The sequence below is a fragment of the Streptomyces sp. cg36 genome (genome assembly GCF_041080675.1).
Taxonomy (GTDB): Bacteria; Actinomycetota; Actinomycetes; order Streptomycetales; family Streptomycetaceae; genus Streptomyces.
The window spans coordinates 1,581,717-1,694,182 of record NZ_CP163520.1 but is presented as its reverse complement, the minus strand read 5'-3'; the positions used below and the strand labels follow the sequence as shown (position 1 = coordinate 1,694,182).

General features: G+C 73.0%; 105 protein-coding genes and 1 pseudogene (2 of these 106 cut by a window edge). 63 read left to right on the top strand and 43 right to left on the bottom strand.

The window, feature by feature from the left end:
• Both lysA and AB5J87_RS07585 read right to left on the bottom strand, forming a co-directional pair.
• Positions 1–649: the 5' end (the start) of a diaminopimelate decarboxylase gene (lysA, locus tag AB5J87_RS07590; RefSeq protein WP_369375350.1), read on the bottom strand. 686 nt of this gene lie to the left of the window's left edge; 649 of the gene's 1,335 nt are visible here — the first part of the coding sequence; its start codon is at positions 647–649; its stop codon lies off the left edge, out of view.
• Entirely contained in the window at positions 646–1,110 is a 465-nt protein-coding gene (locus AB5J87_RS07585) for an SAV_915 family protein (RefSeq protein ID WP_369375348.1), read from the bottom strand. The genes lysA and AB5J87_RS07585 overlap by 4 nt, the downstream gene beginning before the upstream one ends.
• 354 nt (positions 1,111–1,464) lie before the next feature.
• On the opposite strand from AB5J87_RS07585, the gene AB5J87_RS07580 reads away from it, so the two are divergent.
• From AB5J87_RS07580 to AB5J87_RS07565, 4 genes are all read left to right on the top strand, one after another.
• Positions 1,465–2,331: a LysR substrate-binding domain-containing protein gene (locus AB5J87_RS07580; protein ID WP_369375345.1), complete on the top strand. Its 867-nt coding sequence runs from the start codon at positions 1,465–1,467 to the stop codon at positions 2,329–2,331.
• Positions 2,332–2,555: 224 nt separating this feature from the next.
• Positions 2,556–2,738, top strand: a complete 183-nt coding sequence (gene dmpI, locus AB5J87_RS07575) for a 4-oxalocrotonate tautomerase DmpI (protein ID WP_369375343.1) — start codon at positions 2,556–2,558, stop codon at positions 2,736–2,738.
• Positions 2,739–2,905: 167 nt separating this feature from the next.
• Positions 2,906–4,582, top strand: a complete 1,677-nt coding sequence (locus AB5J87_RS07570; RefSeq protein WP_369375341.1) for an AMP-binding protein — start codon at positions 2,906–2,908, stop codon at positions 4,580–4,582.
• Positions 4,579–6,186, top strand: coding sequence for an AMP-binding protein (locus AB5J87_RS07565; RefSeq protein WP_369375339.1), 1,608 nt, complete (start codon positions 4,579–4,581; stop codon positions 6,184–6,186). Before AB5J87_RS07570 ends, AB5J87_RS07565 begins: the two co-directional genes overlap by 4 nt.
• Here AB5J87_RS07565 and AB5J87_RS07560 read toward each other — a convergent pair.
• Entirely contained in the window at positions 6,137–7,162 is a 1,026-nt protein-coding gene (locus tag AB5J87_RS07560) for a TIGR04222 domain-containing membrane protein (protein ID WP_369375337.1), read from the bottom strand. The two genes, AB5J87_RS07565 and AB5J87_RS07560, sit on opposite strands and share 50 nt — an antisense overlap.
• Before the next feature lie 116 nt (positions 7,163–7,278).
• Positions 7,279–7,962 carry a hypothetical protein gene (locus tag AB5J87_RS07555; protein ID WP_369383425.1) on the bottom strand — a complete coding sequence of 228 codons (684 nt, stop codon included), beginning with the start codon at positions 7,960–7,962 and terminating at the stop codon, positions 7,279–7,281.
• A 413-nt stretch (positions 7,963–8,375) separates the two neighbouring features.
• On the opposite strand from AB5J87_RS07555, the gene gcl reads away from it, so the two are divergent.
• Both gcl and AB5J87_RS07545 read left to right on the top strand, forming a co-directional pair.
• Positions 8,376–10,157, top strand: a complete 1,782-nt coding sequence (gene gcl, locus AB5J87_RS07550) for a glyoxylate carboligase (protein WP_369375335.1) — start codon at positions 8,376–8,378, stop codon at positions 10,155–10,157.
• A gap of 152 nt (positions 10,158–10,309) precedes the next feature.
• Positions 10,310–10,531, top strand: coding sequence for a hypothetical protein (locus AB5J87_RS07545; RefSeq protein WP_369375333.1), 222 nt, complete (start codon positions 10,310–10,312; stop codon positions 10,529–10,531).
• A 530-nt stretch (positions 10,532–11,061) separates the two neighbouring features.
• Here the strand turns inward: AB5J87_RS07545 and AB5J87_RS07540 are convergent.
• The 3 genes from AB5J87_RS07540 to AB5J87_RS07530 all read right to left on the bottom strand — a co-directional run bounded on the left by AB5J87_RS07540 (position 11,062) and on the right by AB5J87_RS07530 (position 14,577).
• Positions 11,062–12,519, bottom strand: coding sequence for a catalase (locus AB5J87_RS07540; RefSeq protein ID WP_369375331.1), 1,458 nt, complete (start codon positions 12,517–12,519; stop codon positions 11,062–11,064).
• 274 nt (positions 12,520–12,793) lie between these two features.
• Entirely contained in the window at positions 12,794–13,684 is an 891-nt protein-coding gene (locus AB5J87_RS07535; RefSeq protein WP_369375329.1) for a 2-hydroxy-3-oxopropionate reductase, read from the bottom strand.
• Positions 13,685–13,743: 59 nt separating this feature from the next.
• Positions 13,744–14,577, bottom strand: coding sequence for a TIM barrel protein (locus AB5J87_RS07530; protein ID WP_369375327.1), 834 nt, complete (start codon positions 14,575–14,577; stop codon positions 13,744–13,746).
• 136 nt (positions 14,578–14,713) lie between these two features.
• Here AB5J87_RS07530 and AB5J87_RS07525 point away from each other — a divergent pair, with 136 nt between their 5' ends.
• The 7 genes from AB5J87_RS07525 to AB5J87_RS07495 all read left to right on the top strand — a co-directional run bounded on the left by AB5J87_RS07525 (position 14,714) and on the right by AB5J87_RS07495 (position 20,603).
• Positions 14,714–14,965 (top strand): hypothetical protein, encoded by a 252-nt coding sequence (locus AB5J87_RS07525; protein WP_369375325.1) that lies wholly within the window; start codon positions 14,714–14,716, stop codon positions 14,963–14,965.
• 53 nt (positions 14,966–15,018) lie between these two features.
• Complete coding sequence (locus AB5J87_RS07520) at positions 15,019–15,339, top strand: helix-turn-helix domain-containing protein (protein ID WP_369383424.1); 321 nt, start codon at positions 15,019–15,021, stop codon at positions 15,337–15,339.
• A gap of 157 nt (positions 15,340–15,496) precedes the next feature.
• A complete protein-coding gene (gene uraD / locus AB5J87_RS07515) occupies positions 15,497–16,021 on the top strand; it encodes a 2-oxo-4-hydroxy-4-carboxy-5-ureidoimidazoline decarboxylase (RefSeq protein ID WP_369375323.1) in 525 nt (174 codons plus the stop codon).
• Positions 16,021–16,410: a hydroxyisourate hydrolase gene (uraH, locus tag AB5J87_RS07510; protein WP_369375321.1), complete on the top strand. Its 390-nt coding sequence runs from the start codon at positions 16,021–16,023 to the stop codon at positions 16,408–16,410. Before uraD ends, uraH begins: the two co-directional genes overlap by 1 nt.
• Before the next feature lie 5 nt (positions 16,411–16,415).
• The gene (gene pucL, locus AB5J87_RS07505) at positions 16,416–17,339 is read left to right on the top strand and encodes a factor-independent urate hydroxylase (RefSeq protein ID WP_369375319.1); all 924 of its coding nucleotides are present in this window, start codon (positions 16,416–16,418) and stop codon (positions 17,337–17,339) included.
• Between the two features lie 165 nt (positions 17,340–17,504).
• Positions 17,505–18,890, top strand: a complete 1,386-nt coding sequence (locus AB5J87_RS07500) for an 8-oxoguanine deaminase (RefSeq protein WP_369375317.1) — start codon at positions 17,505–17,507, stop codon at positions 18,888–18,890.
• Between the two features lie 309 nt (positions 18,891–19,199).
• Positions 19,200–20,603 carry a nucleobase:cation symporter-2 family protein gene (locus AB5J87_RS07495; RefSeq protein WP_369375315.1) on the top strand — a complete coding sequence of 468 codons (1,404 nt, stop codon included), beginning with the start codon at positions 19,200–19,202 and terminating at the stop codon, positions 20,601–20,603.
• Positions 20,604–20,702: 99 nt separating this feature from the next.
• Here AB5J87_RS07495 and AB5J87_RS07490 read toward each other — a convergent pair whose 3' ends face one another.
• Positions 20,703–21,479: a chitosanase gene (locus AB5J87_RS07490; protein ID WP_369383423.1), complete on the bottom strand. Its 777-nt coding sequence runs from the start codon at positions 21,477–21,479 to the stop codon at positions 20,703–20,705.
• Positions 21,480–21,684: 205 nt separating this feature from the next.
• Between AB5J87_RS07490 and AB5J87_RS07485 the strand changes: the two genes are divergently transcribed.
• Positions 21,685–22,293 carry a TMEM175 family protein gene (locus tag AB5J87_RS07485; protein WP_369375313.1) on the top strand — a complete coding sequence of 203 codons (609 nt, stop codon included), beginning with the start codon at positions 21,685–21,687 and terminating at the stop codon, positions 22,291–22,293.
• A gap of 54 nt (positions 22,294–22,347) precedes the next feature.
• On the opposite strand, the gene AB5J87_RS07480 is transcribed toward AB5J87_RS07485, so the two are convergent.
• Positions 22,348–22,944, bottom strand: coding sequence for a TIGR03086 family metal-binding protein (locus AB5J87_RS07480; RefSeq protein ID WP_369375311.1), 597 nt, complete (start codon positions 22,942–22,944; stop codon positions 22,348–22,350).
• A 161-nt stretch (positions 22,945–23,105) separates the two neighbouring features.
• On the opposite strand from AB5J87_RS07480, the gene AB5J87_RS07475 reads away from it, so the two are divergent.
• Positions 23,106–24,077 carry a fibronectin type III domain-containing protein gene (locus AB5J87_RS07475; protein WP_369375309.1) on the top strand — a complete coding sequence of 324 codons (972 nt, stop codon included), beginning with the start codon at positions 23,106–23,108 and terminating at the stop codon, positions 24,075–24,077.
• A 28-nt stretch (positions 24,078–24,105) separates the two neighbouring features.
• Here the strand turns inward: AB5J87_RS07475 and AB5J87_RS07470 are convergent, their stop codons facing one another.
• The 3 genes from AB5J87_RS07470 to AB5J87_RS07460 form a co-directional block, all read right to left on the bottom strand.
• The gene (locus AB5J87_RS07470; protein ID WP_369375307.1) at positions 24,106–25,308 is read right to left on the bottom strand and encodes an FAD-dependent monooxygenase; all 1,203 of its coding nucleotides are present in this window, start codon (positions 25,306–25,308) and stop codon (positions 24,106–24,108) included.
• A 77-nt stretch (positions 25,309–25,385) separates the two neighbouring features.
• Complete coding sequence (gene aceB, locus AB5J87_RS07465) at positions 25,386–27,005, bottom strand: malate synthase A (RefSeq protein WP_369375305.1); 1,620 nt, start codon at positions 27,003–27,005, stop codon at positions 25,386–25,388.
• A 220-nt stretch (positions 27,006–27,225) separates the two neighbouring features.
• Positions 27,226–27,852: an NTP transferase domain-containing protein gene (locus tag AB5J87_RS07460; RefSeq protein ID WP_369375303.1), complete on the bottom strand. Its 627-nt coding sequence runs from the start codon at positions 27,850–27,852 to the stop codon at positions 27,226–27,228.
• Between the two features lie 164 nt (positions 27,853–28,016).
• Here AB5J87_RS07460 and AB5J87_RS07455 point away from each other — a divergent pair, with 164 nt between their 5' ends.
• The gene (locus tag AB5J87_RS07455) at positions 28,017–28,316 is read left to right on the top strand and encodes a DUF5955 family protein (protein WP_369375301.1); all 300 of its coding nucleotides are present in this window, start codon (positions 28,017–28,019) and stop codon (positions 28,314–28,316) included.
• 61 nt (positions 28,317–28,377) lie between these two features.
• Here AB5J87_RS07455 and AB5J87_RS07450 read toward each other — a convergent pair whose 3' ends face one another.
• Entirely contained in the window at positions 28,378–29,865 is a 1,488-nt protein-coding gene (locus AB5J87_RS07450) for a PLP-dependent aminotransferase family protein (RefSeq protein ID WP_369375299.1), read from the bottom strand.
• Between the two features lie 99 nt (positions 29,866–29,964).
• On the opposite strand from AB5J87_RS07450, the gene AB5J87_RS07445 reads away from it, so the two are divergent.
• Complete coding sequence (locus tag AB5J87_RS07445) at positions 29,965–30,123, top strand: hypothetical protein (RefSeq protein ID WP_369375297.1); 159 nt, start codon at positions 29,965–29,967, stop codon at positions 30,121–30,123.
• Entirely contained in the window at positions 30,120–30,617 is a 498-nt protein-coding gene (locus tag AB5J87_RS07440) for a universal stress protein (RefSeq protein ID WP_369375295.1), read from the top strand. The genes AB5J87_RS07445 and AB5J87_RS07440 overlap by 4 nt, the downstream gene beginning before the upstream one ends.
• A gap of 115 nt (positions 30,618–30,732) precedes the next feature.
• Here the strand turns inward: AB5J87_RS07440 and AB5J87_RS07435 are convergent, their stop codons facing one another.
• From AB5J87_RS07435 to AB5J87_RS07415, 5 genes are all read right to left on the bottom strand, one after another.
• Positions 30,733–31,308 carry a hypothetical protein gene (locus AB5J87_RS07435; protein WP_369375293.1) on the bottom strand — a complete coding sequence of 192 codons (576 nt, stop codon included), beginning with the start codon at positions 31,306–31,308 and terminating at the stop codon, positions 30,733–30,735.
• 9 nt (positions 31,309–31,317) lie between these two features.
• Positions 31,318–32,130, bottom strand: a complete 813-nt coding sequence (locus tag AB5J87_RS07430) for a papain-like cysteine protease family protein (protein WP_369375291.1) — start codon at positions 32,128–32,130, stop codon at positions 31,318–31,320.
• Positions 32,131–32,139: 9 nt separating this feature from the next.
• The gene (locus tag AB5J87_RS07425) at positions 32,140–32,466 is read right to left on the bottom strand and encodes a hypothetical protein (RefSeq protein ID WP_369375289.1); all 327 of its coding nucleotides are present in this window, start codon (positions 32,464–32,466) and stop codon (positions 32,140–32,142) included.
• Positions 32,467–32,549: 83 nt separating this feature from the next.
• Positions 32,550–33,191, bottom strand: coding sequence for a response regulator (locus AB5J87_RS07420; RefSeq protein WP_369375287.1), 642 nt, complete (start codon positions 33,189–33,191; stop codon positions 32,550–32,552).
• Positions 33,188–34,357, bottom strand: a complete 1,170-nt coding sequence (locus AB5J87_RS07415; protein WP_369375285.1) for a sensor histidine kinase — start codon at positions 34,355–34,357, stop codon at positions 33,188–33,190. The genes AB5J87_RS07420 and AB5J87_RS07415 overlap by 4 nt, the downstream gene beginning before the upstream one ends.
• A gap of 133 nt (positions 34,358–34,490) precedes the next feature.
• Between AB5J87_RS07415 and AB5J87_RS07410 the strand changes: the two genes are divergently transcribed.
• Positions 34,491–35,528 carry an ABC transporter permease gene (locus tag AB5J87_RS07410; protein WP_369375283.1) on the top strand — a complete coding sequence of 346 codons (1,038 nt, stop codon included), beginning with the start codon at positions 34,491–34,493 and terminating at the stop codon, positions 35,526–35,528.
• On the top strand, positions 35,525–36,259 hold the full coding sequence (locus AB5J87_RS07405) for an ABC transporter ATP-binding protein (protein ID WP_369375281.1): 735 nt from the start codon (positions 35,525–35,527) through the stop codon (positions 36,257–36,259). The genes AB5J87_RS07410 and AB5J87_RS07405 overlap by 4 nt, the downstream gene beginning before the upstream one ends.
• 579 nt (positions 36,260–36,838) lie before the next feature.
• Here the strand turns inward: AB5J87_RS07405 and AB5J87_RS07400 are convergent.
• Positions 36,839–37,639 carry an IclR family transcriptional regulator gene (locus tag AB5J87_RS07400; protein ID WP_369375279.1) on the bottom strand — a complete coding sequence of 267 codons (801 nt, stop codon included), beginning with the start codon at positions 37,637–37,639 and terminating at the stop codon, positions 36,839–36,841.
• A gap of 339 nt (positions 37,640–37,978) precedes the next feature.
• Between AB5J87_RS07400 and allB the strand changes: the two genes are divergently transcribed.
• The 5 genes from allB to AB5J87_RS07375 all read left to right on the top strand — a co-directional run bounded on the left by allB (position 37,979) and on the right by AB5J87_RS07375 (position 43,818).
• Entirely contained in the window at positions 37,979–39,316 is a 1,338-nt protein-coding gene (gene allB, locus AB5J87_RS07395; RefSeq protein ID WP_369375276.1) for an allantoinase AllB, read from the top strand.
• Between the two features lie 4 nt (positions 39,317–39,320).
• Positions 39,321–40,436: an allantoicase gene (alc, locus tag AB5J87_RS07390; RefSeq protein WP_369375274.1), complete on the top strand. Its 1,116-nt coding sequence runs from the start codon at positions 39,321–39,323 to the stop codon at positions 40,434–40,436.
• Positions 40,437–40,698: 262 nt separating this feature from the next.
• Positions 40,699–41,931, top strand: coding sequence for a sensor histidine kinase (locus AB5J87_RS07385; protein WP_369375272.1), 1,233 nt, complete (start codon positions 40,699–40,701; stop codon positions 41,929–41,931).
• Positions 41,928–42,611, top strand: a complete 684-nt coding sequence (locus AB5J87_RS07380; RefSeq protein ID WP_369375270.1) for a response regulator — start codon at positions 41,928–41,930, stop codon at positions 42,609–42,611. Before AB5J87_RS07385 ends, AB5J87_RS07380 begins: the two co-directional genes overlap by 4 nt.
• Before the next feature lie 28 nt (positions 42,612–42,639).
• Entirely contained in the window at positions 42,640–43,818 is a 1,179-nt protein-coding gene (locus tag AB5J87_RS07375; protein ID WP_369375268.1) for a cytochrome P450, read from the top strand.
• Positions 43,819–43,828: 10 nt separating this feature from the next.
• Here the strand turns inward: AB5J87_RS07375 and AB5J87_RS07370 are convergent, their stop codons facing one another.
• Entirely contained in the window at positions 43,829–44,596 is a 768-nt protein-coding gene (locus AB5J87_RS07370; protein ID WP_369375266.1) for a hypothetical protein, read from the bottom strand.
• Between the two features lie 72 nt (positions 44,597–44,668).
• On the bottom strand, positions 44,669–45,667 hold the full coding sequence (locus tag AB5J87_RS07365) for a Gfo/Idh/MocA family oxidoreductase (RefSeq protein WP_369375264.1): 999 nt from the start codon (positions 45,665–45,667) through the stop codon (positions 44,669–44,671).
• Positions 45,668–45,822: 155 nt separating this feature from the next.
• On the opposite strand from AB5J87_RS07365, the gene AB5J87_RS07360 reads away from it, so the two are divergent.
• The 15 genes from AB5J87_RS07360 to AB5J87_RS07290 all read left to right on the top strand — a co-directional run bounded on the left by AB5J87_RS07360 (position 45,823) and on the right by AB5J87_RS07290 (position 59,337).
• A complete protein-coding gene (locus AB5J87_RS07360) occupies positions 45,823–46,542 on the top strand; it encodes a GntR family transcriptional regulator (protein ID WP_369383422.1) in 720 nt (239 codons plus the stop codon).
• 162 nt (positions 46,543–46,704) lie between these two features.
• Positions 46,705–47,718 (top strand): sugar ABC transporter substrate-binding protein, encoded by a 1,014-nt coding sequence (locus AB5J87_RS07355; RefSeq protein ID WP_369375262.1) that lies wholly within the window; start codon positions 46,705–46,707, stop codon positions 47,716–47,718.
• Positions 47,719–47,846: 128 nt separating this feature from the next.
• A complete protein-coding gene (locus tag AB5J87_RS07350; RefSeq protein ID WP_369383421.1) occupies positions 47,847–48,830 on the top strand; it encodes a sugar ABC transporter substrate-binding protein in 984 nt (327 codons plus the stop codon).
• Complete coding sequence (locus AB5J87_RS07345; RefSeq protein ID WP_369375260.1) at positions 48,827–49,876, top strand: ABC transporter permease; 1,050 nt, start codon at positions 48,827–48,829, stop codon at positions 49,874–49,876. Before AB5J87_RS07350 ends, AB5J87_RS07345 begins: the two co-directional genes overlap by 4 nt.
• On the top strand, positions 49,873–50,709 hold the full coding sequence (locus tag AB5J87_RS07340) for an ATP-binding cassette domain-containing protein (RefSeq protein WP_369375258.1): 837 nt from the start codon (positions 49,873–49,875) through the stop codon (positions 50,707–50,709). Before AB5J87_RS07345 ends, AB5J87_RS07340 begins: the two co-directional genes overlap by 4 nt.
• A gap of 172 nt (positions 50,710–50,881) precedes the next feature.
• Positions 50,882–52,033 (top strand): ROK family glucokinase, encoded by a 1,152-nt coding sequence (locus tag AB5J87_RS07335; protein ID WP_369375256.1) that lies wholly within the window; start codon positions 50,882–50,884, stop codon positions 52,031–52,033.
• Positions 52,033–52,623, top strand: a complete 591-nt coding sequence (locus AB5J87_RS07330) for a hypothetical protein (protein ID WP_369375254.1) — start codon at positions 52,033–52,035, stop codon at positions 52,621–52,623. Before AB5J87_RS07335 ends, AB5J87_RS07330 begins: the two co-directional genes overlap by 1 nt.
• Positions 52,624–52,688: 65 nt before the next feature.
• Positions 52,689–54,062 (top strand): alpha/beta fold hydrolase, encoded by a 1,374-nt coding sequence (locus AB5J87_RS07325; RefSeq protein ID WP_369375252.1) that lies wholly within the window; start codon positions 52,689–52,691, stop codon positions 54,060–54,062.
• A gap of 29 nt (positions 54,063–54,091) precedes the next feature.
• Complete coding sequence (locus AB5J87_RS07320) at positions 54,092–54,724, top strand: MBL fold metallo-hydrolase (RefSeq protein ID WP_369383420.1); 633 nt, start codon at positions 54,092–54,094, stop codon at positions 54,722–54,724.
• Positions 54,725–54,754: 30 nt separating this feature from the next.
• Positions 54,755–55,534: an exodeoxyribonuclease III gene (locus AB5J87_RS07315; protein WP_369375250.1), complete on the top strand. Its 780-nt coding sequence runs from the start codon at positions 54,755–54,757 to the stop codon at positions 55,532–55,534.
• A 51-nt stretch (positions 55,535–55,585) separates the two neighbouring features.
• Positions 55,586–56,020 (top strand): DUF6278 family protein, encoded by a 435-nt coding sequence (locus AB5J87_RS07310; RefSeq protein WP_369375248.1) that lies wholly within the window; start codon positions 55,586–55,588, stop codon positions 56,018–56,020.
• Between the two features lie 126 nt (positions 56,021–56,146).
• A complete protein-coding gene (locus AB5J87_RS07305; protein ID WP_369375246.1) occupies positions 56,147–56,890 on the top strand; it encodes an amino acid ABC transporter ATP-binding protein in 744 nt (247 codons plus the stop codon).
• A gap of 19 nt (positions 56,891–56,909) precedes the next feature.
• The gene (locus AB5J87_RS07300; protein WP_369375244.1) at positions 56,910–57,815 is read left to right on the top strand and encodes a glutamate ABC transporter substrate-binding protein; all 906 of its coding nucleotides are present in this window, start codon (positions 56,910–56,912) and stop codon (positions 57,813–57,815) included.
• Between the two features lie 8 nt (positions 57,816–57,823).
• The gene (locus AB5J87_RS07295) at positions 57,824–58,468 is read left to right on the top strand and encodes an amino acid ABC transporter permease (protein WP_369375242.1); all 645 of its coding nucleotides are present in this window, start codon (positions 57,824–57,826) and stop codon (positions 58,466–58,468) included.
• Positions 58,465–59,337, top strand: coding sequence for an amino acid ABC transporter permease (locus AB5J87_RS07290; RefSeq protein ID WP_369375240.1), 873 nt, complete (start codon positions 58,465–58,467; stop codon positions 59,335–59,337). The genes AB5J87_RS07295 and AB5J87_RS07290 overlap by 4 nt, the downstream gene beginning before the upstream one ends.
• 36 nt (positions 59,338–59,373) lie before the next feature.
• Here AB5J87_RS07290 and AB5J87_RS07285 read toward each other — a convergent pair.
• Both AB5J87_RS07285 and AB5J87_RS07280 read right to left on the bottom strand, forming a co-directional pair.
• A pseudogene (locus AB5J87_RS07285) lies at positions 59,374–59,602 on the bottom strand (acyl esterase); the annotation flags it as partial.
• Positions 59,603–59,642: 40 nt separating this feature from the next.
• Entirely contained in the window at positions 59,643–60,863 is a 1,221-nt protein-coding gene (locus AB5J87_RS07280; RefSeq protein WP_369383419.1) for an Ig-like domain-containing protein, read from the bottom strand.
• Between the two features lie 232 nt (positions 60,864–61,095).
• Here AB5J87_RS07280 and AB5J87_RS07275 point away from each other — a divergent pair, with 232 nt between their 5' ends.
• The 6 genes from AB5J87_RS07275 (at position 61,096) to AB5J87_RS07250 (ending at position 67,967) form a co-directional block, all read left to right on the top strand.
• Complete coding sequence (locus AB5J87_RS07275; RefSeq protein ID WP_369375238.1) at positions 61,096–62,253, top strand: lipid II:glycine glycyltransferase FemX; 1,158 nt, start codon at positions 61,096–61,098, stop codon at positions 62,251–62,253.
• Positions 62,250–63,890: a murein biosynthesis integral membrane protein MurJ gene (gene murJ / locus AB5J87_RS07270; protein WP_369375236.1), complete on the top strand. Its 1,641-nt coding sequence runs from the start codon at positions 62,250–62,252 to the stop codon at positions 63,888–63,890. The genes AB5J87_RS07275 and murJ overlap by 4 nt, the downstream gene beginning before the upstream one ends.
• Positions 63,891–63,998: 108 nt before the next feature.
• Positions 63,999–64,682, top strand: coding sequence for a response regulator (locus AB5J87_RS07265; RefSeq protein WP_369375234.1), 684 nt, complete (start codon positions 63,999–64,001; stop codon positions 64,680–64,682).
• A complete protein-coding gene (locus AB5J87_RS07260; RefSeq protein WP_369375232.1) occupies positions 64,679–66,148 on the top strand; it encodes an ATP-binding protein in 1,470 nt (489 codons plus the stop codon). Before AB5J87_RS07265 ends, AB5J87_RS07260 begins: the two co-directional genes overlap by 4 nt.
• Entirely contained in the window at positions 66,145–66,627 is a 483-nt protein-coding gene (locus AB5J87_RS07255; protein WP_369375230.1) for a hypothetical protein, read from the top strand. The genes AB5J87_RS07260 and AB5J87_RS07255 overlap by 4 nt, the downstream gene beginning before the upstream one ends.
• Positions 66,628–66,692: 65 nt before the next feature.
• Positions 66,693–67,967, top strand: a complete 1,275-nt coding sequence (locus AB5J87_RS07250) for a cytochrome P450 (protein WP_369375228.1) — start codon at positions 66,693–66,695, stop codon at positions 67,965–67,967.
• On the opposite strand, the gene AB5J87_RS07245 is transcribed toward AB5J87_RS07250, so the two are convergent.
• Positions 67,918–68,649: a hypothetical protein gene (locus tag AB5J87_RS07245; protein WP_369375226.1), complete on the bottom strand. Its 732-nt coding sequence runs from the start codon at positions 68,647–68,649 to the stop codon at positions 67,918–67,920. The two genes, AB5J87_RS07250 and AB5J87_RS07245, sit on opposite strands and share 50 nt — an antisense overlap.
• A gap of 126 nt (positions 68,650–68,775) precedes the next feature.
• Here AB5J87_RS07245 and ggt point away from each other — a divergent pair, with 126 nt between their 5' ends.
• Together ggt and AB5J87_RS07235 are read left to right on the top strand one after the other, a co-directional pair.
• Positions 68,776–70,590, top strand: coding sequence for a gamma-glutamyltransferase (gene ggt, locus AB5J87_RS07240; RefSeq protein ID WP_369375224.1), 1,815 nt, complete (start codon positions 68,776–68,778; stop codon positions 70,588–70,590).
• A gap of 168 nt (positions 70,591–70,758) precedes the next feature.
• Positions 70,759–71,451, top strand: coding sequence for a glycoside hydrolase family 75 protein (locus tag AB5J87_RS07235; RefSeq protein ID WP_369375222.1), 693 nt, complete (start codon positions 70,759–70,761; stop codon positions 71,449–71,451).
• A gap of 51 nt (positions 71,452–71,502) precedes the next feature.
• Here the strand turns inward: AB5J87_RS07235 and AB5J87_RS07230 are convergent, their stop codons facing one another.
• From AB5J87_RS07230 to AB5J87_RS07220, 3 genes are all read right to left on the bottom strand, one after another.
• Positions 71,503–72,168 carry a DUF4360 domain-containing protein gene (locus AB5J87_RS07230; protein ID WP_369383413.1) on the bottom strand — a complete coding sequence of 222 codons (666 nt, stop codon included), beginning with the start codon at positions 72,166–72,168 and terminating at the stop codon, positions 71,503–71,505.
• 205 nt (positions 72,169–72,373) lie between these two features.
• Entirely contained in the window at positions 72,374–73,141 is a 768-nt protein-coding gene (gene map, locus AB5J87_RS07225) for a type I methionyl aminopeptidase (RefSeq protein ID WP_369375220.1), read from the bottom strand.
• Between the two features lie 94 nt (positions 73,142–73,235).
• Entirely contained in the window at positions 73,236–74,405 is a 1,170-nt protein-coding gene (locus AB5J87_RS07220) for an acetyl-CoA C-acyltransferase (protein WP_369375218.1), read from the bottom strand.
• Positions 74,406–74,533: 128 nt separating this feature from the next.
• Between AB5J87_RS07220 and AB5J87_RS07215 the strand changes: the two genes are divergently transcribed.
• From AB5J87_RS07215 to AB5J87_RS07175, 9 genes are all read left to right on the top strand, one after another.
• Positions 74,534–74,998: a winged helix-turn-helix transcriptional regulator gene (locus AB5J87_RS07215; protein ID WP_369375216.1), complete on the top strand. Its 465-nt coding sequence runs from the start codon at positions 74,534–74,536 to the stop codon at positions 74,996–74,998.
• 185 nt (positions 74,999–75,183) lie between these two features.
• Complete coding sequence (locus AB5J87_RS07210) at positions 75,184–75,435, top strand: helix-turn-helix domain-containing protein (protein WP_369375214.1); 252 nt, start codon at positions 75,184–75,186, stop codon at positions 75,433–75,435.
• Positions 75,436–75,667: 232 nt separating this feature from the next.
• Positions 75,668–76,774: an alginate lyase family protein gene (locus tag AB5J87_RS07205; protein WP_369383407.1), complete on the top strand. Its 1,107-nt coding sequence runs from the start codon at positions 75,668–75,670 to the stop codon at positions 76,772–76,774.
• Between the two features lie 202 nt (positions 76,775–76,976).
• On the top strand, positions 76,977–78,311 hold the full coding sequence (locus AB5J87_RS07200) for a hypothetical protein (protein WP_369375212.1): 1,335 nt from the start codon (positions 76,977–76,979) through the stop codon (positions 78,309–78,311).
• 52 nt (positions 78,312–78,363) lie between these two features.
• Positions 78,364–78,930 (top strand): HAD family hydrolase, encoded by a 567-nt coding sequence (locus AB5J87_RS07195; RefSeq protein WP_369375210.1) that lies wholly within the window; start codon positions 78,364–78,366, stop codon positions 78,928–78,930.
• Between the two features lie 119 nt (positions 78,931–79,049).
• Positions 79,050–79,892, top strand: a complete 843-nt coding sequence (locus tag AB5J87_RS07190) for a nitrilase-related carbon-nitrogen hydrolase (RefSeq protein ID WP_369375208.1) — start codon at positions 79,050–79,052, stop codon at positions 79,890–79,892.
• Positions 79,889–81,172: an aspartate aminotransferase family protein gene (locus tag AB5J87_RS07185; protein WP_369375206.1), complete on the top strand. Its 1,284-nt coding sequence runs from the start codon at positions 79,889–79,891 to the stop codon at positions 81,170–81,172. Before AB5J87_RS07190 ends, AB5J87_RS07185 begins: the two co-directional genes overlap by 4 nt.
• Positions 81,173–81,347: 175 nt before the next feature.
• On the top strand, positions 81,348–82,754 hold the full coding sequence (hydA, locus tag AB5J87_RS07180; RefSeq protein ID WP_369375204.1) for a dihydropyrimidinase: 1,407 nt from the start codon (positions 81,348–81,350) through the stop codon (positions 82,752–82,754).
• 16 nt (positions 82,755–82,770) lie between these two features.
• Entirely contained in the window at positions 82,771–83,769 is a 999-nt protein-coding gene (locus tag AB5J87_RS07175) for a TIGR03842 family LLM class F420-dependent oxidoreductase (protein ID WP_369375203.1), read from the top strand.
• A 129-nt stretch (positions 83,770–83,898) separates the two neighbouring features.
• Here AB5J87_RS07175 and AB5J87_RS07170 read toward each other — a convergent pair whose 3' ends face one another.
• Complete coding sequence (locus AB5J87_RS07170) at positions 83,899–84,954, bottom strand: biotin/lipoate A/B protein ligase family protein (protein WP_369375201.1); 1,056 nt, start codon at positions 84,952–84,954, stop codon at positions 83,899–83,901.
• A 156-nt stretch (positions 84,955–85,110) separates the two neighbouring features.
• Here AB5J87_RS07170 and AB5J87_RS07165 point away from each other — a divergent pair, with 156 nt between their 5' ends.
• The 5 genes from AB5J87_RS07165 to AB5J87_RS07145 all read left to right on the top strand — a co-directional run bounded on the left by AB5J87_RS07165 (position 85,111) and on the right by AB5J87_RS07145 (position 90,569).
• A complete protein-coding gene (locus tag AB5J87_RS07165; RefSeq protein ID WP_369375199.1) occupies positions 85,111–85,947 on the top strand; it encodes an inositol monophosphatase in 837 nt (278 codons plus the stop codon).
• A gap of 399 nt (positions 85,948–86,346) precedes the next feature.
• Positions 86,347–87,771 (top strand): phytoene desaturase family protein, encoded by a 1,425-nt coding sequence (locus AB5J87_RS07160; protein WP_369375197.1) that lies wholly within the window; start codon positions 86,347–86,349, stop codon positions 87,769–87,771.
• A gap of 47 nt (positions 87,772–87,818) precedes the next feature.
• Positions 87,819–88,334 carry an O-acetyl-ADP-ribose deacetylase gene (locus tag AB5J87_RS07155; RefSeq protein ID WP_369383396.1) on the top strand — a complete coding sequence of 172 codons (516 nt, stop codon included), beginning with the start codon at positions 87,819–87,821 and terminating at the stop codon, positions 88,332–88,334.
• Positions 88,335–88,587: 253 nt separating this feature from the next.
• Positions 88,588–90,057, top strand: a complete 1,470-nt coding sequence (locus AB5J87_RS07150) for an AlkA N-terminal domain-containing protein (RefSeq protein ID WP_369383393.1) — start codon at positions 88,588–88,590, stop codon at positions 90,055–90,057.
• Positions 90,058–90,068: 11 nt separating this feature from the next.
• The gene (locus tag AB5J87_RS07145) at positions 90,069–90,569 is read left to right on the top strand and encodes a methylated-DNA--[protein]-cysteine S-methyltransferase (protein WP_369375195.1); all 501 of its coding nucleotides are present in this window, start codon (positions 90,069–90,071) and stop codon (positions 90,567–90,569) included.
• 72 nt (positions 90,570–90,641) lie between these two features.
• Here the strand turns inward: AB5J87_RS07145 and AB5J87_RS07140 are convergent, their stop codons facing one another.
• The 6 genes from AB5J87_RS07140 to AB5J87_RS07115 form a co-directional block, all read right to left on the bottom strand.
• The gene (locus AB5J87_RS07140) at positions 90,642–94,037 is read right to left on the bottom strand and encodes an SAV_2336 N-terminal domain-related protein (RefSeq protein WP_369375193.1); all 3,396 of its coding nucleotides are present in this window, start codon (positions 94,035–94,037) and stop codon (positions 90,642–90,644) included.
• Between the two features lie 2 nt (positions 94,038–94,039).
• A complete protein-coding gene (locus AB5J87_RS07135; RefSeq protein ID WP_369375191.1) occupies positions 94,040–94,996 on the bottom strand; it encodes an AAA family ATPase in 957 nt (318 codons plus the stop codon).
• On the bottom strand, positions 94,993–97,221 hold the full coding sequence (locus AB5J87_RS07130; RefSeq protein WP_369375189.1) for a trypsin-like peptidase domain-containing protein: 2,229 nt from the start codon (positions 97,219–97,221) through the stop codon (positions 94,993–94,995). The genes AB5J87_RS07135 and AB5J87_RS07130 overlap by 4 nt, the downstream gene beginning before the upstream one ends.
• A gap of 3 nt (positions 97,222–97,224) precedes the next feature.
• Positions 97,225–97,620 carry a CU044_2847 family protein gene (locus AB5J87_RS07125; RefSeq protein ID WP_369375187.1) on the bottom strand — a complete coding sequence of 132 codons (396 nt, stop codon included), beginning with the start codon at positions 97,618–97,620 and terminating at the stop codon, positions 97,225–97,227.
• 109 nt (positions 97,621–97,729) lie between these two features.
• Positions 97,730–98,221 (bottom strand): NUDIX domain-containing protein, encoded by a 492-nt coding sequence (locus AB5J87_RS07120; protein WP_369375185.1) that lies wholly within the window; start codon positions 98,219–98,221, stop codon positions 97,730–97,732.
• A gap of 56 nt (positions 98,222–98,277) precedes the next feature.
• Entirely contained in the window at positions 98,278–99,984 is a 1,707-nt protein-coding gene (locus AB5J87_RS07115) for a BCCT family transporter (RefSeq protein ID WP_369375183.1), read from the bottom strand.
• A 144-nt stretch (positions 99,985–100,128) separates the two neighbouring features.
• Between AB5J87_RS07115 and AB5J87_RS07110 the strand changes: the two genes are divergently transcribed.
• Positions 100,129–101,283 (top strand): glycerate kinase, encoded by a 1,155-nt coding sequence (locus tag AB5J87_RS07110; protein ID WP_369375181.1) that lies wholly within the window; start codon positions 100,129–100,131, stop codon positions 101,281–101,283.
• Positions 101,284–101,798: 515 nt separating this feature from the next.
• Here AB5J87_RS07110 and pssA read toward each other — a convergent pair.
• The 9 genes from pssA to AB5J87_RS07065 all read right to left on the bottom strand — a co-directional run.
• The gene (pssA, locus tag AB5J87_RS07105) at positions 101,799–102,614 is read right to left on the bottom strand and encodes a CDP-diacylglycerol--serine O-phosphatidyltransferase (RefSeq protein ID WP_369383389.1); all 816 of its coding nucleotides are present in this window, start codon (positions 102,612–102,614) and stop codon (positions 101,799–101,801) included.
• Between the two features lie 19 nt (positions 102,615–102,633).
• Positions 102,634–103,290 carry a phosphatidylserine decarboxylase gene (locus tag AB5J87_RS07100; protein WP_369375179.1) on the bottom strand — a complete coding sequence of 219 codons (657 nt, stop codon included), beginning with the start codon at positions 103,288–103,290 and terminating at the stop codon, positions 102,634–102,636.
• Positions 103,291–103,475: 185 nt separating this feature from the next.
• Entirely contained in the window at positions 103,476–104,681 is a 1,206-nt protein-coding gene (locus AB5J87_RS07095) for an acyl-CoA dehydrogenase family protein (RefSeq protein ID WP_369375177.1), read from the bottom strand.
• 2 nt (positions 104,682–104,683) lie between these two features.
• Entirely contained in the window at positions 104,684–105,253 is a 570-nt protein-coding gene (locus tag AB5J87_RS07090) for a MaoC family dehydratase (protein ID WP_369375175.1), read from the bottom strand.
• 3 nt (positions 105,254–105,256) lie between these two features.
• The gene (locus AB5J87_RS07085) at positions 105,257–106,216 is read right to left on the bottom strand and encodes a CoA ester lyase (protein WP_369375173.1); all 960 of its coding nucleotides are present in this window, start codon (positions 106,214–106,216) and stop codon (positions 105,257–105,259) included.
• Positions 106,213–108,234, bottom strand: coding sequence for a protein meaA (locus tag AB5J87_RS07080; RefSeq protein ID WP_369375171.1), 2,022 nt, complete (start codon positions 108,232–108,234; stop codon positions 106,213–106,215). The genes AB5J87_RS07085 and AB5J87_RS07080 overlap by 4 nt, the downstream gene beginning before the upstream one ends.
• Before the next feature lie 14 nt (positions 108,235–108,248).
• Positions 108,249–109,586, bottom strand: coding sequence for a crotonyl-CoA carboxylase/reductase (ccrA, locus tag AB5J87_RS07075; RefSeq protein WP_369375169.1), 1,338 nt, complete (start codon positions 109,584–109,586; stop codon positions 108,249–108,251).
• Between the two features lie 479 nt (positions 109,587–110,065).
• Positions 110,066–110,902, bottom strand: coding sequence for a TetR family transcriptional regulator (locus AB5J87_RS07070; RefSeq protein ID WP_369375167.1), 837 nt, complete (start codon positions 110,900–110,902; stop codon positions 110,066–110,068).
• Positions 110,903–110,999: 97 nt separating this feature from the next.
• On the bottom strand, positions 111,000–112,466 hold the 3' portion of the coding sequence (locus AB5J87_RS07065; protein ID WP_369375165.1) for a 3-hydroxyacyl-CoA dehydrogenase family protein. Its footprint extends 315 nt past the window's final position; only the last 1,467 of its 1,782 coding nucleotides appear in the window; the start codon falls outside the window, past its right edge; its stop codon occupies positions 111,000–111,002.

The window sequence follows — 112,466 nt, the reverse complement described above, 5'->3', positions numbered from 1 at the left end:
AGTGGAGGCCGGCCAGGCTCAGGCGCGGCTGGCCCAGCACGCGCAGCACCGCGTCCTCCGCGTCGCCGCCCGCCAGCGAGAGGCCGAACTTCTGGCCCTCGGTCCCCGTCCGGACCTTCGGGTGCGCGCCCGCCTCGATGCCGGGCAGCACCCGGACGAGGACCTTCTGCGGCGGCGCCGTGGGCGGCACCTGGGCGGCGATCCGGGCTATCTCGCAGTCCGAGTCGATGACGATCCGGCCGACGCCGAGCCGCAGGCCGGTGCGCAGGTCGCGGGGCGACTTGGCGTTGCCGTGCAGCACGATCCGCTCGGGCGGGAAGCCGCGGGTCGCGGCGAGCTCCAGTTCGCCCGCCGAGCACACGTCGAGGCCCAGGCCCTCCTCGGCCACCCAGTCGACGACCGCGCGGCACAGGAACGCCTTGGCCGCGTAGACGACGTCCGCGTCCGGCAGTGCCCGCCGCCAGGCCCGGGCCCGGGCCCGTACCTCCGTCTCGTCGAGCACGTAGACGGGTGTGCCGTGCCGTTCGGCCAGCTCGGCGAGGGAGACCCCGGCGACCGACACATCGCCGCCGGGCGCGCTCACGGCGGAGGCCGGCCACACGGCGGGGGAGTCCAACGACCGTACGAGGAGGTCGGGTTCGGTGGTCATACGGGGAAACCTCCGCGGTGGTCGACGAGCGCGGGGACGGCCGTGAGCCTGGCGGCCCGGTGCACGGGGGCGAGCGCGGGCACCGGCTCCGGCTCGGGCGCGGCGGGCAGCGGCTCCGGCGGCGCCGACCGGCGGGCGCACGGGTGCGCGGCCGGTGTCCGGCGGGCCCCCGACGGGGCCGGGGCCATCAGCTGGGGGTCGAGCGTCAGCGTGGTCACGCCGAGCGGTGCGGCGAGGGCGCGCAGGGCGGGCTCGGCGAGCCTGATCCAGCACTGGCCGGCCCCGAGCACCGCGTGCAGCCGGGCGGCGCTGGTGAAGCCGACGGCGGACCGTACGCCCAGCGGGGTGCGCACGAAGCGCAGCTGCTGTCCTCCGGCAGAGCCGAGCCGAACCGGCACGTACAGGGGCCCTGCCGGGCGGCGTTCGTCGGGGTCCGCGTCGTCGACGGTGAGAATGTCCATGGTGGTGCCCTCCGATGGGGGGCCCGGCCGTCGCGGCCGGGCCGTCCTGGGTGACGCCGCTGCGGGCGACGCTTCGACGTTATGCCCGCGCGCCGGACCGGGCGTCCCGTCCTGACGCGCTGTTGACCCGGGTCCGCCCGTCCTTGACGGTCTTCTAGCGCGCCCCCGGGGGCAGGCGGACGGTCTCTCAGCGCCCCCGGGGGGCAGGCGCGGGGGCCGCCGGGGAACGCGGCGCCGCTGTCGTGCGGCGCACCCCGAGGGCGGGTGCCGGGCCGCTCATGGCCGGGGATCCGGCCCCGCTGCCGAGCGGCGGCACCCCGCGGGCGGGCGCGGGCCGCTGGCTACAGTCGCCGCATGGAACTGCGCCAGCTCAGCTACTTCGTGACCGTCGCCGAGGAACTGCACTTCGGGCGGGCCGCCGAGCGGCTGCACATCGTCCAGTCGGCGGTCAGCCAGCAGGTGCGGCGGCTGGAGCGCGAGGTGGGCGCGGATCTGTTCGACCGGTCATCGCGGCACGTCCGGCTGACCGGCGCCGGGGAGCGGCTGCTGCCCGAGGGGCGGGCGGTGCTGGCGGCGGCCGACCGGGCCCGGCTGGCCGTGCGCGGCCCCTCGGCGCTGCGGCTCGGCACCAGTACGGGTCTGGGCGCCCACCTCGACCGGGTGCTGGCGCGGTTCGCCGAGCTCGCCCCGGACACCCCGGTCGAGCTGGTGTCGGCGGCTGCCGAGGGCCGCCTCGAACAGGTCGCCGACGGCCGTCTGGACGCGGCCTTCGTCCGCTCGCTCGCCCCGGTGGCGGGGCTGCGGATCGAGCCGCTGTGGGAGGAGCCGTTGGTCGCGGCCGTCCCGGCGGCGCACCCGCTGGCCGGGGCGGCGGACATCGCCGTCGGCGACCTGCGTGACCTGGGGCTGTGCATCACGGCCCGGCGCAACCACCCGGCCCTGGTGGACCTGGTCGTCGGCGCCTGTCACAGCGTCGGTTTCGAGCCATTGCCGGGCCCGGTGAGCGGCTCCCTCCAGGACACGCTGGCGACCATCGGCGCGGGCTCCCGGCCGCTGTGGACGGTGGTGTACGCGTCCCACGCGCGCGTGCTGCACAGCCCCCGGATCGCCTTCCGCCCGTTCCGCGCGCCGGGTCTCGCGCTGTCGACCGGTCTCGCGGTGCGCGGCGGGGCGCCGTCGACGGGGCTGGAGCTCCTGCTGCGGGCGTGCGGCGCCTCCTGACCGGTTGTGCGGACCTACACCGTGGCCCGCCTAGGAGACCCGCCCCGGAATCCCACCCCGGAACCTCGGTCGAACCCACTCCGACCTGCGTCGATCACGAAAACTGATCGCTGTGGTCGCCGTCCGGCCCTTGGTCGGCGCCCGTCGGCGGTATGGACTGAGGTCATGCCGGTGAGCGGCCCGGAAGAGCCGGGAAGCCGCCGGGGACAGGGGAGTTGACCGTCATGCCGATCGTCACCATCCAGCAGGGTCCGCGCGATGTCGCGCTCAAGCGGGAGCTCGTGAAGCGGGTCACCGACGCGTTCGTGGACGCGTACCGGATCCCGGCCGAGACCGTACAGGTCTGGATCCACGAGGTGCCCACCGACAGCTGGGGCGCCGCCGGGAAGCTCACCGCGGACAAGTGAGGCCCGCCGGGGGCGGGCGCGCCGCGTGCCACCGGCCCGGACCTCGGGGTGACGGGGAGCGGGGGGTTTCGGCCGGAGAGGCTTCCCCCGCACCCCCGTCCGAGGGTAAAGATGCCTGGTCACGGAGTACCGGATGGTAGAGAGTGGCCAGGCAACGAGGAGGGCACATGGAAGCACACGGCGCCACGCGGGAGTTCCGCTCCGCACGGGATTTCCTGCTGGAGCACCGGGAGGACTACGCGACGGCCTCCCGCGGCTTCAGCTGGCCGCGCCCCGAGCGGTTCAACTGGGCGCTCGACTGGTTCGACGTCATCGCCGAGGGCAATGACGCCGCCGCGCTGCACATCGTCGAGGAGGACGGCGCCGAGGTCCGGATCTCCTACGCCGAGATGTCCGCGTACTCCGACCGCGTCGCCAACTGGCTGCGGGACCAGGGGGTACGCGCCGGGGACCGGGTCGTCGTCATGCTCGGCAACCAGCGCGAGCTGTGGATGACCGCGCTCGCGGCGATGAAGCTGCGGGCGGTCGTCATCCCGGCGACCCCGCTGCTCGGGCCCCTCGACCTGCGCGACCGGATCGAGCGCGGCCGGGCCCGGCACGTGATCGTACGGGCCGAGGACACCGGCAAGTTCGCCGAGGTGCCCGGGGAGTACACGCGGATCGCCGTCGGCGCGCCCGTCCCCGGGTGGCTGGACTTCGCGCAGGCGCTGGAGGCGCGGGCCGGGTTCGAGCCGGACGGGGAGACCCTGGCCGACGATCCGCTGATGCTCTACTTCACCTCGGGCACGACGGCCCGGCCCAAACTGGTGGAGCACACCCATGTGTCGTACCCGGTCGGGCACTTGGCGACCATGTACTGGATCGGGCTGAAGCCCGGCGACGTACACCTGAACATCTCCTCGCCCGGCTGGGCCAAGCACGCCTGGTCGAACCTGTTCGCGCCGTGGAACGCCGAGGCCACCGTCTTCCTCTACAACTACACGCGCTTCGACGCGGCCCGGCTGATGGCGGCGATGGACGCGGCGGGCGTGACCAGCTTCTGCGCGCCGCCCACGGTGTGGCGGATGCTGATCCAGGCGGACCTGAGCGCCCTCAAGACCCCGCCCCGCGAGGTGGTGGCGGCCGGCGAACCGCTCAACCCGGAGGTCATCGAGACGGTCCGGCGCCAGTGGGGCCGGGTGATCCGGGACGGCTTCGGGCAGACCGAGACGGCCGTCCAAGTCGCCAACACGCCAGGCCAGTTGCTCAAGACGGGGTCGATGGGCCGCCCGAGCCCCGGCTACCGCGTGGAGCTCCTGGACCCGGTGACCGGCGAGCCCGGCGCGAGCGAGGGCGAGATCGCCCTGGACCTCTCGGCCCGCCCGGTCGGCCTGATGACCGGCTACCACGGCGACCCGGAGCGCACCGCCGAGGCGATGGCCGGCGGCTACTACCGCACCGGCGACATCGGCTCCCGCGACGAGGACGGCTACATCACCTACGTCGGCCGCGCCGACGACGTCTTCAAGGCGTCCGACTACAAGATCTCCCCGTTCGAGCTGGAGAGCGCGCTGCTGGAGCACGAGGCGGTGGCCGAGGCGGCCGTCGTCCCGGCGCCGGATCCGCTGCGGCTGGCCGTGCCGAAGGCGTACATCGTGCTCGCGGCGGGCTGGGAGCCAGGCCCGGACACCGCCAAGGTGCTGTTCGAGCACTCGCGCGCGGTCCTCGCCCCGTACAAGCGGATCCGCCGGATCGAGTTCGGCGAGCTGCCCAAGACGGTCTCCGGGAAGATCCGCCGCATCGAGCTGCGCGAGGCGACGGCGGCGGGCTCCGCGGCCGAGTACGACGAGGGGGACCTGCGGTGACGGACCTCTCGTACACGCACGGCACCGGCGCGACGCCGCTGCTCGGCGACACCATCGGCCGCGACCTGGACCGGGCGATCGCCGCCCACCCGGACCGCGAGGTGCTGGTCGACCTGGAGTCGGGGCGGCGCTGGACGTACACGGAGTTCGGCGCGGCCGTCGACGAGCTGGCGCGCGGTCTGCTCGGCAGCGGGGTCGGCAAGGGCGACCGCGTCGGCATCTGGGCGGTGAACTGCCCGGAGTGGGTGCTGGTGCAGTACGCGACCGCCCGGATCGGCGCGATCATGGTCAACATCAACCCCGCCTACCGGGCGCACGAACTCGCGTACGTCCTGGAGCAGGCCGGGATCTCGCTGCTGGTGGCCTCGCCGGGGCACCGCGGCAGCGACTACCGGGCGCTGGTGGAGCAGGTCCGCGGCGACTGCCCGGGGCTGCGGGCGGTGCACTACATCGGGGACCCGTCCTGGGACGCGCTGGTGGCGGCGGGCGGGGCGGTGGGGCCGGAGGAGCTCGCGGTGGCCGCGGCCGGGCTGTCCTGCGACGACCCGGTCAACATCCAGTACACCTCGGGCACCACCGGCTTCCCCAAGGGTGCCACGCTCTCGCACCACAACATCCTCAACAACGGTTATTTCGTGGGGGAGTTGCTCGGCTACACCGAGCGGGACCGGATCTGCGTCCCGGTGCCCTTCTACCACTGCTTCGGCATGGTCATGGGCAACCTGGCGGCCACCTCGCACGGCGCGTGCGTGGTGATCCCGGCGCCCTCGTTCGATCCGGCGGCGACGCTGCGGGCGGTGGAGTCGGAGCGCTGCACCTCGCTGTACGGGGTGCCCACGATGTTCATCGCCGAGCTCGACCTGCCGGACTTCTCCGCCTACGACCTCTCCTCGCTGCGGACCGGGATCATGGCCGGATCGCCGTGCCCGGTGGAGGTGATGAAGCGGGTCGTCGCCGAGATGAACATGGCCGAGGTGTCCATCTGCTACGGCATGACCGAGACCTCGCCGGTCTCCACCCAGACCCGCCGCGACGACGACCTGGAGCGCCGCACGGGAACGGTGGGGCGGGTGATGCCGCACGTGGAGGTGAAGGTGATCGACCCGGCCACCGGCGTCACCCTGCCGCGCGGCGAGGCGGGCGAGCTGTGCACCCGGGGCTACAGCGTGATGCTCGGCTACTGGGGCGAGCCCGAGCGCACCGCCGAGGCGATCGACGCGGGCCGCTGGATGCACACGGGCGATCTGGCGGTGCTGCGCGAGGACGGGTACGTACAGATCGTCGGCCGGAGCAAGGACATGATCATCCGGGGCGGTGAGAACGTCTACCCGCGCGAGATCGAGGAGTTCCTCCACACCCACCCGAAGATCGCCGACGTCCAGGTGGTCGGCGTGCCCGACGAGCGGTACGGCGAGGAGGTCCTGGCCTGCGTCATCCCGCGCGACCCGGCCGACCCGCCCACGCTCGACGACCTCACCGCGTTCTGCCGCGACCGCCTCGCCCACTACAAGGTCCCGAGGCGCCTGCGGATCCTGGCCGACTTCCCGATGACGGTCAGCGGCAAGGTGCGGAAGGTGGAGCTGCGGGAGGGGTACGGGGAGTAGCGCCGCGGGGTCCCGCCCCGGCCGTCGACTTGGCCGCCGGCCTCGCTGCCGCCCCGGCCGCGGACTTGGCCGTCGACCCGGCCGGGTTGCGGGTCAGACCGCCCGCCACGCCGAGCCCCCGGCCCGTCGGAGCGGCCGGGGGCAGCGGGGCCACCGGGGCGGCCGGATCCACCCGAGCGGCCGGGGGGAGTGGAGCCGCCGGGCGCGGCGGGGGCGTCGAGGGGAGCGGGGCGGGCGCAAGGAGCGGGGCCGTCGCGAGGTGCGGGGGTCCGGCGGTCCCGGCGCCGCCCCGGGCCAGGAGCCCGGCCGCCGCGGCGAACCGGGGCAGCAGCATCGTCAGGGCGCGGTCCCCGTGCACCGCCGTGAGCAGCAGGATCTCGTCGTCCGGCGGCCGGGGCCGGGTCATCGGCAGCGGATGCGCCGCGCGCAGCCCGGCCAGCAGCCGGTGCCCGGCCCGGGTGCGCCGGGGCAGGCAGAACAGCGCGGTCGCCGCCAGGAGCAGCGCGGCGACCGGCACGAGCTGCGGGGCGGTCGGCGGGCTGACCGGGACGCCCACCACCAGGGTGAGCGGCACCCCCGCGAGCAGCGGCTGCGCGGCCTTCCAGCGCCGGGGGCGGCGCAGCACGCCGTCCGCGGCGAGCCCGTCCACCAGATTGTCCACGGCCTGGCGCACCCGGGGCCGGGCCAGCAGCGGACGCACCCCGAGCGGGCGCTGGAGCGAGAGGGCCGCCGCCCGCTGGAGGGGGCACGGCGGCCGGTCGGGCGTCTCGCGCAGCCGTACGGTGCCCGGGGCGCCCGCCTCGACCGCGCCGCTCAGGTGCAGCCCGACGAGCGCGACGGTCAGGGCCGCCCGGGGCCCGCCCCGTACACAGGCCGCGGCGACCGGGTCCAGCGCGTGGCGGCGGGCCGGGGGCGGGCGCAGCAGAGCCGCCGCGACGATCAGTTGGACGCCCGCCGCCCCGATGAACCACCACATGCCCGTCCGCCTCCCCCGAGGGTCCCCTGCCGGGGGTCTCCCCGTTGCGGGTCGGGGCGAATCGGGCAACTGCCTTGTTCAGAGCTCGATTTGAGGTTCGGCGGCGGGTCGGTGGCTCAGGGGCCGCCGACGATCAGCTCGTCCGCCGCGTCGTTCACCGGCTGCGGGGTGCCCGTCAGGTCCATCACGAAGAGCGGGACGCCCAGCTCGTCGGCGCGCGCACGGGCCTCCTTGGTGTATCCGGCGAGCGAGAAGTAGACGCCGGTGGCCGAGCCGCTGAGCCCGTTCAGCCACAGGCACTCCACCGCGCGCAGCGAGGCGGGGCGGGTGCTCGGGTCGACCTGGGCGACCAGTCCGGGCCCGCGCAGGTCGATCCCGGCGACGGGGCGCGTCTCGGACTGGAGCACGTCCCGGAAGCCGAGCCACTTGAGGTAGAGCGCGGCGGCCGTCACCGCGTCCCGTGCGGTGCGGATGGTCACCGGGTGGAACGCGGGCCGCGGCGGGGCGGCCGTCGGCGGCACCGGGATGTGGGCGGGCAGCGGGGCGGGCGCCGAGCTGACCGGCCGCACCGGGATCCGCAGCACCGTGCCGCACGAGCAGCCCAGCTCCGGCTGCGGCCACTGGTCCTGCCGTCCGCACGCCTCGCAGCGCACCACCACCCAGTCCTCGCGCCAGGTGCGGTGGGTGATCGGCTCGGGCGCGGCCCCGGAGCGGAGCGGCGGCGCGAGCGGGGAGCCGCAGGGGCAGGGGTAGGCGGGCGGGCTGTAGCGGTGCTCGCGCCGGCAGGAGGGGCAGCGCACGGGGACGCTCTCGCGCGGGCGCCCGCTGACGCCCCCGACCCGGCCGGGCGCGCCGGGGCGCGCGGGCCGGTCGAAGGCGCCGGTGTACCCGGCCGGGCCGAAGGCCGCGGGGCGTCCGCTCCCGCCGTACTCCCCGGGCCCGCCGGAGCGGTCCGGTCCGCCGTGTCCGTACTTGTCGGTTCCGCCGATGCCGCTGTCGCCGCTCATACCGCCCACCCCGCGCTCGCCGCCCGTGGCCCCCATCGTCCCCCACCCCGGCCCGCGCGGGAGGCCACTTGGGCGATCCCTTGACGCGCCTGCGCACGCCCCTTATGTTTCTTCCATATAGTAGAACTAAACTTCCGCATTACGGAATCAAGGCTCTCAGGTGGCGCGACAGAGCCCGATCCGCCAGGCCGAAGCAGGAGCACTCCATGCCTCGTATGACCGCTGCCCGCGCGGCAGTCGAGATCCTCAAGCGCGAAGGCGTCACCAACGCGTTCGGCGTGCCGGGCGCGGCGATCAACCCCTTCTACGCGGCCCTCAAGGCCGGCGGCGGCATCAAGCACACGCTGGCCCGCCACGTCGAGGGCGCGTCCCACATGGCCGAGGGGTACACCCGCGCCAACGCGGGGAACATCGGTGTCTGCATCGGTACGTCCGGCCCCGCCGGCACCGACATGATCACCGGCCTGTACTCCGCGATCGCCGACTCCATCCCGATCCTCTGCATCACGGGCCAGGCGCCGGTCGCCAAGCTCCACAAGGAGGACTTCCAGGCGGTCGACATCGCGAGCATCGCGGGGCCCGTCACCAAGGCCGCGACCACGGTCCTGGAGGCCGCGCAGGTCCCCGGCGTGTTCCAGCAGGCGTTCCACCTGATGCGCTCCGGCCGCCCCGGCCCGGTCCTCATCGACCTGCCGATCGACGTCCAGCTCACCGAGATCGAGTTCGACCCGGAGACCTACGAGCCGCTGCCGGTCTACAAGCCGTCCGCGACCCGCGCCCAGGTCGAGAAGGCGATCCAGCTGCTGCTGGAGTCCGAGCGCCCGGTGATCGTCGCGGGCGGCGGCATCATCAACGCCGACGCCCCCGAACTGCTCGTCGAGTTCGCCGAGCTGACCGGCACCCCGGTCATCCCGACCCTGATGGGCTGGGGCATCCTCGCCGACGACCACCCGCTGAACGCCGGCATGGTCGGTCTGCAGACCTCGCACCGCTACGGCAACGCGAACTTCCTGGAGTCCGACTTCGTCCTCGGCATCGGCAACCGCTGGGCCAACCGCCACACCGGCGAGCTGGACGTCTACACCAAGGGCCGCAAGTTCGTCCACGTCGACATCGAGCCGACCCAGATCGGCAAGATCTTCGCGCCGGACTACGGCATCGCCTCCGACGCCAAGGCCGCGCTCACCCTCTTCGTCGAGGTGGCCAAGGAGCTGAAGGCCGCGGGCCGGCTGCCCGACCGCGCCGCCTGGGCGGCCTCCACGCAGGAGCGCAAGGCGCAGCTCCAGCGCCGTACGCACTTCGACAACGTGCCCCTGAAGCCGCAGCGCGTGTACGAGGAGATGAACCGCGCCTTCGGTCCCGAGACCCGGTACGTCACCACCATCGGCCTCTCCCAGATCGCCGGCGCGCAGATGCTGCACGTCTACAAGCCGCGCCACTGGATCAACTGCGGCCAGGCCGGTCCGCTCGGCTGGACCATCCCGGCCGCGCTCGGCGTCGCCACGGCCGACCCGGAGACCCCGGTGGTCGCGCTCTCCGGCGACTACGACTTCCAGTTCATGCTGGAGGAGCTGGCGGTCGGCGCGCAGCACAACATCCCGTACGTCCACGTCCTCGTGAACAACTCCTACCTGGGCCTGATCCGCCAGGCCCAGCGCGGTCTGGACATCAACTTCCAGGTCAACCTGGAGTTCGAGAACATCAACTCCCCGGAGCTGGGCGTCTACGGCGTCGACCACGTCAAGGTCGTCGAGGGCCTGGGCTGCAAGGCGATCCGGGTGACCGAGCCGGACCAGCTGCTGCCGGCCTTCGAGGAGGCCAAGAAGCTGGCCGCCGAGTACCGCGTCCCGGTCGTCGTCGAGGCGATCCTGGAACGGATCACCAACATCTCGATGGGCGTCAAGATCGACGCGATCAACGAGTTCGAGGAGCTCGCGACGGAGCCGGGCCACGCGCCCACCGCGATCCGCCCGCTCCAGGTCTCCTAGCGTCCGCAGGGCCGACGGCTCCGGCGCCACCCGTGGGGGGTGGCACCGGAGCCGTTGCCGTTCACCCGTTCGAGCGCCCGGTCCAATCGTGTCGAATCCGAGACGAGTGGAGGCCGGTGGGACAGGCGTCTACGGCGCATACTGGTAGGACCATGACGCAGCCGTCCGCGCCGAGGCGCCACCTGCCCACCAGTCCCTTCAAAGCTCCGGTCGACCCGCAGGCCAAGACGTTCGCCCTGGGCGACCGGGTTTCCCACGACCAGTTCGGCCTGGGACGGATCGTGGGCGTGGAGGACGGAGTCGCCATGCTGGTCGACTTCGGCTCCCGCCGCGCCCGGATCCCGAGCCCCTACACGCGCATGCACCGCCTCTGACGGGCCGCCCCTGAACCAGGAGCGGCCCCGTACCACCGGCAGGGCCCCGTCCGCCGATCACTCGATCGGGGGACGGGGCCCTGTTCGTGCGGTAGGGGCGGAGCGTGCGGGCGGAGCGGCGTACGGACAGAGCAAGGCCCCGCCTGACAGGACAGGCGGGGCCTTGATCGACGGGTGCTCGGTTCGGGACCGTAAACCGAACCCGGCACCCGGGCTTCGAGGTGTCGAAGTGGTGACCGCCCGACGGGGCGAGGCTGGCGCGACAGGACGTTCGCACCGCCGGGCGGAGTCGAGTGGGGGAGGTGCGGGATCGCGGCGGCGGGCGATTGGTGTGCCCCGGGGGGCCCTCCTTCAGGTCAGGAAGGGGCCGGGGCAGACCTTGACCACCGCACTGGCATCGACGCGCCGCCGCGATCACCGAGTCGTCCGAAGTCACCGGCCACCCCTCATCCGGGCCGGTTGTCCGGACTGCGCAGGGGAGCCGACCTCCCGTCAGATCCCCTGCGCGGTCTGTGAGTTGGTGCTGGAGACTAGTCCTCGCGCAGGGCGTGGACCGCCTCCTCCACGCGCTTGCCGTACTCGGCGTCCGCGGCGTGGAAGTGGGCCAGGTTCTTCTCGATCACGTCGTCGCGGGACACCTGGGACAGGCCGCCCGCGATGTTGGCGACCAGACGGGACTTCTCGTCGTCGGACATCAGGCGGTACAGCTCGCCCGCCTGGAAGAAGTCGTCGTCCTTGACGTGGGACGGGGCCGCGTGGGTGCCCGTCCAGCCGGTGACCGCCAGCGGGGCGGAGAGCGCCGCCTCCGTCTGGGCCGGACCGGCGTACGAGTTGGGCTCGTAGTTCTTGTCCGTGCGGCGGCCGTTGCGCGTGGCCATCAGGCCGTCCCGGCCGTAGTTGTCCGCGACCGTCGCCTTGGGCGCGTTCACCGCGAGCTGGGTGTGGTTGACGCCCAGCCGGTAGCGGTGCGCGTCGGCGTAGGCGAAGAGGCGGCCCTGGAGCATCTTGTCGGGCGAGGGGCCGATGCCCGGAACGAAGTTGTTCGGGGAGAACGCGGCCTGCTCGACCTCGGCGAAGACGTTGTCGGGGTTGCGGTCCAGGACGAGGCGGCCCACCCGCTGCAGCGGGTAGTCCGCGTGCGGCCACACCTTCGTCAGGTCGAAGGGGTTGAAGCGGTAGTCGGCCGCCTCGGAGGCCGGCATGACCTGCACGTACAGCGTCCAGGACGGGTTCACGCCGCGCTCGATCGCCTGGAGCAGGTCGGTCTGGTGCGAGTTCGCGTCCTTGCCGACGAGCTCGGCGGCCTGGTCGGACGAGAGGCTGCGGATGCCCTGGTTGGTCTTGAAGTGGTACTTGACGAAGAAGGCTTCGCCCGCCGCGTTGGTCCACTGGTAGGTGTGCGAGCCGTAGCCGTTCATGTGGCGGTAGGACGCCGGGATGCCGCGGTCGCCCATCAGCCAGGTGATCTGGTGCGTCGCCTCGGGGGCGTGCGCCCAGAAGTCCCAGACGTTGTCCGGCTCCTGCTTGCCCGTGAACGGGTCGCGCTTCTGGGAGTGGATGAAGTCGGGGAACTTGATCGGGTCCTTGATGAAGAACACCGGCGTGTTGTTGCCGACGAGGTCGTAGTTGCCGTCCTCGGTGTAGAACTTCAGCGCGAAGCCGCGCGGGTCCCGCACCGCGTCCGCGCCGCCGAGCGAGTCCGCCACCGTGGAGAAGCGGATGAACGTCTCGGTGCGCTTGCCGACCGCGGAGAGGAAGTCGGCCTTGGTGAAGCCGGTGACGTCGTCGGTCACCTCGAAGTAGCCGTACGCGCCGGAGCCGCGGGCGTGGACCACGCGCTCCGGGATCCGCTCACGGTTGAAGCGCGCGAGCTTCTCCAGCAGGTGCTGGTCCTGGAGGAGGATGGGGCCACCGACGCCGGCGGTGGCGGAGTTCTGGTTGTCGGCGACGGGGGCGCCGGACTCGGTCGTAAGCACGCGCTTCGACATCGTGACCTTCCGTACGGGAGCTGCACTGCTGAACGGTCTGCGGTGTCAGGAGCGTAGGTACGCCCCGAAGAGAACGTCAACAGTTTGTTGAAAATGAAGTGGGGTGTTCCGGGCGGCGGCGACGCCTGGGCGCGACAGGACAGGTGTCAGCGCCACCGCCGCCCGGAAGTCGAGGGGCCCGCACCGGCGGGCCGGGGGCCGGAAGGCCCGGATCAGGAGCCGCGGGGCTCGGAGCCGGGGAGCCGGAAGGCCCGGACGCGGTCGGCCGGAGGGGTCAGAGCCGGGCGCCGGAGAGGCGCTCGACCGCGCGCAGCAGCGCAGAGTGGTCGAGTCCGCCGTCGCCCTGGGCGCGCAGCGAGGCGACCAGCTGGGCCACGACCGCGCCGACCGGGAGGGCCGCACCCACGTTGCGGGCGGCGTCGGTGACGATGCCCATGTCCTTGTGGTGCAGGTCGATCCGGAAGCCCGGCGCGAAGTCGCGGTTGAGGAAGTTGTCCTTCTTGCGGGTCAGCACGGTCGAGCCGGCCAGGCCGCCGTTGAGGACGTCCAGGGCGGCGGCGAGGTCCACGCCGGACTTCTCCAGGAAGACCACGGCCTCGGCGCACGCCTGGATGTTGACCGCCACGATGAGCTGGTTGGCGGCCTTCACCGTCTGGCCGGAACCGTGCGGGCCGCAGAGCACGATGGTCTTGCCCAGCGCGTCGAAGATGCCCTTGGCCTCGTCGAAGTCGGCCTTCTCGCCGCCCACCATGATGGAGAGGACGGCCTCGATGGCGCCGGCCTCGCCGCCGGAGACGGGGGCGTCCAGGACGCGGATGCCCTTCTCCTTGGCGTTCGCGGCCAGGTCGACCGAGGTCTGCGGGGTGATCGAGGACATGTCGATCAGGAGGGCGCCCCGCTTCGCGTGGGCCAGGATGCCGGCCTCGCCGTAGGCGATCGCCTCGACCTGCGGGGACGCCGGGACCATGGTGATGACCACGTCCGCGTCCTTGACCGCGTCGGCGATCGAGGCGGCGGCGGTGCCGCCGGCGGTGGTCAGGCGGTCCAGCTTGTCCTGCTCCAGGGTGAAGCCGGTGACGGAGTAACCGGCCTTGATCAGGTTCTCGGACATGGGGGAGCCCATGATGCCGAGGCCGATCCATGCGATCTTGGGGAGGTTGCTCATTGGGGGCCTCTCTCAACTGCGGTGTTACGTCAGGAAGTTCAGGGGGGTGGCCCGGGGGCTCAGCGCGCCGCGCGGGCCCCGGCCGGGAGCCACTCGAAGGAGGCGGCGGCGTCGGCGGCCTTGTACTCCAGGCCGACCCAGCCCGCGTAACCGGCCTTCGCCAGCTGGTCGAGCAGGGCCTCCAGGGGCAGCGAGCCGGTGCCCGGCGCGCCGCGGCCCGGGTTGTCGGCGATCTGCACATGGCCGGTCTTGTCCGCGTACGCCTCGATGACCTGGGCGACGTCCTCGCCGTTCATCGACAGGTGGTAGATGTCGAGGAGGAACTTGGCGTTGCCGAGGCCGGTCGCCGCGTTCACCTTGTCGATGACCTCGATCGCGGCCGGGGCGCTCACCAGCGGGTAGAGCGGCGACTCCGGCTTGTTCAGGGTCTCGACCAGGAGGATCGCCCCGACCCGGTCGGCCGCGCGGGCGGCCAGCACCAGGTTCTCCAGCGCGAGCGCGTCCTGGACCTGCGGGTCGGCGCCCTCCACCCGGTTGCCGTAGAGCGCGTTGAGCGCCCCGCAGCCCACCGAGGCGGCGAAGTCGGCCGCGACCTCGATGTTGGCCCGGAAGCGGTCCGACTCCTCGCCGGGTACGGAAAGGGCTCCGCGGTCGGGGCCCGGCAGGGCGCCCGCGTAGAAGTTCAGCCCCACCAGCTGGGTGCCGGCGTCGTCGAGCGCCTTCTTCAGGGCGTCGAGCTCGGCCTGCGCCGGAGTGGGGGTTTCGATCCAGGGCCACCACAGCTCGACCGCGGTGAAGCCGGCCGCCGCCGCGGCGGCGGGGCGCTCCAGGAGCGGGAGTTCCGTGAAGAGGATCGAGAGGTTCACATCGAAGCGCTGGTCCGAATATCCCATGAGGGTCGGCGCTCCTTCCGTATTGCGGAAGTTATTTTCTGCTTGATGGAAGGTTGCAGGGCGAGCGGCGGGCTTGTCAAGGGGGCCCCTCCGATTGACCTCCCGGATCTCGCCATCCGGGCAGTAGGTTGTGCGCGTGCGATTGAGAGTGGAGTTCACGACCGAGCCCTTCGACCTGGACGAGGCGCCCCCGCACGCGGTGGCCGCCCGCGAGGTCCTGCAGACGGCGGCGCTGGACGCCGTGGACGTGGGCCCCTTCGGCAATACCGCCGAGGGCGGTGCCGACCAGGTGCTGACCGCCGTCGACGAGCTGCTGCGCAAGTCCCTGGCGGCCGGTGCCACCCGGGTCTCCCTCCAGGTCAATGTGGTGGGGGAGGGCGAGAAGTGACCGAACCCGCCGACCACCCGCTGGTCACCGCGGTCAAGCCGCTGGTGGACGCCATGGGGGCGGAGATACTCGGCCCCGACCAGGCGCAGGCCGACGACGTGGTGCTGAGCTGGGAGGGCGAGGACGTCATCGCGGTGCGGCTGCCCCAGCTCTCCGACTCCCTCGACCACATCCTGGCCGCCATGGAGCGCCGTCACGGCATGCCGCTGGCCGAGCTCGACCGCAAGGCCAAGCAGTCGGTCGTGCGGACCCTGGAGGCGCGCGGAGCCTTCTCCGTACGCCATGGGGTGGAGACCGTCGCGTCCGCGCTCGGGGTCAGCCGCTTCACCGTGTACAACTACCTGAACAGGGAAAACGCGGCCAAGAGCGACTGAAATCGCCCGCCCGCGAGCCGTCCTCGACGAGCCGCCGTCCGGAATCCCGGACGGCGGCTTTTTGTTGCTCCAAGTTTTCAACAAAGTGTTGACGGGATGTTTCCGAGGGCGTTAGCTATCCGCAGCCCGTCCAGCACCAAGGCCACGGAGGCCGTTCGTGACTTCGACCTCGACGCCGGGCCTCGCCCGGTTCAACACCTCCGACGACAGCACGGCGCTCGCCGCCCTCCACGAGGTGTGCGCCAGTTCGGTATGGGGGAGCAGGCTGCTCGCCCGGCGCCCGTACGCCACCGCCGACGAGCTCTTCACCGCCAGCGACGCCGCCATGGCCGAGCTGGACGTGCAGGACCTGGAAGAGGCGATGGCCGGGCACCCGCCGATCGGGCGGCCGAAGCCGGGCGATCCGACCTCCGCCCGCGAGCAGCGGGGGATGGCCGGCGCCACCGAGGAGCTCAAGGCCGAGATGCTCGAACTGAACCTGGCCTACCAGGACCGGTTCGGCCATGTCTTCCTGATCTGCGCCACCGGGGCCACCGGTGAGCAGATGCGCGACGCGATGAAGGCCAGGATCGGCAACACCGCCGAGGCGGAGCGCGAGATCGTGCGCACCGAACTCGGGAAGATCAACCGGATCCGGCTGACCCGTCTCGTGGAAACCGCAGAAGAAGAGGACAGCCACTGATGAGCACCGCGACCACCGCTTCGGTGTCCACGCACATCCTGGACACCAGCGTCGGACGCCCCGCCGAGGGCGTCGCCATCTCGCTCGCCGCCCGCTCGGGCCGCGACGCCGAGTGGGTGGCGCTCGGCGGCTCCGCGACCGACGCGGACGGGCGCTGCAAGGACCTCCCGGCGCTGCCGGAGGGGACGACCCACGTACGGCTCGACTTCGAGGTCGAGTCCTACTTCGAAAAGAAGCAAGCCGAGGCGCAGCAGGACGCCCCCCGCGTAAGGGACAGCGGTGCGTTCTTCCCGGAGGTGGCGATCACGTTCGCCGTCGTGCCGGGCGAGCACTACCACGTACCGCTGCTGCTCAACCCGTTCGGCTACTCCGTTTACCGAGGGAGCTAGCAGACATGCCCACGATTCTCGGCCAGAACCAGTACGGCAAAGCAGAGAACCGCGTCGTCAAGATCACGCGGGACGGCGACACGCACCACATCAAGGACCTGAACGTCTCGGTCGCCCTCTCCGGCGACATGGACGACGTCCACTACTCCGGCTCGAACGCGAACGTCCTGCCGACGGACACCACCAAGAACACGGTGTTCGCCTTCGCCAAGGAGTACGGCATCGAGTCCGCCGAGCAGTTCGGCATCCACCTGGCCCGTCACTTCGTGACGTCGCAGGAGCCGATCCACCGGGCGCGCATCCGTATAGAGGAGTACGCCTGGGAGCGGATCGCCACCTCCGACGCCAACTCCAAGTTCATCGGCTCGGACGAGGTGCGCCACTCCTTCGCCCGCAAGGGCCAGGAGCTGCGCACCACCCAGATCACCTTCGACGGTGAGAACTGGGAGGTCATCTCCGGTCTGAAGGACCTCACCGTCATGAACTCCACCAACTCGGAGTTCTGGGGCTACGTCAAGGACAGGTACACGACGCTGAAGGAGGCGTACGACCGCATCCTGTGCACCGACGTCTCCGCCGCCTGGCGCTACAACTGGACCAGCGACGACGACCGGATGCCCAACTGGGAGAAGTCGTACGAGCAGACCAAGAAGCACATGCTCCAGGCGTTCGCCGAGACGTACTCGCTCTCGCTCCAGCAGACCCTTTACCAGATGGGTTCGCGGGTCATCAACAGCCGCAGCGAGATCGACGAGATCCGCTTCTCGCTGCCGAACAACCACCACTTCCTGGTCGACCTGGAGCCGTTCGGGCTCAAGAACGACAACGAGGTCTACTTCGCGGCCGACCGGCCCTACGGTCTGATCGAGGCCACCATCCTGCGGGACGGCGTCGAGCCGCGCATCCCGGTCGACATGACCAACCTCTGACGCGGAGCGCCCCCGGTCCCCGCCGCCCGGGGGCGCACCCCTTACTCGGCACCCGTGGGCCAGCCGGCCCCGGCACTCAAATCCTCTAGGGTCCTGCCGTGCCCTCCCCCGAGCTCCCCGGGAGCTGGGGGAACCCCCATGTTGATGGAAAGAAGAGGAAGCACGATGGCACCATCGGCAGCCCAGCGCATCATCATCGAGAACTGCGCGATCGCGACCGTGGACGCGGACGACACCGAGTACGCCTCGGGGTACCTCGTCGTCGCGGACAACACGATCGAGTCGATCGGCGCGGGCAAGGCCCCGGAGGGCTTGGAGAACGTGGTCCGCCGCATCGACGGCACCGGCCACCTGGTGACCCCCGGTCTGGTCAACACGCACCACCACTTCTACCAGTGGATCACGCGCGGCCTGGCCACCGACCACAACCTCTTCAACTGGCTGGTGGCGCTCTACCCCACCTGGGCGCGGATCGACGAGCAGATGGGCCGGGTGGCCGCCCAGGGCTCGCTCGCCATGATGGCCCGCGGCGGTGTCACCACCGCGATGGACCACCACTACGTCTACCCGCGGAACTCGGGCGACCTCTCCGGCGCGATCATCGGCGCCGCCGCCGAGATGGGCGTCCGCTTCACCCTGGCCCGCGGCTCCATGGACCGCAGCCAGAAGGACGGCGGACTGCCGCCGGACTTCGCCGTGGAGACCCTGGAGGGCGCGCTCGCCGCGACCGCGGAGACCGTCGACCGCTTCCACGACGCCTCCTTCGGCGCCATGACCCATGTCGCGGTCGCCCCCTGCTCGCCGTTCTCGGTCTCCACCGAACTCCTCAAGCAGGGTGCCGAGTTGGCCCGCGCCAAGGGCGTACGGCTGCACACCCACGGCTCGGAGACCGTGGAGGAGGAGCAGTTCTGCAAGGAACTGTTCGGCATGGGCCCCACCGACTACTTCGAGTCGACCGGCTGGCTCGGCGAGGACGTGTGGATGGCGCACTGCGTCCACATGAACGACTCCGACATCGCCGCCTTCGCCCGCACCGGCACCGGCGTCGCCCACTGCCCGTCCTCCAACGCGCGCCTCGCCGCCGGCATCGCCCGGGTGCCCGACATGCTGAAGGCGGGTGTCCCGGTCGGTCTCGGTGTCGACGGCACCGCCTCCAACGAGTCCGGCGAACTCCACACCGAACTGCGCAACGCGCTCCTGATCAACCGGCTCGGCGCCCACCGCGAGGCCGCCCTCAACGCCCGCCAGGCGCTGCGGCTCGGCACCTACGGCGGCGCCCAGGTGCTCGGCCGCACGGCCGAGATCGGCTCCCTGGAGGCCGGCAAGCTCGCCGACTTCGTCCTCTGGAAGCTCGACACGCTGGCCCACGCCTCCATCGCCGACCCGGTCACCGCCCTGGTCTTCGGCGCCGCCGCCCCGGTGACGGCGTCGTTCGTCAACGGCAAGCAGATCGTCGAGGACAACCGCCTCCTCAACGTCGACGAGGACGCCATCGCCCGCGCCACGCGGGACGAGGCGCAGCGCCTCGCGCGGATCGCCGCGCAGGGCTGATCCCGCCCGGGATTCCCGCCCAGGAGTCCGGCCGAGGGGGACGGCCCTCGGCCGGTCGCCGTGGACCCGAGCGGGGTCCGCGGCAGCCGCGCCCGGGGGGTGCGCACCACATGGACGTGCGCACCTCCCGGGACGGTGACCCGTGCCCAATCCCCGCACGGAGCACCGCCGTTCGCCCCGCACTCCGTACGCGTACCCGACCCCGCCGTACGCCGTACGCGACATCGCCGCATCACGCACGCGTCACCCAGCACCACCTCCCTGACACCCGCGTCACCGCCGACGCGTAACCGACCGGAGGAACCGCCCGTGGCCCCGCAGCCCAGGTTTCGCAACGATGCAGTCGCTCCCGACACCGCCGGTGAGAAACACCCGGTCGACGAGACCCTGCCCCCACTGAAGATGTTCACCAGCGGCCTCCAGCACGTGGCCGCGATGTACGCGGGCGTGGTGGCCCCGCCCATGGTCGTCGGGCCCGCCGTAGGGCTCACCCCCAAGGAGACCGCGTTCCTGATCGGCGCGAGCCTCTTCACCGCCGGACTCGCCACCCTGCTCCAGACCCTCGGGTTCTGGCGGGTCGGCGCCCGCCTCCCGTTCGTCAACGGCGTCTCGTTCGCCGGCGTCACCCCGATGATCGCCATCGGCAAGGACCGCGGCCACGAGGGCATGGCGGTCATCTTCGGATCGGTGATCGTGGCGAGCGTGCTCGGGTTCGTGCTCGCCCCCTACTTCAGCAAGCTGCTCCGCTTCTTCCCGCCGGTGGTCACCGGGACGGTGATCACGCTGATCGGCGTCTCGCTGCTGCCGGTCGCCTTCCGCTGGGCGCAGGGCGGCGACGCCACCGCCCACGACTACGGCTCGATGAAGAACATAGGGATGGCCGCGCTCACCCTGGTGATCGTGCTGGCGCTGCGCCGGCTGCTGCGCGGCTTCCTCCAGCAGATCGCGATCCTGCTCGGCCTGGTCATCGGCAGCCTGGTCGCCGTGCCGTTCGGGATGACCAGTCTGGACGCGATCCGGGACGCGGACGCGGTCGGCTTCCCCACCCCGTTCCACTTCGGGGCCCCGCACTTCGAGGTCGCGGCCATCGTCTCGATGTGCATCGTGATGCTGGTCTGCATGACCGAGTCGACCGCCGACATGCTGGCGCTCGGCAGGATCGTCGGACGGCCGGCCGACGAGCGGACCATCGAGGGCGGACTGCGCGCCGACACCCTCGGCAGCGCCCTCAGCCCGCTCTTCAACGGCTTCATGGCCAGCGCCTTCGCCCAGAACATCGGTCTGGTGGCGATGACCAAGGTGCGCAGCCGGTTCGTGGTCGCCACCGGCGGCGGCATCCTGATCCTGCTGGGCCTGTGTCCGGTGGCCGCCTCGGTGATCGCGCTGGTCCCGCTGCCGGTGCTGGGCGGCGCGGGCATCGTGCTCTTCGGCTCGGTCGCGGCCAGCGGCATCCAGACGCTGTCGACGGCCGCCCTGGAGCAGGGCGAGAACGCGCTGATCGTGGCGGCGGCGCTGGGCGTCGGGCTGATCCCGATCGCCGCGCCGACGTTCTACCACGCCTTCCCGGAGAACGTCCGGGTCGTCCTGGACTCGGGCATCTCCACCGGCTGCGTGATCGCGATCGTCCTGAACCTGGCCTTCAACCACCTTGGCCACAGGGCGAGTTCGAAAGAACCGGCGGTGCTGCCCGAGCCCGCGGTGGCCGCCCACTGACCCGCCCCGGGCCGGCCGGCCCCGCCGGCCTCGGACGTGGAGACGGCGCGTACGACACCTACCCCGTGTCGTACGCGCCGCCGTGTGTGACGGGCCGGCTCAGCCGATGTGGTACGGGTCGCCGTAGACCTTCCAGTCGAGCGGTGTGTTGAGGTCGAGGTTGCCCTTCTTGAGGAACACCCGCTGCTCGGTGTCGACGCGGCTGGTGTCGCTGTGCGCCTCCTCCTGCTTCATCGCCCAGACGCGGGCGTCGAGGAAGGCGTTGAGGTACTTGGTCTCGTCGCCGCCCTGCGACGGCGGCTTCGCCTTGGCCAGCGCCTTCTTGCGGATGCTGCCGAAGCTGGTGGAGTCGTCGCCGTTGCCGTGCATGACGATGGCGTCGTAGTAGATGAACTGGCCGAGGGTGCCGACCCCGTCGGACTTGCCCTGCTTGACGGCGGGGTTGAAGTAGACCCGGTCCCGCTCGTCGTTCTGGGCGTTCTTGAAGGCGGTCTCGGAGGCGGCCGTCTTCCAGTCCTTGGTGAAGTTGGGGTCGAGCCCGGCGTGCGAGTCGCTCCCGTTCACCTTGCGTAGCGCGGGCAGGTACTTCTGGAGCACGTTCCCGGGCTCGCGGGCCGAGTAGAGCTCGACCAGGTCGAGCATGTCGCCGGTGCCGGAGCAGAATCCGATGATCCCGGCCGTGTAGCCCCGGCCGTCGTCGATGTCCTCGATGTACTTGTACTGGGCCTTCCAGTTCAGCGAGGAGTTCTCCGCGCTGGAGACGAGCTCCATCGCTATTTCCTTCTTGGCCGGGTCGTCGAGCCCGGTCGCCGCAGCTGCCATGGGGGCATTGTGGCTGGTCGCCGCGGTGGCGGTGGCCGCGGGTACGGCGATCACGGCGGCGCCGAGCACGGCGGTCGCGGTGATCCTGAGACGACGTGCGAGGGCGCTGCGGTGGGGGGTGAGCACCTGGACCTCCTGGGGGGAGTTCGTCGTTCGCTGTTTTGTTAGGAAACTTTCCTACCACTGCCGAGAGGTAGGCGTACACCCTTGTGGCAAAAGGAAGTTGAAGAATCCCGCCGGGTCGGGTTCAGTTCACCCGGTGACTGAATCAAGCCGGGTGGAGGCGTTCAGCGACGGCGTTTTCGCCATCGCGATCACCCTCCTGATCCTGGAAATCAAGGTGCCCGCACACGCGGGCGACCACCTGTGGAGCGAGCTGGCGCACCAGTGGCCCTCGTACGCCGCCTATGTGGTGAGCTTCCTGGTCATCGGCATCATGTGGGTCAACCATCACACGCTCTTCAGCTATGTGGTGCGCGTCGACCGCACGCTGATGTTCCTCAACCTGCTGCTGCTCATGACCGTGGCGGCGATCCCCTGGCCGGCCGGTCTGATGGCCGAATACCTACGGGAGGACAAGGCGTCGCACGTCGCTGCCGCCGTCTACAGCGGGCTCATGGTCGTCATGGCCCTCAACTACCAGTCGCTGTGGTGGCACTTGACCCGCACCGGCCACCTCTTCGCCGACCGGGTCGACGTCCGGGCCGCGCGGGCCACCCGCACCCGGTTCGCCCTCGGCTCGCTCGCCTATCCGGCGACGGTCGCGCTCGCCTTCGTCTCGGCCCCGGCGACGCTCGCCGCGCACGGGGTGCTCGCGCTGTACTACGGCTTCAACCAGCTCGACATCCCCACGAGGGAAACCGTGTGACGTGCCCAGGGGCCGCGCGCCCGGAGGGGCCGCGCGGCCTCCCGCCCGCCCGGCTCAGCGGGCCCAGCCCGGATCCCGCCCGCTGAGCCCGACCACCTCGTCGAGCAGCGGGGCTCCCTCGGGCACCTCCACGACCGGCCCGAACGCCGGGGCGCGCATCGCCTCGTCGCGGCTCGCCGCGAAGAAGCCGCGCACCGCCTCCAGGGTCGCGGTGTCCAGCTCGTACGGCTGGCCGGTGGCGCGGGCCAGGTCCCAGCCGTGCACGACCAGTTCATTGAGCGCGACCACGCCCGCGATCGCGGCCGGGAAGGTGAAGCCGCCCGCCCGGGTGTCCCCGTCCCAGGCGTCCGGCGCCCGCCACGCCCCGGCCAGCGAGGCCAGCCGCCCGGGCAGCCCGGTGCGCCAGTCCTCGGGCAGTACGGGGGTCACCGACCCGGGGTCGGTGGAGGTCGAGGGGCCGAGGTCCTTGCGGGCGGCGGCGTCGAAGGCGGTGGTGAGCCCGTCGACGTGTCCGAGGAGCTCGCGCACGGAGTAGGCGGGGCAGGGCGTCGGCGCGGCGAGCTGCTCGTCCCGCACGCCGGCCAGCAGGCGCGCCATGGCGGCGGTGGCGGGGCCGAGGTCGGGCCGGGGAGTCCGCGGTGGTGTCGTCATACCTGTGCAGACCGGCGGGGCGGGCGGAACTCATCGCGACCGGGGAACTTTCCCCGCGGCCGGCCGGACCGGATGCGTCCGCCCCCTTGCCGTGCGCCCCCGGCTGTGCGATATAGGTCTGGACCATCTCGTGTGGAGGCCGTACGGAGAGAGGGCAGACCATGCAACGCCCCACCGGATACGCCCTGTTGGCCTGCGCCGTGCTCACCCTGGCGGCCTGCTCGGCCACCGCCGACGAGCGCGACGGCCGGGCGCCCACCGTGCCCGCCTCGGTCACCGCGCAGGCGAGCAGCGCCACCTCCGTGCACGTCATGTGGGAGGCATCGGGCGACGACAAGGGCGTCACCGGGTACGAGGTCCTCCAGCACGGCACCCGGGTCAAGGCGGTGCCGGGCGAGAAGCACATGATCGACGTCGACGGGCTCGCCCCGGCCACCGCCTACAGCTTCACCGTGCGCGCCCGCGACGCCGCCGGGAACTTCTCCGCCCCCAGCGCCCCGGTGGCCGTCACCACACCGCCGCGCGGACCCGCCGACCACGGCCCGCCGACCGCGCCCGGCGCGCCGCGCGGCCGGGTCGAGGGGAGCCGGGCGGTGACCCTGTCGTGGCGGCGCTCCACCGACGACGTGGGCGTCACCTCGTACGACGTCTACCAGGAGGACGTCCGGGTGCACAGCGTGCCCGGCAGCGCGACCGGTGCGCGGATCACCGGGCTGCGGCCCGGGACCGTCTACACCTTCACCGTGCGGGCGCGCGACGCCGCCGACAACTCCTCGCCGGACAGCGCCGCCGTCGACCTCACCACCGCGCCGGAGCCGGGCGCGCCCGCCAGTACGGCCCCGACGGAGCTGGCCGCCCGCTACCTCTCGGCGGCGGGCGTGCCCACGGTCGAGCTGACCTGGCGGGCGCCGGACACGGGCGGGCCGGTCACCTCGTACCAGCTCTTCCTCGACGGGCGGCTGACCACCACCATCGTGTTCGGGGCCGAGCCGCCGCCCGGCCCGTCCTCCTACCGGCTGACCGTCTCCGCGGAGAAGCCCGGCACCCGCTACAGCGTCAAGATCCGGGCCCGGCTGCCCGACGGGAAGTGGGGCGACTTCTCGGCGCAGCGCACGGTGGTCATCGGCAAGTGAGGCCCGGATGCCCGAAATTGACGAGCCGTCAAGTCAGCTTGCGGCCACCGAACGCGCCCGAGCCGTCCGCCTGCTGCCACCACCGCTCCAGACCGCCCTGGTCCATCGCGCTCCAGTCGGGCGTCTCGTGCACCAGGGCGGCTCCCAGCCGTCGCCCCAGCTCCACCATGACCCGCCCGCTCGCGGCCCGCTCCTCGTCGTACGCGCGCAGCGCCGCCCGCCAGTCCGGCTCGGCCGTCAGGCAGCGCTCCAGGGCGGTGGCGTCCTGGAGCGCCTTGACCGCGCCGCCGCCGGTATGCGGACGGGCCACCGTCGCCGCGTCGCCCGCCAGGACCAGGCGGCCGTTGGTGTAGTGGGGCGCGGTGAAGTCGTACAGCGGCTGGACGAACAGCTCCTCGGCGGTCGTCGTGCGCACCAACTGCGCCCAGTAGGGCGCCAGCCGGGACTCCGCGAGCTCGGCGAGGTGGTCGTGCAGGGTGGCGGCGAGGGTGCCGGGCGGCAGGCTCGTCGGGTTGTCGAAGCGCGGGCCGAGCCCCTCGGGGGGCGCGCTGTAGAGCACCCAGTTGACCCGCGCCCCGCCGTCGCCGTCCGGGATGCGGTAGATGATGACGTGCCCGCCGGGGAACACCGCGTACACGCAGTCCTCGTCGGGCCACAGCTCCGGGGCCATCAGGCGCTCCGCCGGGAACGCGCCGCGCCAGGCCAGGCAGTCCGCGTACCGGGGGGCCACCTCGGGCCAGGCGGCGGTGCGCACCGCCGAGCGGTAGCCGTCGGCGCCGATCACCAGGTCGAAGCGGTGCGTCGTGCCGTCCGCCGCCAGCTCCACCCCGTCCGGGTCGGCGGTCGGCGCGCCCACCGCCGCGCCCGCCCGGAACTCGGTCGACCCGGGCACCCGCGCGCGCAACTCCCGCCAGAGCGGGCCCCAGTTGTAGGTGCGGAAGGGGAACGGGAGCAGGCCGATGCGGCGGCCCAGCGGCGCCGAGCCGTCACGGACGTAGTAGCAGCGCCGACCGAGCTGGAGCCACGGCATCTTCGCGTCCACGTATCCGGCCGCCTCCAGCTCGGCGTACCGGTCGTTGTGCATGGCCAGTCCCACGCCCCGGTCGGCGAGGGCGCCCGGCGCCCGCTCGAACACGGTGATCTCCGCGGCCCCGCCCCGGTGTGCGGCGAGCGCCGCCGCGCAGCCGGCGACGCTGCCGCCGACCACGGCGATCCTGCCTCCACGTAACATCCGCTCATGATGACAGGCCGCGGGGCCGCAGGGGGGCGAACCGCCCGCCCTACGGCCCCGGTTGGAGCCGGATCCGGTCAGCCGACCAGCTGCTCGTACGCCGGGAGCGTGAGGAAGTCGGCGTAGTCCGCGTCCAGCGAGACGGTCAGCAGCAGGTCGTGGGCCTGCTGCCACTTCCCGGCCGCGAACGCCTCCTCGCCGATCTCGGCGCGGATCGCGGCCAGCTCCTGGGCGGCGACCTCGCGGGCGAGGTCGGCGGTGGCGGTCTCGCCGTTCTCGAACACCACGCCCGCGTTGATCCACTGCCAGATCTGGGAGCGGGAGATCTCGGCGGTGGCCGCGTCCTCCATCAGGTTGAAGATGGCGACGGCGCCCAGGCCCCGCAGCCACGCCTCGATGTAGCGGATGCCGACCTGGACCGCGTTGCGCAGACCGTCGTAGGTGGGGGCGGCGTCCAGCGAGTCGATGGCGATCAGGTCGCCGGGCGCCACCGACACGTCCTCGCGCAGCCGGTCCTTCTGGTTCGGCTTCTCGCCGAGGACCGCGTCGAAGGAGGCCATCGCGATCGGCACCAGGTCCGGGTGGGCGACCCAGGAGCCGTCGAAGCCGTCGCCCGCCTCGCGGTCCTTGTCGGCCTTGACCTTCTCGAAGGCGACCTTGTTGACCTCGGCGTCCTTGCGGGAGGGGATGAAGGCCGCCATGCCGCCGATGGCGTGGGCGCCGCGCTTGTGGCAGGTGCGCACCAGCAGTTCGGTGTACGCCCGCATGAAGGGGGCGGTCATCGTCACCGCGTTGCGGTCCGGCAGGACGAACTTGGCGCCGCCGTCGCGGAAGTTCTTGACGATCGAGAAGAGGTAGTCCCAGCGGCCCGCGTTGAGCCCGGCCGCGTGGTCGCGGAGCTCGTAGAGGATCTCGTCCATCTCGTACGCGGCCGTGATCGTCTCGATCAGGACGGTCGCGCGGACGGTGCCCTGCGGGATGCCGACGTAGTCCTGGGCGAAGACGAAGACGTCGTTCCAGAGGCGGGCCTCCAGGTACGACTCGGTCTTGGGGAGGTAGAAGTACGGGCCCTTGCCGAGCTCGATCAGGCGCTTGGCGTTGTGGAAGAAGTAGAGGCCGAAGTCGACCAGGGCGCCGGGGACCGGGCGGCCGTCGAAGCGCAGGTGGCGCTCCTCCAGGTGCCAGCCGCGCGGGCGCATCACGACGGTGGCGAGCTCGCCCGCGTCCTTGAGGGCGTACGACTTGCCGGACCTCGGGTCGGTGAAGTCGATCCGGCGCTCGTAGGCGTCCATCAGGTTGAGCTGGCCGAGGACCACGTTCTCCCAGGTGGGCGCGGAGGCGTCCTCGAAGTCGGCGAGCCAGACGCGGGCGCCGGAGTTCAGCGCGTTGATGGTCATCTTGCGGTCGGTCGGGCCGGTGATCTCGACCCGGCGGTCGTTGAGCGCGGCCGGGGCCGGGGCGACCTTCCAGTCGCCCTCGCGCACGGCGGCGGTCTCGGGGCGGAAGTCCAGCGTGGAGGTGCGGGCGATCTCGGCGCGGCGGTCCTGGCGGCGGAGCAGGAGCTCGTCACGGCGGGGCGTGAACAGCCGGTGCAGCTCGGCCACGAAGGCGAGGGCCGCGTCGGTGAGGACCTCGTCCTGCCGGGGCAGGGGTTCGGCGTCGACGATGGCCAGCGGGGACGGCGCTGGTGCGGACATGTGCTGTCACTCCTTCGCGGGCGGTGCCCTCACCGGCCGCCGGAAGTCAGAGCTGGCACTCGGTGCCAGGACCCCGGAATGCGACTGGGGGCGCCGTCTCAATCAATCGGGCGCTTCTGAACAGTGGATACTAGTTTCCTCATGGTGGAAGTTCAATGGTTTGTTGATATCGAGATTCTCCGGGTCGACAGACCATGGCGCTCGGTGCCACCCCGCTCACTCAAGGTGTACCGGACGAGGGGTCGAGCCGCCCGAGATCGGCCTCGGTGTCGATGTCGTACGGCTCCGCCACGTCCCCGCACTCGACCAGCGTGATCGCCGACTCGTGCGCCTTCAGATACGCCCGCGCCCCCCGGTCGCCCTCCGCGCTCGCCGCGACCGGAGCCCACCGCTCGGCCCCCAGCAGTACGGGATGGCCGCGCCGCCCGTCGTACGCGGCGGAGGCGAGCGAGGCGGGGGAGCGGTAGGCGGCCCGGACGCGGGCGATCGCCGCCGCGCCGATGCCCGGCTGGTCCACCAGGCTCACCAGGGCCGCCGCCACGCCCGTGCCGGCCAGGGACTCCAGCCCCGCCCGCAGCGAGGAGCCCATGCCCTCGGCCCAGCCCGGATTGTCGACCAGCACGCACCCGTCGAGCCGGGCGCGCTCGCGCACCACCTCCGCCGAGGCGCCCAGTACCACGTGCACCTCGGTGCAGCCGCCCTCGCGCAGCACCCGTACGGCGTGCTCCACCAGCGGGCGCCCCCGGTGCGTCAGCAGCGCCTTGGGGCGCCCGCCGAGGCGCCGGCCCCCGCCCGCCGCCAGCAGCAGACCCACGACCTGCGGTTCGTCCTCGATTGGCTGTGTCATGGCCCCACGTATACCGAATGCACCCGCCGAATTCCGTCCACACGGTGGCGCGCGCCGGGCGCGATGGCGTTAACTGGCCCGCAACTCCCGTCAGTTGACCTTCGCTGACGGGCTGTGAGCGCCAGCACGACGACGTGCGTGGGGAAGGACTTTTGTTGCGACGCGTGGAGCAGAGGCCCGTGACCGGCAGTGGAGAGGATCCCAGGGTGACCGAGCTGCGGGTGGCCGTGGCCCGGCTGCGCCGGGAGCTGGCCGGGCACCCGGCCGAATTCCCCGACCGGGCGGTCGCCGAGGACGAGCTGGCCGCGCTGCACGCGATGGCCCTCACCGGGAACCCCGAGATCGCCCGGCTGCGGCGCTCCTTGCTGCTGATCGCCGGGTCCATCGGCTCGGTCAGCGCGCTGGCCCTCGCGGTGAAGGGGGTGCGGGAGGCGGTCGACCTGTTCGGGGAGGCGCCACGGTGACACCGGCCGCCCGCCCGGCCGCGCGCGCCACCACGGACCCGGCCGCCCGCGCTGCCGGTCCCTAGGCCACCCAGTGCGGCCGGTCCAGCTCCCTCGCCGTGGCGGGCAGCCCCGCGTCCAGCGTCGCGGCCAGGCGCCGTACCGCCTCCCGGGCCACCTCCGGCGGCAGGCAGTACGGGATCCGCAGCCGGTGCTCGTGGGTGCCCGGGTCGGCCGCGAACCGGGCCCCGGCCTGGAGCCGCACCCCGTGTGACAGCGCCGCCTCGCACAGCGCGCCCGCGATCGGGCGGCCCAGGTCCACCCAGAGCGTCAGCCCGCCCGGCGGCAGCTGCCAGCGCCACTCGGGGAAGCTGCTCGTCAGCTCGTCCACCAGTGCCGCCCGCCGCTCCCGCAGTTGGCCGAGCCGGACCTTCAGCACGTCGTCCATGCCCGGCATCAGCTCGATCGCGACCAGCTGGTCCAGGACCGAGGACGCCATGTCCCGGTGGACGCGGTCCCCGGCCAGTTCGGTGATCAGCCGCGATCCGGCCCGCACCCAGCCGATCCGCAACCCGCCCCAGTGCGACTTGCTGAGCGAGCCGACCGTCACGATCTGCTCGGCCTCGCCCCGGTGCGCCAGCGAGGCGAACGGCGCCGGCGCCGCCACGTCCAGCGCCATCTCCACCAGCGTCTCGTCGATCACCAGCCAGGTGCCGGTGGCCCGCGCCGAGCGGAGCAGCCGCCCGCGCTGCTCGGTGCCCATCAGCGCGCCGGTCGGATTGTGGAAGTCCGGGATCAGATACGCGAGCCGGGGCGCGGTCTGGCGCAGCGCGCACTCCATCAGCTCGCCGTCCCAGCCGTCGTCGGTGACCGGCACCGGGGTGATCCGCAGCCCCGCGTGCCGGATGGCGTCCAGGCCGTTGGCGTACGAGGGGCTCTCCACCAGGACCCGGTCGCCGGGCCGGGCGAGCAGCCCCACCACCAGGGACATCGCCTGCTGGGCGCCCGTGGTGACCAGGATCTGCTCGGGCAGCGTCGGCAGCCCGCGCCGGGTGTAGCGCTCGGCGACGGCCGCCCGCAGCTCGGGCAGGCCCAGCGGGTGGTAGCCCGGGGTGCGCAGATGGGCCGGGAGCCGGGCCGAGGCGCGCGCCAGCGCCTCGGTGTACTCGGCCTCGGGCGCGGCCGGGGCCGCCATGGCCAGGTCGATGGTGTCCGCCCCGTCCGGGAAGCTGGCCACATTGGCCGGGCGTTGGCCGGCCGGGAGTTCGGTCCAGGTGCCCGCGCCCCTGCGGCTCACCGCGTATCCGCCCTCGCGCAGCAGGTCGTAGGCGGCCGTCACGGTGGCCCGGCTCACCGCGAGCGCCCCGGCCAGTTCGCGCTCGGCGGGCAGCCTGGTGTGCAGCGGGATCCGCCCGTCGAGCAGCAGGGTGCGCACGCCCTGCGCGAGCGCGCGATAGCCCGGCCGCTCCCCGGTGGTGGCCGCGACCAGGGTGGCCAGCTGGCGGCTGCCCATGGTCCGGCTGCTGTCCGCCGTACCGCCCACGGAGTGGACCATCCGCATCTCCGCCATACCAACTCCCTTGGATTGGCCCTGCTGTGCAGGCCAATCAGCGTACAGACTCGGGACACATCAGCGAAGTGGTCCGGACGGCCGGAGAGGACGGCAACCATGTACGGCGGAACGACGGTCACGGGCACCTCCACGGGCTCGATGACCGACCGGTTCGAGCGGGAGATGCAGCGGCGCCGCGAGGAGCAGCCGAGCGCCCTGTCGCTCGGCCCCCTGTGGCTGCGGTGGCGGGACGCGCGCAAGGGGCGCGCCTCATGAGCGGGGCGGCGGGGAGGGTGGTCGTCGGCGTCGGCGGCTCGCTCGGCTCCCTCGCCGCGCTGCGCGCGGGCGCCGAGGAGGCCCGGCGCGGCGGGCGCCGGCTGGTCGCGGTGATCGCGTGGGAGCCGCCCGAGGGCGAGTACCTGTATCTGCGCCACCCCGACCGGGCCTGGGCCGCGCACTGGCAGGACGATGCCCGGCGCCGTCTCGACGAGGCGTTCGCGGAGGCGTTCGGCGGGGTGCCCGAGGGCGTCGAGGTGCGGTGCGCGGCGGTGCGCGGCAGGCCCGGCCCGGCGCTGTGCGCGCTGGCGCACCGCCCCGGGGACCTGCTGGTGGTGGGCGCGCGCCGGGGCGCCCGGTGGGCACCGGTGCGCCGTTACGTCCGGCGCTGCGCCGTCTGCGCGGTGCTGACCGTACCGGCGCCCCGGCCCCCGAAGGGCGCGGCCCGCGAGCTGCGCCGGGCGCGGGCCGCCGACTTCGCGCTCAGGGTGTGAGCGCCGGGGCGCCCGGAGCGTGTCTCCCGGGCCTTGTCGGCCGAGCCCCGGGCAGGATCCGAACGGCATGCCCCGGCGGTCACCGGGGCGCCGCACGGTCGGCGGGGCGCGGTGCTCAGCCGCCGCCCCTGTCGTCCTCCAGCCCCGGCAGCGCCTGCCCCGGCGCGTCCCGGGCGATCAGCGCGAACAGCTCCGCCGCCGGATACGCCCGGTCCGGCTCGACGCCCGGGGGCGCCGGGGCCGCCGGAACCAGCGTGTCGCCGGTCGGGGCGTGCAGCCAGACGGCGATCAGATGGACCGCCGGAAGGTGCAGCAGCCGCGCCTCCGCGTCGCCCGCCCGCTCCGCGGCGGCGGCCAGCGCGGCGGCCGTACCGGCCACGAACGGGCCGTAGTTGAGCTGGCTGAAGACATGGCCGCCCGCCGCGTCCCGCACCGTCTCGGCGAGGGCCACCGGGCCGGAGCCGTGCTGGACGAGATAGCGCCAGGCGACCGGCCGCGCCCGGCCGAGGCCCGCCGCGAGGTCGCCGAGCCCGATCACGTACATCTGGAGCGGATGGGCGAGCCGGAGTTCGTCGGCCGCGGCGGGCAGCAGCTCCGCCGTGCGGACCCGGCCGAGGCCCGCGAGGAGCTCGACCCCGGCCTCGGCGGCCGAGCGCGACTCCTGGGGTGGCTGCGGTACTTGAAGCGCCATGGTCCGTCCCTATGCCCGGGTGTAGTAGCTGTGGGTCCAGGTTCCACTGCCCTGGTAGCTGGTCGCGAGCGTGTTGTAGACCTGGTCGGAGCGGCCGTAGATCGGGTCGTCCACGGCCACGATCGCGTCCGAGCCGCTGAGCGGCGCGTCCACGCCCATCGCGGTCAGGAAGTGCCCGCCGCCGGTGGACCAGCCGATCCGGACGCAGAGCGGACGGCCCGCCTTGATCTCGGACTCCACGGTCGCGAAGTCCACCCGGTTGCTGACCATCCGGTCGAAGTGGCCGACGATCCGCAGCGGATTGTCCAGCGGCTGCTGGGAGTTGCAGCCCGCGCCGCTCGCCCCGCCGCCGCAGCAGTCGGTGCGCCCGGTCTGCGAGTTGGCTACCGCGCACTGGGTCCAGGTGCTCCCCGCGTTGTAGTAGAGCGCGATGCTGGTCGCCACCGCCGCCCAGCACCAGTTGGTCTGCTGCTGGGCCTGCATGGCGAAGGCGAGCCGCCCGCCGTCCCACAGCCGGTAGACCGGCTTGTCGTCGAGGACCGTGATGTCGGTGACGATGTGCAGCGGGGCGCCCCAGTCGACGGTGACGACGAACCCCACCCCGTGGTTGGGGTCGTACGGCGGGGAGTGCGGGCTGATGTTGCTGACCCGCACCGGCGCCGCGCCCACGAAGCGGGGGCTGTGCTTGAGGTCGTTCGGGTCGACGCTGAACTCCGAGACGGTGACGATCACCGTGGAGTCGTGGTCGATGATGCCCCAGTTGAAGTTGAGCGCGGTACGGCCCTGGAGACCGGCCCAGTACTGGCGTGCGGTACGCGGCATCGGCCCCCCTCAGCCGTTCTGGTACTCGATGGCGACCGGCGGCCCGTCCAGGACGGTGATGTCGGTGACGATGTGCAGCGGCGAGCCCCACTCCACGTTGACCGTGAACGTGACCCCGTGGTTCGGGTCGTAGGGCGGCGAGTGCGGGCTGATGTTCTCCACCGTGATCGTGGCGGCGCCGATGAACCGGGGGCTGTGCCGGGGGTCGTTGTTGTCCACGCTGTACTCGGACGCGGTGACGATCACCGTGGAGTCGTGGTTGATGATGCCCCAGTTGAAGTTGAGCCTGGTGCGTCCTTGCAGGTTCCACCAGTACTGGCGGGCTGTCTGTGGCATACGGGCCTCCGCGCGGGTAGGGCCGGACACATGCCGCTTGCATTCCCGTCCGGTGGCGCGGTGACGCGTGGACGTAGGGGAAATCAGCCCGGCCGGCGGATGAGCCTGCGGGCCCCCGCGACGGCCACCGCGGCCGTGCGCGAGTCGACGCCCAGCTTGGCGTAGATGTGCACCAGATGGGACTTGACGGTGGCCTGGCTGAGGAAGAGCCGCTTGCTGATCCCGAGGTTGGAGAGCCCGTCCCCGACCAGTTGCAGCACCTCCAGCTCGCGCCGGGTCAGCGCCTCGGCCGGGGTCCGCATCCGGCCCATCAGCCGGTGCGCCACCGCCGGGGCCAGCGCCGACTGCCCGGCCGCCGCCGTCCGTACGGCCGCCGACAGCTCGTCCGGCGGCGCGTCCTTCAGCAGATAGCCGGCCGCCCCCGCCTCCACCGCCGCCAGGATGTCGGCGTCCGTGTCGTACGTGGTGAGCACCAGCACCCGGGGCGCGCCCGGCCGCGCGGTGATCTCGGCGGTCGCGGCCGAGCCGTGCATCCCGGCGCCGAACTGGAGGTCCATCAGCACCACGTCGAAGCCGCCCGAGGCCGCCAGCTCCACCGCGCGCTCGGCGGTCGCGGCCTCCCCGGCCACCGTGAAGTCCGGCTCGGTGTCGAGGACGGCCCGCAGCCCCGCCCGGACGATCGGATGGTCGTCGGCGAGCAGCAGCCTGATCGGTACGGAGCTCATGCCGCGCCCCGCTCGCCCGCGGGCAGCGGCAGGGTGATCGCGACCGCCGTGCCCTGGCCCGGCGCCGACTCCACGCTCAGGGTGCCGCCGAGCGAACGCGCCCGCGACCGCATCGCCGGGAGCCCGAAGCCACCGGTCCCCGCGGGGCGCTCCCGCCCCGGCTCGAAGCCCCTGCCGTCGTCGACGACATCCAGTGCCACCGAGGTGTCCATGAAGCTCAGGGTGATCTCCGCGCGCTCCGCCGCCGCGTGCTGGACCGTGTTGGCGAGCGCCGACTGGGCGATCCGCAGCAGCGCCACCTCGTACGGGGTGGGTAGCTCGACCGGGGTCCCGCTGACCCCGAACCGCACGGCCGGGCCGGGCGTGGCCGCGCACAGCCGCTCCAGCGCGCCCGGCAGCGAGGCCCGCTCCAGACCGGGCGGGGTCAGCGCCCGCACGAACCGGCGGGCCTCCGCCAGATTGTCCTGGGCGGCCGAGCGGGCCCGCTCCACGTGCGCGCGGGCCGGGTCGTCCGGCGCCAGCGCGCGCTCGGCGGCCCGCAGCAGCAGCTGGATGGAGGACAGTCCCTGGGCCAGGGTGTCGTGGATCTCGCGGGCCAGGCGTTCGCGCTCGGCCAGGGTGCCCGCCGCGCGCTCCGCCTCGGCGAGCTCGGCCCGGGTGGAGACCAGCTCCTCGATCAGCTCGCGCCGCCGCTCGCTCTCGCGGTACAGCGCGTCGTACCCGAACACGGTGGCCACCGCCACGGCCGCGCCGAGGACCGGGCCGATGAACGCGCCGGGGGTGACCTCTTCGCCGTGGAGCAGGAAGCTCGCGATGGCCGCGCCCGCCGTGGCGGCCACGGTGGGCAGCGCCCAGCGGGTCGTCAGCAGGTGCAGCTGGAGGAAGTAGAGCGGGAAGGCGACCCACAGCGCGTCCGGCGACAGCGTCAGCAGCACCAGCCAGACCGCGCAGAGCGCCCCGAGCCACCCGGCGCCCGCCCCGGTGCGGGGCCGCACGGCCGGGGCCAGCGCCCCCGCCGCGTACACCGCCGCCGTCCCGCCCGCCGCCGCGAGCACCCCGGCGTCGCCCGGCGAGCGGGCCGCGACCAGCGCGAGCAGCCCGATGAGCAGCGCGTGCAGACACAGGCGCAGCAGTCGGGTGACCGGGGTGTGGGGGCGGGGGTCCATAGGACTTCCAGCGTAAGCGGGCCCGGCTCCGGCCCGGTCAACCGAAAGTTTGATGTGCGGATACCTCCTTCGATCCGGCTGGGGCGTGCTGTGGCGCGATGTCCGGCGGGCCCCGGCCCGCGAGGCTGGAGCCATGTTCGTCGCCTGGAGAGATCTCCGGTTCGCCAAGGGCCGGTTCGCACTGATGGGCACGGTGGTGGTGCTCATCACCCTGCTGGTCGGGCTGTTGTCGGGACTCACCGCCGGGCTCGCCCGGGACAACACCTCGGCCGTGCTCGCGCTGCCCGCCGACCGGCTCGCCTTCGCGGCGCCGCCGGGCGGCCGTGCGGTGTCGTTCACCAGCTCGGTCCTGGCGCCGTCCGTCCGGGACGGCTGGGCCCGGGTGCCCGGTGTGCGCGGCGCGGAGCCGGTCGCGATCTCCACGGTGAACGCGAAGGCGGGGGAGCGCACCGAGGCGGTGTCGGTCTTCGCCGTCCGGCCCGGCTCCGGCCCGGCTCCCGTACGGGAGGGGGCCGTCGTCCTGTCGCGGGGCGCGGCGGACAAGCTGCGGGCGGCCGAGGGGGACACGGTCGTCGTCGCAGGACGGGCCCTGACGGTCTCGGCGGTGCGCGGCGAGGACGCGTACAGCCACACCCCCGTCGTCTGGACGGCGCTGGCACCCGGGGCGCCCGCCACGGTGGTGGCGCTGACCCTCGGCGACGGCGTCGACCTGACGGCGGCGGACCGGGCGCTCGGCACCACCACCCGCACCCTGGACGGCGCGCTGTCGGCCCTGCCGTCCTACCGGGCCGAGAACGGCTCGCTCCAGCTGATGCGCGGCTTCCTCTTCGTCATCTCGGCGCTGGTCGTCGGGGCGTTCTTCACGGTGTGGACGATCCAGCGCAGCGGGGACATCGCCGTGCTGAAGGCGCTGGGCGCGTCCACGCCGTACCTCCTGGGGGACGCGCTGGGCCAGGCCGTGCTGATGCTGTGCGCCGGGACCGCGGCCGGTTCCGGGCTCGCGGCGCTGGCCGGAGGGCTCATCGACGGGGCCGTGCCGTTCGTCCTCGACCTCCGCACCACGCTGGTCCCCGCGCTCGTCCTGATCGTCCTCGGCGTGCTCGGCGCCGCCCTGTCCGTCCGGCGGATCACCGCCGTCGACCCGCTGACCGCGCTGGGGAGTGCCCGATGACCGTGCCGCTGCTGCTCGACGGAGTGACGCTGACGTATCCCGACGGGGACGGGCGGCTCACCGCCCTGGACGAGGTGTCCCTGGCGGTGCCCGCCGGGACGGTGACGGCGTGCGTGGGCCCGTCGGGCTCGGGCAAGTCCAGTCTGCTCGCCGTGGCGGCGACGCTGATCGCGCCCGACCGGGGCCGGGTGGTGGTCGCCGGGGCGGAGACGGGGCAGCTGCGCGCGGCCGAGCGGGCCGCGCTGCGGCGGGAACGGGTGGGGATCGTCTTCCAGCAGCCGAACCTGCTGCCGTCGCTGACGGCCGCCGAGCAGCTGGAGGTGATGGCCCGGCTGGCGGGTACGCCGCCGCGCGCGGCGCGGGCGCGGGCGCTCGAACTGCTCGACGCGGTCGGGCTCGCGGACCGTGCGGGGCGGCGTCCGCACCAGCTGTCCGGGGGGCAGCGGCAGCGGGTCAACATCGCTCGGGCGCTGATGAACTCACCGGCGGTGCTGCTGGTGGACGAGCCGACCAGCGCGCTCGATCACGCGCGGGGCGCGGCCGTGCTCGATCTGCTGATCCGGCTCACCCGTGAGCGGGGTACCGCGACGGTGCTGGTCACGCATGACGTCGGTCAGTTGGGGCGGGTGGACGAGGTGGTGGAGGTGCGGGACGGTCGTCTGGCGGCCCTGGAAGCCCCGCCGCGGGCAGCCGTGCCCGCGCACCTCGGCCTGCGGCCCGCCGGGACCTAGCCGCGCAGTTCCCCGCGCCACTTTTTGACCGGGTCTTCGTCTGCGGGCCGGTGGGGGTCGCGCAGTTCCCCGCGCCCCTTTCGGGCCGGTCTTCGTCCGCGGGCCGTGGTCGCTCCTCGCGCAGTTCCCCGCGCCCCTGGAAACCCTCGGTCGGCTGCGGGGCGTGGTCGCTTCTCGCGCAGTTCCCCGCGCCCCTGGAGATGGGCCCGGAGGGCCCTCCTAGGGGCGCGGGGAACTGCGCGCTCAGGCCCCGCCGGGCCGCAAAGGGATGGCCGGCGCAGCCACCCACCGTCCTAGGGGCGCGGGGAACTGCGCGACCAGCACGCCACGGCCCGCAGACGAAGCACCGCACTCGGAGAGGCTCCCGCCGGGCCGCAGGTGCGAGGCACTCAGTCGGAGGGAGCCCCGCGCCGCGGGCGAACGGCCGTGTCGGGAAGGGGTCCCGGGCCGCAGGCGAAAGTGCGTGCCCGGAGGGGGCCCGGGCCGTCGGCGCGGGAGCTGCCCCGGGCGGGGGCAGGGGCGCGTTCGGAGGGGGGGCCGGGCCGCCCTCCGGGTGGCGGTCTCGCGTCGAGGGCTTCCTCAGACCTGCCCCGTGCTCGCCAGCGCCGCGGACAGCTCCTCCGCCACCCCCTGCAGGATCGGCACGATCTTCTCCGTCGCCGCCTCCGTCACCCGTCCGGCCGGGCCGGAGATGGAGATGGCGGCGGCCGTCGGGGAGTTCGGCACCGACACCGCGAGGCACCGGACTCCTATTTCCTGCTCGTTGTCGTCCACCGCGTACCCCGCCCGCCGCACCTGCTCCAGCGCGTCGAGGAACCCCTCGGGCGTGGTGATGGTCTTCTCGGTCGCCGCGGGCATGCCGGTACGGGCGAGCAGGGCCCGTACCTCCTCCGGCGGGGTGTGGGCGAGGAGCGCCTTGCCCACGCCGGTGGAGTGCGGCAGCACCCGCCGCCCCACCTCCGTGAACATCCGCATGGAGTGCTTGGAGGGCACCTGCGCCACATAGACGATCTCGTCGCCGTCGAGCAGCGCCATGTTGGCCGTCTCGCCGGTCTCCTCGACGAGCCGGGCGAGGTACGGCCGCGCCCAGGTGCCGAGGAGTCGCGACGCGGACTCGCCGAGGCGGATCAGGCGCGGGCCGAGCGCGTACCGCCGGTTGGCCTGCTGGCGGACATAGCCGCAGGCCACGAGCGTACGCATCAGCCGGTGGATGGTCGGGAGCGGCAGACCGCTGCTCGCGGAGAGCTCGCTGAGGCCGACCTCGCCCCCGGCGTCGGCCATCCGCTCCAGAAGGTCGAAGGCGCGCTCCAGGGACTGGACGCCACCGCTCGCGGCGGATGGCTTGGAGGCGTCGGTGGTGCTGGCGCTGGACGTCGGCACGGCGCGGTCCTTTCAGCTGGCAGGCGAGGCAGCAGCCTACCTGTGTGTTCTTCGCCGTACAGTGCGTACGTGGGGCGTCCTGGCCGGTCAGAGCGGGATTGTCCGTTCCGTGGGGACACCCGGTGGCGATAGCTACATTCTGGGAAGTGAAAGTCTAATTCCATTCTGTGGAAACCTCCAAGACCCGCGCCGTTGGCCGTTCCCGGACCCGGGACACCCTTGACGGCTCCCTGATCGGCGTGAAGACTCCTTCAACAGTTCGTTGAATTCTGCTCGTCGCACTCCGCCGGGGCCCTCGCCACCGCGGACGTGCACTCCATCGCGGAAGTGAGGGCTCGGGTGTCCGACGTCAACCTGGTACTGCGCTCCACGCGCGTCATCACCCCCGAGGGCACCCGCCCCGCCTCGGTCGCCGTCGCGGGCGAAGTGATCGCGGCCGTGCTGCCGTACGACGCCGAGGTGCCCGCCGGGGCGCGCCTTGAGGACTTCGGCGACGACGTGCTCCTGCCCGGTCTGGTCGACTGCCACGTGCACGTGAACGACCCGGGCCGCACCGAGTGGGAGGGCTTCTGGACCGCCACCCGGGCCGCCGCCGCGGGCGGCATCACCACCCTCGTCGACATGCCGCTCAACTCGCTGCCGCCGACCACCACGGTGGCGAACCTCCGCGTCAAGCAGGAGGTCGCCCGCGCCAAGGCGCACGTGGACGTCGGCTTCTGGGGCGGCGCGCTGCCCGACAACGTCAAGGACCTGCGTCCGCTCCACGACGCCGGCGTCTTCGGCTTCAAGGCGTTCCTGTCGCCCTCCGGCGTGGCGGAGTTCCCCGAGCTGGACCAGGACCAGCTGGCCCAGTCGCTCGCCGAGATCGCGGGCTTCGGCGGGCTGCTGATCGTGCACGCCGAGGACCCGCACGAGCTGGCCGCCGCGCCCAGCACGCCCGGCCCCAGGTACGCCGACTTCCTCGCCAGCCGCCCGCGCGTCTCCGAGAACACGGCCATCGAGTCGCTGATCGCCGCCGCCAAGCGGGTCGGCGCCCGGGTGCACATCCTGCACCTGTCCTCCTCCGACGCGCTGCCGGTGATCGCCGCCGCCAAGCGCGAGGGCGTCGAGCTCACCGTGGAGACCTGCCCGCACTACCTCACCCTCACCGCCGAGGAAGTCCCGGACGGGGCGAGCGAGTTCAAGTGCTGCCCGCCGATCCGCGAGGCCGCCAACCAGGACCTGCTGTGGGCCGCGCTCGCCGACGGCACCATCGACTGCGTCGTCACCGACCACTCGCCGTCCACCGCCGACCTCAAGACCGAGGACTTCGCCACCGCCTGGGGCGGCATCTCCGGCCTCCAGCTGAGCCTGTCGGCCGTCTGGACCGAGGCGCGCAGGCGCGGGCACACCCTCGACGACGTGGTCCGCTGGATGTCCTCCGCCACCGCCGGGCTGGTCGGCCTGGAGCGCAAGGGCGCCATCGAGGCGGGCCGCGACGCCGACTTCGCCGTCCTCGCCCCCGACGCGACCTTCACCGTCGACCCCGCCGCCCTCCAGCACCGCAACCGCGTCACCGCGTACGCGGGCAAGACCCTGCACGGTGTCGTCAAGTCGACCTGGCTGCGCGGCGAGCGCATCCAGCAGGACGGCACCCTCACCGAGCCCACCGGCCGCCTGCTCGAAAGGAACCACTGAAACCGTGAGCGAGATCCCTTCCTTCACCGGTGACGCCAGCCCGTACGGGGGCGGCGACCCGTACGCGGACTACCGCACGGCCGACTTCCCGTTCACGCACCACGCCGACCTCGCCGACCGCCGTCTGGGCGCGGGCGTCGTCGCCGCCAACGACGAGTTCTTCGCCGAGCGCGAGAACCTGCTGAAGCCCGGGGCCGCCGAGTTCGACCCCGAGCACTTCGGCCACAAGGGCAAGATCATGGACGGCTGGGAGACCCGCCGCCGGCGCGGTGTCTCGGCCGCCGTGCCGCACCCCACCGACGAGGACCACGACTGGGCGCTGGTGCGCCTCGGCGCCCCCGGCGTGGTGCGCGGCATCGTCGTCGACACCGCCCACTTCCGGGGCAACTACCCGCAGGCCGTCTCCGTCGAGGCCGCCTCGGTCGCGGGCTCCCCGTCGCCCGAGGACCTGCTGGCCGACGACGTGAAGTGGGTGACGCTGGTACCCCGTACGGCGGTCGGCGGCCACGCGGCCAACGGCTTCGCCGTCGACGTCGAGCAGCGCTTCACCCATCTGCGGGTCAACCAGCACCCCGACGGCGGCATCGCCCGGCTGCGCGTGTACGGCGAGGTCGCCCCGGACCCGGCGTGGCTCGCCGTCCTCGGCACCTTCGACCTCGCGGCGCTGGAGAACGGCGGCCGGGTCGAGGACGCCTCGGACCGCTTCTACTCGCCCGCCACCAACACCATCCAGCCGGGCCGCTCCCGCAAGATGGACGACGGCTGGGAGACCCGGCGCCGCCGCGACAAGGGCAACGACTGGATCCGCTACCAGCTGGCGGCGCAGTCCGAGATCCGCGCGGTCGAGATCGACACGGCCTACCTCAAGGGCAACTCGGCGGGCTGGGCGGCGCTCTCGGTCCGCGACGGGGAGTCCGGCGAGTGGCGCGAGGTCCTGCCCCGCACCCGGCTGCAGCCCGACACCAACCACCGGTTCGTGCTCGACGCCCCGGCGGTCGCCACGCACGTACGCATCGACATCTTCCCCGACGGCGGCATCTCCCGCCTGCGTCTGTTCGGCTCGCTGACGAGCGACGGCGCGGCCCGGCTGAACGCCCGCCACCAGGAGCTGGGCGGCTGACGACACCCGCCCCTGCGCGGGGCGCCCCGTCCGACAGCACCGGGGCGCCCCGCGATACAGCCGATACCGGGGCGCCCCGCGGTACAGCCGATGGGGGCGACCCGGCACGGTCCGCGGCCGAAAGCACCGCACCACCGGCGGAGCGCCCCGCGTCGGCCTTCGGGCCCGACCGCCGCGGCGAAAGTCTCGACCCGTGCGACTTTGGTAGCGCGCCCCGGCCGGAACCCGCCGCGCCGCCCCTGACCTGCGTAGCTTGGACGGCATGACACGTGCTGGTCCCGAGTACCGCTGGCTCCTGCCGTCCGCCGTCGTCGCCCCCGAACTGCCGGGCGACCGCTCCGACCGCGGCCGGCCGCGCCGTACCGTACGGGACTGGGCCGTCGACACCTGCGCCTTCCTCTGCGCCGTCCTGATCGGCATGCTCACCGCCGACGCCATGAGCCAGGCCGCCGACTACCCCGAGGCCCTCAAGGCGGCCGACCAGCTGGTGGGGGTGCTCGCCTGCTGCACCGTCTGGGTGCGCCGCCGGTGGCCCGTACAGCTCGCCTCGGTGCTCGTCGTCGTCACCGTCTTCGCCCCGGTCACCTCCGGGGCGCTGCTGGTGGCCCTGTTCAGCCTGGCCGTGCACCGGCCGCTCAAGCCCGCCGTCGCCGTGGTCGGCGCCGTCGCGGTGGTCAGCTCGGTGCTCCAGCCCGTGGTGCGCCCCGACCCGCACGCCAGTCTGCTGGCCAACGCGGTCACCGGCACGGTGCTGGTCCTGCTCGTCATGGGCTGGGGCATGCTGGTGCGCGCCCGGCGCCAGCTGGTGGTGGCGCTGCGCGAGCGGGCCGTGCGCGCCGAGGAGGAGGCCGCGCTGCGCGCCGAGAACGCCCAGCGCCTCGCCCGCGAGGCCATCGCCCGCGAGATGCACGACGTGCTGGCCCACCGGCTCACCCTGCTCAGCGTGCACGCGGGCGCGCTGGAGTTCCGCCCGGACGCGCCCCCGGCCGAGGTCGCGCGGGCCGCCGGGGTCATCCGCGACAGCGCCCACGAGGCCCTCCAGGACCTGCGCCAGATCATCGGTGTGCTGCGCAGCCCCGACGAGGGCGCCGAGGACCGGCCCCAGCCGACGCTGGCCACCCTGGACGCGCTGGTCGCCGAGTCCCGCGAGGCGGGGATGAAGGTCACCCTGGACAGCGCGGTCGGGGACCCCGGGACCGTCCCGGTGGCCACCGGGCGCAACGCCTACCGCATCGCGCAGGAGGCCCTCACCAACGCCCGCAAGCACGCCCCCGGCGCCGAGGTCACCGTCACCGTCACCGGCAGCCCGGGCGAGGGGCTCGCCGTGGAGGTGCGCAATCCGGCGCCGGTCGGGGAGGTGCCGAGGGTGCCCGGGTCGGGGCAGGGGCTGATCGGACTGACCGAGCGCGCCACCCTCGCGGGCGGGCGGCTGGCCCACGGGCCCACGCCCGGTGGCGGGTTCGAGGTCCGGGCCTGGCTACCGTGGCCCTCATGACCATCCGGCTCCTCGTCGTCGACGACGACCCCCTCGTCCGCGCGGGACTCAGCTTCATGCTCGGCGGCTCCGACGACCTGGAGATCGTGGGGGAGGCGTCCGACGGCTCCCAGGTCGCCGCGCTCGTCGACCGGCTCCGCCCGGACGTGGTGCTGATGGACATCCGGATGCCGACCGTGGACGGGCTCACCGCCACCGAGGCGCTGCGCGCCCGCCCCGACGCGCCCGAGGTCCTCGTCCTGACCACCTTCCACGCCGACGACCAGGTGGTACGGGCGCTGCGCGCCGGGGCCGCCGGGTTCGTCCTCAAGGACACCGCGCCCGCCGAGATCGTCGCCGCGGTGCGCCGGGTGGCGGCGGGCGAACCGGTGCTCTCCCCGGCCGTCACCCGCCAGCTGATGCGCCAGGTCGCCCACGCCCCGGAGGCGTCCGGCGCGGACCGGGGCGCCCGGGCCAGGGCGCGGATCGCGCAACTCGCCGAGCGCGAGCGGGAGGTGGCGGTGGCCGTCGGCCGGGGCCAGTCCAACGCGGAGATCTCCGCCGCGCTCTTCCTCAGCGTGCCCACCGTGAAGACGCACGTCTCGCGGGTCCTGGCCAAGCTCGGCCTGAACAACCGTGTCCAGATCGCACTCCTCGTCCATGACGCCGGGCTCCTCGACGAGGACGGCGACGTACGCTGAAGCCGACCACCGGAGGGGGAACACCGCCATGCCGTTCGTCGACCTGCGCGACCACGAGGACTTCACCGCCAACCCGTATCCGTACTACGCGAAGCTGCGCGCGGAAGGGCCGGTGCACCGCGTCCGCACCCACGAGATGGACGAGGTGTGGCTGATCGTCGGGTACGAGGAGGCGCGGGCCGCGCTCGCCGACGGCCGGTTCTCCAAGGACTGGCGGACGATCGCCGACCCCGACGACCTCACCGCCGTCAGCGCCAACATGCTCGACTCGGACCCGCCGCAGCACACCCGGCTGCGCAAGCTGGTGGCGCGGGAGTTCACCCCGCGCCGGATCGAGGCGCTGCGCCCGCGCGTCCAGGAGATCACCGACGGGCTGCTCGACGCCATGCTGGCCGCCCCGGGCCGCACGGCCGACCTGGTCGACTCGTTCGCCTTCCCGCTGCCCATGACCGTCATCTGCGAACTGCTCGGCGTGCCGGACCTGGACCGGGAGACCTTCCGCAGACTCTCCAACGAGGCCGTCGCGCCCACCGACGGCGACGGCAACGCCTCGGCCCTGGAGATGAGCGCCTATCTGGTCGGGCTCATCGAGGACAAGCGCGCCACCCGGCCCGCCGACGACCTGATGAGCGCGCTGATCCGCACCCACCACGAGGACGGCGACAAGCTCTCCACGGAAGAGCTCATCGGCATGGCCTTCCTGCTGCTGGTCGCGGGCCACGAGACCACCGTCAACCTCATCTCCAACGGCGTACGGACACTGCTCGGCCACCCGGACCAACTGGCCCTGCTGCGGGCCGACTTCGACGGGCGGATCGACGGCGCGATCGAGGAGATGCTGCGCTACGACGGCCCGGTGGAGACGGCCACGTACCGCTTCGCGCGCGAGGACGTCGCGTGCGGCGGGACCGTGATCCCGGCCGGGGCGCCGGTGCTGGTCGGTCTCGCCTCCGCCGGGCGCGACCCGGCCCGCTACCCCGACCCGGACCGCTTCGACATCCGGCGCGCCCCGCAGAGCCACCTCGGCTTCGGCCACGGCATCCACTTCTGCCTGGGCGCCCCGCTGGCCCGGATGGAGGGCCGGATCGCGGTGCGCACCCTGCTGGAGCGCGCCCCCGGGCTCGAACTCGCCGCGGGCCAGGGACCCTTGGAGTGGCTGCCCGGGATGCTGATCCGGGGCGTGCGGCATCTGCCCGTGCGCTGGTGAGGCGCCGCGCTCACGCCTTGCGGGCCGCCGCCGCCCTGCGGCGGTGCTCGCCGCGCAGCACCAGCGAGGGCCACTCGTCGCCGTAGGCGCCGCACACCGACACCGACCACAGCGACCACTGCTGCGGCACCGAGTAGTAGGGCACCAGCATCCGGGCGGTGCGCAGCCGCGACACCTTCACCGGCACCAGCGCGGGCAGCACGTCCGGCTGCTGGCCCGCCAGGATCGCCCGGCGGCACGACGGGCAGGCCGGACGGCGGTCGGCCGCCGCCTCGCGCGGCCCGGTCCGGCGCCGGGCCCGCTCGCGGTGCTGCTTGCGCGGCGGCGGGCCGGTGTGCTCGGCGGCGGCGTGCAGCGGGTTGTAGTAGCAGCGCTCCGGCGCCCGGGGCGCCTGCTGCCCGGCGCGGCGGGCGTGCAGGGCCGCGAACCGTACGAGCGCGCGCTCGGCCAGCACCGCCGCGGCGGCCAGGTCCGGCAGGTCCGCGGCCTCGTCGAGCAGCTTGCCCGCGGCCTGGAACGCGTCGAGGACCCAGCCGTAGTCGTGCTCGGCGGGCGCGTCCCAGCCGGGCCGGGGGCGCTGCGCCGGGTGCTCCAGCGGGAGTTCGGCGGCGCGCAGCACGTCGCCCACCGCCGTGACCCGGGCCGACACCAGCCGCTCCAGCCGCTCCCGGGCCGTCGCCCACTCGTCCAGGACCCGCTGCTGCTCCTCCTTGGACGGCTCCCACTTCCGCCCCGCGGGCGCGCCCGGGCGCACCATCCCCATGAACCACCAGCGCATCGGCACCGCACCTCCCCTCGCTGCCACCAGGGTAGAAGCCCGGCGGGCCCGGGGAGCGCCGAGGTGGGCCCGTCAGCCGGTGAACTCGGCCAGGGCGACCCGGCGGCGTTCGCGCCGGGAGCGTTCGCACGCCTCGGCGACGCGCAGCGCGTGCAGCGCCTCCCGGCCGTCGCACGGATTGGCGGCCTCGCCCCGCACCACGTCGACGAAGGCGGCGAGCTCGGCCCGGTAGGCGGGGGCGAACCGCTCCAGGAAGCCGGACCACGGCCGTCCGGCGGGCGCGGGCGCCCCCGGCTCGGCCGGGGTGAGCGGGGTGCGGTCGCCGAGCCCGACGGCGAACTGGTCGAGCTCCCCGGCCAGTTCCATCCGCACGTCGTAGCCCGCGCCGTTGCAGCGGGTCGCGGTCGCCGTCACCAGGGTGTCGTCGTCCAGGGTGAGCAGCGCGGCGGCCGTGTCGACGTCCCCCGCCGCGCGGAACATCGCGGGCCCGGCGTCCGACCCGGCCGCGTACACCTCGCGCACCTCGCGGCCGGTCACCCAGCGCAGCGCGTCGAAGTCGTGGACCAGGCAGTCCCGGTAGAGGCCGCCGGAGAGCGGCAGATAGCCGGCGGGCGGCGGCGCCGGGTCGCTCGTCACGGCCCGTACGGTGTGCAGCCGCCCCAGCCGGCCGGACCGCACCAGTGCGCGGGCCGCCGCGTACCCGGCGTCGAAGCGCCGCATGAACCCGATCTGCAGCACGGTCCCCGCGCTCTCCACCTCCTCCAGCGCCGCGAGCGTGCCCGCCAGGTCGAGGGCGATCGGCTTCTCGCAGAACGCGGGGAGCCCGGCGCGGGCCGCGCGGGCGACGAGCCCGGCGTGCGCGGCGGTCGCCGAGGCGATCACCACCGCGTCCGGGGCCGCCGTGAAGAGCCCGTCGACCGTGGTGGCGCGCGCCCCGGTCCGGGCGGCGGTCGCGGCGGCGCGCGCCGGGTCGGCGTCCGCCAGCACGAGCTCCGCGACCTCGGGGTGACCGGCGAGGACCTCCGCGTGGAAGGAACCGATGCGTCCCGTTCCGATGAGTCCGATGCGCATGGCCAAAAGGTGACGGCGGCGGCTCGTCCTGTCAACCGTTTGTCATGACAATCGAACTTCCGGACTTCCCGTCAACATGTTCCGCGCACTACGCTCGCCCCGTGTCCAAGCAGCCCAGAACCGTGCCGGAGCCCGCCGCGCCGCTCCAGCTCGGCGTGGACCGCACCAGCCCGGTCCCGCTCTACTTCCAGCTCTCCCAGCAGCTGGAGGCGGCCATCGAGCGCGGCGCCCTGACGCCCGGCAGCCTCCTCGGCAACGAGATCGAGCTGGCGGGCCGCCTCGGCCTGTCCCGCCCGACCGTCCGCCAGGCCATCCAGGCCCTGGTCGACAAGGGGCTCCTGGTCCGCCGCCGGGGCGTGGGCACCCAGGTGGTGCACAGCCAGGTCAAGCGCCCGCTGGAGCTGAGCAGCCTCTACGACGACCTGGAGGCGGCCGGGCAGAAGCCCGCCACCAAGGTGCTGCGCAACACCCTGGAACCGGCCACCGCCGAGGTGGCGGCGGCCCTCGGGGTGGCCGAGGGCGACGACGTCCACCTGGTGGAGCGGCTGCGCTACGCCCACGGCGAGCCGATGGCCCGGCTCCGCAACCACCTGCCGACCGGGCTGCTCGCCCTCGACACCGCGCAGCTGGAGGCCACCGGTCTGTACCGGCTGATGCGGGGCGCGGGCATCACCCTGCACAGCGCCCGCCAGTCGGTGGGGGCGCGGGCGGCGGACGCGGCGGAGGCGGAGCTGCTGGCCGAGGAGGCGGGCGCGCCGCTGCTGACCATGGAGCGCACCACGTTCGACGACACCGGCCGGGCCGTGGAGTTCGCCGCCCATGTCTACCGGGCCTCGCGGTACGCCTTCGAGTTCCAGCTGCTCGTACGGCCGTGACGGCCCGCGCCCCCGGCGTCCGCTGCGCCGGCCGCCCCGACGCGCGCGGCTTCGGCGGCCGATCTCCGCGTAAGAATGTTCGGACAAAGTATTGACGCCTTCACGGGCCACCGCTAGAACTCACGTGCCGCAACCCGGCGGCCGGGACGGAAGGCGGAACCCATGCGCATACCCCGCGGGGCGGCCACGGCGGCGGCGGTCGCCGGTGCGCTGGTGCTCACGGTCGCCGGATGCAGCTCCTCCGGCGGCAAGAACTCCGAGGAGGGGGCGAAGGACGCCGGGGGCGGTGGCAAGGGTGTCTCCACCCCCCGGCTGAAGATCGCGATGATCACCCACTCGGGCGAGGGCGACACCTTCTGGGACATCGTGCAGAGCGGCGCCAAGCAGGCCGCCGCCAAGGACAACGTCGACTTCCTCTACTCGGCGAACAAGGAGGGCCAGCAGCAGTCGCAGCTGGTCCAGGCGGCCATCGACCAGAAGGTCGACGGGATCGTGGTCACCCTGGCCAAGCCCGAGGCCGTCCGGGACGTGGTGAAGAAGGCGGTCGCGGCGGGCATCCCGGTCGTCACGATCAATTCCGGCGCCCAGTACTCCAAGGAGCTCGGCGCCCTCGGCCACATCGGCCAGGACGAGGGCGTCGCGGGCGAGGCGGTCGGCGAGCAGCTCAACGCGCGCGGCAAGAAGAACGCCGTCTGCGTCATCCACGAGCAGGGCAACGTGTCGCTGGAAGAGCGCTGCGCCGGGGTGAAGAAGACGTTCGGGGGATCGGTCGAGAACCTCAACGTCGACGGCACCAACACGCCCGCCGCCACGTCCTCCATCGAGGCGAAACTCCAGGCGGGCTCCCGGGGAGCGGCCATCGACGCGGTGGTCACGCTCGGCGCGCCGATGGCCGCCGCCGCGGTCAAGGCCAAGGGCGACGCGGGCAGCTCCGCCGAGGTCGACACCTTCGACCTCAACGCGGCCGTGATCAAGCAGTTCAAGGCCGAGGAGATCGGTTTCGCGGTCGACCAGCAGCCCTATCTCCAGGGGTATCTGGCGGTCGACGAACTGTGGCTCAACAAGACCAACGGCGATGTCGTCGGCGGCGGCAGGCCGGTCCTCACCGGGCCCGCGATCGTCACCGCGAAGGACGTGCCGACGCTGGAGAAGTACACCGCACGCGGTACCCGATGATCCGCCGCCGACCTCGCGTGACCCATACTTGGGCGGCCGGGGCAGGTCCACACCAGTCCCGGGCGCACCTGGGAGTACAGCAAGAGGAGCACGGCGTCGTGGCAAGGGTTCGGACAGGGGTACGCGCGATGGGCGCGGTGCTGGCGGCGGTGCTCGGTGCTTCCCTGGTGGGATGCAGCAGCACCGGGGGCAAGCGCGCCGAGGACGCGCGCAAGGCCGCCGCGGCGCAGGGCAAGGCGGCGGTGAACACCCCCCGCTGGAAGATCGCCATGATCACCCACTCGGGCGACGGCGACACCTTCTGGGACATCGTGCAGAACGGCGCCAAGCAGGCCGCCGTCAAGGACAACATCGACTTCCTCTACTCGCACAGCGACCAGGGACAGCAGCAGGCGCAGTTCGTGCAGACCGCCATCGACCAGCGCGTCGACGGCATCATCGTCACGCTCGCCAAGCCCGACGCCATGAAGGACGTCGTCGCCAAGGCCGAGAAGGCCGGGATCCCGGTCATCACGGTGAACTCGGGCTCGGAGAAGTCCAAGGAGTTCGGCGCGCTCACCCACATCGGCCAGGACGAGTCGATCGCGGGCGAGGCCGTCGGCGAGGAGCTCAACAAGCGGGGCCGCAAGAAGGCGCTCTGCGTCCTGCACGAGCAGGGCAACGTGGGCCACGAGCAGCGCTGCGCGGGCACCAAGAAGTCCTTCAAGGGCGAGGTCCAGAACCTCTACGTCACCGGCACCAACATGCCCGACGTCCAGTCCTCCATCGAGGCCAAGCTCCAGGCGGACAAGTCCATCGACGCCGTGGTGACGCTGGGCGCGCCGTTCGCCGACACCGCCGTCAAGGCGAGGAACTCCGCGGGCAGCTCCGCCGAGATCGACACCTTCGACCTGAACGCCAAGGTCGCCGCCGAGCTCAAGGACGGCACCCTCGGCTTCGCGGTCGACCAGCAGCCCTACCTCCAGGGGTACGAGGCGGTCGACCTGCTCTGGCTCTACAAGTACAACGCCGATGTGCTGGGCGGCGGCCTGCCGGTGCTGACCGGCCCCCAGATCATCACCAAGGACGCCGCCGCGAAGCTGGAGGAGTACACGAAGCGGGGGACCCGATGACCGCCACCACACCCGCGCCCGCCGCCCCCGCGGACGAGCGGCTGATCCGGCGGTCGGCGCTGCGCAAACTGCTCGGCCGCCCCGAGCTCGGCTCGGTCGTCGGCGCCTTCGCCGTCTTCGTCTTCTTCTCGGTCGTCGCCGACAGCTTCCTGCGCGCCTCCAGCCTCTCGACCGTGCTGTACGCGGCGTCCACCATCGGCATCATGGCGGTGCCGGTGGCGCTGCTGATGATCGGCGGCGAGTTCGACCTGTCGGCCGGCGTCCTGGTCACCACGTCCGCGCTGGTGTCGTCGATGTTCAGCTACCAGATGACGGCCAACGTCTGGGTCGGCGTCGGGGTCTCGCTGCTGACCACGCTGGCCGTCGGCGCCTTCAACGGCTTCATGCTGACCCGTACCAAACTGCCCAGCTTCATCATCACGCTCGGCACCTTCCTGATGCTGACCGGCCTCAACCTGGGCTTCACCAAGCTCATCAGCGGCACGGTCTCCACCAAGTCCATCGCCGACATGGAGGGCTTCTCCTCGGCGAAGAAGGTGTTCGCCTCCCAGCTGTCCATCGGCTCCGTCGACCTCAAGGTCACCATCCTGTGGTGGTTCGCCCTGGTGGCGCTCGCCACCTGGATCCTGCTGCGGACCCGGTTCGGCAACTGGATCTTCGCGGTGGGCGGCGGGGCCGACGCGGCCCGCGCGGTCGGCGTGCCGGTCTACAAGACCAAGATCGGGCTGTACATGGGGGTGGGCTTCGCCGCCTGGATCTCCGGCCAGCACCTGCTCTTCTCGTTCGACGTGGTCCAGTCCGGCGAGGGCGTCGGCAACGAGCTGATCTACATCATCGCGGCCGTCATCGGCGGCTGTCTGATCACCGGCGGCTACGGCTCGGCGATCGGCTCCGCGGTCGGTGCCTTCATCTTCGGCATGACCAGCAAGGGCATCGTGTACGCGGAGTGGAACCCGGACTGGTTCAAGTTCTTCCTGGGAGCGATGCTCCTGCTGGCCACCCTGCTCAACGCCTGGGTGCGCAAGCGGGCGGAGGCGACGGCATGACGGAAGCGACCGTGACCGAGAGCGCCCTGGTGCAGCTCGACGACGTCAGCAAGTACTACGGCAACATCCGCGCCCTCGAAGGCGTCTCCCTGGAGGTCCACGCGGGCGAGATCACCTGCGTACTGGGCGACAACGGCGCGGGCAAGTCCACCCTCATCAAGATCATCGCAGGGCTGCACCGCCATGACGCGGGCGCCTTCCGCATCGACGGCGAGGACGTCTCGTTCGGCAACCCGCGCGAGGCGCTGGACCGCGGCATCGCCACCGTCTACCAGGACCTCGCCGTCGTCCCGCTGATGCCGGTGTGGCGCAACTTCTTCCTCGGCTCCGAGCCCACCAGGGGCGCGGGCCCGTTCAAGCGCCTGGACGTCGAGCTGATGCGCCGCACCACCCGTGCGGAGCTGCTGCGCATGGGCATCGACCTGCGCGACGTGGACCAGCCCATCGGCACCCTGTCGGGCGGCGAGCGCCAGTGCGTGGCGATCGCCCGCGCCGTCCACTTCGGCGCCAAGGTCCTCGTCCTGGACGAGCCGACCGCGGCGCTCGGCGTGAAGCAGTCCGGGGTGGTGCTCAAGTACGTGGCCGCCGCCCGTGACGCGGGCCTCGGCGTGGTCCTGATCACCCACAACCCGCACCACGCCTATCTCGTCGGCGACCGTTTCGTCCTGCTCAAGCGCGGCACGATGACCGGCAGCCATCTGCGCAGCGGGATCACCCTGGACGAGCTCACCCGCCAGATGGCGGGCGGCAGCGAGCTGGAGGAGCTGAGCCACGAGCTCCAGCGCGCCCCCGGCACGCCGCCGGCCGAGGGCCCCGGCGCCGAGGCCCCGTAGCGGGCGGGGCGGCGGAGGCGCACGAGGTCCGGTCCGGGCCGGGGTGGCAGAATCGGGCACGGCGGGCGCCGTCCGCCGCCGGCCACCCCGGCTCCCCGAGACCTCCAGGGACGACTCCAGTCGTGCGAGCACTCCAGGACACCCCCCTCCCGACGCGAAGGGGTACGGCCCGATGAACAACTCCTACCGGGGCTCCGCCCGGGCCACCGTCCTGCGCACCGTCGGCACCCGCGAGCGCCGCTCCCATCTGACCGCGCCCCGGGTGCCCACCGTCGGCATCGACATCGGCGGCACCAAGGTGATGGCGGGCGTGGTCGACGCCGACGGGAACATCCTGGAGAAGATCCGCACCGAGACGCCGGACAAGTCCAAGAGCCCCAAGGTCGTCGAGGACACCATCACCGAGCTGGTCCTGGACCTCTCCGACCGGCACGACGTGCACGCCGTCGGCATCGGCGCGGCCGGCTGGGTCGACGCCGACCGCAGCACCATCCTCTTCGCCCCGCACCTCGCCTGGCGCAACGAGCCGCTGCGCGACGCCCTCCAGGCCCGCCTCGCGGTCCCGGTCATGGTCGACAACGACGCCAACACCGCCGCCTGGGCCGAGTGGCGCTTCGGCGCCGGGCGCGGCGAGGACCACCTCGTCATGATCACGCTGGGGACCGGCATCGGCGGCGCGATCCTGGAGGACGGCCGGGTCAAGCGCGGCAAGTACGGGGTGGCGGGCGAGTTCGGCCACATGCAGGTGGTGCCCGGCGGCCACCGCTGCCCGTGCGGCAACCGCGGCTGCTGGGAGCAGTACAGCTCGGGCAACGCGCTGGTCCGCGAGGCCCGTGAGCTCGCCGTGGCCGACTCCCCGGTCGCGTACAACATCCTGGAGCGGGTCAAGGGCAACATCCCCGACATCACCGGGCCCCTGATCACCGAGCTGGCCCGCGAGGGCGACGCCATGTGCGTGGAGCTGCTCCAGGACATCGGCCAGTGGCTGGGCGTCGGCATCGCCAATCTGGCCGCCGCCCTCGACCCGTCCTGCTTCGTGGTGGGCGGCGGCGTCAGCGCCGCCGACGACCTGCTGATCGGCCCGGCCCGGGACGCCTTCAAGCGCCAGCTGACCGGCCGCGGCTACCGGCCCGAGGCCCGGATCGCCAAGGCGCAGCTGGGTCCCGAGGCCGGCATGGTCGGCGCCGCCGACCTCGCCCGGCTGGTCGCCCGCCGCTTCCGCCGCGCCAACCGCCGCCGCGTCGAGCGCTACGAGCGGTACGCCCAGGTCGCCGAGGCCGTACGCCGCTCCGGCACCGCCCGCACCACCCCGGACGCCCCGTGATGGCCCCCGCGGAGCGGCCCGCCGTGCCGCGCCAGTCCCCGCCGCCGGACCACGGTCCGGCCCCGGAGGACCGCCGCCACATGCTGCGCCGCCGCTGGCTCACCGCGATCATCATCGTGCTGCTGATCGGCGTCCCGGCCGGATACCTGGCGATCTCCGCCGGGCAGAGCCGCGACAGCGGGCGCGACAAGGAGGCGGAAGCCTCGGCGACCGGCCTGCAGAACGACTGGCCGTCCAAGACCCAGCGCCGCATCTACGACGTGCCGGTCCCGTCCAACGCCACCGACGTCAAGTACTACGAGACCAACAGCTGGCGGGTCAGCAAGCTGTACGTGCAGTTCCGGACCAATGCGGCCGGGCTCGCGGAGTTCCTCAAGGAATCCGGCACCAGCACGGCGGCGCTGCGCCCCGGCGCCGTCTCCATCGGCGCCTCCGACGCCTCGGCGGTCGGCTGGTCCTTCCCCTCCGGCCACGACTGGGCGGGCACCCGCCACGCCCAGAAGGACCCCCTGCCCACGCAGGAGATCACGGTGGACGAGACCGACCCGGACAACCCGGCGGTGTTCGTGGTCTCCACGGCCACGCCCTGACGGTACGAGGGCCGATCGCGACCCCCTGACCGGAGCGTGGCGGTCCGCTCACTAGTCTGGAGCGAGTGAGCGATGCGACCGAGACACCACTGACCGAGACGCCCGAGCCCGCCGGGGCCCCGACCCTCCAGTACCGGATCGACGGTCCCGACGACGCCCCCGTGCTGGTCCTCGGACCCTCGCTGGGGACGACCTGGCACATGTGGGACCGCCAGATACCCGAGCTCGCCCAGAGCCGGCGCATCGTGCGGTTCGATCTGCCCGGGCACGGCGGCGCCCCCGCGCAGCCCGCCGCCTCCGTCGGCGAGCTCGCCGACCGGCTGGTCGCCACCCTGGACGGGCTGGGCGTGGGGCGGTTCGGATACGCGGGCAGCGCGATCGGCGCGGCCGTCGGCGCCGACCTGGCCCTGCGGCACCCGGGGCGGCTCGCCTCGCTGGCCCTGATCGCCGCCTCGCCCCGGTTCGGCACCGCCGACGAGTACCGCCAGCGCGGGGTCGTCGTCCGCAGCAACGGCATGGACCCGATGGCCCGCAGCGCCCCCGAGCGCTGGTTCACCCCCGCGTACGCCGCCGCCCAGCCCGCCATCGTCGACTGGGCCGTGCAGATGGTCCGCACCACCGACCCCGGCTGCTACATCGCCGCCTGCGAGGCGCTGGCCGCCTTCGACGTCCGCGCCGACCTCGGCCGCATCGGCGTCCCCACCCTGGTCCTGGCCGGGGCCGAGGACCGGGTCACCGGCCCCGGCGAGGCCCGCACCCTGGTCGCCGGGATCCCCGACGCCCGGCTCGCGGTGGTCCCCGGCGCCGCCCACCTCGCCCCGGTGGAACAGCCCGGGGCCGTCACCGACCTGCTGGTGCGGCACTTCTCCACCGCCTGGCAGGAGACCCCCCAGCCGGTTCCCGCGCCGCCCGCCGGACCGGTCGCTGCGCCCCCCGCGCCGCCGGTTCCGGCGCTCCGGGGCCCGCAGGCCGTGCAGGCGCCGGGGACCCTGCACGTGCCGGTCCCGCCGGCCGCCGTGGCCGCCGTGCCCGCCCCGGGGCCCGTGGAGCCCGCGCGCCCCGACCCGTACGAGACGGGCATGCGGCTGCGGCGCGAGGTCCTCGGGGACGCGCGCGTGGACGCCGAGACCGCCGGCGCCGACGGCTTCACCGGCGACTTCGACGAGCTCGCCACCCGTTACGCCTGGGGCGAGGTGTGGGCCCGGGACGGGCTCGACCGGCGCACCCGGGCCGTCGTCGCGCTCACCGCCCTGGTCGCGGGCGGCCACCGGGACGAGATCGGCGACCACACCCGGGCCGCCCTGCGGGCCGGGCTGACCCCCGAGGAGATCCGGGAGGTGCTGCTGCAGACCGCCGTGTACTGCGGCGTCCCGGCGGCGGGCGCGGCCTTCCGGGCGGCGGGCGCGGTGATCCGCGAGGAGACCACCCCGCAGCCCTGAGCCGGGCGTAGCAGGATGGGTGCATGAGCCTGAAGCTGACCAAGAAGAGCCACGCGTGCGTCCGGCTGGAGAAGGACGGCCGGACGCTGGTCATCGACCCGGGTGCCTTCAGCGAGGCCGACGCCGCGCTCGGCGCGGACGCCGTCCTCATCACCCACGAGCACCCGGACCACTTCGCCGAGGACCGGCTGCGGGCCGGGATGGAGGCGAACCCGGGCGCCGAGATCTGGACGCTGCGCAGCGTCGCCGAACGGATCTCGGCGGCCTTCCCGGGCCGCGTGCACACCGTGGGCCACGGCGACGCCTTCCGGGCCGCCGGGTTCGAGGTCCAGGTCCACGGCGAGCTGCACGCGGTGATCCACCCGGACATCCCGCGCATCACCAACGTCGGCTATCTGGTGGACGGTTCGGTCTTCCACCCCGGCGACGCGCTGACCGTCCCGGACCACCCGGTGGACACGCTGATGCTGCCGGTGATGGCGCCCTGGAGCAAGATCTCCGAGGTGATCGACTATGTGCGGGAGGTCCGGCCGCGCCGGGCGATCGACATCCACGACGCGCTCCTGACCGATCTCGCCCGGCCGATCTACGACCGCCAGATCGGCGGACTCGGCGGCTCGGAGCACGCCCGGATGACGCCCGGGGAGTCCGTGGAACTGTGACTGTCCGACCCCGCCGTTAGGCTGTCGGACATGCGCATCGCGACCTGGAACGTCAACTCGATCACCGCCCGGCTGCCCCGTCTCCTGGCCTGGCTGGAGAACAGCGGCACGGATGTGCTGTGCATCCAGGAGACCAAGACCACCGCCGAGGGCTTCCCCGCGGCCGAGCTGCGGGAGCTGGGCTACGAGTCCGCGGTGCACGCGACGGGCCGGTGGAACGGGGTGGCGCTGGTCTCCCGGGTGGGCCTGGCCGACGTGGTCACGGGCCTGCCCGGCGACCCGGGCTTCGAGGAGGTCCTGGAGCCCCGCGCCATCTCGGCGACCTGCGGCGGCGTCCGCCTGTGGTCGGTGTACGTGCCGAACGGCCGGGAGGTCGGCCACGGGCACTACGCGTACAAGCTGGCCTGGTTCGAGGCCCTGAAGGCGGCCGTCGCCGAGGACGCGGCGGGCGAGCGCCCGTTCGCGGTGCTCGGCGACTTCAACGTGGCCCCCACCGACGAGGACGTGTTCGACGTGACGGCGTTCGAGGGGCAGACCCATGTCACCCCGGCCGAGCGGGCGGCGCTCGCCGCGCTGCGCGGGGCGGGCCTGTCGGACGTGGTGCCCCGCCCCCTCAAGTACGACCGGCCGTACACCTACTGGGACTACCGCCAGCTCGCCTTCCCCAAGAACCGGGGCATGCGCATCGACCTGGTGTACGGCAACGCGCCGTTCGCCGAGGCGGTCAAGGACAGCTATGTGGACCGCGAGGAGCGCAAGGGCAAGGGCGCGTCCGACCACGCGCCCGTGGTCGTCGATCTGGAGATCTGATATCCGCGCGCCCAGTGGTGCGCGGCTCGCCGCCGGTGGGACGCTGGCGGCATGAACATCCTGGACAACTGGCGCAAGCGGCACGGCTCGCAGCGGACGGCGGCGCTCGCCGAGGCGGTGGAGACGGATCCGGAGGGTGTGGGGGAGCTGCTCGCGGAGTGCGAGCTGCTCCGGGTGCGGGCCCAGCAGGCCGGGCTCGAACTGGACGACACCCCGGCCTCGTTGGCCGCCCTCGACCAGCTGCCGCCGCGCTGGCGCGACGACCCGGAGGAGCTGCCCTGGCTGGGCAATGACGCGGGCCTCTACCTGGGTACGGTCCTGGTCCGCACGGTCGAGGGCGCCTCCTGGCAGGTGTGGCCGGGCGGGCAGCCGGTGGTGCGGCTCGCCTCCGGCCGCGAGGTCGACGTGGTGGACGCCGGGACGCAGTGGGCGGCGGGCGGGACGCCCGAACTCTCGCAGGTGTACGCGGAGGCGGCGGAGATCTGAGGGCCCGGCCGCCACCCGACCCAAAATACGGTTTATGTCCTGTTCGTGCGTGTCGAGGTGAAGTCCCTTTCCGGGCTGGATAGTTTGCGCTGACCTCGACACAGCGATGAGTGGGCAGGACAGCGTATGGCCGTCGATCCGTTGATCGAGCTGCGTGACGTCAACAAGTACTACGGGAAGCTGCACGTCCTCCAGGACATCGACCTGACCGTCGGACGCGGGGAGGTGGTGGTCGTCATCGGCCCGTCCGGCTCGGGCAAGTCCACCCTGTGCCGGACGATGAACCGGCTGGAGACCATCGAGTCGGGCACCATCTCCATCGACGGACAGCCCCTGCCCGAGGAGGGCAAGGGGCTCGCGGGGCTGCGCGCCGAGGTCGGCATGGTCTTCCAGTCGTTCAACCTCTTCGCGCACCGGACCGTCCTCGCCAACGTCTCGCTCGCGCAGATCAAGGTCCGCGGCCGCAAGAAGGACGAGGCCGACCGGCGCTCGCGCGAACTCCTGGACCGGGTCGGCCTCGCCGCCCACGCCGACAAGCTCCCCGCGCAGCTGTCCGGCGGCCAGCAGCAGCGCGTGGCCATCGCGCGCGCGTTGGCGATGGATCCGAAGGTCATGCTCTTCGACGAGCCGACCTCGGCGCTGGACCCGGAGATGATCAACGAGGTCCTGGAGGTCATGCAGCAGCTGGCGCGCGACGGCATGACCATGGTCGTCGTCACCCATGAGATGGGCTTCGCCCGCTCGGCCGCCAACCGCGTCGTGTTCATGGCGGACGGAAAGATCATCGAGGACCGCACCCCCGAAGAGTTCTTCACCAACCCGCGCAGCGACCGGGCCAAGGACTTCCTCTCCAAGATCCTCAAGCACTGAACGGGGAGTGGACGCAACGATGACGCGTACGCGACGCGCGCTGGCCGCGCTGGCGCTGGTCCTGGCCGCCGCCGGCTGCGGCAAGTCGGGCAGCCCGCCGGTCAAGGGCCCCAAGGCCGACCGGCTGCCCCGCTACCAGGTGATGACGGGCTTCACGCTGCCCGACTCCTCGGTGTGGCGGCGGGCCAAGAAGCGCGGGCACCTGGTCGTCGGCGCCAAGGAGGACCAGCCGTACATGGGCGAGAAGGATCCGGCCACCGGCGTCTACTCGGGCTTCGACATCGAGATCGCCAAGATGATGTCCGCCTCGCTCGGCTTCGACCCGGCGACCGTCGACTTCCGGACGATCGCCTCCGCCAACCGCGAGACCGCCCTGCAGAACGGCCAGGTCGACTACTACGTCGGCACCTACACCATCAACGACAACCGCAAGAAGCTGGTCGGCTTCGCCGGGCCCTACTACCTGGCCGGCCAGGGCCTGCTGGTGCGCACCGACGAGAACGACATCGACGGCCCCCAGGACCTCGACGGCAAGCGCGTCTGCTCGGCCGCGGGCTCCACCCCGTACCAGCGCATCCAGAAGGACTACCCGAAGGCCGAACTCGTCGCGTACGACACGTACTCCGTCTGTGTGGACAATCTGCTGACCTACCAGGTCGCCGCCGTCACCACCGACGACACCATCCTCAGCGGGTACGCGGCCAAGGTGCCCGACGAGCTCAAGGTGGTCGGCAAGCCGTTCTCCAAGGAGCCGTACGGCATCGGTGTGCCGCGCGGGGACAACGCCCTGCGCTTCGCCCTGGACGACGCCATCGCGGCCCACGAGAAGAACGGCGACTGGCAGAAGGCGTACGACGCCACGCTCGGCCTGTCGGGACGCAAGGCCGCGCCCGCCCCGCCCATCGACCGCTACCCGGCGAGCTGAGGCCCCGCATGGACGTACTGACCAAGAACTTCTCGCTGTACGGCAAGGGCTTCCTCGGCACCGTCGAGCTCACCGTCTACGCCTCGGCCCTCGCCCTGGCGCTCGGCTTCCTGATGGCCTCCTGCCGGGTCTCGCCGGTCGGCTCGTTCCGGCTGCTGGGCGCGGTCTGGGTGAACGTGCTGCGCAACACCCCGCTGACGCTGCTGTTCTTCGCGGTGCTGCTCGGGCTGCCGCGCTTCGGACTGGTGCTGCCCTTCAAGGTGTTCGCGGTCATCGCGCTCGGCTGCTACACCTCGGCGTTCATCTGCGAGGCGCTGCGCGCGGGCATCAACACCGTGCCCACCGGCCAGGGCGAGGCGGCCCGCAGCCTCGGGATGACGTTCGGCCAGACGCTCTCGGCGGTGGTGCTGCCGCAGGCGTTCCGCTCGGTGATCCCGCCGGTCGGCTCGACCCTGATCGCGCTGGCCAAGAACTCCGCCATCGCGGGCGCCTTCAGCGTCACCGAACTGCTCGGTACCTACAAGACGCTGAGCGAGCTGGGCTACGACATCGTCTGGTCCTTCCTCTGGATCGCCCTGGGCTACCTGATCATCACCCTCACCATCAGCGCCGTCTTCAACCTCCTGGAGAAGCACTGGGGAGTCGCCCGATGACCGCACAGCTGTCCACGGAGGCCACCGCCCTCTACGACATCCCGGGCCCGCGCACCCGCCGGCGGCACCTGGTGTACGGGCTGATCTCCACGGCCCTGATCCTCGCCCTGGTCGGCTGGGTCGTCTATCTCCTGTTCGACACCGACCAGTTCACCGCCGCCAAGTGGACCCCGTTCGAGTACAAGGGGATCCAGCGGCTGCTGCTGCGCGGGCTCGGCAACACGCTCAAGGCGTTCGGATACGCGGCGGTGTTCTCGCTGGCGCTGGGCGCGGTGCTGGCGACCGGGCGGCTCTCCGACCACCGGGCGGTGCGCTGGCTCGCCACGCTGCTCGTCGAGTTCTTCCGCGCCATGCCGGTCCTGGTCATGATCTTCTTCATCTTCGTGGCACTGAAGGTGCAGCCGTTGCCGGCGCTGGTGGCCGGTCTGACGCTCTACAACGGCTCGGTGCTCGCCGAGGTGTTCCGCTCCGGCGTCAACTCTGTGGAACGCGGCCAGAAGGAGGCGGCATTCTCGCTCGGGATGCGCAAGACGCAGGTCATGACGTACGTGCTGGTCCCGCAGGGGGTCCGGGCGATGCTGCCGACCATCATCAGCCAGCTGGTGGTCGCGCTGAAGGACACCTCGCTGGGCTATCTGATCACCTATGAGGAGTTCCTGCACGCGGGGAAGCTCATCGCATCGAATCTCGACTACGATTTGCCGTTCATCCCCGTGGTGATGGTGATCTCGCCGATCTACATCGGGATGTGCATGCTGCTCTCCTGGTTCGCCACCTGGATGGCCAGGAGACAGAAGCGCAATCCCAAGACGGAGGCCGTGGACGTCGCCCCGGCCGAACCAGGGACGCTGCTGCCGGGAGTGCAGTAGCTCAAGGGCCCATGCCCGTCCGGCAGCAGCCGGTGATCACTCCTCGCGGAGAGGGACCGTCAGATACGACGGGTCTGACGCGGGCGGGGAGAAGGTCAGCTGCGCGCCGGCCGGGTTGTGCTCGATGTGGAGCGGGTCGACGGTGTCCACCACCGGAGCCGGACGCCGTCCGGCCGTGGAAGGTGAAGGGGGCGTTGCTGACCAGCTCGCCGGGGCCGAGCGGGCCCCCGTCGTACAGTGACGACGGGGGCCCGCTCTCCTTGGTGGCGCGACCGCCGCCGCGCGGGCGGCGGCCGGACGGACCGTCAGCCGTTCGCGGTGCCGGCGGCGCCGTTCAGGGCGCTCTTCTGCTGCCACTGCTGCCAGCTCAGGTTCCACTCGCCGAAGCCGTTGTTGAGCGCCTGGGTGCCCTTGGCGTCGTCGCCGGTGATCTCGAACGGGTCGCCGACCTGCACCGTGTCGTACACCCACTTGGCGTTGGTGTCGCTCATGCCGATGCAGCCCGAGCTGTGGTTGGTGTTGCCGAAGTACTCGGCGTTCCAGGGCGCGGCGTGCGCGTACATGCCCGACCAGGTCAGCCGCATCGAGTAGTCGACCATCTTGTTGTAGGCGGAGCCCAGGCCGACCGTCTCGGAGTTCATGTTGATCGTGCCCTCCTTCGCCATCATGACGGCCTTGCCGCGCCAGGACGCCTTGTCGCCGCCGGGCGTGCCCGCGGACATCGGGATGTCCTTGACCTGCGCGCCGTCGCGGAAGAGCTTGAGGCGGTGGTTGTCGAGGTCGACCTTGACCACCTGGTTCTTGCCGATGGTCACATTGGTCGCGTAGTCGCGCACGAACCAGCCGCTGCCGGAGTCGATCCCGTTCAGGTCGGCGTTGAGCGTGACCTTGGTGCCGCTCTTCCAGTACTCCTTGGGGCGCCAGTCGACCCGCGTCTTGCCCGAGTAGTCCTCCATCCACCCCCAGGAGCCCTCGGTGTTGTTGGACGTGGTCACCTTCAGCTGCTTCTCGACCGCGGCCTTGTTCTTGACCGGGTGGTCGAAGACGATCGACAGCGGGTGGGCGACGCCGACCGTGGAGTTCTTGCCGGGGACCAGGGTCAGCTTGTTCACCTTGTCCGCCGCGGCGGTCGCGAACGCGGCCTTGGCGGTGGAGCCCTTGTCGTCCTTCGCCTCGACGGCGTAGCTGCTGCCGGGCGCGGCCACCCGGTCCGAGGTCCAGGTGCGGCCGTCGGCGCCGATCTTCCCGGCCAGCTGCCCGCCCTTGGTGTCGGTCACGGTGACCTGCTGCAGCTTCCCGGCGGCCAGCGAGACCTTGACGGGCTCACCGGCCTTCGCCTGCTGCCCCGTCAGATTGACGGTGATCTCCGCCTTCTTGTCACCCTTCATGGCGGCGCCGCCCTTGGCGTCGCCCGAGCCGCCGTCCGAGCCGCTCGAACAGGCGGTGAGAGCCGCGGCGAGGACCGCGGTGCCCGCGATCGCGGCAAGGCGGACCGGGCGGTGGCGGAGCGGTATGTGGCGGCGTATGCGGCTCAACTGGAAAACCTCCGTATCAATGCTTCTCCGTAGGAGAGAGTGGGTTCACCCGACTCTAGGTTGCGGAAAACCCCGAGAATCTCGGGAATTCCCATGTGACGAGGACCGCAGGGGAACGGTCACACTCCCGTCACATCTGCCGCGCCACCCGGTCATGGACCGCTGTGAGCATCCTGTGCATCCCCGGAGACCGACGCCGGGGCGCACTTGGGAGGCCACACACGTGACCGCTCTTCTCCTGACCGGTGCCCGCGACCAGGACCTGCGGCTGCGCGGTCTCTCCCTCGCCGAATACCGCTCCTTCCTCGCGACCCGGTCCGGGGTGAGCTTCCTGCAGCAGCCGTCCTGGGCGGATGTGAAGGACCAGTGGTCGTCGGAAACGGTGGGCTGGCACCGGGACTCGGGGGAATTGGCGGGCGCCGCGCTGGTCCTCTACCGGCAATTCCCGGGCACCCGGAAATACTTCGCCTATCTTCCCGAGGGCCCGGTCGCGGACTGGGCGGATCCGGAAATCGACCGCTGGCTGGGGCCGTTGCTGCGGCATCTGCGCCGGGCGGGCGCCTTCGCCGTGCGCATCGGGCCCTCGCCCGCCTACCGGCGCTGGAGCGCGCCCCTGCTGAAGTCGGCGACCGGCCCCGGCCGGCAGATCGGGGACGTGCTGGCGAGCGAGGTCGACCCGCTGGGCACCGCCGTCGCCGACCGGCTGCGCTCGCGCGGCTGGCGGCGCTGCGGGGGCGACGACGGGGACGCCGACGCCCAGCCGCGCCACGTCTTCCAGGTGTCGCTGGCCGGGCGGAGCGCCGACGAGCTGTGGTCCGGGCTCAACCAGGAGTGGCGCCGCAATGTGCGCGCCGCTAAGAAGGCGGGCGTCGAGGTGGTCATCGGCGGCGCGGCCGATCTGCCTGAATTCTATCGATTGCTGCGCATCACCGAGGAGCGCGACGGCTTCCGCCTCGGCCGCTCGCTGGCGTACTACGAGCGCCAGTACGCGGTCCTCAACGAGGAGCACCCCGGCCGGATGCGCCTCTACCTCGCCCTCCACCGGGGCGAGGTGCTGGCCGCCCACACCATGATCACCGTCGGCGACCGGGTCTGGTACCAGACCGGCGCCTCCGCCGACCACCGCCGCGAGGTGCGGCCCAGCAACGCCCTCCAGTGGCAGATGCTGCTGGACGCGCACGCCCTGGGCGCACAGGTGTACGACATGCGCGGGGTACCCTCCACTCTTGACCCGGACGACCGCCCGTTCGGCCTGCTGCGCTGGAAGCTCGGCACCGGCGGTCAGGTCGTCGAGACGCTGGGGGAGTGGGAAACACCGATGCAGGGAACCGCCAACCACGCGCTGTACCGCGCCTTCCAGGCATATCTGGCCCGCCGGTGACGGCCCCCGTCCACACCGGCCCCCGGCACGCGGCCAAGGCGTCCGTCGCCCGCAGCGGCGCGGTGATGGCGGCCGGCTCGCTCGTCTCCCGCGGCACCGGCTTCGTCCGCTCGGCGGTGGTGGCCGCGGCCCTGGGCACCGGGCTCGTCGGCGACGGCTTCGCGGTCGCCAACAACGTGCCGAACATCCTCTACACCCTGCTCATCGGCGGCACCCTGAACGCGGTGTTCGTGCCCGAACTGGTCCGCGCCGCCAAGGAGCACGCCGACGGCGGCAAGGCGTACACCGACCGGCTGCTCACCGCCTGCGTCGCGGCCCTGACCGTCCTCACCGCCGCCGCCGTGCTCGCCGCGCCGAAGATCGTCGGCCTGTACACCGACTACACCGGCGCCCAGGCCGACCTCACGGTCGCCTTCGCCCGCTACTGCCTGCCGCAGATCCTCTTCTACGGCCTGTTCACCCTCTTCGGGCAGGTGCTCAACGCCCGGGGGCGCTTCGGCGCCATGATGTGGACCCCGGTCCTCAACAACCTCGTCGTCATCGCCGTGTTCGGGCTCTACCTGTGGACCGCCGGAACCTCCGGCTCGACGCTGAGCGCGGGCGACACCCGCGTCCTGGGCTGGGGCACCACCGCCGGGATCGCCGTCCAGGCGCTGGCCCTGATCCCGGCGCTGGGCGCGGCCCGGTTCCGCTGGCGCCCGCGCTTCGACTGGCGCGGCAGCGGCATCACCCGCCCGCTGCGCTCGGCGGGCTGGCTGGTGCTGCTCGTCCTGACCAACCAGCTGGCGTACTGGGTGGTGACCCGGCTCTCCACCATCGCCGGACAGCACGCCCAGCAGCAGCACGTCGCGGGCGGCGCGGGCTACACCGCCTACACCAACGCGTACATGCTGTGGGTCGTCCCGCACGGCATCGTGACCGTCTCGCTGCTCACCGCGCTGATGCCGAGGATGAGCCGGGCGGCGGCCGAGGACGACCCGGCGGGGGTGCGGCGCGACCTCTCGTACGGGCTGCGCACCAGCGCCGCCATGATCGTGCCGGCCGCGTGCGCGCTGTTCGCGCTGGCGCCCTGGCTGATGGGCGCGGTCTTCGGCTACGGCCGGACCAGCCCCGGCGACGTCGAGGTGATGGCCGGGATGCTGATGGCGTTCGCGCCCGGCCTGATCGCCTTCTCCGGGCAGTACGTGCTCTCGCGCGGCTTCTACGCCCTGAGCGACACCCGCACCCCGTTCGTGCTGAACCTGGTCATCGCCGCGTGCAACGCCGGGTTCTCCGCGTTCGCCTATGTGCTGCTGCCCGCGCGCTGGGCGGTGACCGGGATGGCGGCGGCGTACTCGCTGGCGCTCTTCGCCGGCTGGGCCGTCACCGCGTACGTCCTGAACCGCAGGCTCGGCGGCAACGCCGGTCTGCTGCGCTCCCCGTCGCTCCTCGTCCATGTGCGGCTGCTGCTCGGCTGTGTGCCGGCGGCGCTGGCCGGATACGCGGCGGCCCGCGCCACCGACGGGCTCGGCGACCTCGCGGCGACCGGCGCGGGCGCCGCCGTCCTGCTCGTGGCGCTGGCCCTGCTGGCCCGCCCGCTGCGGCTGGACGGCATCAACGACATGCTCGGCAAGCTGCGCGGCGGCCGGGGCCGCTGACCGGCCCGGGCCCCGCCCGCCCGAGCTTCCGGGATCAGTGGGACCACTGATCCCGCTGAGACCTTTGTGACATCCGAGACCTCCGAGACTGCTGGGATACTGACGCTCATGCCACGCGTGCTGCTCATCGAGGACGACCCCTCCGTACGGGAAGGGGTCGAGCTCGGGCTGCGCAGGCGCGGCCACGAGGTGCGGGCGGCCGAGAGCGGCGAGGCGGGCCTCGCCGAGCTCAAGGCGTTCCAGCCCGAACTGGTGCTGCTCGATCTGATGCTGCCCGGCATCAACGGCGTCCAGGTCTGCCGCCGGATACGCGAGACCAGCCAGCTGCCCATCATCATGCTCACCGCGCGCGGCGACGACTTCGACGTGGTCATCGGCCTGGAGGCGGGCGCCGACGACTACATCGTCAAGCCCGCCCGCACCGAGGTCATCGAGGCCCGCATCCGGGCCGTCCTGCGCCGCCTCGCCGATCCCGGCGGGCGGCCCGGCCTGGAGTTCCACGGCGAACTGGCCCTGGACCGGGCCGGTCTGACCGCCGCCAAGTCCGGCGAGCGGCTGCCGCTGGCCCCCTCCGAGCTGAAGCTGCTGCTGCACCTGGCGGCCTCGCCCGAGCAGGTCTTCAGCCGCCAGCAGCTCCTGGAGTCGGTGTGGGAGCACAGCTACCACGGGGACGCGCGGCTGGTCGACGCCTGCGTACGGCGGCTGCGGCACAAGATCGAGGACGTGCCGGGCAGCCCCCGCTACATCCAGACCGTCCGCGGCTTCGGCTACCGCTTCGGCCCGCTGCGGTGATCCGCGCGCTGAAGCGGGTCCGCCGGCTCGGCCTGCGTGCCCGGCTGATCGCCGCGTTCCTGCTGGTCGCCGTGATCGCCGCCGGGACCACCGCCACCCTGATCTACCAGGAGGCCCGCTCGGCCATCCTCCAGCAGGCCCAGGACACCGCCGTCGCCCAGCTGCGCGACCAGATCGGCGCCCAGACCGTCACGCTGCCGATGACCCGCACCTCGCTCCACGAGCTCTGCACGGTCCTGGCCCGCCAGGGCAAGCCGCACCCCTGGACCGTCTTCGCCGAGTACGGCAGCCTGCGCGCCTCCAACGTCATGGCGACCACCTCCACCGTCGTCACCCAGGAGCTGCGCGGGCGCGCCGGGACCAATCCGCACGGCTCCTTCCAGCGGGTGGTCAAGGACGGCCAGCCCTGGCTGACCATCGGCATGCCGGTGCTGATCGGCTCCGACGACCCGCGCCGGGAGCAGCCCACCGGCATCATGGTCTACGCGGTGATGCCGCTCACCACCGAGGACGACAACGTCAAGGCCATGGTCAGCGCCGCCCGGGACGGCGCGCTGCCCGCGCTCGCCGTCGCCCTGGTGCCCGCGCTGCTCGCCGCGCGCAGCGTGCTGCGGCCGGTGCGCGATCTGCGGCGGGCCGCGAGCAGCATGGGCAAGGGCCGCCTCGACACCCGGATCGAGGTGAAGGGCTCCGACGAACTGGCCGATCTGGCCTGGACGTTCAACGAGTCGGCCGAGGCGCTCGAACGGTCCGTGGAGGAGCTCCAGAAGGCCGAGGCCAGGGCACGCCGGTTCGCCGCCGACGTCTCGCACGAGCTGCGCACCCCGCTGGCCGGGATGCTCGCCGTCACCGAGGTCCTCGACGAGGACGCCGACCGGCTCGACCCCGACACGGCCGCCGCCGTACGGCTGGTCTCCGCCGAGACCGGCAAGCTCGCCACCCTCGTCGAGGACCTGATGGAGATCTCCCGCTTCGACGCGCGGGCCGCCGAGCTCAACCTCGACGAGGTGGACGTCGCCGAAACCATCGCCAAGACCCTCCAGCGCAGGCGCTGGGAGGAGCAGGTCGCCGTCGAACTCCCCGTCGGCATCCGGGCGATGCTCGACCCCCGGCGCTTCGACATCGTCGTCGCCAACCTCGTCGGCAACGCGCTGCGGCACGGCGGCGCCCCCGTGCGGATCACGCTGCGCGCCGAGGAGCGGGCCGAGGGCGTCCGGGTGGTCACCGAGGTCCACGACGGCGGGCCCGGGATCGCCCCGGCCGTCCTGCCGCACATCTTCGACCGCTTCTTCAAGGCCGACGCGGCCCGTACCCGCTCGGCGGGCAGCGGCCTCGGACTCGCCATCACCCTGGAGAACGTGCGGCTGCACGGCGGCACGGTCCGGGCCGCCAACCGCCCCGAGGGCGGCGCGGTGTTCACCGTGGAGCTGCCGCTGCGACAGCCGGGCGGGGAGGACCGCTCGTGAGGGGGAGCCGCGCCACCGCGCTGGTGCTGTCCGCGCTGCTCCTGGCGACCGGGTGCGGCATCCAGGCGTCCGGCGTCGTCGAGGTGGGCGACGCCGCGACCGCCAAGGTGGTCCCGTCCGACAGCGACAGCACCACGCTCTACCTCAAGGGCCCGGCCGGGCTGCTCCCCGTCGTCCGCCCCGGAGTGACCCGCGCGGCGCCCGGCAACGCGCTCCTGCTGCTCCTGAAGGGCCCCACCGACAGCGAGCGGGCCGCGGGGCTGACCACCGAACTGCCCAACTACTACGGGTCGATCGTCGTCAACACCAACGGCGACGAGATCCGCGTCGTGATCCCGCGCGCCGTGCGCGACTTCTCCGCCCTCGCGCGCCGGCAGCTGGTGTGCACGGCGGCCCACGCGGCCCAGCGCGGCGGACGGATCCTGGTGACGGTCCAGGGCACCGACACCACGCACGGCCCCGAGCAGTGCCCCTTCTGACCCCACCCGCGTGAGGACCCGGGGCGGTCTTGCCGGGGACCCGAGGCAGCCGTCACCGTGGTGCGATGAGTGATCTGCCGGACGTCTTCGACCCGCGCCGGTACGCCGCCGGGCCGCCCCACGACGACTACCGGGAGCTGCGCGACCGGCACCCGGTGGCCTGGCAGGAGGAGTACGAGGTGCTCGGCTGGCCGGCCGGCCCCGGCTTCTGGGCGGTGACCCGGCACGCCGACGTGGTACGGGTGCTCAAGGACCCGGGCGCCTACTCCTCCGCGCTCGGCGCCACCCAGATCCGCGACCCGGACCCGGACGACCTGCCCTTCATCCGCCGCATGATGCTCAACCAGGACCCGGCCGGTGCGGGCGGCGGCGGCCACGACCACGGCAGACTGCGCCGCCTGGTCAGCCGCGCCTTCACGCCCCGCCGCACCGACCGGTTCGCGCAGGCGGTGCGGACCCGGGCGCGCACGCTCCTGGGCGCGGCCCGGGACGGCGCCGAGGGCGGGGTCCTCGACCTGGTCACCGAGGTCACCGACGACTACGCCCTGCTCAACCTCGCCGATCTGCTCGGGGTGCCCCGGAGCGACCGGGGGCTGCTCCTGGAGTGGACCGAGCGGGTCATCGGCTACCAGGACCCGGACGAGCCGCCGGTCCTGGGGCCGGACGGGCGGCCGGTGAACCCGCGCTCGCCCGCGATGCTGCGGGAGATGTTCGCGTACGCGCACGACCTGGCCGCGCACAAGCGGCGCGAGCCCGCCGACGACGTGATGACCGCGCTGGCCCACGGCGGGCTCGGCGACCCCGAACTGGAGATGTTCTTCTTCCTGCTGACCGTGGCGGGCAACGACACCGTGCGCAGCGCGGCGCCCGGCGGTTTCCTGGCGCTGGCCGAGGACCCGGACGCGCAGCGGCTGCTGCGCACGGGCGGGGCGGGCGTCGAGAGCGCGGTCGAGGAGCTGCTGCGGTGGCATCCGCCCGTGCTCACCTTCCGGCGCACCGCCGTACGGGACACCGAGCTCGCCGGGCAGCGCATCCGGGCGGGCGACAAGGTCGTCGTCTGCCACGCCTCGGCCAACCACGACGAGCGCGTCTTCAGCCGCCCGCACCGCCTCGACCTGGCCCGCACCCCCAATCCGCACGTCTCCTTCGGCGACGGCCCGCACGTCTGCCTCGGCGCCCACTTCGCCCGGCTCCAACTGCGCGTCCTGCACGAGGAGGCGCTGCGGCTGCTGGGGCCCTACGCGCTCGCCGGGCCGCCGCGCCGGCTGGTCTCCAACTTCGTCAACGGGATCAAGTCGCTGCCGCTGGAGCTGTCGGGGCCGCGAGGGCCGCGCGGGTGACGTCGGCGACGACCTCCACCACGTCCGGCCCGTAGGCGAGGGAGTTGACGACCTTCAGGAGCAGGCAGAAGGTGCCGTCGCCGTGCTTGCGGGCCAGCTTCTCGTGGTTGCGGGCGAGGTAGCGGGTGGCCGCCTGGTTGGTGATGGCGCGCTGGCCGCAGAAGAGGAACACGGGCCGCTGCCCCTGACCGGCGGTGACCCGCGCGAGTATCACGTACTCGACGACCCCGCCCTCCACCAGGTACCGCTCGCCGCCGATGGTGAACGCGCCCCGGTCCGCCACGGGTTCGGAGTCCACGTTCATGCTGACGCCCGGCAGCAGGGCGGAGAGATGGGCGGCCATACGGCGGTTCGAGTAGGGGCCGCCCAGGCAGAATTCGGTGCGCACCCCGAAGCCCTGCTGGGTCGCGTCGTGCTGGGCGATGCGCGCGTGCGCCCCGCAGTCCTTGATGAGCGAGGCGAGTTCGAGCAGCGCGAACACGTCGAAGCGGTGCACCGCGCCCTCGGCCCCCGCGTCCCGGTTGACGACGAGCAGGCACTCCGAGTGCGTCGGCAGCCCGAAGAACGCCTGCTTGCGCCGGAGTCCGCGCCGCCAGAGATAGGTGCGGGTGAGCCAGCCCAGGGTGGCGCTGATGCCCGCGGCGACCACTCCCAGCACGATGTTGCGCACGTCGTCGTTCATGGGCGCGCATGCTAGCGGGAGTCCGGGCCGCTGTTCGAGGCGGTGCCGGGGCCGTCCCGAGGCGCTCCTGACGCGGTGGGCGCGACGGCGTTACGCTGCGCGGACATTCGCCCCCAGGAGGTACGCATGCCTCGCCCAGCCGTCCGCAGTCTCTCGCTCCTGGCCGTCGCCGGGGCCGTGCTGGCCTCGGTCGCCGCCGCACCGCCATCCGCCGCGCCCCCGGCCGCCGCGTCCCCGCCGGCCAAGTCCCCGGAGGCGGTGGGGTACGGGGGAGCGGTGGCCAGCGTCGACGCGGACGCCACCGCCGCCGGGATCGAGGTGCTGCGCCACGGCGGCAACGCGGTGGACGCGGCGGTCGCCACGGCCGCCGCGCTCGGCGTCACCGAGCCGTACTCCTCGGGCATCGGCGGCGGCGGGTACTTCGTCTACTACGACGCCAAGTCCCGTACGGTGCACACGATCGACGGGCGCGAGACGGCCCCGGCGTCGGCGACCTCGTCGCTGTTCCTGGAGAACGGCAAGCCGCTGCCGTTCGCGGACGCGGTGACCAGCGGGCTCAGCGTGGGCACCCCCGGCACCGCGGGCACCTGGGACGCGGCGCTGCGCACCTGGGGCACCAGGCCGCTCGGCAAGCTGCTGAAGCCCGCAGAGAAGATCGCGCGCGACGGCTTCACCGTCGACGCCACCTTCCGCCAGCAGACCGCCGACAACCAGGCGAGATTCGCCGACTTCCCGGACACGGCCAAGCTGTTCCTGCCGGGCGGGCAGCCCCCGGCCGTCGGCTCCACGCTCAAGAACCCCGATCTGGCGCGCACCTACGAGGAGTTGGGGCGCAAGGGCATCGGCGCGCTCTACCGGGGGGACATCGGCCGCGACATCGTGCGGACCGTCCGCAAGCCCCCGCTCGCGGCGGGCTCCCCGCGCAACGCCCGCCCCGGCGACCTCACCGCCCGGGACCTGTCGGCGTACGGGGTCGAGCGCCAGGCGCCGACCAAGGTGGGCTACCGGGGCCTGGACGTCTACGGCATGGCGCCCTCCTCCTCGGGCGGCACCACGGTCGGGGAGGCGCTCAACATCCTGGAGCGCACCGATCTGTCGAAGGCGACCGAGGCCCAGTACCTGCACCGCTACATCGAGGCGAGCCGCGTCGCGTTCGCGGACCGGGGGCGCTGGGTGGGCGACCCGGCCTTCGAGGACGTGCCCACCAAGGGGCTGCTCTCCCAGCGCTTCGCGGACTCCCGGGCCTGCCTGATCAGCGACACCAAGGCGCTGACCAGCCCGCTCGCGCCCGGCGACCCGCGCCATCCGGCGGCCTGCGCCACGTCCGGCAAGGCGGCGCCCACCACGTACGAGGGCGAGAACACCACGCATCTGACGGTCGCGGACAAGTGGGGGAACATCGTCTCCTACACGCTGACCATCGAGCAGACCGGCGGCAGCGGCATCACCGTGCCCGGCCGGGGCTTCCTGCTCAACAACGAGCTCACAGACTTCTCCTTCGCCCCGGCCAGTCCGGCCGTCCACGACCCGAACCTGCCGGGCCCGGGCAAGCGGCCCCGCTCGTCCATGTCGCCGACGATCGTCCTCGACGGGCACGGCAGGCCGGTGCTGGCGCTCGGCTCGCCGGGCGGCGCGACCATCATCACCACGGTCCTGCAGTCGCTGGTCAACCGGCTCGACCGGGGAATGCCGCTGGTCGACGCGATCGCGGCGCCGCGGGCCAGCCAGCGCAACGCGGCGGCCACCGAGCTGGAGCCCGCGCTCTACAACAACAGCCCCTTGAAGGCCCAACTCCAGGCGCTGGGGCAGGCGTTCACGCTCAACCCGGAGATCGGCGCGGCCACCGGCGTGGAGCGGCTCGCCGACGGCCGCTGGGTCGCGGCGGCCGAGAAGGTGCGGCGCGGCGGCGGTTCGGCGATGGTGGTGCACCCGGCCGGGTGACCCTCCGTCAGGACCCGTCCGCCGGGCGGGTGAAGTGCGGCGCGGCCCCCGTCCCCACCGGGACGGGGGCCGCGCCCGTTCGGTGCAGTTCAAGTTGAGGCGCCCGGAGCGGCGGGGACAGATTGTTCCGGTCAGGCCGGACCCGTCCCCCACCGAAGGAACCCCCACGTGCCCACGCGAAAGCTCGCCCTTGCCGCCGCCTGCGGTGCCGCCCTGCTCGCGGCGGCGGTCCCGCCCGCGGCCCGCGCCGCCGACGGCCCCTCCGGCACGGACACCGGCCCGGTCGCCGCCGCCGACCTGCTGGCCCGGGTGAAGGGGTGCGACCAGGTCTCCCGGGGCAAGTACCGGACCGACCGCGACAGCGCCGCGACCGTGCCGGTGTGCGGCAAGAACGGGGCCGTGTTCTGGAAGGCGGACCTGGACATCGACTGCGACGGCCGGCCGGGCGCCGTCTGCAACCGCGCCACCGACCCCTGGTTCCAGAACGACACCGCCTTCCACCAGTCCGACGGCAGGCCGCTGAGCGCCGAGGAGCTCTCGTACGTGGTGGTGCCCGGTGCGAGTTCGCTCTGGAACTACGGCGCGGCCGGGATCAGGGGCGGCGGGGTGGCCGCCGTGATCTACCGGGACCGGGTGGAGTACGCGGTGGTCGGGGACACCGGCCCCTCGAAGGTCATCGGCGAGGCGTCCTACGCCACCGCCAAGGCGCTGGGGATGAACCCCGACCCCGTGTCCGGCGGCGCCGCGTCCGGGGTCACCTACATCCTGTTCAAGGACTCGCAGGCCAAGCCGATCGAGAGCCACCAGCAGGCGGTGGCCCTCGGTGACCGGCTCGCCCGGCGCTTCCTCGCCGAGAACTGACGGCCGCGGCGGTACGGGCCGCCCACCGGGGTGGACGGCCCGCGCGCACCCCTATGGGTGCGTCACCGCGGCGGGGCACTCCTTCCATGAGAAGTGGTAGACGGTGGTGATGCTGGCGTCGGTGGAGTCCATCGTGATGAAGCTGGTGGTGTTGACGGGGTCGGAGGTCCCGGCGCCCGCCCGCAGCTCGGTGTTGATGTTCAGATAGCGCTCCTCGCCGCACGGCTTGTAGACGAGGGCGGACACGTCCGTGGTGTCATTGGTCTGCCAGTCGTCGTCGAACGGCCCCTTGAAGGGGTGGGTGACGTAGGCCGTCTGGGACATGCCCTGGAAGTAGTAGTTCGCCCGCTCCTGCGCGGTGGCGCCCTTCTCCAGATGGGCGAAGCCGCGGTAGTCGGCCGAGGCGATGGCGTAGGTGAAGCCCTGCGGGACGTGCACGTTCAGGGCCAGCTGGCAGTTCTTCCTGAAGTCGGTGGGCGAGGAGCCCTTGCCGACCTGCGCCAGATAGCTGCTGTACGTGACGGTGAACGCGGTGTTGTCGGGCGAGACCGCGACGGCCGCCGTGCCGGCCGGGCAGCCCGAGCCGTTGACGGTGACGAGGTCGATCACGATCTTGTCGGGCGGCGGGGTGCCCCAGCCGCCCGGGTGCTGGGCCGTGCTGAGCGGGGCCGCCAGCAGGACGGCGGCGGCGCCGCCGATCGCCAGTGCGTTGAACATGACGCTCCCTTCGGTCATGTCGCCAGCCCGTTCTCCTGTGGGGGGTTGGCACGTACATGGCAGCAGAAGGTCACGTTCCGGGACAGGTACGGACCAGCCAGCGTGAGGCCGCCCGGGGCGCTCGCCGATGGCCCGAACCGGGCATCCGGTTTGGGCCATCCGGCTTCGGTGGAGCGCCGCCGGGCGGGGCCCGTCCGGGTCCGGTTCAGACCATGGTCAGGACGCGCGGTCCGGAGTCCGTGACGGCCACCGTGTGCTCGGTGTGCGCGGCCCGGGTGCCGGTCACCGTGCGCAGGGTCCAGCCGTCCGGAGCCGGGTAGTAGTCGTCGGTCCCGTCCGCGATCAGCATCGGTTCGATGGCGAGCACCATGCCGTGCCGCAGCTTCATGCCCCGGCCCGGCCGCCCCTCGTTGGGGACGCCCGGGTCCTCGTGCATCCGGCGCCCCACGCCGTGCCCGCCGAAGCCGTCGGGGATGCCGTAGCCCGCGCCCCGGCAGACCGAGCCGATCGCGTGCGCGATGTCGCCGACGCGGTTGCCCACCACGGCCGCCGCGATGCCCGCCTCCAGCGCCTCGTACGCCGTGGAGATCAGCCGGACGTCCTCGGGGCGGGCCCGGCCGACCGTGAAGCTGATCGCCGAGTCGCCCACCCAGCCGTCCAGGACCGCGCCGAAGTCCACGCTGACCAGGTCGCCGTCGCGCAGCCGGTAGCCGTCGGGGACGCCGTGCACGATGGCGTCGTTGACGGAGACGCAGGCGACGGCCGGGAACGGGGTCGGGGCGAACTCCGGGTGGTAGCCGAGGAACGGCGAGGAGGCCCCCGCCGCGCGCAGCACCTCGTGCGCCGCCCGGTCGAGGTCGAGCAGGCTGACCCCCACGGCCGCCGTGTCCCGCGCCGCCGCGAGCGCGCGGGCGACCACCCGCCCGGCCTCGCGCATCGCGTCCATCTGTGTGTCGGTCTTGATCTCTACCATTCCAATTACTATACCGGTCCGGTGGCAATTACTATACCGCCCCGGGGGTGCGCCGGGCCGTGGCCGCGGTCCGGCCGTCCGTGGTCGTGGCCGGTCAGAGGGCTTCCAGGACGGTGGCGTTGGCCAGGCCGCCCGCCTCGCACATGGTCTGCAGGCCGTAGCGCGCCCCGCGCGCCCGCATCGCGTGCACCAGCGTGGTCATCAGCCGGGTGCCGCTGGCGCCCAGGGGGTGGCCGAGCGCGATCGCGCCGCCGTGAGCGTTCACCTTGGCGAGGTCGGCCCCGGTCTCCTGCTGCCACGCCAGCACCACGCTCGCGAACGCCTCGTTGACCTCGAACAGATCGATGTCCGACAGGGTCAGACCCGACCCGCGCAGCACCTTCTCGGTGGCCGGGACCACGCCGGTGAGCATCAGCACCGGGTCGGAGCCGGTGACGGCGAAGCCGTGCAGCCGGGCGAGCGGGCGCAGCCCGAGCCGGGCGGCCGTCTCGCTGGAGGTGATCAGCACGGCGGAGGCCCCGTCGTTGACGGGGCTGCTGTTGCCGGCCGTCACCGACCAGTCGATCTGCGGGAACCGCTCGGCGAACCCCGGGTCCTCGAAGGCCGGCCGCAGCCCGGCGAGGACCTCCGGCGTGGTGGCCGGACGTATGGACTCGTCCCGGCGCAGCCCCGCAAGCGGCGCGGTCTCCGCGTCGAAGAGCCCGGCGTCCCAGGCCGCCGCGGCCCTGTGGTGCGAGGCGGCGGCGAACTCGTCCATCCGGGCCCGGCCGATCGACCACTTCGCCGCGATCAGCTCGGCGCTGATGCCCTGCGGGACCAGGCCCCCGGGGAAGCGGGCGGCGACCCCCGGGCCGAACGGATCCGCCCCGGCGGGCACGTTGGACCACATCGGCACCCGGCTCATCGACTCCACCCCGCACGCCACCACCAGGTCGTACGCCCCCGAGATGACGCCCTGCGCGGCGAAGTGCACGGCCTGCTGCGAGGAGCCGCACTGGCGGTCCACGGTGGTCGCCGGGACGCTGTCGGGGAACCCGGCGGAGAGCCAGGCGTACCGCGTGGTGTTCATCGCCTGCTCGCCCACCTGGTCGACGGTGCCGCCGATCACGTCGTCGATCAGCGCCGGGTCGACGCCGCTGCGCTCGACGAGGGCGCGCAGGGTGTGGGCGAGGAGCTCCACGGGGTGCGTCCCGGCGAGCGCTCCGCCGGGCTTGCCCTTCCCGATCGGCGTACGGACGGCTTCCACGATCACGGCGTCGCGCATGGCGTGCTCCTCGTCTCCGCCCGGTCTCCCCGGGGGGCTACCACTGAGTAAGTTGGAAAACTGGACTCACCATAACTTCGTGAGTTGGAAATTCCAATGCACTGCTGTTCCTGGCCTACCGTGGGTCCATGACGACGTCGCGGAAGAACGCCCGGCCCTGCTCGATCGCCGACGCGCTGGCGGTGGTGGGGGAGAAGTACGCCCTCCTGGTGCTGCGCGAGGTCTTCTTCGGCGTCCACCGCTTCGACGCGATCGCCCGCAACGTGGGGGCGCCCCGCGACATCCTCACCGCCCGGCTGCGGCGGCTCGTGGAGGCGGGGGTGCTGCGCAGGGTCCCCTACCAGGAGCGCCCGGTGCGGTACGAGTACCGCGCCACCGCGGCCGGGCAGGAGCTGCGGCCGGTCCTGCTGATGCTGATGAACTGGGGCGACCGCCATCTGGCCGAGGTGGCGCCCACGGTGTGGCGGCACTCCTGCGGCGCCGACCTCGACCCGGCCGTCATGTGCCGCGCGTGCGGCGGCGAGGTCCACCGCCGCGACGTCACCCCGCGCTTCCAGGTGCCGGGGTGGGGGATGGAGGGCGCCGAGGAGTGAGGAGCGGTACGGGGTGGTGGCCGCCGCGCCGTCGTGGGTACGGCCCGACGGCGGCCCCCGGTCCCGGACCCCGGCCCCCGTGGACCTCGCATCCCCGGCCCCCACACCCCCGGCCCCCACACCCCCGTACCCCCGGCCCGCACCGCGGCCGACCCGTTCCGGCGGACAGGGCCTAGACTCGGGGCATGGTCCGCACCCCTCTCACCCCCGAAGAGCGCGAGCGCGGCGAACGGCTGGGCCGGTTGCTGCGGACCGCGCGGGACGGGCGCAGCATGACCGAGGTCGCCGCGGCGGCGGGGCTCTCGGCCGAGACGCTGCGCAAGATCGAGACCGGACGGGCGCCGACCCCCGCGTTCTTCACCGTGGCCGCGCTGGCCGGGGTGCTGGGGCTCTCGCTGGACGAGGTCGCCGGGCACTGCGCGCTGCTGCCCGCCTGAGCGGGGCACGGGCTCCCCGGGCACGGGGCGGCGGCGGCCGTGCCCGGTCGGCGCAACAGAATCTGCGGGGCCGGGGCGGGCGCGGCACCGTGGGGGTGTGGTCAAGCCGTCCGCCTCCTCGACGAGGCCGTATCTCCGGCGGGCCGGTGCGTTCGCCGTCGGCGCCGCGCTGGTGCTCGCCGCCTGTGCCCCCGCGTCCCGGGTCTCCGCCTCCGAGGCCGACCAGGAGGCGGTGGTCACCTTCCACCACCCCGGGGTGGTGGTGGGCCGCAGCCAGCTCGACACCGTACGGGCCCGGGTGCGGGCCGCCCAGGAGCCCTGGCACTCGGCGTACGAGAAGATGCGCACCAGCCGCTACGGCTCGCTCGACTACGTCCCGCACCCCGCCGAGACCGTGCCCTGTCCGCCCAACGCCGGGCCGCCCGCCTGTCTGTCGGAGCGGGAGGACGCCCTCGCCGCCTACACCCAGGCCCTGCTGTGGACGGTCAACGGCAACGAGGCGCACGCCAGGAAGGCCGTCGCGATCATGGACGGCTGGTCGAAGGTGATGAAGGAGCACACCGAGGGCAACGCCGGGCTGCAGACCGCCTGGGCCGGGTCCTCCTGGGCGCGCGCCGCCGACATCGTGCACGCGAGCTACCCCGGCTGGGGGAGCGCGGCGGTCCAGCGGTTCAAATGGATGCTGCGCAAGGCGTATCTGCCCGCCGTGACGGCCAAGGTCCCCGACTACAACGGGAACTGGGAGCTGGCGATGACCGACGCGACCATCGGCATCGCGGTGTTCCTGGAGGACCGCGACCTCTTCAACGCCTCGCTGGAGCGCTACCGCGCCCGGGTCCCCGCGTACTTCTACCTGCGCGCCGACGGCAGCCTCCCCAAGGTGCCGCCCGGCGGGAGCATGAACACCCCGGAGAAGCTGGCCACCTACTGGTTCGGCCAGCGCGTCTACGCCGACGGCCTCGGCCAGGAGACCTGCCGCAACTTCATGCACATCGGCTACTCGCTGGCCGCCTCCTCGCACATCGCCGAGACCGCCTGGCAGCAGGGCGTGGACCTGTACGGGCCGTCGGCCGAGCGGCTGCGGGCCGCCCTGGAGTTCCACGCCCGCTACCAGCTGGGCGAGGCCGCGCCGCCCTGGCTGTGCGGCGGCAAGGTCGAGCGCACCATGGGCCCCGACGTCGAGGTCGGCCTCAACCACCTGCGCAACCGCATGCACCTGAAGTTGCCGCTGACCGAACGGCTGGCCGAGCGGCAGCGCCCGGCCGGCACGGACGACCTGTTCGTGGCCTGGGAGACGCTGACGCACGCGGGCAACCCGGGCCGCCCCGTCACCCGCTGACCCCACCGGGCCCCGGCCCGCGCACCCGGGGCCGGGGGGCGCCGCCGGGGGGCGCGCGACTTCTGCCGTCACCACGCCGTTCGGCGCGCCGTCATACAGCGGTATTGAGCCGAAGACCTCGGTGTAACACGGGCGCAATACGGCGGGTATCGAATGCCCGACGGACCGTTAGGGTTCGGTCAGCGCTTGGGGGGCGAGTGGGATGACGGTCAATCAACTCCCGGTGGACATCGGGGTTTTCGTCCAGTACATGGGCCGGATGGCGGCTCTGCTCGACCGGTACGACGGCTGGTACGGGGTCTTCTGGCAGCGCGATCCCGACGGCATGGCGGCCTGTTTCGACGGCAGCGAGATCCCGCCGTGGGACGTCGTCGAATCGCTGCTCCAGGACCTCGTGCCGACGCACGGCGCCGAAGCGGTGGGGCGGGAGACGGTACGGGCGCGCGCCCTGCACACCGCCGCCGCGGCGGTCCACGACACCCGGCCCGGCGGCCGTGAGGCCCTGCGCGAGCGGCTCACCGTGATGCTGCGCGAGCAGGCGCACGCGGCCGACCGGCTGCCGGGCGCGGCGCCGCGCGAGCTGCCGTGGATCCAGGACGACCTGGCCCGGGCCACCGCCCGCTGCGCCGAACTGCGCGCCCGGATCAGCGCGTTGGGCCCCGAGGTGCCCAAGGGCTGGTTCAGCGAGCGGGCCGTGGCGCGGCCGGGCCGGGCGGGCGACGGCCGGGAGGCGGTGGCCCAGCGGTCCGCGCCGCGCGTTCCGGTGCCGGTGCCGCCCGCGCGCCGCACCGCGCGCGGCGCCCGCTCCGCCGGGCTCGCGGACGGCCCGGCGGCCGGGGAACCGGGGCGGTTAGTGCCGCCGGTCGCCGCGACCGCGCCCACCGGGGCCCGGTTCGGCGGCCCCGAACACGCCCGGGGCCGGGCCGAGTCGCGCGGTGGCCGGGAGCGCAAGGGCCGGGAGCGGGCGGGCGCCGGACCGGGCGCCACCGCGCCGGACGGCGACGAGGCGCAGCGGGAGGTCCGCGAGACGGTGGCCGCGCTCGTCCGGCTGCGCGCCCAGCGCCGTACCGGCGAGGCGCACGCCGTGCTGTGCGAGGCGGCGGCCGGGCCCGCCGCGCACCTGTCCGTCTTCGCCGTCGAACTGCACCGGTCCGGACTCGCCGCCGACTGGGCCACCCTGCTGTGGGAGGCGGCCTCGCTGCCGCCCGAGCGGCTGGCCGCGGCGGCCGGGGCGCTCGCCGCCGCCGGGCACAGCGCGGACGCGCACCGGCTGCTGCGCCAGGGCGTGGCGCGCCCCGCCGGGCAGATCGCGGACGCGGTGCTCGCTCTCGGTGACGCCGGGCGGCGGCCGGAGGCGGACGCCCTGGTGAGCGCGTTCGTCCGGGCCCGTACGCCGGAGGACGCGGCGCAACTGGCGGCGTACGCGCCCCGCAAGCTCGCGCCGCTGCTGCTCGCGGCGGCCGGTGAGGTCTCCGAGGGGCGGCGACGAGACGTCGTGCACGCCTTCCGGGTGGCCAGAATTGCAACAGAACGTTGAAATTCCGGGATTGAGGTGAGGTCACGGCTGGGCAGGGTCCGTAGCAATGGACATGGACTCGCACATATACGGACCGGCCTCGGGTGGACCGGCCTCGGACAGTCCCGGCCCGGACAGCCCCGGCCCGGACAGCCCCGGCCCGGGCAGACCGGGGCCGGTCACGGCCGCCGCGTTCTTCGACGTCGAGGGCACGCTCCTCGCGGCGCCCGCGCTCGACGCGGACGGGCCGGGGCCCCCGCTGGGCCGGCTCTGGCACGCCCCGGTCCTCGCCGCCCTGCACGAACACGCCGCCCGGGGACACCTGCTGGTGCTGGTGACGCCGTCACCGGCCGAGGCGGTCACCGCGCTCGCCCGTGAACTGCGCGCCGACGCCGTGCTCTGCGCGCGCCCGGGCGCGCCGATGCGCGGCCAGGGCAAGGGGTACGCGGCCCGCGCCCTGCTGCGCGAGCGCGCGCTGCGGGCGGCCGACTGCTACGCGTACGCGGACGAGGCGGCGGACCTCCCGCTGCTCGCCGAGGTCGGCCACCCGGTGGTCGTCGGCACGGACCCGGTGCTGCTCCGGCACGCCCGGCGCGGCGCCTGGGCCCGGCTGCCCGCCCCCGTACCGCGGGAAATGTGATCGACTTCGTGGCGTGACGGCGATGGTCTTGCCACGGTGCGTGACGGGCTTTACGGTCTCATCCACACGCGGTCTACGCGTGTGGATGCCTGGCTGACGGCCCGTTTAAGGAGCAGCTCATGGCCGATGTCGTCCGCGCCGCACTGGTCCAGGCCACCTGGACCGGCGATACCGAATCCATGATCGCCAAACATGAGGAACACGCCCGTGAGGCCGCCCGGCAGGGGGCGAAGATCATTGGATTCCAGGAGGTCTTCAACGCCCCGTACTTCTGCCAGGTGCAGGAGGCCGAGCACTACCGGTGGGCGGAGCCGGTGCCGGACGGGCCGACCGTGCGGCGGATGCGGGAGCTCGCGCGCGAGACCGGGATGGTGGTCGTCGTCCCCGTCTTCGAGATCGAGGGCTCCGGCTTCTACTACAACACCGCGGCCGTCATCGACGCCGACGGCAGCTATCTCGGCAAGTACCGCAAGCACCACATCCCCCAGGTGAAGGGTTTCTGGGAGAAGTACTACTTCAAACCGGGCAACCTGGGATGGCCGGTCTTCGACACCGCCGTGGGCAAAGTCGGCGTCTACATCTGTTACGACCGTCACTTCCCGGAAGGCTGGCGGCAGTTGGGACTGGGCGGCGCCCAGCTCGTCTACAACCCGTCCGCCACCTCGCGCGGTCTTTCGGCCCACCTCTGGCAGCTGGAACAGCCCGCCTCGGCCGTCGCCAACGAGTACTTCGTCGCCGCCATCAACCGCGTCGGCCGCGAGGAGTACGGCGACAACGACTTCTACGGCACCAGCTACTTCGTGGACCCGCGCGGCCAGTTCGTCGGCGAGGTCGCCAGTGACAAGGAGGAGGAACTCCTGGTCCGCGACCTCGACTTCGGCCTCATCGACGAGGTGCGCCAGCAGTGGGCGTTCTACCGCGACCGGCGCCCGGACGCCTACCAGGGGCTGGTGCAGCCGTGACCGCTCTCTTCGACCGGCACCGAGCGGTCCTGCCCGAGTGGCTGGCGCTCTACTACCGCCACCCCATCGAGATCACCCACGGCGAGGGCCGGCACGTCTGGGACTCCGCGGGCAACCGCTACCTCGACTTCTTCGGCGGCATCCTCACCACCATGACCGCGCACGCCCTGCCCGAGGTCACCAAGGCCGTCGCCGAGCAGGCCGGGCGGATCATCCACTCCTCCACGCTCTACCTCAACCGCCCGATGGTGGAGCTCGCCGAGCGGATCGCCACCCTCTCCGGCATCCCCGACGCCCGCGTCTTCTTCACCACCTCGGGCACCGAGGCCAACGACACCGCGCTGCTGCTCGCCACCGCCCACCGCGGCTCCAACCAGATCCTGGCGATGCGCAACAGCTACCACGGCCGCTCGTTCAGCGCGGTCGGCATCACCGGCAACCACTCCTGGTCCCCGACCAGCCTCTCGCCGCTCCAGACGCTGTACGTGCACGGCGGCGTCCGCACCCGGGGCCCCTACGCGGAGTTGAGTGACCGTCAGTTCATCGCGGCCTGCGTCGCCGACCTCGAAGATCTGCTGGGCCACACCCGCGACGTCGCCGCGCTGATCGCCGAACCCGTCCAGGGCGTCGGCGGCTTCACCTCGCCGCCCGACGGGCTCTACGCGGCCTTCCGCGAAGTCCTCGACCGGCACGGGATCCTGTGGATCAGCGACGAGGTGCAGACCGGCTGGGGCCGCACCGGCGACCACTTCTGGGGCTGGCAGGCGCACGACCGCAACGGCCCGCCGGACATCCTCACCTTCGCCAAGGGCATCGGCAACGGCATGTCGATCGGCGGCGTGGTGGCGAGCGCCCACGTCATGAACTGCCTGGACGCCAACTCCATTTCGACCTTCGGCGGCTCCCCGGTCACCATGGCGGCCGGTCTCGCCAACCTCTCGTACCTGCTGGAGCACGACCTCCAGGGCAACGCCCGCCGGGTCGGCGGACTGCTCATCGAGCGGCTGCGGGCCGTCGGCGCCCAGCTCCCCCTCGTACGCGAGGTGCGCGGGCGGGGGCTGATGGCCGGCATCGAACTGGTGAAGCCGGGCACCGACGAAGCCCATCCCGAAGCCGCGGCGGCGGTCCTGGAGGCGGCCCGCGAGGGCGGTCTGCTCATCGGCAAGGGCGGCGGCCACAGCACCAGCGTGCTGCGGATCGCCCCGCCGCTCACCCTCACCGTCGCCGAGGCGGAGGAAGGCGCGGCCATCCTGGAACGAGCCCTGCGCCGCAGCGCTTGAGGGCCGACGGGCCGGGGCGCGGCGGCCCCGCCGCAGGGGCGGGGGCCGGCGAGGTGAGCGCCCCCGCAGGGGCGGGTCCAAGGCGCGCGGGCGCCCGCGCGCCCGCCCGACGACGGCCCGCAGCCGGACAACCGCGCCCCCGAGCGGAGCGCGTCGTGCACGAAGGGACCACCCCATGAGTACCCGCACACTGATCCGCGGCGGTCTGGTGATCACCGCGGCCGACGAGGTCCACGCCGACGTACTGATCGAGGACGGCCGGATCGCCGCCCTCGCCGCGCACGGCTGCGACACGGCGCGGAGCTGGAGCGCCGAGCGGACGATCGACGCGAGCGACAAGTACGTCATCCCGGGCGGAGTCGACGCCCACACCCACATGGAGCTCCCCTTCGGCGGGACCTTCGCCTCCGACACCTTCGAGACCGGCACCCGGGCCGCGGCCTGGGGCGGCACCACCACCATCGTGGACTTCGCCGTCCAGTCGCCGGGGCACGCCCTGCGCGAGGGCCTGGACGCCTGGTACGCCAAGGCGGACGGCCAGTGCGCCGTCGACTACGCCTTCCACATGATCCTCTCCGATGTGAACGAGCACTCGCTCAAGGAGATGGACCTCCTGGTGGAGGAGGGCATCACCTCCTTCAAGCTGTTCATGGCCTACCCGGGCGTCTTCTACAGCGACGACGGCCAGATCCTGCGGGCCATGCAGCGCGGCGCCGCCAACGGCGGACTGATCATGATGCACGCCGAGAACGGCATCGCCATCGACGTCCTCGTCGAGCAGGCGCTCGCCGCCGGCCGCACCGACCCCCGCCACCACGGCGAGGTGCGCCGCGCGCTGCTCGAAGCCGAGGCCACCCATCGCGCGATCCAGCTCGCCCGGGTCGCCGGGGCGCCGCTGTACGTGGTCCACGTCTCCGCCGAGGAGGCGGTCGCGGAGCTGGCCGCCGCCCGCGACAAGGGACTTCCGGTCTTCGGCGAGACCTGTCCGCAGTACCTCTTCCTCTCCACCGACAACCTGGCCGAGCCCGGCTTCGAGGGCGCCAAGTACGTCTGCTCCACCCCGCTGCGGCCCAAGGAGCACCAGGCCGCGCTCTGGCGGGGCCTGCGCACCAACGACCTCCAGGTGGTCTCCACCGACCACTGCCCGTTCTGCTTCGCCGGGCAGAAGGAGCTCGGCCGGGGCGACTTCTCCAAGATCCCCAACGGGCTGCCGGGCGTGGAGAACCGGATGGACCTGCTCCATCAGGCCGTGCTCGACGGCCACCTCACCCGGCGCCGCTGGATCGACATCGCCTGCGCCAGTCCGGCCCGGATGTTCGGGCTCTACCCGAAGAAGGGCACCATCGCGCCGGGCGCCGACGCCGATGTGGTCATCTACGATCCGCGCGCCGAGCAGACCATCTCCGCCGAGACCCACCACATGAACGTGGACTACTCGGCGTACGAGGGCAGGCGGATCACCGGACGGGTGGAGACGGTCCTCTCCCGCGGTGAACTCGTCGTCCACGAGCGGCAGTTCACCGGGCGCGCCGGACACGGCGTCTACACCCCGCGCGGCACCTCCCAGTACCTCGGCCAGTGACCAGGAGCAGCACCACATGGACTTCGGACTCGTCCTGCAGACCGACCCCCCTGCCTCGGCCGTCGTCGGCCTGATGCGACGCGCGGAACGCCAGGGCTTCCGCTACGGCTGGACCTTCGACTCGGCGGTGCTCTGGCAGGAGCCCTTCGTCATCTACAGCCGCATCCTGGAGCACACCCAGCACCTGCGGGTCGGCCCGATGGTCACCAACCCCGGCACCAGGACCTGGGAGGTCACCGCCTCCACCTTCGCCACCCTCAACGACATGTACGGCAACCGCACCGTGTGCGGCATCGGCCGGGGCGACTCGGCGATGCGGGTCGCCGGACGCAAGCCCAACACCCTCGCCCGGCTCGGGGAGGCCATCGGTGTCATCCGTGACCTGGCCGAGGGCCGGGAGGCCGAGGTCGACGGCCGGCCGCTGAAGCTGCCCTGGGTCAAGGACGGCAGGCTGCCCGTCTGGATGGCCGCGTACGGACCGAAGGCGCTGGCGCTGGCCGGCGCCAAGGCCGACGGCTTCATCCTCCAGCTCGCCGACCCGTTCCTCACCGAGTGGATGGTCAAGGCGGTCCGCACGGCCGCCTCCGACGCGGGCCGCGACCCCGCCTCGGTGACGATCTGCGTCGCCGCCCCCGCGTACGTCGGCGACGACCTCGGCCACGCGCGCGAACAGTGCCGCTGGTTCGGCGGGATGGTCGGCAACCACGTGGCCGACCTGGTCGAGCGGTACGGCGAGCACTCGGGCCTGGTCCCGGAGGCGCTCACCGAGTACATCAAGGCGCGCCAAGGCTACGACTACAGCCACCACGGCCGCACCGGCAACCCGGACACCGCCTTCGTGCCCGACGAGATCGTCGACCGCTTCTGCCTGCTGGGCCCGGCCGAGGCACACATCGAGAAGCTGAAGGCACTGCGGGAGCTGGGCGTCGACCAGTTCGCGGTGTACGCGATGCACGACGCGCGCGAGGCGGTCATCGACGCGTACGGGGAGCGGGTGATCCCGGCGCTGAGCTGAACGCTCCACGGGCGCCCGGAGTTCCCCGGGCGCCCCGGCCCCACCCCAGGGAGCCCCCGTTCCCGGGACCGGCCGGGTGAGTCCTCCCCGGCCCGTGGCCCGGCCGCCGGGAAGCCGCCCCGGGGCGCGCTACGGCACCCGCGCGGTCCACTCCGCACTGGAGAACTTCGTCTCGGCCAGCTCGCGGGCGCGGGCCATCTCCTCGTCGGTGACCTCGCCCCGGGCCAGGCCGTACCGCTCGCGGAAGGAGGCGATCATGCGGTCGATGACCGCCTCGCGGGGCAGCCCGGTCTGGCGGCGGAGCGGGTCGACGCGCTTCTTGGCGCTCTTGGTGCCCTTGTCGGAGAGCTTCTCGCGGCCGATGCGCAGCACCTCCAGCATCTTGTCGGCGTCGATGTCGTAGGCCATCGTCACGTGGTGCAGCACCGCGCCGCCGTCCGCGACGACCCGCTTCTGGGCGGCGCCCGCGATCTTCCCCGCCTCCGTGGCGATGTCGTTGAGCGGCTGGTACCAGGCTTTCACGCCCATGTCGCCGAGCGCGCCCAGCACCCAGTCGTCCAGATACGCGTACGAGTCGGCGAAGGAGAGCCCCGAGACCAGGGAGTCGGGCACGGACAGCGAGTACGTGATGGTGTTGCCGGGCTCGATGAACATGGCGCCGCCGCCCGAGACCCGGCGCACCACCGTCATCCCGTGGCGCTCGGCGCCCTCCGGGTCGACCTCGTTGCGCAGGGACTGGAAGCTGCCGATGACCACGGCGGGCGCGCCCCACTCCCACACGCGCAGCGTCGGCGGGCGCCGCCCGGCCGCCACCTCGGCGGTGATCACCTCGTCCAGCGCCATGTGCAGCGCGGGCGACTGCGGACCGTCGTGGATCAGCTGCCAGTCGTAGTCGGTCCAGTCGGTGGCGTGGGCCAGCGCGCGGCGGACCGCGACGCCGACGCCCTCCGACGTCAGTCCGTACATCGTCGTGCCCGGCGGCAGCGCCGCCTCGATCCGGGCCGCGAGCCCCGGGGCGTCGGTGTCGGCTGGGGCGCCCTCCAGCGCGGCGTTGATCGCCAGGATCGCCTCGTCGGGCTCCAGGAAGAAGTCGCCCGCCACCCGCACACCGCTCAGTGCGCCGTCCTCGACGTCGAGGTCCACCACCACGAGCTTGCCGCCCGGGACCTTGTACTCACCGTGCACCGCTGCTCCTCCGTCCGTTCCGGAAGGTCAACGGTAGGGGCCGGGTCGGACATTCCGGCGGTCCGGGGCCGGGGCCGTGCGCCGACGTCACCTCGATGACGCCCGGGGTTTGGCTCACGTTCGCAGATTGTCAGTGGGGCGTGTTTTGCTGGACGCATGATCGAAGGAACTCTCGCAGCATTTCTGGAAGACCGGTCGTCCGACGTCGACGAGGCGGTCCGCAAGGCGGCGGCCGTCGAAATCATGCCGCGCTTCCGTCAGCTGGCCACGCACGAGGTCCTGGAGAAGAGCGGCCCGCACGACCTGGTGACGGTCGCCGACCGCCGGGCCGAGGAGTTCCTGACCGGGGCACTGCCCGCGCTGCTGCCGGGCTCGGTCGTCGTCGGCGAGGAGGCGGTCTCCGCCGACCCGGCGGTGTACGAGGCGCTGGGCGGCGACGCCCCGGTGTGGATCGTCGACCCGGTCGACGGCACCCGCCAGTTCGTGCGCGGCGAGGAGGGCTTCTGCACCCTGGTCGCGCTCGCCCGGCACGGCGAGATCCTGGCGTCGTGGACGTACGCACCGGCGCTCGACGAGATGGCGGTGGCGGTCCGCGGCCGGGGAGCCACGCTCAACGGCGAGCCGCTGCAGGCGGGTTCGCCCCGGCCGGGCGCGGAGCTCGAAGTCGCCACCTCCCACCCGGACTACACCACGGGCGACCAGAAGCGGGCCCTGCTAGGGCTGCGCGCCGAGGGGGTGCGCCCGCGCCCGTGCGGCTCGGCCGGTCTGGAGTACCTGGCGGTGGCGCGCGGCGAGCTCGACGCGGTCGCCTTCTCGTGGGAGCTGGCCTGGGACCACGCGGCGGGCCTGCTGCTGGTGGCCGAGGCGGGCGGCGCGCACACGACGCTCACGAACGAGCCCTTCCGGATAACCGGCGGCAACGCACTGCCGTTCACGGCGGCCCGGGACGCGGCGACGGCCGAGCGGGTGCGGGGGTTGCTGGCGGGGGAGTGAGGCCGTTGGGCGGGGCCGCTGGGTGCCGGTTGGCCGGGCGGTGGTCCGGCGCGCACCGATTGGCCGGGTGCCGGGCCGGTGGGCGTGGATTGCCGCGCGCCGGTTGGCCGGGCTTTAGTTCGCCGCGCGCCGGTTGGTCGAGTGCCGGTTGGCCGGGGCACTGGTCCGCCGGGGTGCCGGTTGGCCGGGCGTCGGTTCGCCGGGCGTGGGTTGGTAGCGCACTGGTTTGCCGGGCGCTGGCCCGTCGGGTGTCGGTCAGCCGTGCACCGCGCCCGCCGGGCCGCGGGCGCGTCCCGGCTTGGCCGCCGTACGGGGCGCGACGGCGGCCACCCCGGGCCGGATCCCGGGTGGGCCGGAATATGCTGGGTGCCTTGGCCACAAGGGCGTGAGGAGTCCAAGGTGCCGTCGATGCTGGATGCCGTCGTCGTGGGGGCGGGGCCCAACGGACTGACCGCCGCGGTCGAACTGGCCAGGCGCGGTCTGCGCGTCGAGGTCTTCGAGGCCAAGGACACCGTCGGCGGCGGTGCCCGGACCGAGGAGCTCACCCTGCCGGGCTTCCGCCACGACCCCTGCTCGGCCGTGCACCCGCTGGGCGTCGGATCCCCGGCCTTCCGCGCGATGCCGCTGGAGCGGTACGGACTGGAGTGGCTCCACCCCGAGCTGCCCATGGCGCACCCGTTCGACGACGGCACGGCGGCCGTGCTCGCCCGCTCGGTCGCCGAGACCGCCGCCTCGTTCGGGCCCCGCGACGCGGGCACCTACCGCCGGCTGGTCGCGCCCCACCTCGGCAAGTGGGACGTGCTGGCACGCGACTTCATGTCGCTGCCCCTGACCGCCCTGCCCCGCGACCCGGTCGGCCTCGCCCGCTTCGGCCTCGACGGACTGCCGCCGTACAGCTGGATGATGCGCCGCTTCCGGGACGACCGGGCGCGCGCGCTGATCGCCGGGCTCGTCGGCCATGTCATCGCCCCGCTGAACGGGATCGCGACCTCCGCCGTCGGCCTCGTCTTCGCGCTCGCCGCGCACGCCAACGGCTGGCCGATGCCGCGCGGCGGCTCGCAGTCGATCGCGGACGCGCTGACGGCGTATCTGCGCGACTGCGGCGGCGTCGTCCACACCGGCTTCGAGGTGAAGCGCCTCGACGACCTGCCGCCCGCGCGTGCGTACGTCTTCGACACCTCGCCGACGGCGCTCGCCCGGATCGCGGGTCTGGGGCGGGCGTACCAGGGGTACCGCTACGGCGCCTCCGTCTTCAAGATCGACTACGCGCTGGACGGGCCCGTGCCGTGGACGGCGGCCGAGCCGCGCCGGGCCGGGACGGTGCAGATCGGGCCGTCCAGCGCGGAGATCGGCGCGGCGCTGAGCGAGGCGTCCGGCGGGACCGCGCCCGAGAAGCCGTTCCTGATCACCGCCCAGCCCAGCCTCGTCGACCCGTCGCGGGCGCCCGAGGGCAAGCACGTGTTCTGGGCGTACGGGCACGTGCCCAACGGGTGGGACGGGGATCTCACCGACGCCGTGGAGCGGCAGATCGAACGGTTCGCGCCCGGCTTCCGCGACCGCGTCCTCGCGCGCGCCACCGCCGGGCCGCCGCAGCTCGCCGCGCACAACGCGAACTATGTGGGCGGGGACATCGCGTGCGGCGCGGCGCGCGGGCTGCAACTGCTGCTGCGCCCCACGCTGTCGCTGTTCCCGTACACCACACGGCACCCGTCGGTGTTCCTGTGCTCGTCCGCGACCCCGCCGGGACCGGGGGTCCACGGGATGTCCGGGCACAACGCGGCCAAGGCCGTGTGGCGGGCGCTGCGGAAGGCGGACGCGAAGTGAGCGGGGGCCGCGGGGAGCGCGGTACGAGCGGGGCAGCGGCGGGGTCCGTGCCGATCGTGCTGGTCCGGGGCGACATCACCGAGCAGAGCGTGGACGCGATCGTGAACGCGGCGAACTCGTCGCTGCTGGGCGGGGGAGGGGTGGACGGGGCGATCCACCGGCGGGGCGGCCCGGAGATCCTCGCCGACTGCCGGCGGCTGCGGGCCTCCCACTACGGCAAGGGGCTGCCGGTCGGCCGGGCCGTCGCCACCACGGCGGGCCGCCTCGACGCCCGGTGGGTGATCCACACCGTCGGGCCGGTCTGGCAGCCCGACGAGGACCGCTCCGAGCTGCTCGCCTCGTGCTACCGGGAGTCGCTGCGGGTGGCGGGGGAGCTGGGGGCCCGGAGCGTGGCGTTCCCGGCGATCTCCACGGGGGTGTACCGGTGGCCCGTCGAGGACGGGGCACGGGTGGCCGTGCGGGCCGTACGGGAGGCTGCGGTGGCCCCCGTCGAAGAGGTGCGGTTCGTGCTGTTCGACGAGGCGGCGTACGGGGCGTTTGCGGCGGCGACGGCGAGGGCGTGACTCACGGGGTGCGGGTCGCCCCGTTCCGTTCCCCGGGCCCCTGACCGGCCCGGGGGCGACCGGCTCTCGTGGGCCCGCAGGCGGGCAGACCTGCCTCAGCGGCCCCCCGCCCCCCAGGGGCAGACCTGCCTCAGTGGCCCCCCGCCCCCCAGGCCGCCCCCAGGTTGATGTCGGATTTCTGCCAGCGACGCCCCTCCTCGTCGACGATCCTGGGTCCATGAGTCCAGCCGACAGCGCCCCCGCCCCCGCGGCCATGCACGCCGACACCGAGCGGTGTGTCCGGGCCGTTCAGTCCAAGGACGCCCGGTTCGACGGGTGGTTCTTCACGGCCGTGCTCACCACCCGGATCTACTGCCGGCCCAGTTGCCCCGCCGTGCCGCCCAAGGTCGAGAACATGACCTTCTACCCGAGCGCCGCCGCCTGCCAGCAGGCCGGGTTCCGGGCCTGCAAGCGGTGCCGCCCGGACACCACCCCCGGCTCGCCGGAGTGGAACGCGCGCGCCGACTCCGTCGCCCGCGCCATGCGGCTCATCCGGGACGGCGTCGTGGACCGCGAGGGCGTGCCCGGGCTCGCCGCGCGGCTCGGGTACAGCGCCCGCCAGATCGAGCGCCAGCTGCTGGCCGAGCTCGGCGCGGGGCCCCTCGCCCTGGCCCGCGCCCAGCGTGCCCAGACCGCCCGGATCCTGATCGAGACCACCGCGCTGGCGATGGCGGACGTGGCGTTCGCGGCGGGGTTCTCCTCGGTGCGGACCTTCAACGAGACGGTCCGCGAGGTCTTCGCGCTCGCCCCGACCGAGCTGCGCGCCCGGGCCGCCGGCGGCATCGCCCGCCAGACCCCCGGCACGATCGCCCTGCGGCTGCCCCACCGGGCCCCGCTCAACCCGGACAACCTCTTCGGGCACCTGGCCGCGACGGCGGTGCCGGGCGTGGAGGAGTGGCGGGGCGGCGCGTACCGCCGCACGCTGTCCCTCCCGTACGGGCACGGCATCGTCGAACTCACCCCGAACCCCGACCACATCGGGTGTCTGCTCTCGCTCACCGATCTGCGCGACCTCACCATCGCCATCAGCCGCTGCCGCTGGATGCTGGACCTGGACGCCGACCCCGTCGCCGTGGACGACCGGCTGCGCGCCGACCCGCTGCTCGCCCCGCTGGTCGACAAGGCCCCCGGACGCCGGGTGCCGCGTACGGTCGACGCGGCGGAGTTCGCCGTACGGGCGGTGCTCGGCCAGCAGGTGTCGACGGCCGCCGCCCGCACCCACGCGGCCCGGCTGGTGCGGGCGCACGGCGAGCCGGTGGCGGACCCCGGGGGCGGGCTGACCCATCTCTTCCCCACCTCACGGGCGCTGGCGGCGCTCGACCCGGAGACGCTGGCCCTGCCGCGCAGCCGCCGCACCACCCTGATCACCCTGGTCGGCGCCCTGGCCGACGGTTCGCTGAGCCTCGGCCTGGACAGCGACTGGGACCGGGTGCGGGCCCAGCTGCTCGCGCTTCCCGGCTTCGGACCGTGGACCGTGGAGGTGATCGCGATGCGGGCGCTCGGCGACCCGGACGCCTTCCTCCCCTCCGACCTGGGGGTGCGGCGCGCGGCGGCGGCGCTCGGGCTGCCCTCGTCCCCGGCCGCCCTCACCGCGAGCGCCGCGGCCTGGCGGCCCTGGCGGGCCTACGCGGTGCAGTATCTGTGGGCCACCGACGACCACCCCATCAACCACCTCCCCGTATGAGGACGTTCACGATGACCACCACCACGCACACCGTCACCGACAGCCCGTACGGCCCGCTCACCCTGGTGGCCGAGGACGGCGTCCTGAGCCGCCTGCACATGGAGGGGCAGCGGCACCGGCCGGACGAGGCGACCTTCGGGGAACGGGACGACGGCGGCCCGTTCCCGGAGGTGATCCGCCAGCTCGACGCGTACTTCGCGGGCGAACTCACCTCGTTCGACCTGGAGTTGGACCTGCGGGGCACCGAGTTCCAGCGCGCCGTCTGGGAGCAGCTGTGCCGGATCCCGTTCGGCGAGACGCGCTCCTACGGGGAACTCGCCGAGGCCCTCGGCAACCCCGGCGCCTCCCGCGCCGTCGGGCTCGCCAACGGCAAGAACCCGGTCGGGATCATCGTCCCCTGCCACCGGGTGATCGGCGCCTCCGGCAGCCTCACCGGCTACGGCGGCGGCCTCGACCGCAAGCAGCGCCTGCTGGCGTTCGAGCGCGGCACGGGGGAGCAGGCGCTGTTCTGAACAGCCCGTCCTTGATGGGCGGTTGGCGGCGCGCGGCGGCCCGAGGTCCGCGCCGCCGAGGAGCCGTCAACCTCAGAGCCCGTCGGGCAGCAGCATCGCCGCCAGCCGGAGATACGCCGTGTACGTCTCCCGGGCCAGCCAGGACAGTTCGACCGCACTGCCCGTCGTCAGATGGCCGTCGCGCGGCACCATGACCACGCCCCGCAGCCGCGATCCGAGCCCCCGCAGGGTCGCCGCGTCCAGCGCCCAGCCGGCCGCCGGGCGGCTGTGGTTGAGGACCAGCACGGCGTCCGACACCAGACCCGGCCGGCCCATCGCCACCAGGCGGTCCACGGCCCGCTGGGCCTGGGTCACCCCGGCCGGGTCGGCGCGGGAGACGATCACCACGCGGTTGGCGAGTTCCAGGACGCCCTGCGGGAACTTGTCGGTGTCGGCGATCGTCACCGGGAAGTACGGCTCGGTCACCTCCACGACCTGGCGGAACTGGCCGTCGGTGAACTGGTCGGCCGACGGCGGATGGGTCACCGAGTCATTGGCCAGCACCATCAGGCCGGAGCGGTGCTGGGAGAGGAACATCCGCAGGTCGTCGAAGTCCCCGATGTCCTGTCCTGACCTGGCCAGTTCGGTCAGCCGGGCCTCGGTGGCGCGGTAGACGCGCCGGGCGAGGTGGATGTGGGTGCCCGCGTGCCGGTCGGTGTCGATGGCCAGCACCGGCTCCTGGCGCTGCTCGGCGAGGACCGCGCCCAGGACCGTGGCGGTGGTGGTGCACCCGGCCCGGTCCTTGACGCCGACCACGGCGATCCGCAGCGGACGCGCGAGCGGCGCCCGGATCGTACGGATCCACTCGGCGCGGTCCTCCGCCGGATCCTCGGCCGGTTCGTCCGCCGTCTCGTCCGCCGTCTCGTCCTCCCACTCCTCCACCGGCATCGGCAGCAGCGCGCCGAACGCCTCGGCGAGCTCGCGGGCGGTCGGCCGGGCCTCCGGCTCCTCCTCCACCGCGCGCAGCAGCAGCTCCCGCAGGCTCTCGTCCAGACGGCGGAACTCCGGGTCGTGGGCGAGCAGTTCGAACTGGTAGCGGCGCCAGTGCCGCCCCGTCACGGCGTGCAGCAGGATCGCCCCGATCGAGTAGACGTCACCGGCCGTGATCCGCGACTCGCCCCACGACGTCACCTCGGGCGCCCGGTAGGGCGAGCTGGGCGGCACGGTGAGCAGCGAGGCGCTGGAGGCCCCGTCGATCCGTACCGAGGTCCAGCTGATGATGTGCAGGGTCCGCTCGGTGACCAGCACCGTGCCCGGCGTCAGGGCGCCGTGCACCAGGCCCTTGGCGTGGCAGCGGGCCACCGCGCGGGCCAGGCTCCAGCCCAGCCACGCCAGCAGCGGCGAGTCCCGCAGCGGCCCGGCCGCGTGCAGCACGGCCCGCAGGGTCGGCGCGGGCAGTCCGGTGCTGAGCGGGGTGAAGCGCAGGGCGATCCACGGGGTGGAGGTGGCCTCGTCGAGGTCGCTGGCGACCACGGCGGGCGCGTACACCCCGTCCATCCGGCGCAGGGCCCGCCGCTCGGTGTCCAGGAGCTCGCGCGCGGTGGGGGAGTCGGGCGAGCGGGCGATCCTGAGCAGCACCTGCTCGCCGTCGATGTCCTCGCCGATGTAGGCGACGGCCTTGCCGCCCGCCTCGTCGCGCATCCGCAGGGTGTACGGGCCGAGCGCGCGCAGGTCCAGCATCTGCAGCGGCTGCCAGGAGGGGGCCGCCTCCAGGACCGACGGCAGCCGGGTGTCCTCGTACTCGGCGGCGGGCAGCGGCGGGCGCAGCACCACCATCGGCCGCGCCCCCAGATGGGTCAGCAGCCGGTCCTCCAGCCAGGCGAACGGCCGGGTGCCGGGCAGGAGTTCACCGGTGCCCGACGGGTGGGCGAGCCAGGCCGGGAAGTCGGGGGAGCGGCCCACCAGGGTGGCCAGGCGCTCGGTCACCGCGCGGGTGGTGCGCAGCAGGTCGATCGGGGAGGCGGTGTCGAGCAGGATCTCCTGGACGCCGTCGAGGAAGCCGAACCGGCGGTGCTGGGCGGGCAGCCGGTCCTCGGCCGGGTCGGCCTGGCGCATCAGCCCGCCCAGGAACACCTCGGCCAGGTGCGCGGTGTCCGAGCGCCACGGCACGGACGCCTGCACCAGCCGCATCACCGGCACCGTCAGCGGCGAGATCGCGGCGAGGTGCGCGGCCAGCCGGTAGGCCCCCGGGGAGGCGGCGTCCCGGAACCGCAGCACCGCGTCCGGCACGTCCGGCCCCCGCGTCCCGGCCCGGCCCCGGGGCCCCGGGGTGCCCGCCGGTGCCAGCAGCGGCAGTTCGGCGCTGGCCCCGGGCGAGGCCACCAGCCGCGCCCACGCGGAGACCGCCGAGGGATCCGGCTCCAGTACGGGTACGGGCACACCGGGGAAGGCGACGCCGAGGCCGGGCGGCAGCAGCGGATCGGTCACCTCCCAGCTGCGGTTGGCCGCGCCGCGCCGCCGGGTGGTCACCGACCACTGCTCGCAGCGGATGCCGGAGCCGTCCCACATGTGCGCGGGCAGCGCGTGCAGCACGGCCGTGGGACCCTGCCGGGCCCAGCGCTGGAGGGTGGTGTGCATCCGGCCGTCCCGCCAGCAGGCCCCCACCCCGTCGCTGATCACCAGGACCAGGGTGCGGCCCGAGGGGTCGGCGGCCGAGGCGGGCGAGAGCGGCGGCAGCCCGGAGTCGAAGGGGCGCGCCCGCAGCGAGGGCGCGGCGGTCGTACGGGTGTCCAGGCCGTGCACCCGGACGTCCCGGAACGCCCCCAACCGCTCGAAGACGGACCGCAGTTCGGTGGCGAGCCGGCGCCACAGCAGCATCGACAGGCCGTCGTCGATGAGCAGGGTGAGATCGAGCCAGCGCCGGCGGGCCGGCCGCATCACCACGTCGGGCAGTCCGCTCTCGGCCATCGCCGAGGCCGTCGCGGTGTCGTCGAACTCCCAGGAGTACGCGTCGACATGGGGCTGCTTCAGCAGCCGCAGCGCCCGGCTCAGCCGCAGTTCGCCGTCGCCCAGCGCCTTCTCCTCCGGCACCCGCACCGGCATCGCCCCGGTCCCGCGCGCCGGGCGGGGCGGGGCGGCGGGGGCGTCGGAGAACTCGGGGGCGCTGCGCGAGGCGGCGGCGGCGTGCAGCGCGCCCAGGAGCTGGCTGGGCAGCGGCGGCTGGGAGCCCTCGCCGCGCTCCGGGCCGTCCCCGCGTGCCCCGCCGGACGGCGCCGCCGGGTCCCGGGGGGCCGCGCCGTCCCCGCCCCACGGCTCCTCCACGGGCCGCTGCGCACGGTCCGGGGCCAGGGCGCTCGCCAGCGGGGCGGACGCGCCCGCGGGCAGCCGGGCCGCCAGCCACAGCGTGTCCAGGAGCTCATGGGTGGAGAGCTCGTCCCCGACCGCGGCGGCGAACCGGGTGAGGGCGTCGGAGGGGTCGGCGCGCGGCACGCCTACACCGTCCCGCCGAGCCGGTGCAGCACCGCGTCCAGCAGGCCCTCGGCGTTGAGGTTCACCCCTCCCTTGCGCAGGAAGACCGCGTTGAGCAGCTGGTCGGTGGCGAGCTCGCCCGGCGCCCGGCGGTTCAGGAACGCGTACAGCAGGTCGTCCACGTTGCTCAGCGCCCCGTCGCCCAGGTGCGCGGCCACGATGTCGCGCAGCCGCTCCTCGTCCGGATCCGGCAGGTTGAGCCGGACGCAGCGCCGCAGGAACGCGGGCGGGAAGTCCCGCTCGCCATTGCTGGTGATCACCACCACCGGGAACTCCCGGCAGCGCACCAGCCCCCGGGTCACCGTGACCCGGCCGCCCTCGGGGTCGTGGGTGAGCACCTCCACCTCGGACTGCGCCTCGGGCAGCCGGGACAGCTCCGGGATCTCGAACTCGCCCTCCTCGAACACCGTCAGGAGGTCGTTGGGAAGGTCCACGTCGCCCTTGTCGAGCTCGTCGACCAGCAGGACGCGCGGCCGGGCGCGCGGCACCAGGGCGGTGCCCAGCGGCCCCAGGCGCACGAAGGTGCCGATGTCGGGCTCGGTGGCGTCGTGCTCCCGGCGCAGATGGGTCTCGCGCAGCCGCCCGATGGCGTCGTACCCGTAGAGCGCGTCCTTGAGGACCGAGCGGCTGTTGACCGGCCACTGGAGCACCGGGCCGAGCCGCAGCTCGTGCGCCACGGCGTGCGCCAGGGACGACTTGCCGGTCCCGGGGTGCCCGGTGACCAGCAGCGGGCGGCGCAGGTGCAGCGCGGCGCTCACCACGTCGGCCTCGGTGCGGCCGATCAGGTACGGGCGGTGGCGCACCCGGTGCCCGGCCGCGTCGGCGCCCGCGAACTGGCGCCACGGCGGCGCCTGGGGGAAGTCGACCTCCCGGGGCGTGCGGTCGCCGCGGAACAGCCGCCACCCGTCGTCCTGAGTCATATCGCCTGATCCGTTCCTTCCGAGGGGTGGGCGGTGCCCGCCGCCGGGTCGGCGAGCCGGAGCTCGTCGGGGAGCGGCAGCCCCGCGTCCTCCCACACCAGTGCGGGACGCGCGGGCACCTGGGGATCCATGTAGGCCCGGACCCTGAAGTGCCGTACCTTCTCCGGTAGTTCGTCGACCGGACCGTGCGGATCCGGGCCGTGCCGGGGGTCGCCCGGGGCCGCCTCGCCCCGCTCCCCGGCGGCGCGGTCCCACAGGACGATCGGCACCCCCATGGCCAGACAGAAGTGCACCAGCTGTCTGCGGCCCGCGGGAGGCCCCACCAACAGGACGCGGGCGGTGTCCCGATGGGTTGTCTTGAGGAGGGCGACGAGTTCGTTCTCGTCGCGGATCCGGTCGTCCGCGACGAGCGGTTCGCCCCGGTGGCGGGCGCTCCAGCGGCGCTTCAGGTCGCCCGCGCCGGTGCGCGAGCGGCGTCTGATCTGCGGGCAGCGCAGGACGAGGTGGAAGTCCTCGCCCAGCGGCGCCTGGACGTACTCGTCGGGGCCCGCCCCGTCCCACTCGTCCACCGGCAGGTGCAGCGCGTCCGGGGCGACCGAGACCGCGACCATCGCCACGCCCTGCCCGGCGGCCTCGCTGCCGCCCGCCACCTCCCGTACCAGCCGGGCGATCTCCCGTCCGGTGCGCGGCCGTTCGGCCTCCACGCCGGTGCGGGCGGCGGTGCCGTCGGCGCGCATCCGCCACACCGAGCAGCGGTAGTGCTCGGCCGGGTCCTTGGGGTGGCGGCTGAGCTCCACCAGGACCCGGGCGCCGGTCCCGGTCGACCGGTCCGACCAGCGGGCCGCGTCCGCCCGCCGCTCGCCGAGGGCCGAGGCGTGCACCCCGAGCCGGGCGGCGACCTGCGCGCTCCAGTCCTGGAGTGCCTGGCAGCCGATGCCGCCGGTCTCCGCCGCCACGTACTCGACGACCCGCAGCAGCGCGGGCAGCCGCGGTGTCTCGTCCGGCACCGGTGAGCAGTCGCCGGGCCACCCCTCCAGCGCGCGCACCGCCCCGGCCACGTCGTCGGGGGCCAGGCGCGCGGCGGCCAGCGGGCGCGGCAGGTCCACATAGGGCAGCGCCGCCGTCGCCGCCCTCGGCAGCAGCCCCGGGTCCGCGCCGGTCAGATGGTGCAACTTGGCCACCAGCGTGCGGTGTTCGGCCACCGACAGCAGCCCGGACGCCTCGGTGAGGCGGCCCAGGGTGAGCAGCCGGTCCAGCTGGGCGCGGCTGCGCGAGTCGGTCAGGGTGGCGGCGAGCGACTCGGCGAGCGTCGGCAGCGCGCGCTCGGCCGTGCACAGCAGCTGCGCCAGCTCCTCCACCGAGGGCGCGGTCCCGTCGGCCCGGGTGCGCAGCCCCAGGGCGGCGCCGAGCGCCGTGCAGTGGGCGGTGCGCACGGTCGGGTCGCCCAGCAGGGCGTGCAGCGGGCCCATCATCATGTCCCGCACCGAGTTGTCGTCCGCCGGGCCGCCGGGGCCCGCGCCCGGGTGCGGGTCGGCCCCGACCCGGGCCAGCTCCTGGCGGACCGACTGCCAGGTCAGGCCCCAGCTGCGGCGCAGGGTGTGCTGGGCGTCCAGCGGGCCGCCGGGCGCGGTGATCCGGCCCATCACCAGGCCCACCGCGGCCCCGTCGGCCGGTGACCACAGGGGGCCGCCGCTGTACCCCTCGTCGACGGCCGCGCCCGACAGCGGCCCGTCGAGATAGCCGATCCGGCCGTCGCAGAGCCCGACCTGGACGTCGGCGTAGCTGAACGGCTGCCCGCCGCCGTACCAGGCGCGCACCAGCTGGCCGGCCCGCATGTCCAGCCAGCGCACCGGGCGGACCGGGGGCGGCGGCGCCTCGTCGAGCTCCAGTACGGCCAGGTCGCCGCCCCACTCCAGGGAGCCGTCGGCCACCGGCCCCGGGTGGTGCGCGGCGCGCGGCGGCACCCAGGCCACCAGCCGGGCCTGCCGGGAGTCGGCGGTCAGCGCCGGGAAGGAGACGTCCAGGGTGACCGCGCCCGGGTCGCGCGGGCTCAGCATGCGGGTGCCGAGCGCCGCGTTGATGACGTGGGCGCAGGTGAGCAGCTTGCGGCCGGAGAGGTAGACGCCCGCGCCCGCGGTCCGTCCCCGGTCCGCGGAGAGCACGCGCACCAGTGAGCCCCGGGCGTCCCCCGACGCGCCGTCGTCCGGCGCCTTGAACCAGCCCACGGCTCAGTTGCCGCCGGGCCGCAGCTGCCAGGTGGCCGACACGGTCATGCTCGCCTGCCCGTTGGCCCCCACGATGCCGAGCTTGAGGTCCTGGCCGATCTGGAGGCCGAAGGCGACGGAGAGCGAGTCGGGCGGGTCGGGGATGGTCCGCACCGAGTCGTGCACCTGCTGGAGGACGGGCCCCAGCGGGCTCAGCACGGCCCGCAGGGCGTCGGTGGCGAGCGCGGAGACGCGCGCGCCGCGTCCGACGGGCGTGACCCCGCCGACCCCGCCCGGCAGATCGGGTGCGACTGCGCCCTCCGCCTCGGCGGCGGGTTCCGGCTCGCCGACGGGGGCGAGCTCGACTCTGACCCGGGCGCCGTCGGCCAGGGCGAATTCCATGAAGTCGTATGGCGGCACGGGGACATTGTGGTGCCAACGGGCCTGTCCGGCAGCAGAGTTGCCGGATTGGGATCCGGCCGGGGCGGGTCCGTGTCCCGGCCGGATCCCCGTGCGGGCGCGCGGGGGCTCAGCCCACCGGGCGCCCGCCCTCCAGCTCCACCGTGCCCGCGTTCATCGCCAGCACGTCGAGCGCGGCGAGGACGCGGTGGCCGAGCCCGCCCAGCAGGTACCGGGTGATCTCCTCGCGCGGCACCAGCCGCCAGGACAGCAGCTCCTCCTCCTGGAGGCGGATCTCCTTGAGCCGCCCCTCGCCGAGCACGCCCCCGTCGTACAGGTAGGCGGCCAGCGGCGGGCGGCCCGCGCCCGGCACCCAGTCGACCGCCAGCAGCCGTCCCGGCGCGAGGTCCAGCCCGATCTCCTCCAGGGTCTCGCGGCGGGCGGCCCCGCGCGGCGACTCGCCGTGGTCGGACTCCACCGTCCCGCCGGGCAGCGCCCAGCCCTCCCGGTAGTTCGGCTCGACGAGGAGCACCCGGCCCCGTTCGTCGCGCAGGAGCATCGCGGCGGCGGCGAGGACGCGGGGCAGGCCGGCGATGTAGCGCGCGTAGTCATCGGTCGTCACGCCCCACAGGGTACGGGCGGGATGCCCGTACCCTGTGGGACCGCGGCCGTCGCGGCTCATGCCTCCGGCGTGCCCGAACCGTCTTCCCCCGTACGGGACTTGGCGGCCCGCCGCAGCCGGTGGTGGCGGGCCGGGCCCTGCTCGGTGAGCGCGTCGCCCACCATCGCCCGCACCGCGTCGCGCACCCCGTGCAGCGCGTGACCGCGCGCGGGGCCCGCGCCCGGGTCCTCGCGCAGCTCCTTCAGGAGCGCCCAGCACAGCCCGAGCATCACCACCACGAACGGCAGCGCCACCAGGATCGTCGCGGTCTGGAGCGACTGGAGGCCGCCCGCGACCAGCAGCACCGCCGCCACCCCGGCCATCAGCACGCCCCACAGGACCACCAGCCAGGTCGGCGGGTGCAGCGCGCCCCGGCTGGTGAGCGAGCCCATCACCAGCGAGGCCGAGTCGGCGCTGGTGATGAAGTACGTCATGACCAGCGCCATCGCCAGGTACGAGGTGACCGTGCCGATCGGGAGCGCGTCCAGCATCGCGAAGAGGGAGGCTTCGGCGCCGTCCTTCACCTTGGCCGCGAGGTCCGCCGTGCCGGTGGAGTCCAGCCGGATCGCGGTCCCGCCCATCACGCAGAACCACAGCACGGTCGCCCCGCTCGGCACGAGCAGCACCCCGATCAGGAACTCCCGGACGGTCCGGCCGCGCGAGATGCGGGCGATGAAGGTGCCCACGAACGGGGCCCAGGACAGCCACCACGCCCAGTAGAAGATCGTCCAGGCGCCGAGCCAGACGCGGTCGGTGAAGGCGCCGGTGCGGCTGGCCATCGGCAGCAGCTCGTGCAGATAGCCGCCGACGGAGGCGGGGACCGTGTCCAGTACGTACACGGTCGGGCCGAGCAGGAAGACGAAGAGCATCAGGGCGGCGGCGAGCACGATGTTCAGCGTGGACAGCCACTTCACGCCCTTGTGCAGCCCGGAGAACGCGGACAGCACGAAGGCGGCGGAGAGCGAGGCGATGATGATCAGCTCGGTGGCCGTGGAGTCGTCGACGCCCGCCGTGATGTTCAGGCCCTTGGAGACCTGGAGCGCGCCCAGGCCCAGGCTGGTCGCGGTGCCGAAGACGGTCGCGAAGACCGCGAGCAGGTCGATGCAGCGCCCCGGCCAGCCGTCGGCGCGCCGGGCCCCGATCAGCGGGGTGAACGCGGCGGAGAGCCGGTTGCCGCGCGCCTTGCGGAAGCCCGAGTACGCGAGGGCCAGGCCCGCCATGCCGTAGATCGCCCAGGGGGTGAGCGTCCAGTGGAAGAACGAGTACTCCAGCGCCACCCGGGCCGCGTCGCCGGTGCGGGGGGCCGCGCCGCTCGCGGGCGGCGGGGCCAGATAGTGGGTGAGCGGCTCGCCCACCCCGTAGAACATCAGGCCGATGCCCATGCCCGCGCTGAACATCATCGCGATCCACGCGAGGTTGGTGAACTCGGGCTCGGAGTCGTCGGCGCCGAGCCTGATCCGCCCGTACCGGCTGATCGCCAGGACCACGCAGAGCACCAGGAAGGTGTCGGCGGCGATCACGAACAGCCAGGCGAAATTGGCGAGCACCCAGGCCAGGGCGGTGCTGGAGGCGCTGTCGAAGGAGTCCTTGCCGAGCGCGGCCCAGGCGACCACCGCCGCCACCGCGCCCACCCCGATCGCCACGACGGTCAGGTCGGGGGCCGGGTCCTGCGTGGCGGCGGGCGGGTCGCCGGGGCCGGAATGATCGATCGAATCCGTGCTCATGCCGCCCCACTATGGTGCGCGATATGGAGGTTTCGTGGGGTGGCACGCCGTCCCGCCGTGCATGACGCCTATGGGCAGGGGCCCGCGCGGCGGATAGGGTCGGCAGCGGCGCGACTGCCTGTTCGAAAGCAAGGGATTAGCAAGGTGACGGACGGAGCAGTTTTGGAGACCGCCCGCGTGCTCGTCGCGGCGGACAAGTTCAAGGGCTCGCTCACGGCCGTACAGGTCGCGGAGCGGGTGACGGCCGGGCTGCGACGGGTCGTCCCCGGTCTGCCGGTGGAGACCCTGCCGGTCGCCGACGGCGGCGACGGCACGGTCGCGGCGGCGATCGCGGCCGGGTTCGACCGCCGGGAGGCCCGGGTCACCGGCCCGCTCGGCACCCCGGTCGCCGCGGCCTTCGCGGTACGGGACGGGGTCGCCGTGGTGGAGATGGCGGAGGCGTCCGGCCTCCAGCACCTGCCCGCGGGCGTCTTCGCCCCGCTGACCGCCACCACGTACGGCTCCGGCGAGCTGCTGCTGGCCGCGCTGGACGCGGGGGCGCGCACGATCGTGTTCGGGGTGGGCGGCAGCGCCACCACCGACGGCGGCGCGGGCATGCTCGCGGCGCTGGGCGCGCGCTTCCTGGACGCGGCGGGCGAGCCCGTGGCGCCCGGCGGCGGCCCGCTGGCGGCGCTGGCGACGGCGGACCTCTCCGGCCTCGACCCCCGGTTCGCCTCGGTCGACCTGGTGCTCGCCAGCGACGTGGACAACCCGCTGACCGGGCCCAAGGGCGCGCCGGCGGTGTACGGGCCGCAGAAGGGCGCCACGCCCGAGGACGTGGCCGCCCTCGACCTCGCCCTCGGCCACTTCGCCGAGGTCCTGGAGGCGTCCCTGGGCGCCCCGGCCGCCGAGGCCGCCCTCGCCCCGGGCGCGGGCGCGGCGGGCGGCATCGGCTACGGCGCCCTGGTGGCCCTGGGCGCGCGGTTCCGGCCCGGCATCGAGGTCATGCTGGACGTGCTGGGCTTCGCGCCCGCGCTGGCCCGGGCGACGCTGGTGATCACCGGTGAGGGGTCGCTGGACGAGCAGACCCTGCACGGCAAGGCGCCGGCGGGCGTGGCCGCGGCGGCGCGCGCGGCCGGCATCGAGGTCGTCGCGGTCTGCGGCCGTCTCGCGCTGGCGCCGTCGGCGCTGGGGGCGGCCGGAATCCGCCGCGCGTACGCCCTTACGGACCTGGAGCCCGATCCCGCCCGTTGCATGGCCGGGGCGGGGCCGCTGCTGGAGCGCACGGCGGAGAGGATCGCCCGCGACTTCCTGTCCTGACCGGTCCCCGCACGGTCTGCGGCGGGGTGCCGGTCGTCCGCGGACCGTGCGGGGTGGCTCACGCCAGTGCGGGTGTGTCGCGCTCGGCCACGTGTGGGCTGCTGCCGCAGGGGTTCGTTCGTCTGCGGATCGTGTGGGGTGTTCGCGCAGTTCCTCGCGCCCCTGGGGGTTCGGGGGTGTGTTGTGCTCGGCCGTGCCCGGTGTGCTGTCGCAGGGGCTTGTTCGTCTGCGGGCCGTGCGGGGTGCTCGCGCAGTTCCCCGCGCCCCTGGGGTTCGGGGGTGAGTGCCTGGGGGCGTGCGGCCGGGGCGGGACCCGGTGCCCGGGGTGCGCTGTGGACCCGGCCGGGCCGCCGAGTACCTAGGGGCGCGGGGAACTGCGCGAGCAACCCCGCACGGTCCGCGCCGTGGAGAGGCCCCCGGACCCAGATGGTCCGCGCACGGGGCGTGCGCGCGGCGCGAGAAGGGCCCCGGACCGTTCGGTCCGGGGCCCTTCTCGTACACCGCGCCGTCAGGCGCTACGGCTGTGCCGCCCGCGCCTCGCGGCGGTTGTCGCGGATGCTGTTCACCCGGCGAGCCGTGGCGAACAGCGGAATCACCGCACCCAGCACGACCTGCAGCACACAGCCCGTCTGGAGCAGCAGCTGCCCGCCCGGCGCGTCGAACGCCCAGGCCGCCAGCATCCCCATCGCCCCGACGATCCAGCTGAGCATGGCCACCGCGAGGATGCCCCGCGGCTTGGGGTACTCGACCCGGCTGACCATCAGCCACGCCACTCCTATGACGGCGAGCAGCGTCGGCACGAACGGCAGCTCAAGGAGCACGATCGAGACGACGGTCAGCGCACCGAAGGGGCTCGGCATGCCCTGGAACATGCCGTCCTTCATCGTCACGCAGGAGAACCGCGCGAGTCTGAGCACCACCGCCAGCAGCACCGTGATCGCCGCCACGGCCGCGACGCGCTGGTGGGCGTCGTCGGCGACCATGCCGTACACGAGCACGAAGTACGCCGGGGCCAGCCCGAAGCTGATCAGGTCCGAGAGGTTGTCCAGCTCGGCGCCCATCGGCGAGCTCCGCAGCTTCCGCGCGACCAGGCCGTCGCAGAGGTCGAAGATCGCCGCGAGCAGCATCAGGATCACGGCGGTCGCGGCGGAGTGCCGCGCCATGCCGGTCTCGGCGCTGCCCGACAGGTGCGGGATGAGGATCCCGGTGGTGGTGAAGTACACCGCCATGAATCCGCAGGTCGCGTTGCCGAGCGTGAGGGTGTCCGCTATCGACAGCCGCAGGGAGAGGGGCATCTCCTCCGCGTCGTCGTCGGCGTCCGCGCCCGGCACCCAGTCGGTGGTGTCCGGATCAATCACGGTCAATTCGAGTCACCCCCGCAGTGGTCTTCTGGCCGACCTCGACGGCGACCTCGACCCCCTCCGGAAGGTAGATGTCGACGCGGGAGCCGAACCGGATGAGACCGATGCGCTCGCCCTGCTCCACCTTGGTGCCCTGGGGGATGTAGGGGACGATCCGCCGCGCCACCGCACCCGCGATCTGCACCATCTCGATGTCGCCGAGCTCGGTGTCGAAGTGCCAGACAACGCGCTCGTTGTTCTCGCTCTCCTTGTTGAACGCCGGAACGAACCCGCCGGGCACGTGCTCGACGGACGTCACCGTGCCGGCCAGGGGCGCGCGGTTGACGTGGACGTTCAGCGGGCTCATGAAGATCGCGACGCGGGTGCGTCCGTCCTTCCACGGCATGATGCTCTGCACCACGCCGTCGGCGGGGGAGATGACCCGCCCGGTAGCGATCTCGCGCTCGGGGTCGCGGAAGAACCACAGCATGCCCGCCGCGAGCGCGGTGGCGGGTACGGCCACGGCCTTGGCGGCGCCGGAGCGGCGCGCGCGGGCGAGGCTGAGGGCTGCGGTGGCGACGGTCGGCAGAAGCCACGGCGATGCTCCGCGGGCAAGACGTCCCTGGAGGAAACCGTCGCGAGGTGCAGAGGTTTGGCTGTGGGGCATGGATGACCTTCGTAGCGGATGATGCCGCGCTGGCAAGTGGGGGACGGCGGCTGGTTTACCAGCGATGCTATCGGTTGCGAGCCGCAACTGGGAAAGCCAGAAGCCGAGTCGGTCGGCCGCAAGCCCTGAGAAAACGCTTACAGGGTGTGATCTACTTCGCGGCCAAACCGACCCAAAAGCCGCAATCAACCCTGGAATCGGTACTCTTCGAGAAGCCGACGCCCAATGATCATTTTTTGGATCTCGGCGGTACCTTCACCGATGAGCAGCATCGGCGCCTCGCGGTACAGGCGCTCGATCTCGTACTCCTTGGAGAAGCCGTAGCCGCCGTGGATGCGGAAGGCGTCCTCCACGACCTCCTTGCAGTATTCGGAGGCGAGGTACTTCGCCATCCCCGCTTCGAGGTCGTTTCGTTCTCCCGAGTCCTTTTTGCGTGCTGCGTTGACCATCATGGCATGAGCGGCCTCGACCTTGGTAGCCATCTCGGCCAGCTTGAACTGAATCGCCTGGTGCTGGGCGATCGCCTTGCCGAAAGTATGACGTTGTTGGGCATAGGAGACACCCAGCTCAAATGCACGCTGAGCGACGCCGCAGCCACGGGCCGCGACGTTGACGCGTCCGACCTCCACGCCGTCCATCATTTGGTAAAACCCTCGGCCGGTGACCCCGCCGAGCACGCGATCGGCCGGAATGCGCAGTCCGTCCATGACCAGTTCGGTCGTGTCGACGCCCTTGTAGCCCATCTTGTCGATCTTGCCCGGGATGGTCAGGCCGGGCCGGACCTCGCCGAAGCCGGGCTCCTTCTCCACCAGGAAGGTCGTCATCGACTTGTGGGGCGCGGTCCCCTCGGGGTGTCCTTCGTCACTCCGGCACAGAACGGCCACGAGCGATGACGTTCCGCCATTGGTCAGCCACATCTTCTGGCCGTTCAGGACGTACTCGTCGCCGTCCCTGACGCCCTTGGACGTGATCGCCGACACGTCCGAGCCCAGCGCGGGCTCCGACATCGAGAACGCGCCGCGCACCTCGCCCAGCGCCATCCGGGGCAGGAAGGTGTCCTTCTGCTCCTGGGTGCCGTGCTGCTTGAGCATGTACGCCACGATGAAGTGCGTGTTGATGATGCCGGAGACGGACATCCAGCCGCGCGCGATCTCCTCGACGCACAGCGCGTACGTCAGGAGCGACTCGCCCAGGCCGCCGTACTCCTCCGGGATCATCAGCCCGAACAGGCCGAGCTCCTTGAGCCCCTCGACGATCTGCGTCGGGTACTCGTCCTCGTGCTCCAGCCGGGTCGCGACCGGGATGATCTCCTTGTCGACGAAGTCCCGGACGGTGGCCAGGATTTCCTGCTGGACGTCGGTCAGACCGGCGGTCTGGGCGAGACGGGCCATGGCTACTTCTCCTGCGACTTGGGCTGCGAATCGGCGCCGCCGCCCTGAAGGGGCGTCGATTGAGGGCGGTGGTGGGAGACGGCCGGGCGGCCGGGCTGCTCGCCGCCGCGCTCCTTGATGTACGTCTCGGTGGGGACCATCACCTTGCGCCGGAAGACGCAGACGAGGGTGCCGTCCTGCTTGTAGCCCTTGGTCTCGACGTACACGATCCCGCGGTCGCTCTTCGACTTCGAGGGCGTCTTGTCCAGGACCGTCGTCTCGCCGTAGATCGTGTCGCCGTGGAAGGTCGGCGCCACGTGCCGCAGCGACTCGATCTCCAGGTTGGCGATGGCCTTCCCGGACACGTCCGGGACGCTCATGCCCAGCAGCAGCGAGTAGATGTAGTTGCCCACCACCACGTTCTTGCCGAAGTCGGTGGTGTTCTCGGCGTAGTTGGCGTCCAGGTGGAGCGGGTGGTGGTTCATGGTGAGCAGACAGAACAGGTGGTCGTCGTACTCGGTGACCGTCTTCCCGGGCCAGTGCTTGTACACGGCCCCGACGGTGAACTCTTCGTAGGTGCGGCCGAACTGCATGGGTTACGCCTCCGGGATCTCGAACTTCGACGTGCGCTGCATGCCGGCCGCCCGGCCCTTGCCCGAGATGACCAGCGCCATCTTGCGGCTGGCCTCGTCGATCATCTCGTCGCCGAGCATCGCCGAGCCCTTCTTGCCGCCGGCCTCGGAGGTGAAGTACTCGTACGCGTCCAGGATCAGCTCGGCGTGGTCGTAGTCCTCCTGGGAGGGCGAGAAGACCTCGTTGGACGCCTCGACCTGGCCGGGGTGCAGCACCCACTTGCCGTCGAAGCCGAGGGCGGCGGCGCGCTGGGCGACCGCCCTGTAGCCGTCGATGTTCTTGATCTGGAGGTAGGGGCCGTCGATAGCCTGGAGGTTGTTGGCGCGGGCCGCCATCAGGATCTTCATCAGGATGAAGTGGTACGCGTCGGCCGGGTAGCCGGGCGGCTGCTCGCCCACGACCAGGGACTTCATGTTGATGGAGGCCATGAAGTCGGCCGGGCCGAAGATGATCGTCTCGACCCGCTGGGACGCCTGCGCGATCGCGTTGACGTTGTTGAGGCCCTGGGCGTTCTCGATCTGCGCCTCGATGCCGATCTTGCCGACCTCGAAGCCCATGGTCTTCTCGATCTGGGTGAGCAGCAGGTCCAGCGCCACGATCTGCTCGGCGTTCTGGACCTTGGGCAGCATGATGCAGTCGAGGTTGTGGCCCGCGCCCTCGACGACGGTCACGACATCGCGGTAGGTCCACTCGGTGGTCCAGTCGTTGACCCGTACGACCCGGGTCTTGCCGGTCCAGTCGCCCTCGTTCAGGAACTTCACGATGGTGTGCCGGGCCTCCGGCTTGGCGAGCGGCGCGCAGGCGTCCTCCAGGTCGAGGAAGACCTGGTCGGCGGGGAGCCCCTGCGCCTTCTCCAGGAAGCGCGGGTTCGAGCCCGGGACGGCGAGGCACGAACGGCGCGGGCGGAGACGGTTCACAGTCATGCGGGGACCTCCAGAGGGTCGAGCTTGTTCGCTTTCCGGATCTCGTCGACGATACGGCCGATGATCTCCGTGATACCGAAGTCCTTCGGGGTGAAGACGGCGGCCACGCCCGCCGCGCACAGCTCCTCGGCGTCGGCCGGCGGGATGATCCCGCCGACGATCACCGGGATGTCGACGGCGCCGGCCTCGCGCAGCCGGACCAGCACGTCGGGCACCAGCTCGGCGTGCGAGCCGGACAGGATGGAGAGGCCCACGCAGTGCACATCCTCCGCCAGGGCGGCGTTCACGATCTGCTCGGGGGTGAGCCGGATCCCCTGGTAGACCACCTCGAAACCGGCGTCACGCGCGCGTACGGCGATCTGCTCGGCCCCGTTGGAGTGGCCGTCCAGGCCCGGCTTGCCCACCAGCAGGCGCAGCCGGCCCGCGCCCAGCTCCTCGGCCGTGCGCGTCACCTTCTCGCGCACCAGGGCCAGCGGTGTGCCCGCCTCGGCCGGCACCGCGACCGGGGCGGACGAGACGCCGGTGGGGGCCCGGAACTCGCCGAAGACGTCGCGCAGCGCCCAGGACCACTCGCCGGTGGTGACGCCCGCGCGGACGCACTCCAGGGTCGCGGCCATCAGGTTCTCGGTCCCGGCGGCGGCCTTCTTCAGCGCGGCCAGCGCCTCCGAGGCCCGGTTCTCGTCCCGGTTGTCGCGCCACTCGTGCAGCTTCGCCACCACCCGCGCCTCGTTGGCCGGGTCCACCGTCATGATCGCGGTGTCCAGGTCGGAGGTGAGCGGGTTGGGCTCGGTCGACTCGTAGCAGTTGACGCCGACGATCTTCTCCTCGCCGCCCTCGATCCGGGCCCGGCGCTCGGCGTGCGAGGAGACCAGCTGCGACTTGAGGTAGCCGGACTCGACGGCCGCCATCGCGCCGCCCATCTGCTGGATCCGCTCGATCTCGGCCAGGCACTCCTGGACCAGCGAGTCGACCTTGGCCTCGATGACGTGCGACCCGGCGAAGATGTCCTCGTACTCCAGCAGGTCGCTCTCGTGCGCGAGGACCTGCTGGATGCGCAGCGACCACTGCTGGTCCCAGGGGCGCGGCAGCCCGAGCGCCTCGTTCCAGGCGGGCAGCTGGACGGCCCGCGCGCGGGCGTCCTTGGAGAGCGTCACGGCCAGCATCTCCAGCACGATCCGCTGGACGTTGTTCTCCGGCTGCGCCTCGGTGAGCCCGAGGGAGTTGACCTGGACGCCGTAGCGGAAGCGGCGCTGCTTGGCGTTCTCGATGCCGTACCGCTCGCGGGTGACCTGGTCCCAGATGCGGCCGAAGGCGCGCATCTTGCACATCTCCTCGACGAACCGGACGCCCGCGTTCACGAAGAACGAGATCCGGGCCACCACCTCGCCCCTGCGGTCCTCGGGCACCTGCCCGGAGGCGGACACCGCGTCGAGCACGGCGATCGCGGTGGACATCGCGTACGAGATCTCCTGGACCGGGGTGGCCCCCGCCTCCTGGAGGTGGTAGCTGCAGATGTTGATCGGGTTCCACTTGGGGATGTGGTTGACCGTGTACGTGATCATGTCCGTGGTCAGCCGCAGCGACGGGCCGGGCGGGAAGACGTGCGTCCCGCGCGAGAGGTACTCCTTGACGATGTCGTTCTGCGTCGTGCCCTGGAGCCGGGTGATGGCCTCCTTGTCGAGACCTTGCTCCTCCGCGACCACCTGGTACATGGCGAGCAGCCACATCGCGGTGGCGTTGATCGTCATCGAGGTGTTCATCTGCTCCAGCGGGATCTCCTGGAACAGCCGCCGCATGTCGCCGAGATGGGAGACCGGGACCCCGACCCGGCCCACCTCGCCGCGGGCGAGGATGTGGTCCGGGTCGTAGCCGGTCTGCGTCGGCAGGTCGAAGGCGACCGAGAGACCGGTCTGGCCCTTGGCGAGGTTGCGCCGGTAGAGCTCGTTGGACGCCTCGGCCGTCGAGTGACCGGCGTACGTCCGCATGAGCCAGGGCCGGTCCTTCTGGCGCTCAGTCATGTGTCGCTCCGTGCTCAGATGTTGCGGAAGCGGTTGATGGCGTCGAGGTGCTTGGCGCGGAGCTCGTGGTCGCGGACGCCCAGGCCCTCGCGGGGGGCGAGCGCCAGGACGCCGACCTTGCCCTGGTGCAGGTTGCGGTGCACGTCGTAGGCGGCCTGTCCGGTCTCCTCCAGGCCGTAGACCTTGGAGAGGGTGGGGTGGATCTTGCCCTTGGCGATGAGGCGGTTGGCCTCCCACGCCTCGCGGTAGTTGGCGAAGTGCGAGCCGATGATGCGCTTCAGGGACATCCACAGGTAGCGGTTGTCGTACTCGTGCATGTACCCCGAAGTGGAGGCGCACGTGGTGATGGTGCCGCCCTTGCGGGTGACGTACACGCTGGCGCCGAAGGTCTCGCGGCCGGGGTGCTCGAAGACGATGTCGATGTCCTCGCCGCCGGTCAGCTCGCGGATGCGCTTGCCGAAGCGCTTCCACTCCTTGGGGTCCTGGGTCTGCTCGTCCTTCCAGAACTTGTAGCCCTCGGCGTTGCGGTCGATGATCGCCTCGGCGCCCATGGAGCGGCAGATGTCCGCCTTCTGGTCGCTGGAGACGACACAGATGGGGTTGGCGCCGCCGGCCAGCGCGAACTGGGTGGCGTAGGAGCCGAGGCCGCCGCTGGCGCCCCAGATCAGCACGTTGTCGCCCTGCTTCATGCCGGCGCCGTTGCGCGAGACCAGCTGGCGGTAGGCGGTGGAGTTGACCAGACCGGGCGCCGCCGCCTCCTCCCACGAGAGGTGGTCGGGCTTGGGCATCAGCTGGTTCGACTTGACCAGGGCGATCTCGGCCAGTCCGCCGAAGTTGGTCTCGAAGCCCCAGATCCGCTGCTCGGGGTCGAGCATCGTGTCGTTGTGGCCGTCGCTGGACTCCATCTCGACGGAGAGGCAGTGCGCCACGACCTCGTCGCCGGGCTTCCAGGCGTTGACGCCGGGGCCGGTGCGCAGCACGACGCCCGCCAGGTCGGAGCCGATCACGTGGTACGGCAGGTCGTGGCGCTTGGCGAGCTCGCTGACCCGGCCGTAGCGCTCCAGGAAGCCGAACGTGGAGAGCGGCTCGAAGATCGAGGTCCACACCGAGTTGTAGTTGACCGAGGAGGCCATGACGGCCACCAGGGCCTCGCCCGGGCCGAGTTCGGGGACCGGCACGTCGTCGAGGTGGAGCGACTTGCGCGGGTCCTTGTCCCGGGTGGCGAGCCCGGCGAACATCTCCGTCTCGTCCTTGTGCACGGTGACGGCACGGTACGAGTCGGGGAGCGGCAGAGCGGCGAAGTCGGCGGAGGTGGTCTCCGACGACTGGATCGCGTCCAGGATTTCCTTCACGGTGTTGCCTCCGGCGGTTTGGGGTCTCCCCAGGTCGAGCTGGGTGGAGAGCTCGGGGGTGCGTCCGGGGACGCGGCGGGGAACGTCGGTGCTGCTGCTGGTGTGAGGTGTGCCGTCGGTTCGGCGGAGGTGGTGCTGTGGCAGCGCTTGGTGGCGCGGGAGGGTTGCCTGTGACGCAGGCGTCCGGGCGCGCGAGCCGGGTCCCCGGGGCGGGCCCGGGAGGGACTTGCGGGGACAGCCGGCGTACGAGGGGTCTCTGCACGCCGGCCGCCCGGACAACATCAACGTATGGCACGCGGTGCCAGTCGGCAAGACACTGCGTGCCAACAATTTCTCTCAATTGCGTAATGACCTGCACGAATGAGCGATGATCGATCGAACACCGCCCCCGGAACGCCGAAACCCGCCCCCGGACGGGGACGGGCCTCGGTGTTTCGGACAGTTCGGCGGACGGGTCGGCGGCGCGGCCGACGGACGGGTCAGCGCTGCCGCAGCGCCTTCTTGATCGACTGCATGATCTCGTCCAGCGGCGCGTCGGTCCGGGCCACCGCCACCAGCACCTCGTCGGCGGTGGAGACCGACGCGGCGGCGGCCTTCGGCCGGGCGGTGCGCCCGGCGCCGATGCCGGAGCCGAAGGTCTCCCGGACGATCGCGAACGCGTGGTCGAGCTGGGTCTCCACATCGCCCTGCCCGCCCGCCCGCAGCCAGCGCCGCAGCACGTGGTTGTGGGCGGTGACGACCGCCGAGGCGGCCACCTCCGCCAGCAGCGGGTCGTCGTTGCCGGCGTGGTGCTCGTGCTCGTCGAAGTGGCCCAGGAGGTAGCGGGTGAACAGGCGCTCGTAGCGGGCCACCGAGGCGATCTCGGCCTCGCGCAGGGTCGGCACCTCGCGGGTCAGCTTGTAGCGCGCCACGGAGACCGAGGGGGAGGCCGCGTACATCTTCATGACCTCCTTGATCCCCCGGCACACGGTGTCCAGCGGATGCTCGTGCGCGGGAGCGGCGTTGAGCACCGCCTCCGCCCGCACCAGGGTGTCGTCGTGGTCGGGGAAGATCGCCTCTTCCTTGGAGCGGAAGTGGCGGAAGAAGGTGCGGCGGGCGACCCCGGCGCGGGCCGCGATCTCGTCGACCGTGGTGGCCTCGTACCCCTTGGCCGAGAAGAGCTCCATGGCCGCGGCGGCGAGCTCGCGGCGCATCTTGAGCCGCTGTGCCGCCGCGCGGCTGCCGGCGGCACTTTCCGGGGCGTCGGGCGCGGCGGACGCTCGGGTCGGCCGTTTCGAGGAGGAAGCGGGCTGGGGCATGGACCGAACGTACTGCATATGTGCAGGAAGTCGCGCTCGCGGGGGCGGACCGCCCGAGGGTTCGAGCAGCCCGCCCCAGCCCTCCCCCGGCGGCTGCGCGGGGGAGCCCCAGGGGTCAGCGGCGGGCATACTCGCGGAATCCACGGCCCGTCTTGCGGCCCAGGCACCCGGCCGCCACCAGATGCTCCAGGAGCGGGGCGGGCGCGAGCCCCGGGTCGCGGAACTCGGCGTGCAGCACCTTCTCGATGGCCAGCGAGACGTCCAGGCCGACCACGTCGAGGAGTTCGAAGGGCCCCATCGGGTAGCCGCCGCCCAGCTTCATCGCCGCGTCGATGTCGTCGAGCGAGGCGTAGTGCTCCTGGACCATCTTGATCGCGTTGTTGAGGTACGGGAAGAGCAGCGCGTTCACGATGAACCCGGCCCGGTCGCCGCAGTCCACCGGGTGCTTGCGGATCTTCGCGGTGACCTCGCGGACGGTGGCGTGCACCTCGTCCGAGGTCAGCACCGTGCGGACGATCTCCACCAGCTTCATGGCCGGGGCCGGGTTGAAGAAGTGCATCCCGATGACGTCCTGCGGGCGCGCGGTGGCGCGGGCGCAGGCGACGACCGGCAGCGAGGAGGTGGTGGTGGCGAGCACCGCGCCGGGCTTGCAGATCTTGTCCAGGGAGGCGAACAGCTGCTGCTTGATCCCCAGGTCCTCGGCGACGGCCTCCACCGCCAGGTCGACCTCGGCGAAGGCGTCCAGCGAGCCGGCCGGCACGATCCGGGCCAGCGTCCGCTCCCGGGCCTCGGCGCTCATCCGGCCCTTGTCGACCGAGCGGGCCAGCGACTTGGCGATCCGGGCCTTGGCCGTCTCGGCCTTCTCCTGGCCGCGCGCGGCCAGCACCACGTCGTACCCGGCCTTGGCGAACACCTCGGCGATGCCGGAGGCCATGGTGCCCGAACCGGCCACCCCGACCGAGGCGACCGCCCGGCCCACGGTGGTGCCCGCGGCGGTGGAGCGCGTCTGGGCGTCGGGCACCACGACGGCGCTGCCCGGACCCTCGTACGTGTAGAAGCCGCGGCCCGACTTGCGGCCGGTCAGGCCCGCCTCGGCGAGCTGGCCGAGGATCGGCGCGGGGGCGTGCAGCCGGTCGCGCGAGTCGGTGTACATCGCCTCCAGGACCGTGCGGGCGGTGTCGATGCCGATCAGGTCCAGCAGTTCGAGCGGGCCCATCGGCAGTCCGCAGCCCAGCTTCATCGCGGCGTCGATGTCCTCGCGGGAGGCGTACTTCGACTCGTACATCGCGGCGGCCTGGTTGAGGTAGCCGAAGAGCAGCCCGTCGGCGACGAAGCCCGGCCGGTCGCCGACCGCCACCGGCTCCTTGCCGAGGTCCAGGGCGAGCCGGGTGACCGCCTCCACGGCGGGCGGGGCGGTCAGCACCGAGGAGACCACCTCGACCAGCTTCATGGCCGGGGCCGGGTTGAAGAAGTGCAGTCCGAGCACGCGCTCGGGGTGCGCCGACTCGGCGGCGAGCCGGGTCACCGAGAGGGCGTTGGTGCCGGTCGCCAGGATCGCGGTGGGCGCCACGATCTTGTCCAG

What these genes read in the sequence shown, in the direction of transcription:
- AB5J87_RS07585 (WP_369375348.1), bottom strand. Translation starts at nt 1,110, where the DNA reads ATGGACATTCTCACCGTCGACGACGCGGACCCCGACGAACGCCGCCCG.
- AB5J87_RS07580 (WP_369375345.1), top strand. Translation starts at nt 1,465, where the DNA reads ATGGAACTGCGCCAGCTCAGCTACTTCGTGACCGTCGCCGAGGAACTG.
- dmpI (WP_369375343.1), top strand. Translation starts at nt 2,556, where the DNA reads ATGCCGATCGTCACCATCCAGCAGGGTCCGCGCGATGTCGCGCTCAAG.
- AB5J87_RS07570 (WP_369375341.1), top strand. Translation starts at nt 2,906, where the DNA reads ATGGAAGCACACGGCGCCACGCGGGAGTTCCGCTCCGCACGGGATTTC.
- AB5J87_RS07560 (WP_369375337.1), bottom strand. Translation starts at nt 7,162, where the DNA reads ATGTGGTGGTTCATCGGGGCGGCGGGCGTCCAACTGATCGTCGCGGCG.
- gcl (WP_369375335.1), top strand. Translation starts at nt 8,376, where the DNA reads ATGCCTCGTATGACCGCTGCCCGCGCGGCAGTCGAGATCCTCAAGCGC.
- AB5J87_RS07545 (WP_369375333.1), top strand. Translation starts at nt 10,310, where the DNA reads ATGACGCAGCCGTCCGCGCCGAGGCGCCACCTGCCCACCAGTCCCTTC.
- AB5J87_RS07540 (WP_369375331.1), bottom strand. Translation starts at nt 12,519, where the DNA reads ATGTCGAAGCGCGTGCTTACGACCGAGTCCGGCGCCCCCGTCGCCGAC.
- AB5J87_RS07535 (WP_369375329.1), bottom strand. Translation starts at nt 13,684, where the DNA reads ATGAGCAACCTCCCCAAGATCGCATGGATCGGCCTCGGCATCATGGGC.
- AB5J87_RS07530 (WP_369375327.1), bottom strand. Translation starts at nt 14,577, where the DNA reads ATGGGATATTCGGACCAGCGCTTCGATGTGAACCTCTCGATCCTCTTC.
- AB5J87_RS07520 (WP_369383424.1), top strand. Translation starts at nt 15,019, where the DNA reads ATGGGGGCGGAGATACTCGGCCCCGACCAGGCGCAGGCCGACGACGTG.
- uraH (WP_369375321.1), top strand. Translation starts at nt 16,021, where the DNA reads ATGAGCACCGCGACCACCGCTTCGGTGTCCACGCACATCCTGGACACC.
- pucL (WP_369375319.1), top strand. Translation starts at nt 16,416, where the DNA reads ATGCCCACGATTCTCGGCCAGAACCAGTACGGCAAAGCAGAGAACCGC.
- AB5J87_RS07500 (WP_369375317.1), top strand. Translation starts at nt 17,505, where the DNA reads ATGGCACCATCGGCAGCCCAGCGCATCATCATCGAGAACTGCGCGATC.
- AB5J87_RS07480 (WP_369375311.1), bottom strand. Translation starts at nt 22,944, where the DNA reads ATGACGACACCACCGCGGACTCCCCGGCCCGACCTCGGCCCCGCCACC.
- AB5J87_RS07475 (WP_369375309.1), top strand. Translation starts at nt 23,106, where the DNA reads ATGCAACGCCCCACCGGATACGCCCTGTTGGCCTGCGCCGTGCTCACC.
- AB5J87_RS07470 (WP_369375307.1), bottom strand. Translation starts at nt 25,308, where the DNA reads ATGTTACGTGGAGGCAGGATCGCCGTGGTCGGCGGCAGCGTCGCCGGC.
- aceB (WP_369375305.1), bottom strand. Translation starts at nt 27,005, where the DNA reads ATGTCCGCACCAGCGCCGTCCCCGCTGGCCATCGTCGACGCCGAACCC.
- AB5J87_RS07460 (WP_369375303.1), bottom strand. Translation starts at nt 27,852, where the DNA reads ATGACACAGCCAATCGAGGACGAACCGCAGGTCGTGGGTCTGCTGCTG.
- AB5J87_RS07450 (WP_369375299.1), bottom strand. Translation starts at nt 29,865, where the DNA reads ATGGCGGAGATGCGGATGGTCCACTCCGTGGGCGGTACGGCGGACAGC.
- AB5J87_RS07445 (WP_369375297.1), top strand. Translation starts at nt 29,965, where the DNA reads ATGTACGGCGGAACGACGGTCACGGGCACCTCCACGGGCTCGATGACC.
- AB5J87_RS07440 (WP_369375295.1), top strand. Translation starts at nt 30,120, where the DNA reads ATGAGCGGGGCGGCGGGGAGGGTGGTCGTCGGCGTCGGCGGCTCGCTC.
- AB5J87_RS07435 (WP_369375293.1), bottom strand. Translation starts at nt 31,308, where the DNA reads ATGGCGCTTCAAGTACCGCAGCCACCCCAGGAGTCGCGCTCGGCCGCC.
- AB5J87_RS07430 (WP_369375291.1), bottom strand. Translation starts at nt 32,130, where the DNA reads ATGCCGCGTACCGCACGCCAGTACTGGGCCGGTCTCCAGGGCCGTACC.
- AB5J87_RS07425 (WP_369375289.1), bottom strand. Translation starts at nt 32,466, where the DNA reads ATGCCACAGACAGCCCGCCAGTACTGGTGGAACCTGCAAGGACGCACC.
- AB5J87_RS07420 (WP_369375287.1), bottom strand. Translation starts at nt 33,191, where the DNA reads ATGAGCTCCGTACCGATCAGGCTGCTGCTCGCCGACGACCATCCGATC.
- AB5J87_RS07415 (WP_369375285.1), bottom strand. Translation starts at nt 34,357, where the DNA reads ATGGACCCCCGCCCCCACACCCCGGTCACCCGACTGCTGCGCCTGTGT.
- AB5J87_RS07410 (WP_369375283.1), top strand. Translation starts at nt 34,491, where the DNA reads ATGTTCGTCGCCTGGAGAGATCTCCGGTTCGCCAAGGGCCGGTTCGCA.
- AB5J87_RS07405 (WP_369375281.1), top strand. Translation starts at nt 35,525, where the DNA reads ATGACCGTGCCGCTGCTGCTCGACGGAGTGACGCTGACGTATCCCGAC.
- AB5J87_RS07385 (WP_369375272.1), top strand. Translation starts at nt 40,699, where the DNA reads ATGACACGTGCTGGTCCCGAGTACCGCTGGCTCCTGCCGTCCGCCGTC.
- AB5J87_RS07380 (WP_369375270.1), top strand. Translation starts at nt 41,928, where the DNA reads ATGACCATCCGGCTCCTCGTCGTCGACGACGACCCCCTCGTCCGCGCG.
- AB5J87_RS07375 (WP_369375268.1), top strand. Translation starts at nt 42,640, where the DNA reads ATGCCGTTCGTCGACCTGCGCGACCACGAGGACTTCACCGCCAACCCG.
- AB5J87_RS07370 (WP_369375266.1), bottom strand. Translation starts at nt 44,596, where the DNA reads ATGCGCTGGTGGTTCATGGGGATGGTGCGCCCGGGCGCGCCCGCGGGG.
- AB5J87_RS07365 (WP_369375264.1), bottom strand. Translation starts at nt 45,667, where the DNA reads ATGCGCATCGGACTCATCGGAACGGGACGCATCGGTTCCTTCCACGCG.
- AB5J87_RS07355 (WP_369375262.1), top strand. Translation starts at nt 46,705, where the DNA reads ATGCGCATACCCCGCGGGGCGGCCACGGCGGCGGCGGTCGCCGGTGCG.
- AB5J87_RS07350 (WP_369383421.1), top strand. Translation starts at nt 47,847, where the DNA reads ATGGGCGCGGTGCTGGCGGCGGTGCTCGGTGCTTCCCTGGTGGGATGC.
- AB5J87_RS07345 (WP_369375260.1), top strand. Translation starts at nt 48,827, where the DNA reads ATGACCGCCACCACACCCGCGCCCGCCGCCCCCGCGGACGAGCGGCTG.
- AB5J87_RS07340 (WP_369375258.1), top strand. Translation starts at nt 49,873, where the DNA reads ATGACGGAAGCGACCGTGACCGAGAGCGCCCTGGTGCAGCTCGACGAC.
- AB5J87_RS07335 (WP_369375256.1), top strand. Translation starts at nt 50,882, where the DNA reads ATGAACAACTCCTACCGGGGCTCCGCCCGGGCCACCGTCCTGCGCACC.
- AB5J87_RS07330 (WP_369375254.1), top strand. Translation starts at nt 52,033, where the DNA reads ATGGCCCCCGCGGAGCGGCCCGCCGTGCCGCGCCAGTCCCCGCCGCCG.
- AB5J87_RS07315 (WP_369375250.1), top strand. Translation starts at nt 54,755, where the DNA reads ATGCGCATCGCGACCTGGAACGTCAACTCGATCACCGCCCGGCTGCCC.
- AB5J87_RS07310 (WP_369375248.1), top strand. Translation starts at nt 55,586, where the DNA reads ATGAACATCCTGGACAACTGGCGCAAGCGGCACGGCTCGCAGCGGACG.
- AB5J87_RS07305 (WP_369375246.1), top strand. Translation starts at nt 56,147, where the DNA reads ATGGCCGTCGATCCGTTGATCGAGCTGCGTGACGTCAACAAGTACTAC.
- AB5J87_RS07300 (WP_369375244.1), top strand. Translation starts at nt 56,910, where the DNA reads ATGACGCGTACGCGACGCGCGCTGGCCGCGCTGGCGCTGGTCCTGGCC.
- AB5J87_RS07295 (WP_369375242.1), top strand. Translation starts at nt 57,824, where the DNA reads ATGGACGTACTGACCAAGAACTTCTCGCTGTACGGCAAGGGCTTCCTC.
- AB5J87_RS07290 (WP_369375240.1), top strand. Translation starts at nt 58,465, where the DNA reads ATGACCGCACAGCTGTCCACGGAGGCCACCGCCCTCTACGACATCCCG.
- AB5J87_RS07265 (WP_369375234.1), top strand. Translation starts at nt 63,999, where the DNA reads ATGCCACGCGTGCTGCTCATCGAGGACGACCCCTCCGTACGGGAAGGG.
- AB5J87_RS07250 (WP_369375228.1), top strand. Translation starts at nt 66,693, where the DNA reads ATGAGTGATCTGCCGGACGTCTTCGACCCGCGCCGGTACGCCGCCGGG.
- AB5J87_RS07245 (WP_369375226.1), bottom strand. Translation starts at nt 68,649, where the DNA reads ATGAACGACGACGTGCGCAACATCGTGCTGGGAGTGGTCGCCGCGGGC.
- ggt (WP_369375224.1), top strand. Translation starts at nt 68,776, where the DNA reads ATGCCTCGCCCAGCCGTCCGCAGTCTCTCGCTCCTGGCCGTCGCCGGG.
- AB5J87_RS07230 (WP_369383413.1), bottom strand. Translation starts at nt 72,168, where the DNA reads ATGTTCAACGCACTGGCGATCGGCGGCGCCGCCGCCGTCCTGCTGGCG.
- map (WP_369375220.1), bottom strand. Translation starts at nt 73,141, where the DNA reads ATGGTAGAGATCAAGACCGACACACAGATGGACGCGATGCGCGAGGCC.
- AB5J87_RS07220 (WP_369375218.1), bottom strand. Translation starts at nt 74,405, where the DNA reads ATGCGCGACGCCGTGATCGTGGAAGCCGTCCGTACGCCGATCGGGAAG.
- AB5J87_RS07215 (WP_369375216.1), top strand. Translation starts at nt 74,534, where the DNA reads ATGACGACGTCGCGGAAGAACGCCCGGCCCTGCTCGATCGCCGACGCG.
- AB5J87_RS07210 (WP_369375214.1), top strand. Translation starts at nt 75,184, where the DNA reads ATGGTCCGCACCCCTCTCACCCCCGAAGAGCGCGAGCGCGGCGAACGG.
- AB5J87_RS07200 (WP_369375212.1), top strand. Translation starts at nt 76,977, where the DNA reads ATGACGGTCAATCAACTCCCGGTGGACATCGGGGTTTTCGTCCAGTAC.
- AB5J87_RS07195 (WP_369375210.1), top strand. Translation starts at nt 78,364, where the DNA reads ATGGACTCGCACATATACGGACCGGCCTCGGGTGGACCGGCCTCGGAC.
- AB5J87_RS07190 (WP_369375208.1), top strand. Translation starts at nt 79,050, where the DNA reads ATGGCCGATGTCGTCCGCGCCGCACTGGTCCAGGCCACCTGGACCGGC.
- hydA (WP_369375204.1), top strand. Translation starts at nt 81,348, where the DNA reads ATGAGTACCCGCACACTGATCCGCGGCGGTCTGGTGATCACCGCGGCC.
- AB5J87_RS07175 (WP_369375203.1), top strand. Translation starts at nt 82,771, where the DNA reads ATGGACTTCGGACTCGTCCTGCAGACCGACCCCCCTGCCTCGGCCGTC.
- AB5J87_RS07165 (WP_369375199.1), top strand. Translation starts at nt 85,111, where the DNA reads ATGATCGAAGGAACTCTCGCAGCATTTCTGGAAGACCGGTCGTCCGAC.
- AB5J87_RS07150 (WP_369383393.1), top strand. Translation starts at nt 88,588, where the DNA reads ATGCACGCCGACACCGAGCGGTGTGTCCGGGCCGTTCAGTCCAAGGAC.
- AB5J87_RS07145 (WP_369375195.1), top strand. Translation starts at nt 90,069, where the DNA reads ATGACCACCACCACGCACACCGTCACCGACAGCCCGTACGGCCCGCTC.
- AB5J87_RS07135 (WP_369375191.1), bottom strand. Translation starts at nt 94,996, where the DNA reads ATGACTCAGGACGACGGGTGGCGGCTGTTCCGCGGCGACCGCACGCCC.
- AB5J87_RS07115 (WP_369375183.1), bottom strand. Translation starts at nt 99,984, where the DNA reads ATGAGCACGGATTCGATCGATCATTCCGGCCCCGGCGACCCGCCCGCC.
- AB5J87_RS07100 (WP_369375179.1), bottom strand. Translation starts at nt 103,290, where the DNA reads ATGCCCCACAGCCAAACCTCTGCACCTCGCGACGGTTTCCTCCAGGGA.
- AB5J87_RS07095 (WP_369375177.1), bottom strand. Translation starts at nt 104,681, where the DNA reads ATGGCCCGTCTCGCCCAGACCGCCGGTCTGACCGACGTCCAGCAGGAA.
- AB5J87_RS07090 (WP_369375175.1), bottom strand. Translation starts at nt 105,253, where the DNA reads ATGCAGTTCGGCCGCACCTACGAAGAGTTCACCGTCGGGGCCGTGTAC.
- AB5J87_RS07085 (WP_369375173.1), bottom strand. Translation starts at nt 106,216, where the DNA reads ATGACTGTGAACCGTCTCCGCCCGCGCCGTTCGTGCCTCGCCGTCCCG.
- AB5J87_RS07080 (WP_369375171.1), bottom strand. Translation starts at nt 108,234, where the DNA reads ATGACTGAGCGCCAGAAGGACCGGCCCTGGCTCATGCGGACGTACGCC.
- AB5J87_RS07070 (WP_369375167.1), bottom strand. Translation starts at nt 110,902, where the DNA reads ATGCAGTACGTTCGGTCCATGCCCCAGCCCGCTTCCTCCTCGAAACGG.